The 94909-nt window shown below is 64.1% G+C and carries 91 protein-coding genes, 1 pseudogene and 1 riboswitch (1 of these 93 running past the window's edge); of the genes and pseudogenes, 32 read left to right on the top strand and 60 right to left on the bottom strand.

What is annotated here, in order from left to right; genetic code table 11:
* From cobN to IF809_RS13920, 3 genes and pseudogenes are all read right to left on the bottom strand, one after another.
* A pseudogene (cobN, locus tag IF809_RS13930) lies at nucleotides 1-713 on the bottom strand (cobaltochelatase subunit CobN); the annotation flags it as partial.
* Nucleotides 713-1747 (bottom strand): cobalamin biosynthesis protein CobW, encoded by a 1035-nt coding sequence (gene cobW, locus IF809_RS13925; RefSeq protein WP_462837845.1) that lies wholly within the window; start codon nucleotides 1745-1747, stop codon nucleotides 713-715. The pseudogene cobN and the gene cobW, both read right to left, overlap by 1 nt.
* A complete protein-coding gene (locus IF809_RS13920) occupies nucleotides 1744-2118 on the bottom strand; it encodes a DUF1636 family protein (RefSeq protein WP_453979538.1) in 375 nt (124 codons plus the stop codon). The genes cobW and IF809_RS13920 overlap by 4 nt, the downstream gene beginning before the upstream one ends.
* 95 nt (nucleotides 2119-2213) lie before the next feature.
* Nucleotides 2214-2433, bottom strand: a riboswitch (cobalamin riboswitch).
* 41 nt (nucleotides 2434-2474) lie between these two features.
* Here IF809_RS13920 and cobO point away from each other — a divergent pair.
* A complete protein-coding gene (gene cobO, locus IF809_RS13915; RefSeq protein WP_462837844.1) occupies nucleotides 2475-3122 on the top strand; it encodes a cob(I)yrinic acid a,c-diamide adenosyltransferase in 648 nt (215 codons plus the stop codon).
* 7 nt (nucleotides 3123-3129) lie between these two features.
* Entirely contained in the window at nucleotides 3130-4578 is a 1449-nt protein-coding gene (locus tag IF809_RS13910) for a cobyric acid synthase (RefSeq protein WP_462837843.1), read from the top strand.
* Here IF809_RS13910 and cobD read toward each other — a convergent pair.
* Nucleotides 4567-5532, bottom strand: a complete 966-nt coding sequence (gene cobD / locus IF809_RS13905; protein WP_462837842.1) for a threonine-phosphate decarboxylase CobD — start codon at nucleotides 5530-5532, stop codon at nucleotides 4567-4569. The two genes, IF809_RS13910 and cobD, sit on opposite strands and share 12 nt — an antisense overlap.
* A gap of 11 nt (nucleotides 5533-5543) precedes the next feature.
* Nucleotides 5544-6485, bottom strand: a complete 942-nt coding sequence (gene cbiB / locus IF809_RS13900; RefSeq protein WP_462837841.1) for an adenosylcobinamide-phosphate synthase CbiB — start codon at nucleotides 6483-6485, stop codon at nucleotides 5544-5546.
* Between the two features lie 121 nt (nucleotides 6486-6606).
* Between cbiB and cobU the strand changes: the two genes are divergently transcribed.
* The 6 genes from cobU (at nucleotide 6607) to IF809_RS13870 (ending at nucleotide 11594) form a co-directional block, all read left to right on the top strand.
* The gene (gene cobU / locus IF809_RS13895) at nucleotides 6607-7113 is read left to right on the top strand and encodes a bifunctional adenosylcobinamide kinase/adenosylcobinamide-phosphate guanylyltransferase (RefSeq protein ID WP_462837840.1); all 507 of its coding nucleotides are present in this window, start codon (nucleotides 6607-6609) and stop codon (nucleotides 7111-7113) included.
* Nucleotides 7110-7895: an adenosylcobinamide-GDP ribazoletransferase gene (gene cobS / locus IF809_RS13890; protein ID WP_462837839.1), complete on the top strand. Its 786-nt coding sequence runs from the start codon at nucleotides 7110-7112 to the stop codon at nucleotides 7893-7895. The genes cobU and cobS overlap by 4 nt, the downstream gene beginning before the upstream one ends.
* Nucleotides 7896-7898: 3 nt before the next feature.
* On the top strand, nucleotides 7899-8531 hold the full coding sequence (gene bluB / locus IF809_RS13885) for a 5,6-dimethylbenzimidazole synthase (protein WP_462837838.1): 633 nt from the start codon (nucleotides 7899-7901) through the stop codon (nucleotides 8529-8531).
* A 164-nt stretch (nucleotides 8532-8695) separates the two neighbouring features.
* Nucleotides 8696-9604 (top strand): alpha/beta fold hydrolase, encoded by a 909-nt coding sequence (locus tag IF809_RS13880; RefSeq protein WP_462837837.1) that lies wholly within the window; start codon nucleotides 8696-8698, stop codon nucleotides 9602-9604.
* Between the two features lie 95 nt (nucleotides 9605-9699).
* Nucleotides 9700-10671, top strand: a complete 972-nt coding sequence (gene dapD / locus IF809_RS13875; RefSeq protein ID WP_462837836.1) for a 2,3,4,5-tetrahydropyridine-2,6-dicarboxylate N-succinyltransferase — start codon at nucleotides 9700-9702, stop codon at nucleotides 10669-10671.
* 23 nt (nucleotides 10672-10694) lie between these two features.
* Entirely contained in the window at nucleotides 10695-11594 is a 900-nt protein-coding gene (locus tag IF809_RS13870) for a hypothetical protein (RefSeq protein ID WP_462837835.1), read from the top strand.
* Between the two features lie 495 nt (nucleotides 11595-12089).
* On the opposite strand, the gene IF809_RS13865 is transcribed toward IF809_RS13870, so the two are convergent.
* Complete coding sequence (locus IF809_RS13865; protein WP_164938771.1) at nucleotides 12090-13001, bottom strand: LysR family transcriptional regulator; 912 nt, start codon at nucleotides 12999-13001, stop codon at nucleotides 12090-12092.
* A gap of 128 nt (nucleotides 13002-13129) precedes the next feature.
* On the opposite strand from IF809_RS13865, the gene IF809_RS13860 reads away from it, so the two are divergent.
* Both IF809_RS13860 and IF809_RS13855 read left to right on the top strand, forming a co-directional pair.
* A complete protein-coding gene (locus IF809_RS13860) occupies nucleotides 13130-14068 on the top strand; it encodes a ring-cleaving dioxygenase (RefSeq protein ID WP_128967184.1) in 939 nt (312 codons plus the stop codon).
* Complete coding sequence (locus tag IF809_RS13855) at nucleotides 14065-14685, top strand: alpha/beta hydrolase (protein ID WP_128967185.1); 621 nt, start codon at nucleotides 14065-14067, stop codon at nucleotides 14683-14685. The genes IF809_RS13860 and IF809_RS13855 overlap by 4 nt, the downstream gene beginning before the upstream one ends.
* Nucleotides 14686-14993: 308 nt before the next feature.
* Here IF809_RS13855 and IF809_RS13850 read toward each other — a convergent pair whose 3' ends face one another.
* The 6 genes from IF809_RS13850 to IF809_RS13825 form a co-directional block, all read right to left on the bottom strand.
* On the bottom strand, nucleotides 14994-16487 hold the full coding sequence (locus IF809_RS13850; RefSeq protein WP_128967186.1) for an ABC transporter substrate-binding protein: 1494 nt from the start codon (nucleotides 16485-16487) through the stop codon (nucleotides 14994-14996).
* Nucleotides 16488-16545: 58 nt separating this feature from the next.
* Nucleotides 16546-17550 (bottom strand): ABC transporter ATP-binding protein, encoded by a 1005-nt coding sequence (locus tag IF809_RS13845; protein WP_462837834.1) that lies wholly within the window; start codon nucleotides 17548-17550, stop codon nucleotides 16546-16548.
* On the bottom strand, nucleotides 17547-18560 hold the full coding sequence (locus tag IF809_RS13840; RefSeq protein ID WP_462837833.1) for an ABC transporter ATP-binding protein: 1014 nt from the start codon (nucleotides 18558-18560) through the stop codon (nucleotides 17547-17549). The genes IF809_RS13845 and IF809_RS13840 overlap by 4 nt, the downstream gene beginning before the upstream one ends.
* 2 nt (nucleotides 18561-18562) lie before the next feature.
* Entirely contained in the window at nucleotides 18563-19456 is an 894-nt protein-coding gene (locus IF809_RS13835) for an ABC transporter permease (RefSeq protein WP_128967189.1), read from the bottom strand.
* Nucleotides 19453-20403 (bottom strand): ABC transporter permease, encoded by a 951-nt coding sequence (locus tag IF809_RS13830; RefSeq protein ID WP_462837832.1) that lies wholly within the window; start codon nucleotides 20401-20403, stop codon nucleotides 19453-19455. Before IF809_RS13830 ends, IF809_RS13835 begins: the two co-directional genes overlap by 4 nt.
* 84 nt (nucleotides 20404-20487) lie before the next feature.
* Complete coding sequence (locus IF809_RS13825) at nucleotides 20488-21909, bottom strand: amidase (RefSeq protein WP_462837831.1); 1422 nt, start codon at nucleotides 21907-21909, stop codon at nucleotides 20488-20490.
* A gap of 123 nt (nucleotides 21910-22032) precedes the next feature.
* Between IF809_RS13825 and IF809_RS13820 the strand changes: the two genes are divergently transcribed.
* Nucleotides 22033-22920 carry a LysR family transcriptional regulator gene (locus IF809_RS13820; RefSeq protein WP_128967191.1) on the top strand — a complete coding sequence of 296 codons (888 nt, stop codon included), beginning with the start codon at nucleotides 22033-22035 and terminating at the stop codon, nucleotides 22918-22920.
* Between the two features lie 5 nt (nucleotides 22921-22925).
* Here IF809_RS13820 and IF809_RS13815 read toward each other — a convergent pair whose 3' ends face one another.
* The 15 genes from IF809_RS13815 to IF809_RS13745 all read right to left on the bottom strand — a co-directional run bounded on the left by IF809_RS13815 (nucleotide 22926) and on the right by IF809_RS13745 (nucleotide 38149).
* Nucleotides 22926-23861, bottom strand: coding sequence for a carbohydrate kinase family protein (locus IF809_RS13815; protein WP_128969394.1), 936 nt, complete (start codon nucleotides 23859-23861; stop codon nucleotides 22926-22928).
* Between the two features lie 18 nt (nucleotides 23862-23879).
* The gene (locus tag IF809_RS13810) at nucleotides 23880-25526 is read right to left on the bottom strand and encodes an FGGY-family carbohydrate kinase (RefSeq protein ID WP_128967192.1); all 1647 of its coding nucleotides are present in this window, start codon (nucleotides 25524-25526) and stop codon (nucleotides 23880-23882) included.
* A gap of 39 nt (nucleotides 25527-25565) precedes the next feature.
* A complete protein-coding gene (locus IF809_RS13805; RefSeq protein WP_128967193.1) occupies nucleotides 25566-26339 on the bottom strand; it encodes an SDR family NAD(P)-dependent oxidoreductase in 774 nt (257 codons plus the stop codon).
* A 20-nt stretch (nucleotides 26340-26359) separates the two neighbouring features.
* Nucleotides 26360-27367 carry an ABC transporter ATP-binding protein gene (locus tag IF809_RS13800; protein WP_128967194.1) on the bottom strand — a complete coding sequence of 336 codons (1008 nt, stop codon included), beginning with the start codon at nucleotides 27365-27367 and terminating at the stop codon, nucleotides 26360-26362.
* A 15-nt stretch (nucleotides 27368-27382) separates the two neighbouring features.
* Nucleotides 27383-28213, bottom strand: a complete 831-nt coding sequence (locus IF809_RS13795) for a carbohydrate ABC transporter permease (RefSeq protein ID WP_128967195.1) — start codon at nucleotides 28211-28213, stop codon at nucleotides 27383-27385.
* Nucleotides 28214-28217: 4 nt separating this feature from the next.
* Complete coding sequence (locus tag IF809_RS13790; RefSeq protein WP_462837830.1) at nucleotides 28218-29090, bottom strand: carbohydrate ABC transporter permease; 873 nt, start codon at nucleotides 29088-29090, stop codon at nucleotides 28218-28220.
* Between the two features lie 87 nt (nucleotides 29091-29177).
* Nucleotides 29178-30488, bottom strand: coding sequence for an ABC transporter substrate-binding protein (locus tag IF809_RS13785; RefSeq protein ID WP_128967197.1), 1311 nt, complete (start codon nucleotides 30486-30488; stop codon nucleotides 29178-29180).
* 282 nt (nucleotides 30489-30770) lie between these two features.
* Entirely contained in the window at nucleotides 30771-31721 is a 951-nt protein-coding gene (locus IF809_RS13780; protein WP_453979559.1) for a sugar-binding transcriptional regulator, read from the bottom strand.
* A 6-nt stretch (nucleotides 31722-31727) separates the two neighbouring features.
* The gene (locus IF809_RS13775; RefSeq protein WP_462837829.1) at nucleotides 31728-32390 is read right to left on the bottom strand and encodes an HAD family hydrolase; all 663 of its coding nucleotides are present in this window, start codon (nucleotides 32388-32390) and stop codon (nucleotides 31728-31730) included.
* A gap of 70 nt (nucleotides 32391-32460) precedes the next feature.
* A complete protein-coding gene (locus IF809_RS13770) occupies nucleotides 32461-34380 on the bottom strand; it encodes a nitric oxide reductase activation protein NorD (protein ID WP_462837828.1) in 1920 nt (639 codons plus the stop codon).
* Between the two features lie 3 nt (nucleotides 34381-34383).
* Nucleotides 34384-35193, bottom strand: coding sequence for an AAA family ATPase (locus IF809_RS13765; protein WP_462837827.1), 810 nt, complete (start codon nucleotides 35191-35193; stop codon nucleotides 34384-34386).
* A gap of 164 nt (nucleotides 35194-35357) precedes the next feature.
* A complete protein-coding gene (locus IF809_RS13760) occupies nucleotides 35358-36704 on the bottom strand; it encodes a cbb3-type cytochrome c oxidase subunit I (protein WP_271614391.1) in 1347 nt (448 codons plus the stop codon).
* A 39-nt stretch (nucleotides 36705-36743) separates the two neighbouring features.
* The gene (locus tag IF809_RS13755) at nucleotides 36744-37196 is read right to left on the bottom strand and encodes a c-type cytochrome (protein ID WP_128967203.1); all 453 of its coding nucleotides are present in this window, start codon (nucleotides 37194-37196) and stop codon (nucleotides 36744-36746) included.
* Between the two features lie 114 nt (nucleotides 37197-37310).
* Nucleotides 37311-37571, bottom strand: coding sequence for a cytochrome C oxidase subunit IV family protein (locus tag IF809_RS13750; RefSeq protein ID WP_453983694.1), 261 nt, complete (start codon nucleotides 37569-37571; stop codon nucleotides 37311-37313).
* Nucleotides 37571-38149, bottom strand: coding sequence for a cytochrome c oxidase subunit 3 (locus IF809_RS13745; protein WP_462837826.1), 579 nt, complete (start codon nucleotides 38147-38149; stop codon nucleotides 37571-37573). The genes IF809_RS13750 and IF809_RS13745 overlap by 1 nt, the downstream gene beginning before the upstream one ends.
* 174 nt (nucleotides 38150-38323) lie before the next feature.
* Here IF809_RS13745 and IF809_RS13740 point away from each other — a divergent pair, with 174 nt between their 5' ends.
* A complete protein-coding gene (locus IF809_RS13740) occupies nucleotides 38324-38479 on the top strand; it encodes a hypothetical protein (protein WP_164938775.1) in 156 nt (51 codons plus the stop codon).
* A 109-nt stretch (nucleotides 38480-38588) separates the two neighbouring features.
* Here the strand turns inward: IF809_RS13740 and mmsB are convergent, their stop codons facing one another.
* The 16 genes from mmsB to IF809_RS13660 form a co-directional block, all read right to left on the bottom strand.
* Nucleotides 38589-39779, bottom strand: coding sequence for a multiple monosaccharide ABC transporter permease (mmsB, locus tag IF809_RS13735; RefSeq protein WP_128967206.1), 1191 nt, complete (start codon nucleotides 39777-39779; stop codon nucleotides 38589-38591).
* Entirely contained in the window at nucleotides 39776-41353 is a 1578-nt protein-coding gene (gene mmsA / locus IF809_RS13730) for a multiple monosaccharide ABC transporter ATP-binding protein (protein WP_462837825.1), read from the bottom strand. Before mmsA ends, mmsB begins: the two co-directional genes overlap by 4 nt.
* A 92-nt stretch (nucleotides 41354-41445) precedes the next feature.
* Nucleotides 41446-42519, bottom strand: coding sequence for a multiple monosaccharide ABC transporter substrate-binding protein (gene chvE / locus IF809_RS13725; RefSeq protein ID WP_462837824.1), 1074 nt, complete (start codon nucleotides 42517-42519; stop codon nucleotides 41446-41448).
* Nucleotides 42520-42599: 80 nt separating this feature from the next.
* Nucleotides 42600-43478 carry an SMP-30/gluconolactonase/LRE family protein gene (locus IF809_RS13720; protein ID WP_462837847.1) on the bottom strand — a complete coding sequence of 293 codons (879 nt, stop codon included), beginning with the start codon at nucleotides 43476-43478 and terminating at the stop codon, nucleotides 42600-42602.
* Nucleotides 43478-44554 carry an aldose epimerase family protein gene (locus IF809_RS13715; protein WP_462837823.1) on the bottom strand — a complete coding sequence of 359 codons (1077 nt, stop codon included), beginning with the start codon at nucleotides 44552-44554 and terminating at the stop codon, nucleotides 43478-43480. Before IF809_RS13715 ends, IF809_RS13720 begins: the two co-directional genes overlap by 1 nt.
* 2 nt (nucleotides 44555-44556) lie before the next feature.
* Entirely contained in the window at nucleotides 44557-45483 is a 927-nt protein-coding gene (locus IF809_RS13710; RefSeq protein WP_462837822.1) for a Gfo/Idh/MocA family protein, read from the bottom strand.
* 3 nt (nucleotides 45484-45486) lie between these two features.
* Nucleotides 45487-46257 carry a FadR/GntR family transcriptional regulator gene (locus IF809_RS13705; protein ID WP_453979571.1) on the bottom strand — a complete coding sequence of 257 codons (771 nt, stop codon included), beginning with the start codon at nucleotides 46255-46257 and terminating at the stop codon, nucleotides 45487-45489.
* Complete coding sequence (gene yjfF / locus IF809_RS13700; protein WP_453979572.1) at nucleotides 46254-47234, bottom strand: galactofuranose ABC transporter, permease protein YjfF; 981 nt, start codon at nucleotides 47232-47234, stop codon at nucleotides 46254-46256. Before yjfF ends, IF809_RS13705 begins: the two co-directional genes overlap by 4 nt.
* Nucleotides 47231-48223: an ABC transporter permease gene (locus IF809_RS13695; RefSeq protein WP_128967214.1), complete on the bottom strand. Its 993-nt coding sequence runs from the start codon at nucleotides 48221-48223 to the stop codon at nucleotides 47231-47233. The genes yjfF and IF809_RS13695 overlap by 4 nt, the downstream gene beginning before the upstream one ends.
* A complete protein-coding gene (locus tag IF809_RS13690; protein WP_128967215.1) occupies nucleotides 48220-49761 on the bottom strand; it encodes a sugar ABC transporter ATP-binding protein in 1542 nt (513 codons plus the stop codon). The genes IF809_RS13695 and IF809_RS13690 overlap by 4 nt, the downstream gene beginning before the upstream one ends.
* Before the next feature lie 118 nt (nucleotides 49762-49879).
* Nucleotides 49880-50845 carry a galactofuranose ABC transporter, galactofuranose-binding protein YtfQ gene (gene ytfQ, locus IF809_RS13685; RefSeq protein WP_128967216.1) on the bottom strand — a complete coding sequence of 322 codons (966 nt, stop codon included), beginning with the start codon at nucleotides 50843-50845 and terminating at the stop codon, nucleotides 49880-49882.
* Nucleotides 50846-51255: 410 nt separating this feature from the next.
* Nucleotides 51256-52428 carry a fumarylacetoacetate hydrolase family protein gene (locus IF809_RS13680; protein WP_462837821.1) on the bottom strand — a complete coding sequence of 391 codons (1173 nt, stop codon included), beginning with the start codon at nucleotides 52426-52428 and terminating at the stop codon, nucleotides 51256-51258.
* Between the two features lie 114 nt (nucleotides 52429-52542).
* The gene (locus tag IF809_RS13675; protein ID WP_462837820.1) at nucleotides 52543-53520 is read right to left on the bottom strand and encodes a HEAT repeat domain-containing protein; all 978 of its coding nucleotides are present in this window, start codon (nucleotides 53518-53520) and stop codon (nucleotides 52543-52545) included.
* A gap of 2 nt (nucleotides 53521-53522) precedes the next feature.
* Nucleotides 53523-53756 carry a 4Fe-4S dicluster domain-containing protein gene (locus IF809_RS13670; RefSeq protein ID WP_045011595.1) on the bottom strand — a complete coding sequence of 78 codons (234 nt, stop codon included), beginning with the start codon at nucleotides 53754-53756 and terminating at the stop codon, nucleotides 53523-53525.
* 31 nt (nucleotides 53757-53787) lie between these two features.
* Nucleotides 53788-55530: a fumarate reductase/succinate dehydrogenase flavoprotein subunit gene (locus IF809_RS13665; RefSeq protein WP_462837819.1), complete on the bottom strand. Its 1743-nt coding sequence runs from the start codon at nucleotides 55528-55530 to the stop codon at nucleotides 53788-53790.
* Nucleotides 55531-55633: 103 nt separating this feature from the next.
* The gene (locus IF809_RS13660; RefSeq protein ID WP_462837818.1) at nucleotides 55634-56407 is read right to left on the bottom strand and encodes a ferredoxin--NADP reductase; all 774 of its coding nucleotides are present in this window, start codon (nucleotides 56405-56407) and stop codon (nucleotides 55634-55636) included.
* 193 nt (nucleotides 56408-56600) lie between these two features.
* On the opposite strand from IF809_RS13660, the gene IF809_RS13655 reads away from it, so the two are divergent.
* The 5 genes from IF809_RS13655 (at nucleotide 56601) to IF809_RS13635 (ending at nucleotide 61137) form a co-directional block, all read left to right on the top strand.
* Nucleotides 56601-56906 (top strand): gamma-butyrobetaine hydroxylase-like domain-containing protein, encoded by a 306-nt coding sequence (locus IF809_RS13655; RefSeq protein WP_128967220.1) that lies wholly within the window; start codon nucleotides 56601-56603, stop codon nucleotides 56904-56906.
* Nucleotides 56907-56980: 74 nt separating this feature from the next.
* Nucleotides 56981-57754 (top strand): Crp/Fnr family transcriptional regulator, encoded by a 774-nt coding sequence (locus IF809_RS13650; RefSeq protein WP_462837817.1) that lies wholly within the window; start codon nucleotides 56981-56983, stop codon nucleotides 57752-57754.
* A 181-nt stretch (nucleotides 57755-57935) separates the two neighbouring features.
* A complete protein-coding gene (locus IF809_RS13645) occupies nucleotides 57936-59357 on the top strand; it encodes an ABC transporter substrate-binding protein (protein ID WP_453991827.1) in 1422 nt (473 codons plus the stop codon).
* A complete protein-coding gene (locus tag IF809_RS13640) occupies nucleotides 59354-60268 on the top strand; it encodes an ABC transporter permease (RefSeq protein WP_462837816.1) in 915 nt (304 codons plus the stop codon). Before IF809_RS13645 ends, IF809_RS13640 begins: the two co-directional genes overlap by 4 nt.
* Nucleotides 60250-61137 (top strand): ABC transporter ATP-binding protein, encoded by an 888-nt coding sequence (locus tag IF809_RS13635; protein WP_462837815.1) that lies wholly within the window; start codon nucleotides 60250-60252, stop codon nucleotides 61135-61137. The genes IF809_RS13640 and IF809_RS13635 overlap by 19 nt, the downstream gene beginning before the upstream one ends.
* A gap of 50 nt (nucleotides 61138-61187) precedes the next feature.
* Here the strand turns inward: IF809_RS13635 and IF809_RS13630 are convergent, their stop codons facing one another.
* Together IF809_RS13630 and IF809_RS13625 are read right to left on the bottom strand one after the other, a co-directional pair.
* The gene (locus tag IF809_RS13630) at nucleotides 61188-62246 is read right to left on the bottom strand and encodes a YeiH family protein (protein ID WP_128967225.1); all 1059 of its coding nucleotides are present in this window, start codon (nucleotides 62244-62246) and stop codon (nucleotides 61188-61190) included.
* A 130-nt stretch (nucleotides 62247-62376) separates the two neighbouring features.
* Nucleotides 62377-62595, bottom strand: a complete 219-nt coding sequence (locus IF809_RS13625) for a hypothetical protein (protein WP_128967226.1) — start codon at nucleotides 62593-62595, stop codon at nucleotides 62377-62379.
* Between the two features lie 265 nt (nucleotides 62596-62860).
* Here IF809_RS13625 and IF809_RS13620 point away from each other — a divergent pair, with 265 nt between their 5' ends.
* Nucleotides 62861-64771 (top strand): flavin-containing monooxygenase, encoded by a 1911-nt coding sequence (locus IF809_RS13620; protein WP_462837814.1) that lies wholly within the window; start codon nucleotides 62861-62863, stop codon nucleotides 64769-64771.
* A 17-nt stretch (nucleotides 64772-64788) separates the two neighbouring features.
* On the opposite strand, the gene ald is transcribed toward IF809_RS13620, so the two are convergent.
* The gene (ald, locus tag IF809_RS13615) at nucleotides 64789-65904 is read right to left on the bottom strand and encodes an alanine dehydrogenase (protein ID WP_462837813.1); all 1116 of its coding nucleotides are present in this window, start codon (nucleotides 65902-65904) and stop codon (nucleotides 64789-64791) included.
* A gap of 134 nt (nucleotides 65905-66038) precedes the next feature.
* Here ald and IF809_RS13610 point away from each other — a divergent pair, with 134 nt between their 5' ends.
* The 4 genes from IF809_RS13610 to IF809_RS13595 all read left to right on the top strand — a co-directional run bounded on the left by IF809_RS13610 (nucleotide 66039) and on the right by IF809_RS13595 (nucleotide 70922).
* Nucleotides 66039-66518: an Lrp/AsnC family transcriptional regulator gene (locus tag IF809_RS13610; protein ID WP_164938779.1), complete on the top strand. Its 480-nt coding sequence runs from the start codon at nucleotides 66039-66041 to the stop codon at nucleotides 66516-66518.
* A 190-nt stretch (nucleotides 66519-66708) separates the two neighbouring features.
* A complete protein-coding gene (locus IF809_RS13605) occupies nucleotides 66709-67896 on the top strand; it encodes a cupin domain-containing protein (protein WP_462837812.1) in 1188 nt (395 codons plus the stop codon).
* Between the two features lie 86 nt (nucleotides 67897-67982).
* The gene (locus IF809_RS13600; protein WP_462837811.1) at nucleotides 67983-70340 is read left to right on the top strand and encodes an Orn/Lys/Arg family decarboxylase; all 2358 of its coding nucleotides are present in this window, start codon (nucleotides 67983-67985) and stop codon (nucleotides 70338-70340) included.
* Between the two features lie 6 nt (nucleotides 70341-70346).
* Entirely contained in the window at nucleotides 70347-70922 is a 576-nt protein-coding gene (locus tag IF809_RS13595; protein ID WP_453979589.1) for a GNAT family N-acetyltransferase, read from the top strand.
* Nucleotides 70923-70925: 3 nt separating this feature from the next.
* Here IF809_RS13595 and IF809_RS13590 read toward each other — a convergent pair whose 3' ends face one another.
* The 3 genes from IF809_RS13590 to IF809_RS13580 form a co-directional block, all read right to left on the bottom strand.
* Nucleotides 70926-71138 (bottom strand): hypothetical protein, encoded by a 213-nt coding sequence (locus tag IF809_RS13590; RefSeq protein WP_092296687.1) that lies wholly within the window; start codon nucleotides 71136-71138, stop codon nucleotides 70926-70928.
* Between the two features lie 122 nt (nucleotides 71139-71260).
* Complete coding sequence (locus IF809_RS13585) at nucleotides 71261-71710, bottom strand: flagellar basal body rod protein FlgC (RefSeq protein ID WP_462837810.1); 450 nt, start codon at nucleotides 71708-71710, stop codon at nucleotides 71261-71263.
* A 117-nt stretch (nucleotides 71711-71827) separates the two neighbouring features.
* Entirely contained in the window at nucleotides 71828-72877 is a 1050-nt protein-coding gene (locus IF809_RS13580; protein WP_462837809.1) for a hydroxyacid dehydrogenase, read from the bottom strand.
* A 239-nt stretch (nucleotides 72878-73116) separates the two neighbouring features.
* Here IF809_RS13580 and IF809_RS13575 point away from each other — a divergent pair, with 239 nt between their 5' ends.
* Nucleotides 73117-73677, top strand: a complete 561-nt coding sequence (locus IF809_RS13575) for a thiamine pyrophosphate-binding protein (protein WP_128967235.1) — start codon at nucleotides 73117-73119, stop codon at nucleotides 73675-73677.
* 7 nt (nucleotides 73678-73684) lie between these two features.
* Nucleotides 73685-74281 (top strand): thiamine pyrophosphate-dependent enzyme, encoded by a 597-nt coding sequence (locus IF809_RS13570; protein WP_128967236.1) that lies wholly within the window; start codon nucleotides 73685-73687, stop codon nucleotides 74279-74281.
* Nucleotides 74282-74357: 76 nt separating this feature from the next.
* Here the strand turns inward: IF809_RS13570 and IF809_RS13565 are convergent, their stop codons facing one another.
* The 7 genes from IF809_RS13565 to IF809_RS13535 form a co-directional block, all read right to left on the bottom strand.
* The gene (locus IF809_RS13565) at nucleotides 74358-74741 is read right to left on the bottom strand and encodes a DUF1236 domain-containing protein (protein WP_462837808.1); all 384 of its coding nucleotides are present in this window, start codon (nucleotides 74739-74741) and stop codon (nucleotides 74358-74360) included.
* Between the two features lie 113 nt (nucleotides 74742-74854).
* Entirely contained in the window at nucleotides 74855-75742 is an 888-nt protein-coding gene (locus IF809_RS13560; protein ID WP_128967238.1) for a 2-hydroxy-3-oxopropionate reductase, read from the bottom strand.
* Nucleotides 75743-75753: 11 nt separating this feature from the next.
* Nucleotides 75754-76539 carry a hydroxypyruvate isomerase gene (gene hyi / locus IF809_RS13555; protein ID WP_462837807.1) on the bottom strand — a complete coding sequence of 262 codons (786 nt, stop codon included), beginning with the start codon at nucleotides 76537-76539 and terminating at the stop codon, nucleotides 75754-75756.
* Nucleotides 76540-76549: 10 nt separating this feature from the next.
* Nucleotides 76550-78340: a glyoxylate carboligase gene (gcl, locus tag IF809_RS13550; RefSeq protein ID WP_462837806.1), complete on the bottom strand. Its 1791-nt coding sequence runs from the start codon at nucleotides 78338-78340 to the stop codon at nucleotides 76550-76552.
* A 151-nt stretch (nucleotides 78341-78491) separates the two neighbouring features.
* A complete protein-coding gene (locus IF809_RS13545) occupies nucleotides 78492-80294 on the bottom strand; it encodes an adenine deaminase C-terminal domain-containing protein (protein ID WP_462837805.1) in 1803 nt (600 codons plus the stop codon).
* Nucleotides 80295-80410: 116 nt separating this feature from the next.
* Nucleotides 80411-81247: an IclR family transcriptional regulator gene (locus IF809_RS13540; protein WP_128967242.1), complete on the bottom strand. Its 837-nt coding sequence runs from the start codon at nucleotides 81245-81247 to the stop codon at nucleotides 80411-80413.
* 156 nt (nucleotides 81248-81403) lie between these two features.
* A complete protein-coding gene (locus IF809_RS13535; RefSeq protein WP_128967243.1) occupies nucleotides 81404-83533 on the bottom strand; it encodes an acetate--CoA ligase family protein in 2130 nt (709 codons plus the stop codon).
* A 345-nt stretch (nucleotides 83534-83878) separates the two neighbouring features.
* On the opposite strand from IF809_RS13535, the gene IF809_RS13530 reads away from it, so the two are divergent.
* The 3 genes from IF809_RS13530 to frc all read left to right on the top strand — a co-directional run bounded on the left by IF809_RS13530 (nucleotide 83879) and on the right by frc (nucleotide 87710).
* Nucleotides 83879-84574, top strand: a complete 696-nt coding sequence (locus IF809_RS13530; RefSeq protein WP_164939044.1) for a GntR family transcriptional regulator — start codon at nucleotides 83879-83881, stop codon at nucleotides 84572-84574.
* Between the two features lie 61 nt (nucleotides 84575-84635).
* Entirely contained in the window at nucleotides 84636-86369 is a 1734-nt protein-coding gene (gene oxc, locus IF809_RS13525) for an oxalyl-CoA decarboxylase (RefSeq protein WP_462837804.1), read from the top strand.
* Between the two features lie 63 nt (nucleotides 86370-86432).
* Nucleotides 86433-87710, top strand: a complete 1278-nt coding sequence (gene frc, locus IF809_RS13520) for a formyl-CoA transferase (RefSeq protein WP_128967246.1) — start codon at nucleotides 86433-86435, stop codon at nucleotides 87708-87710.
* Here the strand turns inward: frc and IF809_RS13515 are convergent.
* Nucleotides 87669-87959: a hypothetical protein gene (locus IF809_RS13515; protein WP_462837803.1), complete on the bottom strand. Its 291-nt coding sequence runs from the start codon at nucleotides 87957-87959 to the stop codon at nucleotides 87669-87671. The genes frc and IF809_RS13515 overlap by 42 nt on opposite strands.
* 161 nt (nucleotides 87960-88120) lie before the next feature.
* Here IF809_RS13515 and IF809_RS13510 point away from each other — a divergent pair, with 161 nt between their 5' ends.
* Nucleotides 88121-88282 (top strand): hypothetical protein, encoded by a 162-nt coding sequence (locus IF809_RS13510; RefSeq protein WP_462837802.1) that lies wholly within the window; start codon nucleotides 88121-88123, stop codon nucleotides 88280-88282.
* Between the two features lie 160 nt (nucleotides 88283-88442).
* Here IF809_RS13510 and IF809_RS13505 read toward each other — a convergent pair whose 3' ends face one another.
* On the bottom strand, nucleotides 88443-89060 hold the full coding sequence (locus tag IF809_RS13505) for a TetR/AcrR family transcriptional regulator (protein WP_462837801.1): 618 nt from the start codon (nucleotides 89058-89060) through the stop codon (nucleotides 88443-88445).
* 109 nt (nucleotides 89061-89169) lie between these two features.
* Between IF809_RS13505 and IF809_RS13500 the strand changes: the two genes are divergently transcribed.
* Nucleotides 89170-90024 (top strand): oxidoreductase, encoded by an 855-nt coding sequence (locus IF809_RS13500; RefSeq protein WP_462837800.1) that lies wholly within the window; start codon nucleotides 89170-89172, stop codon nucleotides 90022-90024.
* A gap of 326 nt (nucleotides 90025-90350) precedes the next feature.
* Here IF809_RS13500 and IF809_RS13495 read toward each other — a convergent pair whose 3' ends face one another.
* Nucleotides 90351-91340 (bottom strand): alpha/beta hydrolase family protein, encoded by a 990-nt coding sequence (locus IF809_RS13495; protein ID WP_462837799.1) that lies wholly within the window; start codon nucleotides 91338-91340, stop codon nucleotides 90351-90353.
* Between the two features lie 267 nt (nucleotides 91341-91607).
* Here IF809_RS13495 and IF809_RS13490 point away from each other — a divergent pair, with 267 nt between their 5' ends.
* Nucleotides 91608-92051, top strand: coding sequence for an SRPBCC family protein (locus IF809_RS13490; RefSeq protein ID WP_128967248.1), 444 nt, complete (start codon nucleotides 91608-91610; stop codon nucleotides 92049-92051).
* Between the two features lie 263 nt (nucleotides 92052-92314).
* Here IF809_RS13490 and IF809_RS13485 read toward each other — a convergent pair whose 3' ends face one another.
* Nucleotides 92315-93640: an Hsp70 family protein gene (locus IF809_RS13485; RefSeq protein WP_462837798.1), complete on the bottom strand. Its 1326-nt coding sequence runs from the start codon at nucleotides 93638-93640 to the stop codon at nucleotides 92315-92317.
* A gap of 282 nt (nucleotides 93641-93922) precedes the next feature.
* On the opposite strand from IF809_RS13485, the gene IF809_RS13480 reads away from it, so the two are divergent.
* Nucleotides 93923-94060, top strand: a complete 138-nt coding sequence (locus IF809_RS13480) for a hypothetical protein (RefSeq protein WP_164938782.1) — start codon at nucleotides 93923-93925, stop codon at nucleotides 94058-94060.
* 247 nt (nucleotides 94061-94307) lie between these two features.
* Nucleotides 94308-94909 carry the 5' end (the start) of an oxalate/formate MFS antiporter gene (oxlT, locus tag IF809_RS13475; protein ID WP_453979609.1) on the top strand. It continues 688 nt past the right edge of the window, so 602 of the gene's 1290 nt are visible here — the first part of the coding sequence; its start codon is at nucleotides 94308-94310; the stop codon falls past the right edge of the window.

Below are 94909 nucleotides of genomic sequence, written 5' to 3'. Positions count from 1 at the left end.
GATGTGTATAAGAGACAGCCGCAGGTATCAAAGCCCTTCTCGTGCAGCGCCGCAATCAGCGCATCGACCGGGCCGGTGTCCGCGGCAGTGAGATAGGAGCGATAGAACGTCACCAGCACGCGTGGTTGACCCTCGCCGTCCGGCGGCGCGGCAATGACACCCCGCGCCGGATCGTAAAAACCCATCTCGGGCACGGCCATCTCGCCGGTAACAGGACCGGCATAGAGGCCAGAGGCCAGCGCGAGCTGCGCAATCGCCGCCTGCGCCGCGACCGGACCGCCGGTGTCGCAAAGCACCTTGAGCCGGCGCAGCGTCGAGGCCGGCAAGGTCGAGTATGCATCGAGCCGCAAATCGTCGCGGCCGTCGGCCGGCAGCACGGCCAGCACGATGTTGCGGTCCTTTGCGAGCTGCTGAAGTGCCGCAAGTCCATATTGCCAGTAGGACTCGCCACCGATCAGACGCACCAAAATGCCGCGCGCCTGCGACAGCGTGCGCTCGATATAGGTGTCGACCGACAGTGGGTGACGCAGTTCCGCGAGATTGGCCAGCCGCAGCGACGGCAGGCTGTCGCGGCCCCGCCGCCACCCGGCCGCGAACGCCGCGAGATCGGAATCCGAGAATGAGAGCACCACGAGATCGGCCGGATCCTGGCCGATATCCCTTGGCGTCGCGGTCTCTTCCAGACCACGGCTCTCGCGGAAGACGACGTGCATCAGACTCCCAATCCGGCTTTGATCGCGGCCTCGTCGATGTCGCCGTGCTCGCCGATCACCACGAGCTTCGACTGCCTGTTGCCCGCGCCCCAGGGCTTGTCGAACTGATGGCGCACGCGCTCGCCGACCGCCTGCAGCAGCAGCCGCATCGGCTTGCCCGCGACCGCGATATAACCCTTGGCGCGCAGCACATTCTGCTCGCGTGCCAGCTTCTGGACGGATGCGACCAGCGCGTCGACGTCGGCAACTTCAGGAAGATCGATCACGACGGAAGCGAAATCGTCGTGCTCGTGATCCTCCTCGCCGTCATGGTGCGAGGGACGCGCGGCAAGATCGTTCTCCGCGGCAGCACCGAGTCCGAGGATGACGCGCGCATCGATCGCACCATCCGTCACGGGCAGCATTGGCACGCGGCGTGGCATCTCGGCGGTGATCGCAGCCTTGGCGGCCTCGATACCCGCGGTGCCCGCAAGATCGGCCTTGGTCAACAGCACGATATCGGCGCAGGCGATCTGGTCCTCGAACACTTCGGACAGCGGCGTCTTGTGATCGAGATTCTCGTCCGCCGCGCGCTGCGCCTCCACTGCATCCGGATCCGGCGCGAAGCGGCCGGCGGCGACGGCCTCGGCGTCGGCCAGCGCGATCACGCCGTCAACCGTGATGCGCGAGCGGATCTCCGGCCAGTCGAATGCCTTGAGCAGCGGTTTCGGCAGCGCCAGCCCCGACGTCTCGATCAGGATGTGATCGGGGCGCACCGGGCGCGCCAGCAATTGCTCCATGGTGGGAATGAAATCGTCGGCAACGGTGCAGCAGATACAGCCATTCGCGAGCTCGACGATGTTCTCTTCCGGGCAATTGGCATCGGCGCAAGACTTCAGGATTTCGCCATCGACGCCTTCGCTGCCGAACTCGTTGACGAGCACCGCGAGCTTCTTGCCGCCTGCATTGCTGAGCAAATGCTGGATCAGCGTGGTTTTGCCGGAGCCGAGAAAACCCGTGACAACAGTGACCGGAACTTTTGCGAGCGAGTTCATTCGGCGGCCTCCGGCAACGCGACAATGGGGGGAATGCGGGCAAGCGATTGCTTGCGGAAGATTTCCGGCCGGCTGCGCCAGGGCACCAGTCCATCGGGCGCCGCGGCATAGGCGGCGGCGCCAGCGACCACGTCCTGCGCATTCGCATCCGACAGCCGGCCATAGACATAGGACCAGCGGCCGGGTGCGCTGAGCGCGACCGAGCAGCCCTGGCTGCATGCAGAGAGGCATTCGACGGGAACCACGCTGACGCCCTCGGGCACGCCGGCTTCCAGGATCGCGCCATGCAGACGCTTGCCGGGCGTGACCTCGCCCTCGCCCAGCGTCTGGCCGGCGCGGCAGGTGATGCAGACATGAAGTGTGACGGTCATCGCCTCTTCCAGATTATTCAGCGGGAGGCGAAGAGGCGCACGGACCCTGACTTGCGAGGCCGCTTCCCCGTCGCGGAACACCCCGTCCGCCGGTCCAAAACTCGTCCGCGCTGGCAGGTCTCCCGGCTTGCGGAGCAGGGTCTTTGCCCTTCGATCCCCGCCTTCCCGATCCCTGGGGGATCAGTGGCTTCGGGCATCTCTCCGGTCACGGTCGCGGGGGCGGCTGCATTTTGGACCCAAATCCTGCCGATTCGGACCCTATCGCATTCCCTCTTCGCCTGTCATAGGACAGGAACCAACGCAGGGCCACCATTTGCCGGTGGCCGCCTCTTGTCAAGCCGAAGGACTGTCGTCCCATGACGCCTGAACCGCATACCCAAACGGCCGACGAAGCCGACGCCAGGACTGACGCAAAGCACGCCGCGAAAATGGCGAAGATCAAAGTCGCCCGCGACAAGATCATGGCGACCAAGAGCGGCGAAAAGGGCCTGATCATCGTCCACACCGGCGCCGGCAAGGGCAAATCCTCCTCGGCCTTCGGCATGATCGTGCGCTGCGTCGCCCATGGCTTCCCCTGCGCGGTCGTGCAGTTCATCAAGGGCGCCTGGGATACCGGCGAGCGGCGGCTGCTCACCGGCCATTTCGGCGAACTCTGTCAGTTCCACGCCATGGGCGAAGGCTTTACCTGGGAGACCCAGGACCGCGCCCGCGATATCGCCGCAGCGCGCGCCGGCTGGGAGAAGGCCAAGGAGCTGATATCCGATTCCAATTTGCGCATGGTCGTGCTCGACGAGATCAACATCGCGCTGCGTTACGACTATCTCGACATTGCCGAGGTGGTCGATTTCCTGAGGACCTCGAAGCCGCCGATGACGCATGTCGTGCTCACCGGGCGCAACGCCAAGGACGAGCTGATCGAGATCGCCGATCTCGTCACCGAGATGACGCTGGTGAAACATCCGTTCCGCTCCGGCATCAAGGCGCAGGCCGGCGTCGAGTTCTGAAGACACGATGGCACGCGCGCTGATGATCCAGGGAGCCGGATCGGACGTGGGCAAATCGCTCATCGTCGCCGGCCTTGCGCGCGCCTTCACGCGGCGCGGCTTGCGCGTGCTCCCCTTCAAGCCGCAGAATATGTCGAACAATGCCGCCGTCACCGTCGATGGCGGCGAGATCGGCCGGGCGCAGGCGCTGCAGGCGCTCGCCGCCGGCGTCGAGCCGCACACCGACATGAACCCGGTGCTGCTCAAGCCCGAGACCGACGTCGGCGCGCAGGTCATCGTCCAGGGCAAGCGCATCGCAACCGCGCGAGCGCGCGACTATGCGGCCATGAAGCCGTCGCTGATGGGCGCGGTGCTTGAGAGCTTCGGGCGGCTGAAGGCGCGCGCCGATCTGGTTCTGGTGGAAGGCGCCGGCAGCCCGGCCGAGGTGAATCTGCGCAAGGCCGACATCGCCAATATGGGCTTTGCGCGCAAGGCCGATGTGCCGGTCGTGCTGGTCGGCGACATCGATCGCGGCGGCGTCATCGCCCAGCTCGTCGGCATCAAGACGGTGATCGACCCTGACGATGCCGCGATGATCCAGGGCTTTGTCATCAACAAGTTCCGCGGCGATCCCACGTTGTTCGATGACGGCTACAAGCTCATCGAACAGAAGACGGAATGGCGCGGGTTCGGCGTGCTGCCCTGGTTTGCACGTGCTAGCGAGCTGCCGGCCGAGGACGCGCTGGGTCTGAGTGATGCGCGCAAGCCCGGCCGGACCAAGCTCGCCTGCCTCGCGCTGTCGCGGATCGCCAATTTCGACGATCTCGATCCGCTCAAGCTCGAGCCTTCAGTCGATCTCGTGATGGTGCGTCCGGGTGAAGCGATCCCGGGCGATGTCAGGCTCGTCATCATTCCCGGCTCAAAATCCACCTGCGGCGATCTTGCCTTCCTGCGCGCGCAGGGCTGGGACATCGACCTCTTGGCGCATCACCGCAGGGGCGGCCATGTACTCGGTCTCTGCGGCGGCTATCAGATGCTGGGCCGCAGCGTCGCCGACCCCGAGGGCATCGAAGGTCCCGCGGGCGAAACGCCGGGCCTCGGCCTGCTCGATGTCACGACGCTGATGAGCCCGCAGAAGACGCTGACGCGCGTTGCGGCCGTGCATGCGGCGACGGATCAGCCGATCCAGGCTTATGAGATCCACATCGGCAGCACCGATGGTCCGGACCGCGCGCGCCCGTTCGCAAGACTGAACGGGGAGCCGGAAGGCGCGATCTCGCCCGACGGCCGTGTGCAGGGCAGCTATCTGCACGGCCTGTTCACGTCGGATGATTTCCGCAAGGCGTATTTGGCCAAGCTCAACATTGCCCCGGGCGAAGAGCCCTATCACGCCAGGGTCGAGAGCGCCCTCGACGCCCTCGCCGATCACATCGAACAGCATCTCGACGTGGAAGGCCTGCTCGCGCTAGCGCGCTAGGCCCACGGCGAGACGCTCCCATTCAGCCTCGGGCCCGGGAAGCCCGAGGCGCAACCATGTTGGATGGTCGGCAAAGACACGCGACCAGATATGGCCCCGTGCGAGCTTGTCCCGTGCGGCAAGCGCGTCCGGGGTTTCGTAAAGACGAAACAGCGGCGCGCCACCGACGAGCCGCCAGCCCTGCCCTTGCGCCATCTTATCGAGGCGGGCGCAATCCCGCACGAGCCGCGCTGACGTCGCCTTGGCCCAGACGTCATCGCACAACGCACGGCAGCCGATCGAGATCGCCGCCCCCGACACCGGCCAGGGACCGGACATGGCTGCGAGCTTGCCCACGTCATCCGCATGGCCGATCGCGAAGCCGAGCCGCAGGCCCGCAAGGCCATAGAACTTGCCGAACGAGCGCAGGATTGTTAGCCCCGATCGGTCCGCTTCCGGTGCGAGCGAGAGCTCGGGAACGGGATCGGCAAAACTCTCGTCGATGACGAGGCTACCGACGCGCGGCAACAGCGCGAGCAGATCTGCTGGGAGATAACGGCGGCCGTCGGGATTGTTGGGATTGACGACGATGGCAAGATTGGCCCCCGCTAGCTCATTGAGCTCCCTGACCTCCTCGACCTGCCATCCCGCGGCCGACAGAACCGGCGCATATTCATTATAGGTTGGCGCGAGGATACTCGCCTTTCCAGACGGCGTGAGTTGTGGCAGCAACTGAATGACAGCCTGCGCTCCGCCCATCGCGACGATCGCAGCCTTCGTGCCATAAGCCTGCCGGGCGGCCTGGTGCAGCGCCTCGATCTCGGATCGCGACGGCAGCGCCTGCCAATGATGCGCGGCGATGTCGCCGACGGGATAAGGCAGCCGATTGATCCCGGTCGACAGATCGATCCAGTCTTCCGCGCGCCCGCCAAAACGCTGCTGGGCCAGATCGAGATTTCCACCGTGCTCACGCATGCCCCGTTCTTTCATGCGATGGCCAGGATCGCAAGGACACCTGCGAGTAGCAACATACCGCGTCGGTAGATCGCCAGCGCCTCGGAGATGTCTTCGGCATGCGGATCGCGCGCGCCTTCGTTGAGCCAGGGCTCGTCGGTCGCGTTGCCGTGATAGATGCGCGGCCCGCTGAGCCGTACGCCGAGCGCGCCGGCCATCGCCGCTTCCGGCCAGCCGGCATTGGGCGAGCGATGGCGGCGCGCATCGCGCGTCATGCACGACAGCGCCTCCGATCGCCGCGCTGCCAGCAGCACCAACAGGAATCCGGTCAGCCGCGCCGGGATGAAGTTTGCGACATCGTCGATGCGCGCAGCCGCCCAGCCAAAGGCCTCGTGACGTTCATTGCGATGGCCGATCATGGAATCCAGCGTGTTGATCGCCTTGTAGCCGAGGATGCCCGGCAAGCCGAACAGCGCGCCCCAGAACACTGGCGCCACGATTCCGTCCGAGGCATTCTCCGCGAGACTCTCGATCGCCGCACGCGCGATGCCGGCCTCGTCGAGCGCGGCGGGATCGCGGCCGACGATGCGCGAGACCGCTTCGCGCGCGCCGCCGATGTCGCCTGCCAGCAAAGGAGTTGCGACATCAGCGACATGATCGTGCAGCGAGCGCAGCGCGACCAGCGGCCAGGCCAGGACGCCGACCAGCACGATCTGAATCCACCCCGAGGGAAGTAGGACCTGAAGCAGCCAACCGAGCCCAACCGCCAGCACGATCACGGACAGCGCGCCAGCGACACCAGCGACTCGGCGAATCGCCGGCGGATCGGAGGCGCGATTCCAGCCGCGATCGATGACACCGATCAACCGGCCCAGCCAAGTCACGGGATGGCCGATCCGCGCGAACAGCGGTGACGGCCAGCCCGTGAGGGCATCCACCGCCATCGCCACCACCATCGCGCCCGCAAAACCCATGCCCGCCTCCTGCTCCGCCCCTGTTGCGCAAAGCAAGGGTTGAGCGCAAGCCCCCGGATCCCTGATTTCGGCTTTGTCTTTGGCCGCGATTGGTGATTAGTCAGGCCCACAGGAGATTTTGATGGCCGTCATCTTGATCACGGGCGGAGCGCGATCGGGCAAGAGCGTCCGCGCGGAAGCGCTTGCGCGCAGCTTTCCGGACCAGCCGCCGATCTACATCGCTACGGCCGAGGCGCTCGATGTCGAGATGGAAGCACGCATAGCTGGGCATCGCGCGCGACGCGGAACCGGCTGGATCGAGCGCGAGGCGCCGCTCGACCTCGTGGCCGCGCTCGTCGCGAGCGATGGCGGCGGCGCAAGGCTGGTGGATTGTCTGACACTGTGGCTCTCCAACCTCATGCATGCGGAGCGCGATTGGGAGCGCGAGGTGAGCGAGCTCGCCGCTGCCCTGCCCCGTCTCAAGAGTCCCGTCATCTTTGTCACCAACGAGGTCGGACTTGGCATCGTGCCGGACAACGCATTGGCACGCAGCTATCGCGATGCCGCCGGCATCATGAACCAGACAATTGCTGATGTCGCCGATAAGGTCGAGTTCGTGGTCGCCGGCCTTCCGATGAAGCTGAAATGACGCCGCGCGCCGACATCCTGAAAGACGTCGTAGCTGATCTCAGGATCGCTGCGTCCTTCGTCACGATCATGCCGGTGGCCTCGTCGAAGCCATCAGGCGACGGCGCCATCGCACGCGCAACCTGGGCGCTGCCGGTTGCGGGACTGCTGGTGGGGCTTGCGGGCGCACTGACCTACAAGATCGCAATCCGCCTTGGCCTCGCGCCCAATCTCGCCGCCTTGCTCACACTGGCAACGACAGCCCTCATCACCGGCGCGCTGCATGAGGATGGGCTCGCCGACACCGCCGATGGTCTCGGCGGTGGACGCACGCGCGAGCGCAAGCTGGAGATCATGCGCGACAGCCGGATCGGGACCTATGGCGTCTGCGCGCTGATCCTGTCGTTCGGCTTGCGCTGGAGCGCGCTGGTCGCGATCGCCAGTCCGTCGGGCGTGATGCTCGCATTGATCGCGGCACATGCCGCGTCACGCGCGGGCGTGCCGGCCTTCATGTCGCTGGTGCCCCCGGCGCGACGCGACGGACTTGCGGCCAGTGCTGGCACGCCGCCGGGCCGCAGTGTCGCTATCGCCTTCGCTGTTGGAACGCTCGCGCTTGCCCTTGCGCTCGGGCCTGCCAAGGCGCTGGTCGGCCTGGTCCTGCTGTCGATTGCGGGGTTGACGCTGGCGCGGCTCGCGATCCGTCAGATCGGCGGACAAACCGGCGATATCCTCGGCGCGTTCGAGCAGACGTGCGAGATTCTGATTCTGCTGGTTGCCGCAGCCTTCCTTCATGCGGGAGGATGAGCCGTGGTCGAGTTCGACGACACCTTCCGCCGGCAATTGCGCGAGCTGTTCGTGTGGCGCCGCGACGTGCGCCACTTTCGCACCACAGCGCTGCCTGACGGCGCCGTGGAGCGGCTGATCGAGACGGCCTGTCTGTCGCCGTCGGTCGGCTTGAGCCAGCCGTGGCGCTTCGTCATGGTCCACGACGCCGCGCGGCGTCGCGCGGTGATCGACGATTTCAGGGCGTGCAACGCCGAGGCGCTGAATTGCTATTCCGGCGAGCGCGCCAGCCGCTATGCCGCGCTCAAGCTCTCAGGCCTCGAACAGGCTCCCTGCCACCTGGCCATCTTCGCCGACAAGGCAAGCGACATCGGCCATGGTCTCGGCCGCGCCACCATGCCGGAGACTTTGGAATATTCCGTGGTCGCGGCCATCACCGCGATGTGGCTCGCCGCGCGCGCCGAAGGCATTGGGATTGGCTGGGTCTCGATCCTCAGTCCGGAGCGCATCCATGCGGTGCTCGACGTCCCCGCCTCCTGGAAATTCATCGCCTATCTCTGCATCGGTTATCCCGAGGCGGAGTGCGACCAGCCCGAGCTCGAGCGGACGAAGTGGGAAATCCGCCGCAACCCGGACGAATTCACGCTAAAGCGGTAGTCGGTCGCCCGAGCTATCCTCGTCATTGCGAGCGAAGCGAAGGAATCCAGTATCTTGCTGACGCAGCGCTTCGCGCGGCGTCGACGAGGGCGCTGGACAATATGCTCGCACCGGCCCAGGAAGGTACGGCTGCACACTGAAATCAGGAATCACAGGAGCCGTCCGTGCGCGCAAGATGCCTCGCCATTCTCCTCACGCTGCTCGCGCCTGCCGCCCATGCCGAGGGGGCGTTCCCGTCAACCTTCCAGGTCAAGACCGTCCCGGCCAACGGCACGCAAATTCATGTGCGCGTCGGCGGCAAGGGACCCGCCGTGATCCTGATCCACGGATTTGGCGACACCGGCGACATGTGGGACAAGCTCGGCGCGGATCTTGTGCGCGACCACACCGTGGTCGTGCCGGACCTGCGCGGCATGGGCCTCTCGGCAAGGCCCGAGAGCGGCTATGACAAATGGACCCAGGCCGCCGACATGCGCGGCGTCTTGCAAGCGCTAGGCATCGAGAAGGCCGTCGTCATCGGACACGATATCGGCACCATGGTGGCCTATGCCTATGCGGCGCGATACCGCGACCTGACCGAAAAGCTGGTCGTCATGGATGCCCCGGTGCCCGGCGTGCCGCCGTGGGACGAGATCGTGCGCAGCCCGCAGCTCTGGCACTTCGATTTCGGCGGCCCCGACATGGAGCGGCTGGTCAGGGGGCGCGAGCGCATCTATCTCGACCGCTTCTGGAACGAGTTCGCGGGCACGGCGTCGAAAGTCACGGAAGCGACGCGACGTCACTACGCAGAGCTCTATGCGCGGCCGGGCGCGATGCATGCCGCCTTCGCGCAATTCAGGGCGATCCGCACCGACGCCGAAGACAACAAGAAGGCGATCGCGACCAAGCTGACCATGCCCGTGCTCGCCATCGGCGGCGAGAAATCCTTCGGCAAGATGGAAGCTGTCGTGATGCGGAACGCGGCGACCGACGTCACCGAGGCGGTGATTCCCGGCGCCGGCCACTGGCTCATGGAGGAAGACCCGGCGGCGACCATCAAGGCGGTCCGCGCGTTCCTCGACGGCAAGAAATAAGCCGACAAGCCGGGCTGACGCGCCTCAGCCCGGCTTTCCCCCTGGCGAGAACTCGCGTATCCACTGCGTGAAAGATTGCAGGGGGAGGAATTCAGATGGCGATGGAGCTCAAGGGTGCGCGGGGCGAAGGCTTTGCGACGATTGCCGCGGACGGCCGCGTGCTGGATTCCTGGTTTCTTCAGCCGACCCTGGTTGCGGAGGACGGCAAGGCGGCAACGGTCCGGCTCACGAACGAGGAGATCGTCAAATCGTTGGGGTCGTCCGCCGACGGATATGCGCGCCACGACGACATCCGCAATGTCGACATCGTTGCCATCCGGACAGAGATTGGCTCCCTCGCATCCGCACCGACGGACGTGCACGACGCCTATTTGCGGCTCCATCTGCTGAGCCACCGGCTGGTCCAGCCGAATGGCCTGAACCTCGACGGCATATTCGGTCTGTTGCCCAACGTTGCCTGGACGACATCAGGTCCGTGTGACCCCGTCCGCGTCCCGGAAGCGCGCCTCCTGGCGCGAAAGCGTGCCCTCCCCTTCGAGGTGGCGGGAATCGATAAGTTTCCGCGCATGACCGATTATGTGACGCCTGCGGATGTGAGGATTGCTGATGCGGATCGCGTCAGGCTCGGCGCCCATCTGGCTGCGGGCACGACGGTCATGCATGAAGGCTTTTGCAATTTCAATGCGGGCACGCTCGGTCCCTGCATGGTCGAGGGGCGCATCAGCGCCGGCGTGGTGGTGGGAAGCGGCAGCGACATCGGCGGCGGCGCGTCGATCATGGGGACGCTTTCGGGAGGCGGAAAAGAGAAGATCACGGTCGGTGAGCGCTGCCTGATCGGAGCCAACGCCGGCATCGGCATTTCACTGGGTGACGATTGCATCGTCGAAGCCGGCTGTTACGTCACGGCAGGCGCGCGCATCCTGTTGGAAGATGGGCGGGTCGTGAAAGCCAAGGAGCTGTCCGGCGAAAGAGGCCTGCTCTTCCGTCGCAATTCGCAGAGCGGCGCTCTCGAGGCAACAAGACGCAAAGGCAATTGGGGCGGGCTCAACGCGCAGCTTCACGGCTAGCGTACAGCCCAAATGAACCTTGCTTGCGCTGTCCGCGTCAAATGAAAACCTCAGCCTCAGACCGCGAGGTATCACGCACCGGTGCCTTCCATGCGAGTAGGTCGTCGGAAAGCACCCATCGATGTTTCCGGCGGGACATTTTGCAACGACAGATCGCCATGCGCTGGCCTCTTCCTGCCCTCCAAATCGTCGTCGCGTTCGCGAGCGCGTTCAATGTCATCCGTTTCAGGTTGGACAACCTGCTCCTGGAGGGGGCCGCCGAGCTCGATCGCCTGACGCTTGCTGCTCTCGTCACGATTGCCGTGCTCACGGCTGCCGTCCTCGCGCTCTGTTGGCGGGTTCCTGCCGCGACGACGCGGGGCACGACACTGGCGCTTGTCCTGGTCGCGTTGACGGCGCTGTCCGGATTTGTGCCGCAAACGGTTCAGAAGGAGCGCCGTACCGCCGAGCACGTTGCAAGCCAGGCGCAAGCAGAGCGCCGCGAGCAGACGTTTGCGCGCGAAATGCAGGGATGGGCCGATGATATCGACAAGCGCATCGCTGGACCGCATCCGCTTGAGCCAGACCAGGCCTGGGCCTTTCTCGATGCCGTCAGCAGTGCCGGCTACAGGGACGATGGCCCCAACCCTCTGAGCGCGCGAGCCCTGGAGCTGCTGCAAAAGGCGCTCGCCGCAGAACTCCTCGACGTCAATGCCGAAGTGCCCGGCCATCGGCTCAAGGATCCGACCGCCCGATCGCTGTTCCTGCAGTTCTATAAGGAACGCATCGAGCCGCTCCGATATTCGCTTGCGAAGCAGGATTGGGAGATCATGCGCCTGCTCGCGACCAGGGCCGAGCTTTTGCAGCCTGATGCTGCGCCCCTGGTCGCAGATCTCAAGAAAACAATGGTGCCGGGTCCATCGCGGTTCATCAGCCTGAAGTAGGGTTCGCCCGTCGGCGCGTAGGATTGTTTGCGAAAGCTACCGCAATTATTTCGCGTAGGTTCGTGCCATGACTGCGTATCGTCACGACGTTGGTCCCGCGCGGATGCTTCGCGCGACGTCTCCTGAAATGCATGGATACGACCGATGTCATCGACGAGCGGTGATCGAGAGAGAGGGTTTCGCAAGGGCTCGACTCGTCCCACGAGCTACGAGCTTATAGCCCAAGCAGTGCCTTGAAGCCGTATCCAAGCAGAACGCCCGAAGCAGTCACAGTCGCCGTGGCAGCATTTGCAACGATTCCATCCTTGACCTCAGTCAGATACTGAAAGACGATCGGCCTAATAAGCGCGGCAACCATCTCGGTGCGCACTTGGGGAGCCTTCAGGAACGTCGTGCGGCGGAAATTTCGGCCTCACGCTGGCCCCGTTCTCCACTGCTGTTTGGGATCCCGCGGACATCGACAGGGTGGCTGCACAACGATTCTACGCGGCAACTTCACCACCTCCGCACGCCCGCTTCATCCTCCCGCCCAAAGCGCTCGACCAGAAAATCGATGAACAGCCGCACCTTCACTGACAGATGCCGCGTCGGCGGATAGACCGCATAGAGCGCCAGCGGCGGCGCGGAATAATCGTCCAGAACGATCTGCAGTTCACCCTTCTTCAACGCATCCGCGGCGATGAACTCGGGCAGTAGCGCGAGGCCCCTGCCCTTGATCGCGGCATCGCGCAGCACCTCGGCATTGTTGACGCAGAGCGACCAGGACGGCTGGATCCAGTGATCGCCATCGCGGCCGGACAGCTTCCACTGATTGCCCGTCAGCAGGAAGCCGTAAGTGAGCGAGACATGCTCGCGCAGATCCTGCGGATGCCTTGGCGACCCGTGATACGCGAGATAACCGGGCGAGGCGCAGATCATGCGCGGCACCGGCATGATTTTTCGCGCGATCAAGCTCGACGATTCCAAATCCGCAATCCGCAGCGTCACATCAAAGCCGTCCTGGACGGGATCGAGCAAATCGTCGCTGAGCACGATCTGGAGCTGAAGCTCCGGATAGCGCGCCATGAAATCGGCGAGCACGGGCCCGAGCTGCATCGTGCCGAACGACATCGGCGCGTTGACGCGGAGCAGTCCACGCGGCGCCGACTGGGCCTGCGTCACCGCCTGGTCGGCGGCCTCGATCTCCGAGAGGATCACCACCGCGCGCTCGAAATAGCGCTGGCCGTTTTCGGTTGGGCTGGCGTGGCGGGTGGTCCGGTTCAGGAGCTGGACGCCCAGGCTCTCCTCGAGGTCGGCGATGTATTTGCTGATCGCCGAGCGCGACAGGCGCAGCTGCCGCCCGGCTTCGGCAAAGCTGCCGCTTTCGACCACCTTCACGAAGGCCCGGAGGCTGGCGACCTTATCCAAGGGCCCGCCCTGGCGATTGTTTCCAAATCGTAGACATAGCCGTCATATTTGCACGGATTGTCTTCAATCCAAAGCGGAACAATATTTCCGCCAGAGCAAGACCGCTCCCCACGACCAGGAGGACGACAATGTCTGGACTGCACCATGTCACCGCGATTGCCGGCGACCCCATCCGCAATTTCGGCTTCTACACCAGGGATCTCGGCCTGCGCTTCGTCAAGAAGACGGTCAATTTCGACGATCCCGGCACCTATCACTTCTACTATGGCGACGAGACCGGCCGCCCCGGCACCATCCTGACCTTCTTCCCCTGGGCCGGCGTGTCCCCCGGGCGCCGCGGCGTCGGTGAGACCCATCAGACCGCCTTCCGCGTGCCGCAGCGCTCGCTCGGCTATTGGACCCAGCGCTTTACCGAGAAGGGCGTCGCCTACGAGGCGCTGGAAAAGCGCTTCGGCGAATCCGTGCTGCCGTTCACCGATCCTGACGGTATGGCGCTCGCGCTCGTCGGCATCCCCGGCGCCGAGAACGAGCCGGGCTGGAGCAATGGCGAGGTGCCGGCCGAGCACGCGATCCGAGGATTCCACGGCGTGACCCTGCTGCTCGACAGCGCCGCGAAGACGGCTTCCGTCCTCACCGACGTGCTCGGCTTCAAGGAGACCGGCCGCGAAGGCTCGGTGATCCGCTTCAAGGCGCCGGGCGATGCCGAAGGCAGCGTCGTCGACATCTACGAGGCCAAGGGCTTTCTGCGCGGCCATCAGGGCGGCGGCTCCGTCCATCACATCGCCTTTCGTGCGGCCGATGATGCCGAGCAGGGCAAGATGGCCGAGAGGCTCGTCAGCGATCACGGCCTGCACCCGACCGAGCAGCGGGATCGCAACTACTTCCGCTCGATCTACTTCCGCGAGCCCGGCGGCGTGCTGTTCGAGATCGCGACTGATATCCCCGGCTTCGCCGTCGACGAACCCGTCGCGACGCTCGGACGGGACCTGAAGCTGCCCAGCTTCCTCGAGCCGCATCGCAAGCAGATCGAGGGCGTTCTGCCGAGCCTCGAAGAGACCGCGTCATGACCGACTTCATCCATCGTTTCGAGCCCGCGCGCGACGCGGGCTCTCCTCCGCTATTGCTGCTCCACGGCACCGGCGGCGACGAGAACGACCTGCTCGGGCTCGGCAGGATGATCTCGCCAGGCTCGGCGCTGCTCTCGCCGCGCGGCCGCGTGCTCGAGCACGGCATGCCGCGCTTCTTCCGCCGACTCGCCGAAGGGGTATTCGACGAGGACGATGTCCGCCAGCGTGCGCTCGAGCTTGGCGAGTTCATCGCGGAGGCGCAGAAGCGCTACGGCATTGCTGCGCCCGTTGCGGTCGGCTTTTCCAACGGTGCCAACATCGCCGCCGCGCTGTTGCTGCTGAAGCCGGACATACTGTCAGGTGCGGTGCTGCTGCGTGCGATGGTGCCGCTGTCGGATCCGCCGAAAGCGGAGCTTGGCGGCAAGCACGTGCTGCTGCTGTCAGGGCAAGCCGATCCGATCGTGCCGGCAAGCAACTCGGCGCGTCTCGCAGCGCTGTTGTCGGAAGCAGGTGCGCATGTGGATCACAAGGTTCTGCCGGCAGGCCATCAGCTATCGCAGGCCGACGTGACGCTGGCGCGCAACTGGATCGGCGGCATCAACGCGAAGGCAGCCTGAACGAGCAAGCGGCGCATCGTTTTCGAACGGTGCGCCACCGCGCTCACGCCAAGCAGCCGCGTCACGGGGCCACGGTTTCGGAATTACCGATCGTGCCATCATGCCAGTGTTTTGCCCGACGGGTCAAATCGAGCGCGAATTTGCGTGGGGACGCCGAGCTCTCCGGGCAAGTCTTGGAGGAACCAGGCTCGGCTACTGTGCATGGGGTTGTTTTGCAGATTTCGTTTGAATGGGCTCAAAACAAATGACCTCTCCCCGACGGGGAGAGGTCATAATCGCGGGCGGCCGATTTGACTTGAGCGACGACCCTACTCCCAGGACCAGGCTGAGAAGTCGTTCTCGAACTGCGGGACTTCCTTCCAGACGCCCTTCAGCTTCTTGCTGATGACGGTCGGCCATTGCGGCTGGAACAGGAAGCCGGCCACCGCATCGGTCGCCAGCATCTTCTGGGCATCGCCGAGCAGTTTTGCACGGCCGGCCTCGTCGGGCGTCGCGACGATCTGCTTGTAGAGCGCGTTGAACGCTTCGTTGTTGTAGCCGAGATAGAAGTCCGGCTCGGTCAGCTTGACGAGGTCGAACGGCTCGACATGGGAGACGATGGTCAGGTCGTAATTGTGCGGCCCGTTGGGCGCGAACACCTGCGACAGCCACTGCGCCCACTCGACGTTCTCGATCTTGGCGACGATGCCGACCTTGGCGAGCTGGGCTGCGACGATCTCGCCGCCCTGCCGTGCGTAAGGCGGCGGCGGCAGCTTCAGGCTGAGCTCGAGCGGCGTGGTGATGCCGGCCTCAGCCAGCAGCTTCTTCGCCTTCTCGGGGTCGTAGGGATTGATGCCCGTGGTGTCGACATAGCCAAGCGAGCCCGGCGTGTAGAAGCTGCCGATCGGCGTGCCGAAACCTTCGGCTGCTCCGTCGATCAGTGCCTTCCGGTCGATGGCGGCGAGGATGGCGCGGCGTACCCTGACGTCGTCGAGCGGCTTCTTCTTTTCGTTGATGGCCACGATGGTCTTGGCCTTCGAACCGCCGATCAGCACGGTAAAGCGCGGGTCAGCCTTGAATTGAGCGACGACGCGGGTTGCGATGCGCGGAAACGCGTCCACGTCACCCGAGAGCAGCGCCGCGGCCTGCGCGGCTGGATCGGAGATGAAGCGGATCGTCACTTTCGACAGCTTGATCGCGGATGCGTTGCGATAGTCGGCCCATTTGTTCAGCGTGATCGACGAGCCCTTGGCCCAGGCCCCTAACTGATAGGGCCCGGTGCCGACCGGCTGCGTCACGTTGGTCGCCGCGCTTTTCGGCTCGACGATCGAGGCGCTCGCCTGCCCGAGCAGGAACGGCAGGTTCGGCTCGGAGTTCTTCAGGGTGATCACGACCGTGCCGGCGTCGGGCGCATCGACCTTCTCGAAAGCCTGGAACAGGCTCTTGTCCTTGTTGGTGCTGTTCGCGGCCGCGTTGCGCTCGTAGGAGAACTTCACGGCGGCGGAATCGAAGGCTTCGCCGTTCTGGAATTTGACGCCCTTGCGCAGCTTGAACGTATAGGTCTTCAGGTCGGGCGAGGCGGTCCAGCTCTCGGCCAGCAGCGGCGCGACCGAGCCGTCCTCGTTGATCTTGGTCAGGGTCTCGTAGATGTTGTAGAGCGTGACCTCAGCGATGGCGGCAGCCGCGGCGTTGGTGGGATCGAGCCCCGGCGGCTCCAGCGTCATGCCCACGACGACGCTATCCTTCTTGCCCTGCGCCAGCACCGGCAGCGGCGCCGCAGCCAATGCTGCGGCAAAAGCGACGATCGATAGCTTCTTCAACATGCCTGAACTCCCCGGCCTTCTTCTGTCTCTTAGGACTACGCCAATCCTGTCGCCGACATTAACCCTCCATGGCCGGCTGCGGCAATGCCATCACCGCCTCCGCCTTGTGGCAGGCGACAAGGTGTCCCTCGCCCACTCTGCGTAGCAGGGGCGGCACTTCCCGACAATGCTGGTCGGCGAGCGGACAGCGCGCCACATAGGGGCATCCGCTGGCTGCCGCCGATTGCGAAGCGATTACCTGGGCGCCGCGCCGGCGCCGGTCTCCACCGGCACGTGCCCGCGGCACGGCATCCAGCAGTGCCCGCGTATAGGGATGGGCGCAGCGCTCGAACAAATCCTCCGGCCGCCCCTGCTCCACGACCCGGCCGAGATACATCACCGCAACCTCGTCGCAGAGATAGTCGACCACGGCAAGGTCGTGGCTGATCAGGATGTAACTGAGGCCGAACTGCTCCTGGAGGTCCTGCATCAGGTTCAGGACCTGCGCCTGCACGGAGACGTCGAGCGCGGAGACCGGCTCGTCCGCGACGATCAGTTTTGGTTGGGTGATCAGCGCGCGCGCGATCGCGATGCGCTGGCGTTGGCCGCCGGAGAACTCATGCGGATACTTGTCCATGTCCGCGTCTCGCAGGCCGACCTGCTTCAACACCGCGGCGACCCGGGCGCGGAACGTCGTGCGGTCGGCATCGTCGAGCACGGTGAGCGGCTCGGCGACGATGCGCGCAATGGTCTGGCGCGGATCGAGCGATCCATAGGGATCCTGGAACACCATCTGGAAATCGCGCCGCGCGCGACGCAGTTCATCGGGCGAGATGCGGTTGAGATCGCGGCCGAGCAGCGTGACCTCTCCCGCCGTCGGCCGTTCCAGCGCCATCACGACGCGCGCAAAGGTCGACTTGCCCGAGCCGGATTCGCCGACGATGCCGAGGCTCTTGCCGGCCTGGACCTGCACACTGACGCCGTTGAGCGCGCGCACCTCGCCGGGCGGACGGAACAGGCTTTCGCGCGGCAACGTGTAGCGCTGCTCGAGATCTTTGACGTCAAGAAGAGGTGCTGCGCTCATGCGGATAACGCCCCGACATTCGCAGCCATGGAGACATCGGTCCTAATGCAACGCGCGCCGTGTCGGGGGCCGACCTCCACCATCGGCGGCAGCGCCGCCCGGCACGCATCGATCGCGAGCGGACATCGATCGGCGAAGGTGCACCCCACCGGCAGATCGGCGAGCTCCGGCACCGTGCCCGAGATCGTCCTCAGCCGCGTCCCCTTGCGCGCGCCGAGTTTCGGGCGGGCGCGAAACAGGCCTTGCGTATAGGGATGTCCCATGCGGCGGAACACTTCATCGGTAGGCCCGCTCTCGACCACGGTGCCGCCATACATCACCATCATGCGCTGCACGTTCTCGGCAATGACGCCGAGATCGTGCGAGATCAGGATCATCGACATGCCGCGCTCCTCGACGAGATCGGCGATGAGATCGAGGATCTGGCCCTGGATGGTGACGTCGAGTGCGGTGGTCGGCTCGTCCGCGATCAACAGATCCGGCTCGCAGGCAAGCGCCATGGCAATGGTGACGCGCTGGCGCTGGCCGCCGGAGAACTGGTGCGGATAGGCGTCGACGCGCCTCGCCGGATCGGGCAGCCCGACGCGGTCGAGCAAGGCGATCGCTTCTTTTCGCGCCTGCGCGGCCGAATATCCCTTGTGCCGTCGCAGCGGCTCAGCGACCTGATGGCCGATCGTGTGCATCGGATTCAGCGCCGTCATCGGCTCCTGGAAGATCATGCTGATGCGGTTGCCGCGCAGCTTGCAGTAGTCGGCATCCGGAAGCCGCGCGAGCTCGCTGCCGTCAAGCTTGATGCTGCCGGTGATAACAGCGCTCTCAGGCAACAGCCCCATCAACGATAGCGCCGTGACCGACTTGCCGCAGCCGGATTCGCCGACGAGCCCGAGCGTCTCGCCACGCTTCAACGCAAAGCTGACGCCGCGCACGGCCTGCGCCGGGCCGCGGCTGGTGTTGAGACGGACGCCGAGATTGTCGACCTCGATCAGCGGCATGGTCGCGGGATCAGCCATCGTCACCGCTCCCGCGCCAACTTGGGATCCAGCAGATCACGCAAGCCGTCGCCGAGCAGATTGAGACCGAGCACCGCAATCGCAATCGCGGCACCGGGATAGACCGCAAGCATCGGCGACTGGAACAGCATGGTCTGCGCGTCGTTCAGCATGCGGCCCCAGGACGGCTGCGGCGGCTGGGTGCCGAGACCGAGATAGGACAGCGCGGCTTCAGCGAGGATCGCGAGCGCAAACTGGATCGTCGCCTGCACGATCAGGATCGACAGGATGTTCGGCAGCACATGCTCGATGGTGATGCGGAAGGCGCCCTTGCCCGAGGCGCGCGCCGCCAGCACGAATTCGCGCGCCCAGATCGCATTGGCCGAGCCGCGCGTCAGCCGGGTCAAGGTCGGGATCTGGAAAATGCCGATCGCAACGATCGAGGTAACCATGCCCGGCCCTGCGACCGCGGCGAGCATGATCGCCGAGAGCACGGCCGGAAAGGCGAAGGTGAAATCGGAAAAGCGCATGATGATCTCTTCGGTCCAGCCGCGCTTGGCCGAGGCGATCAGGCCGAGGCAGACGCCGAAGGTGAGACCGATGCTGACCGCGATGATGCCGACCAGGATGGTGGAACGCGCGCCGGCGAGCAGCAGCGAGACGATGTCGCGGCCAAAGGAATCGGTGCCGAGCCAGTGTGCCGCCGATGGCGGCCGCAGCTTCGAGGCGATGTCGATCTCGTAGGGCGACCAGGGCGTCCACACCAGCGAAAGCAGCGCCGAGGCAACCACCAGCAGGCTAAGCGCACCGCCCAGCACGAAGCTGCGATGGCGCAGGGCACGTCGCCAGAACGTTCGCGCCGGCAAGGGGCTTGTTGCGACCGGCGCGTCAACGGGCGTGGAAAGCTGCGCGCTCACAAGTCGTGCACCTTGATGCGGGGGTCGATGAAGGCATAGAGCACGTCGACCACGAAATTGACGATGACGACCATGGCTGCCAGCAACATGACGCAGTTGCGCACCACGATCAGGTCGCGGTTGGCAATCGACTGGAAGATCAGCCGGCCGAGACCGGGCAGATAGAACACGTTCTCGATCACGATGGTGCCGGCGAGCAGATTCGCGAATTGCAGGCCCATCACCGTCATCACGGGGATCATGGCGTTGCGCAGCACATGGCTCCACAACACCTCGCGCTTGCCGAGCCCTTTCGCGCGCGCGGTGCGGACGAAATCTTCGCGCAGAACGTCGAGCACGGCCGACCGCGTCACACGGGCGAGGATCGCGGCCTGCACCACCGCAAGCGAGATCGACGGCAGCAGCAGCGATTTGAGCCCTGGCCAGATGCCGTCATCCCAACCGGCAAAGCCCCCGGCGGAGAGCCATTGCAGCCGCACGGCGAACAGCAGGACCAGGAGAATGGCGAACCAGAAGTTCGGCAGCGCGATGCCGATTTGCGTCAGCGACATCACGCCGACGTCGCCGAGCTTGTTGTGGTTGGCGGCGGTGTAGATGCCGGCCGAGAGCGCCAGCACCACGGTGATCAGCATCGACATGATCGCGAGCGGAATGGTCAGCACCAGCCGCTCCGCGATCAGGCTAAAAACCGGCGTACCGTAGACGTAGGAATTGCCGAGATCGCCGACGAGGAGGCCCTTGATCCATTGCAGATAACGGACCGCCAGCGGCTGATCGAGCCCGAGCTTGACGGTGAGCGCACGCACTGCATCGGCAGAGGCATCGGCGCCCATCAGCATCTGCGCGGCATTGCCCGGCAGCGCATCCAGCACCAGGAAAATGATCACGGATGCGCCGACCAGCGTCGCCAGCAATGTCAGGACACGTCGAAGGACAAATACGCTCATGCGCGGTCGGGTTCAGAGCTCATCAGGGCACGATCTACATGTCCGGACGCCCGACGCAAGCCTTTTGCTGCCATCGCCGGCCCCCTAAGCCGGCCAGCGGGAGCGAAGGTCATTCGAGGCTTCGAACAGCGCACTGATGCGCAGCAATTCCGCGTCACGGCGAAAACGGCCGACGAGCTGGAGCCCGATCGGCAGGCCGTCGCGGCCAAACCCGCAGGGCAGACTGATCGCGGGATGGCCGGTCATGTTGAACGGCATGGTCCAGGGGAACCAGTGCGGCCGGACGCTGTCAAACTGCTGGCCATCGATCTCGATGCTGCCGAACAGGTCTTGGTCGATCGGGAGCGCGGTGCGGGTGATGGTCGGCATTGCCAGGAGGTGCCCGCGCGCCAGCAAGGATTGTACGCGACGGAACAACGCCGTGCGCGCGAACATCGCCTCCTGATAGTCGACGCCGCTGACATTGCTCGCCAGCGCGATCTGCTTGCAGAAGGCTTCGCTGAGGGCGTCGCCATGCTCGGCGACCAGCTTTGAAAAGCGCGAGCGCCAGACGGTGTGGTTGATGGCGCGCCAGATCGGCTCGACATCGTAACCCTCGCCGGAAAATTCCTCGAGCTCGGCGCCGAGATTCGCGAGCCGGTCGAGGCTCGCCTTGAAGGCAGTCGCGACATCCGACGACACAGGGCGCCCCGGAGGCGAGGCGCAGAACAGAATCTTATACCCACGCAGATCGCCGCGTGGCGCGGCGGTGCCGATGTAGTCAGGCACGGGCACGCCGATCGACCAGGGATCGCAGGCATCCTCGCCCGCCATAGCCTGCATCATTAAGGCGGTGTCGGCGACGGTGCGCGTGGTCGGCGTCACATAGGTCTGGTTGCCGAACGCGTCGAGCGCCTGGCTGTGCGCGATTACGCCGTTACTCTGCTTCAACCCCACGACGCCGTTGCAGGCGGCGGGGATGCGGGTCGAGCCGCCGCCATCGGTCGCGATCGCCAATGGCGCGATGCCGCTCGCCACCGCAACGGCCGCACCGCCGCTGGAGCCGCCGGAAGACCGCTCCGCACTCCAGGCGTTGCGGGTGCGGCCGAACAACGGTGAATCAGTCAAGCACTTGCTGCCGAATTCCGGCGTCGTCGTCTTGCCGATCAGGATCGCGCCTTCCGCGCGCAGCTTCGCCACCGCGACGGCGTCTTCAGTGGGCGCATTGTCCTTGTAAGGAACGGCGCCGAAGGTGGTCCTCACACCCTTTGTATTGACGATGTCCTTGACCGTCACGGGAAGCCCATGCAGCAGGCCGAGCGGTTCGCCGGCCATCATTTTGCGCTCGGCCTCACGCGCCGCTGCCATCGCCTCGTCGCCGCAGAGCGTGATGAAGCAGTTCAGCTTCGGCTGGAGCGCCTCGGCGCGCGCGAGCACGGCGCCGGTGATTTCGACGGGAGAGATCTGCTTGTTCGCAATCAGGCCACGCAGTTCGGTTGCGGAGAGCAGGCAGGGATCGCCGTTCATCGTCAGATCATGCTCCGAAACGGGCCCTCGTCGGCCCAATGCATTGACAACGAGAATGACAGTTTTGTTAACTCGGCGTCCAATACGTTTTTGACGATTAGCCCATACGTTTTCGGTATGCCTATGGATCTTCGCCGTCTTCGCTATTTCGTCGCCGTGGCCGAGACGCGCAGCGTCGGCAAGGCGGCCGAACGGCTGCGGATGGCGCAGCCGCCACTCTCCGTCCAGATCCGCAAGCTCGAAGCCGAGGTCGGCGCGCCGCTGTTCCACCGCGGCACGCGCGGCATGGACCTGACGGACGCGGGCCAGGCCCTGCTGGCGCGTGCCGGCGAGGCGCTGGCGCTGGCTGCCGATGGCATCGAGGCAGCACGCGCGGTCGCGGCCGGTCGTCGCGGGCGGATCTCCGTCGGCTACATGTTCGTGCTGGCGAATGCCGTGCTGCCACGGCTGATCCCCGAGCTGCGGCGATCCATTCCCGGCGTCGACCTCGATTTCGTCGATCTCAGCGCATCGACACGCGAGGCGCGGCTGCTCGACCGCAGCGTCACGGTGGCGCTGTGCATGCCGGCAATCCACCATCCCGAGATTCAGGTCGCGCGGATCGGTGCGCAACGCTTGATGCTGGCGATGCCGAATCGCTCGCCGCTGGCGCGGCTCGGCGCCGTACCGATGGCGCGTTTGCAAGGCCGTCCGTTAATTGCGCTGCCGCCGCCGGAGCGGGACCCCGCGTCCTCCGCGGTGGCGGCCCTGCTGCGGCGGCATCAGATCGTGATGCCGATCGCAAGTAGGGTCGAGACAGCACATTCGGCGATGAGCCTTGTTCTCGCCGGCGAAGGCTTTGCGATCCTGCCGGCGTGCGCCAAGCTCGGCGCACCGCGCGGCATCGTATTCCGGCCGCTGCGCGATGCGACCGATTCCATCGACATCGCGGTGTGCTGGCGGCGGGACTCGGAGAGCCCGCTGATCCCCAGATTTGTAAAATGCGCCGAAAAAGTTGTGGCGCGGCTGTGACGAGACTACCAGCTCCAGCCGATCTCGTGGCTCCAGGGCGGATCGGCACCCGCGCGGGTGCAGGTCAGGCCGGCACAATTAGCGGCAAAGGACAGCGCGCGGCGGAGCTCCTCAGTACTGATGTCCTTCAGATGCTGCCGGGCAAGACGGCCCTGCTTGTGCAGGGCGAACAGCAGCGCGGCCTGAAAGCTGTCACCGGCGCCGATGGTGTCGGCCACTGTGACCTTCGGCGCCTCGACCGCGATCTGCCCGGCCTTCGCGTGCCAGGCGACGGCGCCATTGTTGCCGCGGGTAATGACGACGAGGCTCGGGCCGTGCCTCAGCAGTGCGTCCGCGCGCTGCTGATACGGCTCCTCGCCGAACAGATAGCCGAAGTCGACGTCCGACATCTTCATAAGATCGGCGTGGCCTGCGAATTCGGCCATGCGCGCGAGATAGGCCGGCTTGTCCTTGACGAGGTTGGGCCGGCAGTTCGGATCGAAGGAGATCGTCGACGACGCCCTCGCCTCCGCAATCAGGGCCCTCGTTTCGGCTGCCCCCTGGTCGTTGACCAGCGTGGTCGAGCCGACATGCACAGCTGCCACGGTATCGAAGGGAATGCTCCCGCGCCGAAAAGTCCAGTTCCGCGTCGCGGTGTCGGCGTCATAAAAGGCGTAATGCGACTCGCCGGCGACGATGCGGACGAAGGCGAGCGTGGTCTGGTGATCGCTGCGGGTGGCGAGATCAAGCGCGACGTTCGACGCAGCGGCGTGATCTGCGATCATGCGTCCGAACAGGTCGGTCGAGATGCCGCCGACGAAAGCGGTCGGCGCGCCGAGCCGCGCAATGCCGATCGCGACGTTGAGGCAGGAGCCGCCGACCGCCGGCATCACGGCTTCGCGGCCGTCGGCGCTCTTCGTCGGCACGAAATCGATCAACGCATCGCCGCAAGAAATCAGCATCTTGTTCAACTTATCCTTCTAACTCTTGGCGATGTCGCGCATCGCCGCGCGGCTGCCCCGATCCACTTCGCGCAACAGCTTGTACACCTCACGTTTCCTGGTGTGAAACGCGGCCATGTCGGGCGTGGTCGGCTCGCTCTTGCGTCCGAGCGCCGACATGTTTGCCATGGTCTCGCCGATCGAGGCATAGGCGCCGCCGGCGACGGCACCTAGCATCGCAGCGCCTAGCAACACGGGCTCTCTGGTTTGTGGCAGCGCGACCGTCAGCCCGGTCGTGTCAGCCATGATCTGCCGCACAAGGGGGCTGCGGCTCGCGCCGCCTCCCATGATCATGATGCCGGCATGCACGCCATGCGCTGCAAAGGCCTCGATCACCTCGGCGAGCCCGTAGGCGAGCCCGCAAAGACCTGCGACGAACAGCCGCTCCATCGAGCCGATGTCGGTGTCGAGATCGAGACCCGCGATCACCGCGCGGGTGTCAGGGTCGGCATAGGGCGAGCGATTGCCAATGAACTCAGGAAGCACGTGGACGTCGCGCGCGAGCAGCGCGGCGCGGCTGGCATCGCCGGCGCGCGCGATGATGCGGCGCTCGAGAAACTCGATGAGATCGACGCCCTCGCTGCGCGCAGCGGCGCCCGCATCGGTGTGGCCCGGATGCGACTTCAGGAGATGGTCGATCGCCGCGCCCGCGGCGGACTGGCCGCCCTCGTTGAGCCAGAAGTTCGGCACCATGCCGGAATAATAAGGTCCCCAGACGCCGGGCACGAAGCATGGCTCCTTCGTCGTCGCCATGATGCAGGCAGAAGTTCCCATGATGTAGGCGAGGCGATCGGTGACATCTGTCGTCCCGCGCGATCCGTCACGGCCGCCGATCGCACCGATGCCGCCGGCGTGGGCGTCGATCAAGGAGGCGCCGACCGGCGTACCGGCGGACAGGCCGAAATCAGCGGCGGCGGCGCGGATGAGACCGGCGCCGAGCCGCGTGCCCGGGGCAACGATTTCGGTGCCGATACGAGCATATTTTTCACTGACGAAATCAGACAGGCCGATGCGCTTGAAAAACGGCGCGCTCCAGCCACCGCCGTCATGGGCGAGATAGTTCCATTTGCAGGTGACGGTGCAGGTCGAGCGCTGCAGCGAGCCGGTGGCGCGCCAGGTCAGATAATCCGCCAGATCGAAGAAATGCCCGGCAGCGTCGAAGTTCGCGCGCAAGTGCCGCTTCAGCCACAACAGCTTCGGCATCTCCATCTCGGGCGAGATCGAACCGCCAACATAGCGCAGTACGTCGTCGGCGGTCTCGTTGATCAGCCGCGCTTCCGCAGTGGCACGATGATCCATCCAGACGATGACGTTGCGCTGTGCTTCGCCGGAGGTGCTGACCGTGAGCGGCTCGCCTTGCCTATCGAGGACAACCAGAGAACAGGTCGCATCGAAGCCGATGCCGGCGACCGTGTCGGGCGCAATCGCCGCTTCCGCTATCGCCGCGCGCACTGATCTGACACAGGCTTGCCAGATGTCCTCGGACGATTGTTCGACGATGTCGCCTGCCTCATGCCAGATCCGGATCGGATGCCTGGCGGTCGCAAGCAGCGTTCCCGCCTCGTCAAACACCCCTGCCCGCGTGCTCGTGGTCCCTACGTCGACGCCGATATACGCTCGCGGCATTGCCACTCCCGGTCACTTCCGTCAATTTTGACGGCAAGTCTACCAGCAAGTGTAGCCGCCATCCACCAGCACGATGCTGCCGGTCATCAGGCTCGCAGCCTCAGAGGCCAGGAACAGGACGACCGAGGCGATTTCCTCGACCTGCCCCATCCGCGCCATCGGAGTTCCACCGATCCAGGCGTCGTACATTTTCGGGTTGCTCTTCACGAAAGCGTTGAGCGGCGTCTCGATATAGGTCGGCGCCACCGCATTGACGCGGATGCCACGCGCGCCCCATTCGGCGGCCAGCGACTTGGTCAGATGATGCACGCCGGCCTTGGAGGCGTTGTAAAAGCACTGCTCCTGCGGCTTGTTGACGATGAAGCCCGACATCGAGCCGACATTGACGATGGCACCGCTACCAGCCTTGAGCATGTGCTTGCCGAACTCGCGGCAGCACCAGAAGGTGCCGTTGAGATTGACGTCGATGACGTTCAGCCAATGCTCGTCGGTCACGGTCTCCGCCGGCGTCTCGCTGCGGGCGATACCAGCGTTGTTGACCAGGATATCGACCTTGCCGTGACGGGCGACCAGATTGTTGGCAACCTCCGCGACGCGCTTGGTATCGGTGACGTCCATGATCGCGGTCTCGATGTCAAAACCCTTCGCCTTCATGCTGGTAGTGGCATCGCCGGCCACCTTGCTGTCGCGGTCGCCGATGATCACCTTTGCGCCGGCCTCCGCCAGAGCTTCGGCGCAGGCCAGCCCAATGCCCTGCCCGCCGCCGGTGACGAAGGCGGTCTTGCCGCTCAGCTTGAATTTTTCCAGGTACATGGTCGTGCTTCCGTTTCTTATCAGTTTCTGATCGCATTGCCGTTCGCGTCGAAGCGGTGAATGCGCGCGGGATCCGGCACCAGCGACACGCGGTCGCCGGCATGCAAGCTCAATTCGCCGATATAGCGTGCAGTCAACATCCCGAGCGGTCCGGCATCGACATAGAGGAAGGTGTCGCTGCCGAGATGCTCGGCCACCGAGATCGTGCCCTGCCAGCCGCCCGAGGCGTCGCGCTCGATCTTCAGGTGCTCTGGCCGAACGCCGATCGTCGCGGCGCCCTGCTGCGCGGCGCTATCGCCCGTCACGAAATTCATCTTGGGCGAACCGATGAAGCCGGCCACGAACAGGTTGTTGGGCCGCTCGTAGAGCTCCAGAGGCGAGCCGTATTGCTCAATCTTGCCCGCGTTGAGCACGACGATCTTGTCGGCCATAGTCATGGCCTCGACCTGATCGTGGGTGACGTAGATCGCGGTGGTGCCGAGCTGCTTCTGGAGCCGGGTCACCTCGATGCGCATCTGCACGCGCAGCGCGGCGTCGAGATTGGAGAGCGGCTCGTCAAACAGGAATGCCTTGGGCTCGCGCACGATGGCCCGCCCGATCGCGACGCGCTGGCGCTGGCCGCCGGAGAGTTCGCGCGGCTTGCGATCGAGATAGGGCGTGAGGTTCAGCGTCGCGGCGGCGGCCTCGACCTTGCGGTTGATCTCGTCCTTGGGCAATCCCGCCATCCTCAGGCCGAAGCCGATATTGCCGCGAACGCTCATATGCGGATAGAGCGCATAGGACTGGAACACCATCGACAGCCCGCGCTTTGCGGGCGACGTGTCGACCACGTTCTTGCCGTCGATCAGGATGGCGCCGCCGGTGACGTCCTCGAGCCCGGCGATCAACCGCAGCAGCGTGGTCTTGCCGCAGCCGGAGGGACCGACGAAGACGACAAAGGAGCCGTTGGCGATGTCGAGATCCGCGCCCTTGATGATGTGCACCGGGCCGAACGATTTCTGCACGCCTTGAAGTGTGATCTGACCCATGATCCCGCAGCCCCTTTACTTCACCGCGCCGAAGGTAAGCCCGCGCACGAGCTGCTTCTGGCTGAACCAACCGAGGACGAGAATGGGCGCGATCGCCAGCGTCGAAGCTGCCGACAGCTTGGCCCAGAACAGCCCTTCCGGGCTCGAATAGGAGGCGATGAACGTGGTGAGCGGCGCTGCGTTCGAGGTCGACAGGTTGAGCGTCCAGAACGCCTCGTTCCAGGCCAGGATCAGATTGAGCAGCAAGGTCGACGCCAGCCCGGGGATCGCCATCGGCGTCAGCACATAGACGAGCTCGCGGCCGATCGTAGCGCCGTCCATGCGCGCGGCTTCGAGGATGTCGCGCGGGATCTCCTTGAAATAGGTGAACAGCATCCAGATTACGATCGGCAAATTGCCGAGGCAGAGGATGAAGACGAGGCCGATACGGGAATCAAGCAGGCCGAAGCTCTTGTAGATCAGGTAGATCGGCACCAGCACGCCGACCGGCGGCATCATCTTGGTCGAGAGCATCCAGAGCAGGATGTCCTTGGTGCGCTTGGTCGGCGAGAACGCCATGGACCAGGCCGCCGGGATCGCGATCAGGAGCGCGATCAACGTCGAACCGCCCGCGATGATGATCGAGTTCATGGCATGGAGGAAATAGTCGCTGCGCTCCTGCACCGTGGCATAGTTCTCAGTGGTCCAGTGGAAGAACAGGAAGGACGGCGGAATGGCGAAAGCCTCGAGCTCGGTCTTGAAGCTCGCCAGCACCATCCATAGGATCGGGAAGAAGATCAGGAAGCCGAAGAACCAGGCCCCGATCGTCGAGATCACCACCCGCTGCGTCGTTGACTTGCGCGCCATGATGTCAGGCTTCCAGGTTGCGGCCGACGATGCGGACGAGGAAGAAAGCCACCACGTTGGCGATGACCACGGCGACGAGGCCGCCCGCCGAGGCGCTGCCGACGTCGAACTGGATCAGCGCCTGCGAATAGATCAGGAACGCGATGTTGGTGGTTTGCAGGCCCGGCCCGCCGCCGGTGGTGACGAAGATCTCGGCGAACACCGTCAGCAGGAAGATCGTCTCAATCAGGATCACCACCGTGATCGGGCGAGCCAGATGCGGCAGCGTAATGTAGATGAAGGTCGAGACCGCGCTCGCTCCATCCATCTCGGCTGCCTCCTTCTGCTCCTCGTCGAGCGATTGCAGTGCGGTGAGCAGGATCAGCGTCGCGAACGGCAGCCATTGCCAGGCCACGATCAGGATCACCGAGAACAGCGGCACGTCGTTGAACCAGTCGACCGGCGTCAGCCCGGCCAGCTTGGCGAGCCAGGCGAACAGGCCGGACACCGGGTGCATCAAGAGGTTCTTCCAGACCAGCGCGCTCACCGTCGGCATCACGAAAAACGGCGCGATCACCATCAGCCGCACGAAGTTGCGCCCTACCACGGGTTGATCCAGCAACAGCGCCAGGGGAATGCCGAGCAGGATCGTCAGCGCCAGCACCGAGCCGACCAGCACCAGCGTGTTCTGCAGCGAGGCAAGGAAAGCTGGGTCTGTCAGGAAATAGCTGAAGTTTTCCAGCCCGACGAACGATTCCGAGCCGGGATCGAGCAGGCTGTAATGCAGCGTCGAGAAGTAGATCGTCAGTACGAGCGGGACGATCATCCAGATGAACAGCAGCCCGACGGCCGGGGTCAGCAGCGACCGCGCAAGGAATTGCGTTTGCCGGGTTGCCATCCTCTCGCTCTCCGCTTGGAGGAAGAAGGCGGCCATCCATCCAGATGAGAGGATGGCCGCAAGTTTGAGCTCAGGGAGAGCTCGGGTTCATTTGATGTAGCCGGCGCGCTTCATCTCGCGCTCCGTGGCGGATTGTGCCGCCGCGAGCGCCGCATCGACCGTCATCGATCCCGCAAGCGCGGCGGAGAATTGCTGCCCAACCTGGGTGCCAATGCCCTGGAACTCGGGGATGGCGGCATATTGCACGCCGACATAAGGCACCGGCTTCACCGTCGGCTTGTTCGGATCGGCGGCATCGATCGAGGCGAGAGTCATCTTGGCGAAGGGCGCGGCCTTCAGGTACTCAGGATTCGTGTAGAGCGACGTGCGTGTGCCCGGCGGCACGTTGGACCACCCCTCCTTCGAAGCGACAAGCTTGGTGTAGTCCTTGCTGGTCGCCCAGGCGATGAACTTCTCGGCCGCTTCGGTCTTCTTCGAGCCGGCGGGGATCGCGAGATTCCAGGCCCACAGCCAGTTGGCGTTCTTGCCGAGCCCGGTGTTCGGCGCAAGCGCAAAGCCGACCTTGTCGGCGACCTTGGAATCCTTCGGGTTGGTGACGAAGGACGCCGCGACTGTCGCATCGATCCACATCGCGCATTTGCCGGCATTGAACAGGGCGAGGTTCTCGTTGAAGCCGTTCGAGCTCGCGCCCGGAGGGCCGGCCTCCTTCATCAAATTGACGTAGGTCGTGAGCGTCGTCTTCCATTCCGGCGTGTTGAACTGCGGCTCCCACTTCTCGTCGAACCACCGTGCGCCGTAGGAATTGGACATGGCGGTGAGGAACGCCATGTTCTCGCCCCAGCCGGCCTTGCCGCGCAGGCAGATGCCGTAGACGCCGCCGTTCTTGTCGGTCAGCTTCTTGGCAGCGTCGACAACGAAATCCCAGGTGGGCTTTTCCGGCATCTTCAAGCCAGCCTTATCGAACAGGTCGGTGCGGTACATCACCATCGAGCTCTCGCCGTAGAACGGCGCGGCGTACAGCTTGCCGTCGACGGAGACGGCATCCCTGATCTTCGGCAGGAGGTCGGCGACGTCATAGTCGGCGCCGAGATTGGCGAGCGGCACCAGCCAGCCCTTCTTGGCCCAAATCGGCACTTCATAGGTGCCGATGGTCAGCACGTCGAACTGGCCGCCCTTGGTGGCGATGTCGGTGGTGACGCGCTGGCGCAGCACGTTCTCCTCCAGCGTAACCCATTTCACGGAAATGTCCGGGTTCGCCTTGGTGAATTCGCCGGTCAGCCCCTGCATGCGGATCATGTCGCCGTTGTTGACGGTCGCGATCGTCAGGGTCGTTTCGGCCATCGCGGGGACGGCAAGCAGTACGGACGCGCCGCAGACGGCGCCCAGAACGTGTTTCACGGTGACCTCCCTAGCTCGCGCTTTTGAGCATATGCCCACGCGTTGGGCGTATGTTCGACCGGGCCACGCCAGAAGTCAAGCAGGCGCGCGGACGTTTCGGCAACTTATGAGTGCTGCGATGCGGGAGTGACGAGAGGTGCCCGTCAGGAGAAGTCGTCATGCCCGGGCTTGTCCCGGGCATCCACGTTCTTCGCGCCGCTGGAGAGACGTGGATGGGGTCAAGCCCGGCCACGACGATGGAGAAGCGGGCCAAACGCCACGTCTCGGCAGCACGAACTTGCCCTACCGCTCCAGGATCGCCCTTGCGGTGGCCTCGTCGGTGATCAGGCCGTTGATCAGCCGCCCGTTCAGTGCCGCCGCGATCGCCGGCACCTTGGCCGGGCCGATTGCGGCGCCGATGGTCGTGGTCTTCGCCGGCACCTCGGGCGGAATGCTGGTGAGGCGCTTGTTGGCGCCGCCCTTGAGCAGGCGACCCTTGGAATCATAGGCCCAGCCGGTGATCTCGCCGATGGCGCCCTGGCGCATCATCTCGAACAGTTCATCGCGCGTGACGAAGCCGTCGACATGGATCTGCGCTTTCTGGTCCATCTGTCCGATGCCGACGAGGCGCAGATCGGCCTTGGCCGCCACGGCCTTGACCTTGGCGATCGGCTCGATCCGTACCATCTTGTTGCGCTCGTCCTCCGACGACATCAAAAACGGCAGCGGCATCGGATAGTGCCGTGCGCCGGTGCGATCGGCGAGCCGGCCCACGGTGTCGTAAAAGCTCGCCGAGCCGTCGGCAGAAATGTTACCGACCAGCGAGACGATCTGATGGTTGGGGCGATCGATCGGCGTGACGCGCTCGACCGCGGCGCGCACCGCCCGCCCAGTGCCGAGCGCGACGATCACAGGCGTTTCCGAGCGCAGCGTCGCATCGAGCAGATTGGCGCAACGCTCGGCGATGCCGGCGGTGGCCTGCGGGGCCGCAGGATCTGTAGGCACCACCTCGCAATGGCGGAGATCAAACCTCTCTCTCAGCTGCGCCGCCAGTTCCATGCAGGCGGCGATCGGGTGCTCGAGCCGGAAAGTGATGAGACGCTCCGCAAGGCACAGCGACACCAGCCGCTGCGCTGAGGCGCGCGACACCTGGAGCATCTTGGCGATCTCGTCCTGGGTGTGGCCGGCAATAAAATAGAGCCAGCCGGCGCGGGCGGCATCGTCGAGCCTCGATTTTTCGTTCTCGACGGCCATGCCGGCTCACGCCTCCCAGAAATCGCTCATCCGCGCGAAGACCCGATCGGCTCCGGCGGCGGACAATATAGCGCGGCCGTCGCGGCTGAGATAATGGCCTCCGCCGACAAATCCCCAGACCATCATCCCTGCTGCCTTGGCAGCCTGCACGCCGCTGGCGCTGTCCTCGATTACCAGCGTGCGCGACGGTTGCACGCCCATCTTCTCAGCCGCGTAGAGAAAGAGATCCGGCGCCGGCTTGCCGTACTGGACCATCTGCGCGGTGTAGAGCCGGTCGCCGAAATGCGAGGCAAGGCCGGTGACGTCGAGCGAGAGCAAGACACGGTCGAGGTCGCTCGACGATGCCACGCAGAATGGCATGGTTAACTCCGATACCACGGCAGCAACATCGGGAATTGGCCTGAGCGAGCTTGCGAACGTCGTCTGTACGCGGGCCTTCAGGCGCGGCAGAAAGCCGTCCGGCACGATCTGGCCGAGATCGCGGTAATGCTGCTCGATCGCCTTGGTGCTGCGTCCGAGGAACAGCTGAAGCGCCTGCTCCAGGCTCAGCGAGATGCCGAATTCCGTCAGCACTTCGGACAGGCAGCGACAACTGAGCAGCTCGCTGTCGACGAGCACACCGTCGCAATCGAAGATGATCAGATCGGGTTTTGGCCGGCTCAGGTCCATCCCGCCATTCGATCATATACCCAAATGCTGGGCAATAGCCCACTAAAGAACACGACACCGCAGCCGCCGTTCAATGGGCCACCTGCCGATAGATCGACGGCAGCGCGGCCGGCAGCCGCTTGATGTTGCCGACGATGGCGTAGCCGCCGCGGCCAAACAGCGTCGGGAAGTAGGATTGCGCGGTGGCATCGACCGTCACGCCGAATGCGGCAATTCCGAGCCGGCGCGCTTCCTGCACCGATTTGCGGGTGTCCTCGAGCGCAAAGCGCCCCTCGTAATGATCGACGTCATTCGGCTTGCCGTCGGTGAGGACGAGCAGCAGCTTCTTGCGCTGCGGCTGACGGGCGAGCTCGGCCGCGGCATGGCGCACCGCGGCACCGATCCGGGTGTAATAGCCGGGCTTCAGCGCGCCGATACGGCGCTCCACCGTCCCGCTCATCGGCTCGCCGAACGCCTTGACGGTCTCGAGCCGCACCCAGGAGCGCCGGCGCGAAGTGAAGGTCAGGATGCTGTGGTGATCCCCGCAAGCCGAAAGCCCGTGAGCAAGCACGAGCAGCGCCTCCTTCTCGACGTCGAGCACGCGATAGCCGTCCACCCAGGCATCAGTCGAGAGCGAGACATCGACAAGCAGCATGACGGCAAGATCATGGCCTTGCGGCCGCATCGCCATGTGGATGCGATCCATCCCGCCATTGCTGCTGCCGGCTCGCAGGTCGCATCGCGCGCGCACGAGTGCGTCGAGATCGAGATCATGTCCGTCGGCCTGGGCGCGCATCAATTCATGACGCGGCCGCAGCACCTCGAAGCGACGGCGCACATGGCGGATGTGTCGGCGCACGGCATCGTCGGGCACCCAGCTCTCCCCCTGCTCGGAGGCCGCTCGCACGAGCACGCGGCAATGATCGGGTAGATAGGATCCGCTGCGATAATCCCATTCGGGATAGGTCAGATCCGCGTTCAATCGCGAGGCATCGAGCGCTTCCGGCGGCAGGTCGAGATCAAATTTGAAGCGGCTCGCCGGCTTGCCGCTGCGGCGGCTGAGCGTGATCTCCTCGAGATCATCTGCGGCCTTCTGCGCGTCCTCGTCGTCGCTGTCGTCGTCGGGGCGGTCGACATTGACCATCTCCGCCATGGCCAGGATCTTTTCGAAGCGGTTGAGCACGAAAGGATCGCGGTGGCTGGCGCCGTCCTCGCGTTCGCGCACGGCAAAGCGCTTGCGATCGTCCTGGGCCGCAACGTCCGAATCCGCCGCACACTCATCGTCTCTGGAATGAACGGGCGAGAGTTCGCGCGTCCAGCAATCGCCCCAGAGCGGACATGGCAGGATCGAACAATAGCCCGGCGGCGCCTTCTCCGGTAGCGGGCTGGTTCCCATCATCGCCGGCCACAGCGGCCCTGCGGGTGCCTTCCCAGCTCCGAGCAGGGCCAGGACGATCTGCTCGACCTCCTGCTCGACGCGCGGCAAGGGACGTTTCGGTCTGGCCTCGGCGGTCGCCGCGGCCAGCTGCGCATAATCAGCGACGAGCCCGGGAAATTGCGTGAGTACCCAGACCGCCGTCTCGCTCGCCCGGCGCAGCACCAGAAGATCCCGCCGCAGCGGATCGTGCTCCACGATCGCCTCGACCGGCGCGGCGGCAAACCATGCCGCGAGCCAGCGATAGAGCGCCGCATTGAGCGCGCGGTTTGGGAAGATCGCGATGCGATCGGGCAGAAAGATGGTTGCGGCGTCGCGGCCCGGCTGTTCAAGTCGCTCGTCCCCGAGGCCGATGCGCTGCCGCCAACCCAGCCGGTGGCCCGACCTGCGTGCGCCTGCGCTCGCGATCTGTACGCCCGTCTCGCCACCGAGCGCCCGGAACATCACCGCAATCCGCCCCTTCACATCGGTGAGCGAAACTGCATGATCATCGTGGACCGGATAGCTCGCGGTGCCACCGACCATCCGATGCCAGGCTCGGCCGACGGTTTCCTCCAGTTCGAGGAAGTCGAACATGGGTCACCCGATCACGGCGCGGGCGACATCCAGCAGCGCCGCCTTGACGTCGGCGTCATCGGTCAATGGCTCGATCATGCCGGCAAGCACCGCGTCGGCGAGCGGCGTGCCCGCGGCGATCAGGGTCGCGCAATAGACGACGAGACGGGTCGAGACCCCCTCCTCCAGATCGTGGCCCTTGAGCGCACGCAGCCGGCCGGCCAACATTACCAAGGGCCGCACGCGATCCAGCGGCAATCCGCTCTCGGCCGACACCACCGCAATCTCCTGCTCGGCCGGCAGAAAGCCGAACTCGACGGCGACGAAGCGCTGCCGCGTCGATGGCTTCAGCGCCTTGAGCAGGGTCTGGTAGCCGGGATTGTAGGAGACGACGAGCATGAAGCTCTTGGGTGCGGCGAGCTCCTCGCCGGTGCGCTCCAGCGGCAGGATGCGCCGGTCGTCGGTCAGCGGATGCAGCACAACCGTGACGTCCTTGCGCGCTTCGACGACTTCGTCGAGATAGCAGATGCCGCCCTCGCGCACCGCGCGCGTCAGCGGGCCGTCGGTCCACACCGTGTCACCGCCCCGCAAGAGATAGCGGCCAGTGAGATCGGCGGCGGTGAGATCGTCATGGCAGGCGACGGTGTGGAGCGGCAAGCCGAGCCGCGCCGCCATATGCGCGACGAAGCGCGTCTTGCCGCAGCCGGTCGGACCCTTCAGCAGCACCGGAAGCTGATTCCGCCAGGCATGCTCGAACAGCGCGCATTCGTTGCCGCTTGCGACATAGGCCGGGAGCGCGGGTGCCGAGGTCACGGTGTGGAGGGCGGGTTTCATGATGTCTCTCCAGACTTTCTAAAGCGCGATGAGATTTGAATGAATCGTCATCGCGCTTTGGCTTGTTGTTTGAGCATGATCTTTTCGGAAAACCGCTGCGCACTTTTCCGGATCATGCCCTAGGAAACAGGCGGCCGCGGCGAACAGCGGCCGCCATTTCTCGTTTACTCAGCCGGCTGCAGCGCAGCCGGAATGATCGCCTGCTTCTCGCGGCCGGGCACCAGGACCGCCCAGACGAACATCAGCGCCGAGATGACGACGAACACACCGGAGCCGAGCCGAACCCAGTAGAACATCGCGAGCTGATCCTGCACGTCCATGTAGCTCTGGCCGAGCACGCGCTGCAGATGGACCTGGACCACGCCGGCGAAGGTCAGCGCGAAGGTCATCACCATCATGGCCGTGCACATGATCCAGAAGCTCGTCATGGACAGCCACTGGTTATACGGCGCGCGTCCCTTGATCTGCGGGATCGCGTAGGCCATGACCGACAGATTCAGCATCACATAGGCGCCGAAGAAGGCGAGATGCCCGTGCGCGGCGGTCACCTGTGTGCCATGCGTGTAGTAGTTCACCGACGACAGCGTGTGCAGGAAGCCCCAGACGCCGGCTCCCAGGAACGCCATCACCGAACAGCCGACCGACCATAGCAGCGCAGCACGGTTCGGATGCTTGCGGCCGGCCTTCCAGGTCATCTGCACGGTGAAGATCACCATGGTGAAGAACGGCGCGACCTCGAGCGTGGAGAACAGCGAGCCGATCCACTGCCAGTAGCCGGGGGCGCCGATCCAGTAGAAGTGGTGGCCGGTGCCGAGGATGCCGGAGAACAGCGCAAGGCCGATGATGACATAGAGCCACTTCTCCACGACCTCGCGATCGATGCCATTCAGCTTGATCATCAGATAGGCGAGCACGGAGGCCATGATCAGCTCCCAGACCCCTTCGACCCAGAGATGGACGACGTACCACCAGTACATCTTGTCGACCGCCAAATTCGCCGGGTTGTAGAACGCGAACAGGAAGAAGATCGCAACGCCCCACAGGCCGAACAGCAGGATGTTGGTGACCGTGGTCTTACGTCCCTTCAATGCCGTCATGGTCACGTTGAACAGGAACATCAGGCAGACGACGACGATGCCGACCTTGATCGGGAACGGCTGCTCGAGGAATTCGCGACCCTCGTGGAAGTGGAAGAGATAGCCGACCACGGCTACGCCCGCGGCGCCGAAAAACATCCAGAACTGGATTTTCGCGAGCAGCGGGCTGTACAGCTCTGTCTCGGTCTCCTCCGGCAGCAGATAGTAAGTCGCGCCCATGAAGCCGATCAGCGACCACACGATCAGCGCGTTGGTATGGATCATCCTGACGATGTTGAACGGCAGCAGCACCGACAACGTGTTGGGCAGGACGTAGATGGTCCCGGCGAGCAGGCCGAACAGCACCTGGGCCATGAACAAGGTCAGCGCGCCGTAGAAATACAGCATCGCGACTTTCTGGGTCTGATATTTCATCTCGGGTTCTCTCTGTCTTGAAAGAAGAAAGCAGCGCACTCAGCCGGCCTGGTTCGGCGGCCAGTTCTGACGCTTGATTGTCGAGGTCCATTGCAGGAAGTCGGCGAGATCGTTGAGCTCCTGGTCGGTGAGGTTGAACTGCGGCATCTGCCGCCGACCCGGCGCGCCCGAGGGCTGCGACTGCATCCAGGCCTTCAGCGTCTCGCGTGCAGCGGCCGGATCCTCCTTGCCGCCCCAACGATCCCAGACGTTGCCGACTTCCGGAGCAAAATAAGCGCCCTCACCCAGCAGCGTGTGACAATTGATGCAGGAATTGCGTTCCCAGACATGCTTGCCGCGCGCGACCGAGGCGGTCAGCGTCGCCGCGTCCGTGGAGGTCGTGGCCATGTAGTAATGGCTATGCGCGGTCAGTCCGATGAAGATGGCGAAGAAGAAGGCCGAGCCGCCGTAGAAGATGTTTCGAGCGGCCGACTTGGTCAGGCGTTCAGCCATTGCCGATCCTTTCCGTTTGAGACTTGAAGAAATGCGGTCGTGTGATTTGTTGCCGATCGGCGCGGGTCGCTCTTTGTCGAAGCGCAAGGATAGCGGCGATGCGGAGCGCTGCCGTCAGACCAGGGCGACGATCGCGGATGCGAGCCAGGCGAACAGCACGACGACGAGGACCCAGGCGCTGACGAGACCGCGCCACAGCGGCGGGGCTGCGCGAAGATCGAGGAAATCGAGCACGAGACGACGACCCTTGAGCCCGGCGAAGGCCAGTAGAAGAGCATTGCCGAGCAGCGGACGTGCGATGAGAGGTGGAATCAGAAGGGTCGCGAGCGCAAGACCGATCAGCATGATCCAGGTGATGTCGATGCGATCCGGAATCACTGCTGCACCAGATAGATGATCGGGAACATGACGATCCACAAGAGATCGACCATGTGCCAGAAGGCGGCCCCCGTCTCCACGCCGGTCACGCTGGCGCTGCGGGAAACCACGGCCAGAATCACGATGCCGAGGCCGACATGCAGGAGATGAAAGCCGGTGAGGAGGAAATACAGCGTGAAGAACGGACTGGTCTCCAGACCGTTTCCCAGCGCGATCTCACCGGCATATTCGAACAGCTTGATCCCGATAAAGAGGGTGCCGAGCGCCATGGCTCCGAACAACCAGCTGCGCGCAGTCCACCTGCGGGCGGCACGCGCGGCGGCCGTGCCGCGCGCGGCGGCCCAGCCGCTGGTCACCAGAACGAGGGTGTTGAGTCCGGCGAGATGCGAATCGAGCGTGGCCTGCCCCGCCGCAAACACCGTGGGATGGACGGCCCGGGCGACCACGAAGGCGCCGAGGAACAGGCCGAAGGCGACGAGCTCGCTGAAGATCAGCACCCAGATCATGGGATCGCCGGGAAGATCTTCGAGAATACCCCAGCCGGTTTCCTGTTGTTCGTAGCCTGTCGCCGACATCTGATTCCCACATCAAAGCCGGCGCCCGGATACCTCCCGCTGCAGTTCCGACTTTGTCGCCGCACAAATAGTGCGACCAGCCGGAACAGCATTTGCGCTAACGCAACGTTTTGCGGGTTCCTCCGCCATATCGTGGGCCGATATAATCGCTTCCAGACAACGGCTGATGATCACATGAGTGAAGCACAACTCGGGCTGATGACGGCGACGCCGATCATCATCGTCTTCGCCATCGCGCTGCGGCGGATGGGTGTGCTATCGACCGTTGCGACGGTCTCGGCGGTCAGCCTTTCCGTCGCCATCGCGGTGGTCTTGTTTACGACGCAGTAAAGCTGCCGTACGGTGGGCAAAGCGAAGCGTGCTCACCACTTCTCTCGATTGGGTGACGGTGGGCACGGCGCGTTGCGCCTTTGCTCACCCGATAGCCCTGCCAATTCGGCTACCGCCGCTGATTATACACGTCGATGCACACTGCCCCGAGCAGCACCAAGCCCTTGATGACCTGCTGATAATCGATGCCGATGCCGAGGATGGACATGCCGTTGTTCATCACACCCATGATCATGGCGCCGACCACGGCGCCGCCGACGCGACCGACGCCGCCATAAGCGGAGGCACCGCCGATGAAACAGGCGGCGATGACGTCGAGCTCGAAGCCAAGGCCCGCCTTCGGCGTCGCGGTGTTGAGGCGCGCGGCGAAGACGAGACCCGCGAGCGCGGCGAGCACCCCCATGTTGACGAAGGTGAAGAAGGTCAGCCGCTCGGTCTTGATACCCGATAGGCCGGCCGCCTTGGCGTTGCCGCCGACGGCATAGATCTGCCGGCCAACCACCGTGCGGCGGGTAACGAAGCCATAGAGCGCAATCAGGGCGCTCATGATCACCAGCACGTTGGGCAGGCCGCGATAGGTCGCGATCAGATAGGTGAAATACAGCACGGCACAGGCGAGCACGACGCTCTTGCCGAGAAAGAACGCATAGGGCTCCACCTCGATGCCGTGCGCCACCTCACGCGCGCGGCCCTTGGCGCTGGCGTAGACCAGCCCCAATGCCAGCAGCGCGCCGATCAGCATGGAGGTGGGATGCAGCGTACCGGATTCGGGCAACAGCTCCGGAATGAAGCCCGACGACAGCTTCTGGAACGTCGACGGGAATGGACCGAGCGACTGGCCCTGCAGCACCGCAAGTGCCAGGCCCTTGAACACCAGCATGCCGGCCAGCGTCACGATGAAGGACGGGATCTTGAAATAGGCGACCCAATAGCCCTGCGCGGCGCCGATGGCTGCGCCGACCACGAGGCAGGCGATGAAGGCGAGCGTGTAGTCGACCTTGTAGGTCACCATGAGAAGAGCCGCGACCGCGCCGACGAAGCCGGCGACCGAGCCGACCGACAGGTCGATGTGGCCGGTGACGATCACCAGCAGCATGCCCAGCGCCATGATGACGATGTAGCTGTTCTGGAGCACCAGGTTGGTCAGGTTGAGCGGCTGCAGCAGGGTGCCGCCGGTCATGACCTGGAAGAACAGCATGATCGCGATCAGCGACATCAGCATGCCGTAGTTGCGCAGATTGTTCTTGATGAAGCTGCCGTGACGGCGCTCCTCGGGCAGCGACACCGTCTTGTCGGTCATGGCTGCGATCCTCCCATCTCCGCGGCCTCGACCGCGCCGTTTCCATTGCTTCGTTCGTTGCGCATGATGGCGCGCATGATCTTTTCCTGTGTCGCCTCCGCGCCCGGGAACTCACCCACGAAGGCCCCGTCGTTCATGACGCAGATGCGGTCGCAGATGCCGAGCAGTTCGGGCATCTCCGAGGAGATCACCACGACGCCGCGCCCGGCTTCTGCCAGCTCGTTGATGATACAGTAAATCTCGTATTTGGCACCGACATCGATGCCCCTTGTGGGCTCGTCTAGGATCAGGACCTTGGGATCGGTCATCAGCCATTTCGATAGCACGACCTTTTGCTGGTTCCCGCCGGAGAGCTGGCCGGCCTCCTGGTAGACGTCGGAGCAGCGGATGCGCATCCGGTTGCGGTAGTCGCTGGCGATCTTCAGCTCGGCGATGTCGTCGATCACCCGCCCCGGCGCGACCTGGTCGAGGCTTGCCAGCGTAATGTTCTTGCGGACGTCGTCGGCCAGGATCAGGCCAAGCTGCTTGCGGTCCTCGGTGACATAGGCAAGCCCGGCGTCGATGGCGGCAGCGACGCTTGGCAGAACGATGTCACGGCCCTCGAGGGCGATACGGCCGCTGATATTGGTACCCCAGGAGCGCCCGAACAGGCTCATGGCAAATTCGGTACGGCCGGCGCCCATGAGCCCCGCGATGCCGACGACCTCGCCGCGCCTCACGCCGAAATTGACGTTCTTGATCACCTGCCGCTCGGGATGGATGGGGTGATAGACCGACCAGTTCGAAACCTCCATCACCGGCTCGCCGATCTTCGCGCTGCGTTCCGGAAAACGATGGGCGAGATCACGGTTGACCATGCTGCGGATGATGCGGTCTTCCTGGATCGGCTCGGCGCGGCAGTCGATGCCGTCGACGGTCCGGCCATCGCGCAGCACCGTAATGTGGTCGGCGACCTTCGCGACCTCGTTGAGCTTGTGCGAGATCAGGATCGAGCCGATGCCCTGCTCGCGGAATGCCATCAGGCGCTCCAGCAAGGCGGCGCTGTCGGCCTCGTTCAGGCTCGCGGTTGGCTCGTCCAGGATCAGCATCCGCACCCGCTTGGACAGCGCCTTGGCGATCTCGACCAGCTGCTGCTTGCCGACCCCGAGGTCGGTAATCAGGGTGTCGGGCGATTCCTTCAGGCCGACCTGCCGGAGCAGCTCTCGGGTGCGGCGGTAAACCTCGTCGCGATCGATCACGCCGAACTTCGACGGCGGATGCGACAGGAAGATGTTTTCCGCGATCGACATCAGCGGGATCAGCGCCAGCTCCTGGTGGATGATGATGATGCCGAGCGCCTCGGAATCGTTGATGTCGCGGAAGCGGCGCTCCTCGCCCTCGAAGACGATGGTACCCTCATAGCTGCCTGCGGGGTAGACGCCGCTCAGCACCTTCATCAAGGTCGACTTGCCGGCACCGTTCTCGCCGACGAGGGCGTGAATCTGGCCGGCCTCGACCGAGAAGTTGACGTCGCGCAACGCCTGCACGCCAGCAAAGCTCTTGCTGACATTGCGCATCTCCAGCATGGCCGTCATCGTCGTTACGTCCTTTGTTACTCGTGTGGCGAGCCCCCTCGCCCCGACCCTCTCCCCGCGAGAACGGGGAGAGGAGGAGGATAGAGAGAGCCTTATTGGAACTGCGACTTCTTATAGTAGCCGCTGTCGACAAGGACCTTCTCCCAATTGTCCTTGTACACCACGACCGGCTTCAGGAGGTAGGACGGCACGGTCTTGACTCCGTTCTCATAGGTCTTGGTATCGTTGACCGCGACCTGCTTGCCCGCGAGCGCCGCATCGACCATGTCGGCGGTCACCTTGGCAAGATCGCGGGTGTCCTTGAAGATGGTCGAGTACTGATCGCCGCGCAACATCGCCTTGATCGAGGGAACCTCGGCATCCTGGCCGGAGATGATCGGCATCGGCTGGTCGGCGCTGCCGTAACCGACGCCCTTCAGCGAAGAGATGATGCCGATCGAGATGCCGTCATAGGGCGACAGCACGGCATTGATCTTCTTGTTGCCGTAGTAGGCGCTGAGCAAGTTGTCCATGCGGGACTGCGCGGTGGCGCCGTCCCAGCGCAAGGTCGCGACCTTGTCCATGCCCATCTGGCCCGAAGCGACCACGAGCTTGCCGCTGTCGATGTAGGGCTTCAGCACGCTCATCGCGCCGTTGTAGAAGAAGTAGGCGTTGTTGTCGTCGGGCGAGCCGCCGAACAGCTCGATGTTGAAGGGACCCTTGCCCTCCTTGAGCCCAAGGCCCTTTTCGATTGACTGCGCCTGTAGCACGCCGACCTGGAAATTGTCGAAGGTCGCGTAGTAGTCGACGTTCGGCGTGCCGCGGATCAGGCGGTCATAGGCGATCACGGTGGCGCCCTTCGACTTGGCCTGCTTGAGCACGTCGGACAACGTGGTGCCGTCGATCGCGGCGATCACCAGCACTTTGGCGCCCTTTGTCACCATGTTCTCGACCTGCGAGAGCTGGTTCGGAATGTCGTCCTCGGCATATTGCAGGTCGGTGTTGTAGCCGCGCTCCTTGAGCACCTTGACCATGTTATTGCCGTCGTCGATCCAGCGCGCCGAGGATTTCGTCGGCATCGCGATGCCCACGGTTGGTTTCTCCTGCGCCGAGACGCTGAGGCCCGAGGCCATCGTTGCGGCGCCGGCCAGCGCCATCGCAAGAAATGCCGTCTTCAATTTCAACATGCTTCACTCCCTTTGGGTGTCAGACTGTTTCTTCGTTTCGTCGAGTACAGAGGTAGAGGTAGAGGTCGGCTTCGGATCTCCTATGCGAGCTTGACATCGGGCTCCGCACGCCCACGTGCGGATGCCTCCAACAGAAAGGTGCAGCCTCCTTGCGGATCGGCCGCGCGCGCCTCGGCGTCCATATCCTGCCAGGCAGAGGTGACGAGCAGGCGCGACAGATCCTGCCCGACGAAGGCCGGGCAACTCGCCTGCTTGGCCGGCACGCGCAGCGAGCGGAGGCGCTCGCCTTGCGGGCTGTAGACATCGACCCGGCCGGCGCCCCAGCAGGCGTTCCATATCCGCCCGTCGGCATCGCACACCGAACCGTCGAGCCCGCCGATGCCGGTGTGGCGCAGCAACACCTCGGGCTCACCGCGCGGCAGCCCGGTGGCCGGATTGAGCGGGACCGCATAGAGCACGGCGCGGGCGGTGTCGGCGAAATAGCCTGTCGCGCCATCCGGTGAGAAGCAGATGGAGTTGGGAATGCTGATGCCGGGAAACAGCGTCGAGATCTTGCCGCGGTGGAGCGCATAGATCGCCCCAAGCGCTCGCTCGGCGTTTCGTCCCATGGTGCCGATCCAGAACGTGCCGGACTGATGCACGCGGCAATCATTGGAGCGCGTGGCGGGATTATCCGCCTCGAGCGGGCAGAACAGCGTCATGGCGCCATCGGCGAGTGTGCGGATGTAACAACCATCTTCCGCGACGACGAGCTGGCGCCCGGCATCGATCCGCCCGAGCGCGCTCGCCATCCGGCCGAGCGCATGAACGCGGATGCTGCCGCTGCCGAGATGCGCCTCGAACAGGCGCCCTTCACGAATGTCGAACCACCAGGCGGTGTCCGTGGTCGCGTCATAGGTCGGCCCCTCACCGAGGTGACAATGCTCGGCGGAGAGAACGGAGGTCGGCACCTCTTCCATCATGGCGCCCTCACTGCGAAGCGATAGACGGTGTGATGGCGATAGATTCCGCCCGGATCGAGGCGCGGACTCGGAAAGTCCGGCCGGTTCGGCGCGTCCGGCCAGATGTGTGGCTCCAGGCAGATGGCGTCCGACTGCCGGATCAGCTTGCCACCCTTGCCGGAGATCGTACCGTCGAGATAGTTGCCGGAATAAACCTGAAGGCCGGGCTGGTCGGTGAACAGCTCCATGATCCGGCCCGAGCGCGGCGCCTCCAGCCGGGCGGCGAGCGCCAGCTTGCCGTCGCGCGCGAGACAGTACGTGTGGTCGTAGCCCCTGCCGTTGCGCAATTGCTGATCGCCCTCACGGATGCGCGCACCGACGGCGCGAGGCTCGCGAAAGTCGAATGGCGTGCCGGCCACGCTGCGCGGCGGCTCCGGCAGCGGAATGGCGGTCGGATCAATGGCGAGGAAATGCTCAGCTCCAACCATCAGTTCGTGATCGAGCGTCGATGCGCCCGACGTCGCACCTTCCAGATTGAAGAAGCTGTGGTTGGTAAGGTTGACGATGGTCGGCCGGTCGGTCCGCGCCTCCATCCTCAGCGACAGCTCAGCCGGGCCAGTGACGCGATAGGTCAGGCGCACGTCGAGCCTACCGGGATAGTTCTCCTCGCCATGCGGGCTCGTGTAGGTCAGCGTGACCGCGGGGTCGGCGCCGTCATCGATCGCGGCAACGTCCCAAAGCTTGCGGTCGAAACCGTCGAGGCCGCCATGCAGCGCATTCGGCCCATTGTTGACGGCAAGCTGGAAGGTCTCGCCATCAAGCGAGAACCGCCCGTTGGCGATGCGGTTGGCGTAGCGGCCGACGGTCGCGCCAAAGAACTTTCGTTCGGCAAGATAGCCAGCAAAAGCGTCATGGCCGAGCACGACGTCATCGCAACGGCCCTTGGCATCCGGCGCAAGCAGCGCCTGGATCACCGCGCCTTGGGTGATGATACGGACCTCAAAGCCGCCCTCCCCGCGCAGCACGATGCGCTCGACATCGCGTCCGTCAGGCAGCGTTCCGAAGACGTCTTTTGTTATTGTTGCGCCGGCCATGCCTAATCCACGAACGGTTCGACGATGTTGCGCTTGCCGAGCAGGAAAGCATCGGCAACGAGACGAAGCGGCGCCAGGTCGACATCGCGCTCGCCGGTCGCGGCGAGCTTGACGAAGTGCCCGTACAGCTCGCGATATTCGTGATCGGGCGCCTCGGCAACAACCTTGCCGTCGATTTCCATGATCCTGCCGCCACGCGACAGTGTCATCCGGCCTTGATCCGTTTCCGCAACGATATCCCAGCTCTGCGGTCCGGTCTGGCGGAAGTCGAACTCGGCCGTCACCGGCAGGCCGTCGATATCGGTCAAGGTCAGGTTGGCAGCAATTGGCGACTGGCAATTGGCCGGAAAGGCGAGCTCAGCCGCAGTGACGAACACCGGCTTTGGCAGGATGCGCGTCAGGATCGAGAGCGCATTGATGCCGGGATCGAACACGCCGAGCCCGCCCGGTTCCCATATCCAGGCCTGGCCGGGATGCCAGACGCGGACGTCTTCCTTCCAGTTGATGTGCACCGCCTTGATCCGGCGCACAGCCAGCCACTCGCGGGCGGGCTCGACGGCGGGCGCATGGCGCGAATGCCAGGTCGCAAACAGGGTGCGCTTTGCTTCCGTCGCCATCGCGATCAGGGGATCGAGCTCGGCGACACCGATGCCGGGCGGCTTCTCCAGCATGACGTGCTTGCCCGCGGCAAGCGCAGCAGCAGCCTGTTCCCGCCGCACCTGCGGAGGCGTGCAGAGCGACACCGCATCGATCGGCGGCCCCTTCTCCAGCAGCTCCTCGATCGTTGCAAAATGCGGCAGGCCCGGCAGCGATGCGTTGCGGCTGGCAATTGCGGCGAGCATCGCACCCGATGTGGCTGCGATCGCGCCGACATGCTGGTCGCGCGCGATCTTGCCGAAGCCGACGATGGCGATGCGTAATTCAGTCACGCTTTACTCTCCACTTTTCGCGGACGGCAGCGGCTCGGCGGGGACCGTCTCGATCACGCTGCCCTCGTGGCGGCTCATGCCGTTGTGAATGACGTAGACCATCGCCTCCGACGCCGTCCCGGCATCGCCGGCCGCGATCGCATCGACGATCTTCTGATGCCAGAGCAGCACGGTGTCGCGATCCTCCGGCTCGACCGGGGCGCTGAGCAGGAACGAGGCGCGCAAGGCGGCCTCGATCACATGCCCGATCGAGCGCATGAACAGATTACCTGATGCCCGCGCTACCGCAACATGGAGCGCGAGATCGGCATCGGCAAAGCCGACGGAATCGGAAGCTTCGAGCCGCATGCGTTCCATGCTGCGGCGAAGCTCGGCGACATCCTCCTCCGACCGCTGTGCCGCCGCGAGCGCCGCGGCTCGCGGCTCGACGGCGAGGCGGATCTCCGCGAGATCGTTGAGGAAGCGTTTGTCGATGCCGGCATCGAGATGCCAGGCCAGGACATCGGCGTCGAACATATTCCAGGCGGCGCGCTCCCGCACGACGGTGCCGACCCGCGCCTTGGTGGTGAGCAGCCCTTTGGCGACCAGCGTCTTCACGCTCTCACGCAAGACCGGCCGCGAGACGCCGAACATCGCGGTCAGCTCGGCATCGCCCGGCAGCCGCGCCCCCTCGGCATAGCGGCCCGCGATGATGTCGACGCCGATCGAACGGGCGACTTCCGCGTGGTTGGAATGGGCCCGGCGTGTCGGGATGACGACGATGCGCGAAGTCATGAGGCGGCTCCCGCACGCTTCGCCGCCGGCCGGCGCGCCAGCACGACGAGTCCTTGCTGCAAGGCGATGAAGGCGAACAGCAGGATTCCGGTCGCAATCTTGGTCCACCAGCTCGACAGCGTGCCATCGAAATTGATGTAGGTCTGGATCATGCCCTGGATCAGCACGCCGAGGAAGGTGCCGATCACAGAACCCTGCCCGCCCGTGAGCAGCGTTCCGCCGATCACAACGGCCGCGATACTGTCGAGCTCGACGCCGACGGCGGAGAGCGAATAGCCCGCGCTGGTGTAGAAGGAGAATACGATGCCCGCGAGCCCCGCGAGCAGGCTCGACAGCATGTAGATCTTCACGGTCATCCCGCCGACCGCGACCCCCATCAGGCTTGCGGTCGCCCGGCCGCCCCCAAGCGCATAGACATTGGCGCCGAACCGGGTGAGACGCAGCAGCAGGACGCCGCCGAGCACGATCGCGAGCATGATGATCGCGATCGCAGTCAGCCTTCCGCCACCAGGCATGTGTAACGCGAAGTCGGACACGGTCGAATAAACAGGCGCGGTGATCGGCACCGATTCCGTCGAGAGCAGGAAGCCCGCGCCGCGCGCGAGGAACATGCCAGCCAGCGTCACGATGAACGGTGGCAGATCGAAGATATGGATGATCGCGCCCATCGCAGCGCCAAAGGCTGCCGAGAGCACGAGAACGGCAACGAAGGCCACCAGCGGCGGCACGCCCCAACGCTCGATCGCGAGCGCGACGAACACCGTGGTGAAGCCGATTACCGAGCCGACCGACAGATCGATGCCGCCGGAGATGATGACAAAGGTCATGCCGGTCGCGACGATGCCGAGGAAAGCGTTGTCGGTGAGGAGGTTGCCCACCACGCGCGTGGAAGCGATGTTGGGAAACTGCACCGCGCATGCCGCAAAGCCCGCGACGAGGACGATGGCCGTGATCAGGACGGGCGGCAGGCCTTTCACGGTTTCGTCCTCCGCAGACGCGCCATGATGCCGGCAAAGCCGGATAGTTTCGGCGATTGCAGCAGCAACACGGCCAGCACAACGACAGCCTTGACCAGCAGGTTGAACTCCGGCGGATAGCCAGACAGCAAAATGCCGGTATTCATGGTCTGGATGATCAGCGCACCGAGCACGGCCAGGATAAGGCTGAAGCGACCACCAAAAAGCGAGGTGCCGCCGATCACCACCGCGAGGATGGCATCGAGCTCGAGCCAGAGGCCGGCATTGTTGGCATCCGCCCCCATGATATCGGCCGCGGCGATCACACCGGCGAGCGCAGCGCAGACGCCGCACCAGACATAGACTGCCAGGATCATCGCACGCGTGCCGACACCGGCCAGCTCGCTCGCCCGCGCATTGCCGCCGGTTGCCTCGATCAGGAGCCCGAGGGCCGAGCCGCGCACCACTGCGCCCGTCAGGAGCAGCATGCCGAGCGCAATCGCGACCGGCACCGGCACGCCGAGAATGGCGCCGTTGCCGAGCCAGACCAGATCGGGCGAGGTAAAGGTCACGATGCGCCCTTCGGTGATGAGCTGAGCGATGCCGCGCCCCGCCACCATCAGGATCAGCGTCGCCACGATCGGCTGCATGCCGAGCACGGCGACGAGAAAGCCGTTCCACAATCCGCAGACGAGGCCAGCGCCAAGCGCCGCCGCCAGCACCACCGGCAGGCCGTGGCTGTCGGCGAGGCTTGCGGCGATCGCGCCGCAGATCGCCATCACCGCGCCGACGGAGAGATCGATACCGCGTGTCGCGATCACCAGCACCATGCCAAGCGAGAGCAATGCCACCGGCGTGCCGCGGTTGAGCACGTCGATCATGCTGCCGAACAGCCGGCCGTCCTGCAGGCGCAGGTCGAAGAATTGCGGCGACACCAGGCGGTCGACCGCGAGGATAACGATCAAGGCCAGAATCTGGGCAAGGCCGCGGCGCGGCAACAGCGCTGTCATGCCCGGGCCTCTTGCATCGCGGCGCCATCGGCGGCGATGGCCGCGAGAATGTTGGTGACGTCGATCGCCTCGCCGGCGAGCTCCTCGACATGGGCGCGATCGCGCAGCACGATCACCCGATCGGAATAGGTCACGATCTCGTCCAGCTCGGAGGAGATCACGAGCAGCGCCAGCCCGTCGTCGCAGAGCTCGCGGATCAGGCGGATGATCTCGGAATGCGCGCCGACGTCGATGCCACGCGTGGGCTCATCCAGCACGAGGAGCCGCGGCGCAGTCGCAAGCCAGCGCGCCAGCAGCACCTTCTGCTGGTTACCGCCGGAGAGCAGGCCGACCGGGCGCTCGGGATCGGGCGGCCGGATATCGAGCATTTTGACATAACGGCCCGCAAGCTCGTCCTGCTCGCGGCGGGACAATGGCCTGTGCAGGCCGCGCTTGGCCTGAAGCGCGAGCACGATATTCTCGCGCACGGTGAGCTCGGCAACGATGCCGTCCGTCTTGCGCTCCTCGGGACAATAGCCAAAGCCGTGGCGCACGCCGTCGCGCGGCGACTGGAGCCGCACGGAAGCACCCTCCACCCTCGCCTGCCCTCCATCGGCACGCTCGGCGCCAAACACCAGCCGCGCCGTCTCGGTGCGGCCCGAGCCGAGCAGACCAGCGAGGCCAACGACCTCGCCATGACGGAGCTCGAGATTGAACGGGGCGACATAGCCGGCCTTGCCGTAATTCTCGAAACTGGCGCAGACCTCGCGCGACTTGGGCACGCTCGCCGCGGCTCGCGCGCTGGTGGTCTCGGCCAGCTCGCGGCCGAGCATCATCCGGATCAGTTCGAGCCGCGGCAGTGAAGCGGTCTCGCGCTCGCCGACCAGGCGGCCGTTGCGCAAGACGGTGATGCGGTCGGAGATTTCGTAGACCTGGTCGAGGAAATGGCTGACGAAGACGATGCCGATGCCGCGCTTGGCAAGCTGGCGCATGATGCCGAACAGAATCTCGACCTCGTGACGGTCGAGGCTCGCGGTCGGCTCGTCCAGGATCAGCACGCGTGCGGAGAGATCCACCGCGCGGGCGATCGCGGTGACGTGCTGAATCGCCACCGAATAATTGCCAAGCGGCGCGGCGACATCGATATCGAGACCGAACCCCGTGAGCAGCGCGTTGGCGCGGCGACGCATCTCGCCTTCGCGCACGATACCAAAGCGCATCGGCTGGCGATCGAGAAACAGGTTCTGTGCCACCGACAGGTTCGGCAGCAGATTGACCTCCTGGTAGACCGTTGCGATGCCGGCCTGGAGTGCCGCCTTGGCCGAACGAGGCGCGACCTCCTCGCCACCGAGCCTGACAACGCCGGCATCACGCGGGAACACGCCGGTGACGACCTTGATCAGCGTGGATTTGCCGGCCCCGTTCTCGCCGAGCAGCGCATGGATCTCGCCGGCGCGAAGCGTGAAGTCGACTTCCTGCAACGCGCGCACCGCACCGAAGCTCTTGCTGATCCCGCGCACCTCCAACAGGGAAGGAGCTGGATCAAGGCTGTTCTCCATGACGACGTCACTCCCACCGGGGTCCCATCATGCTGCGGACACCCAGCCTATTCGTTCGCGCAACGGATTCGAAGGTGGATCGCCGGACCGCTGGAAGCGGTCCGGCGAGGCGCCCGCTTCAGTAACCGAGGCCTTTCTTGCTGTCGTAGATCTTCTGCGGATCGTCAGCGGCGGTGTAGAGCTTGGATTCGGTCTGGATCCACTTCGGCGGAACGGTGCCCTTCTCCTTGAACGCGGCAATGGCATCGAGCGCCGGGCCCGCCATGTTCGGTGTCAGTTCCACCGTGGCATTGGCTTCGCCCGCGGCCATCGCCTTGAAGATATCCGGAACCGCGTCGATCGAAACGGTGAGGATGTCCTTGCCCGGCTTGAGGCCGGCTTCCTTCATCGCCTGGATCGCACCGACCATCATGTCGTCGTTGTGGGCGTAGACCGCGCAGATCGTCTTGCCGCCGCCTTCGGCCTTGATGAAGCTCTCCATCACTTCCTTGCCCTTGGCGCGGGTGAAGTCGCCGGTCTGGCTGCGCACCACCTTCAAATTGGCGTGCTTGGCGATGGCCGTGTCAAAGCCCTTCTTGCGGTTGGCGGCGACGCTGGCGCCGACCGTGCCCTGCAATTCGACGATGTTGCAGGCCTTGTCGCCGACGGTCTTGGCCAGCCAGTCGCCGGCGACTTCGCCTTCATGCACGCTGTCCGACGTGACGGCGGTAAGATAGAGGTCCTTCCCCGACGGATCGATATCGCGATCGAGCAGCACGACCGGAATCTTGGCTTCCTTGGCTTCCTTCAGCACGGAATCCCAACCGGTCGAGACCACAGGCGCGAGGAAGATCGCGTCGACGTTCTGCGCGATGAAGGAGCGGATCGCCTTGATCTGGTTCTCCTGCTTCTGCTGCGCGTCGGCGATCTTGAGGTTGACCTTGCGCTTGGCGGCCTCCTGCTTGGAGACCGAGGTCTCGGCGGCGCGCCAGCCGGATTCCGATCCAATCTGCGAAAAGCCGATGGTGAGCTCGGCGGCACTGACCGGCAACGCAAACAGCAATGCGGCCGTGGCGCTGGCCGCAAAAAGGGCTTTAGGGGTCATCAGGCGTGTCTCCCAAGGTGTTATCCGGGGCACCTATCGGTAGCATGGCACCCTCAGACCGCCTCTTCGGCGGCGAATAGCACTATTTCACGGAAGAATGGTTCCGTATAGTCATATTATTTGACTATTTGGATGAATGATGGGGACCTGCACGCTAGGCGGCGAGACTACACGCCGTGCGCGATTTTGTTCCATAGATGCAACGCGAAGATGAAAGAGAATTTATCGGGTGGTCGCCGGCGCGAACGCGTGCGTTCGTCGTGCCCGGCCTGTCCCGCCTGCGCGGCCGAAACCTTTTCGGTGAGGCGAAGTCCCGGCATCCACACTCTTGGTACTGGGGCAAAACGTGGATGGCCGGGACGAGTGTTTCGCCCGGCCATGAACACGAAGCGCGCGGAGAAGCCAAGAAGCTAAATCAGCTTCCGCTGCGCGAGGTTCTTCATCAGCGCACCGATCCCGAAGGTCCAGGGCTCGCACTCGTCGCTGCTGCGCATGCGGTTGACGAGCTTGCCGAGCTGAGGCGCGGCGATGGTGACGATGTCATCGCGCTTGTGAGTGAAGCCCTGCCCCGGCGCATCGCGATCCTTGACAGGTGCGAACATCGTGCCGAGGAACAGCACAAAGCCATCAGGATATTGATGGATCTTGCCGATGGTCTGCGCGACGAGATCGGTGGGATCACGGCTGATCTTGCTGATCGAGGAGTGGCCGTCGAGCACAAAGCCGTCCGTGCCCCTCACGTTAAGGCTGATGTCGAGCTTGCGCGCGTCGTCGAGCGTGAACGTGTCGTCGAACAGCCGCAGCAGCGGTCCGATCGCGCAGGAGGCGTTGTTGTCCTTGGCCTTCGACAGCAGCAGCGCCGAGCGGCCCTCGAAGTCGCGCAAATTGACGTCATTGCCGAGCGCGCCGCCGACGATCTTGCCGCGGCTCGAGACGAACAGCACCAGTTCCGGCTCGGGATTGTTCCAGGTTGACTTGGGGTGCAGCCCGGCATCCATGCCCGTGCCGACCGAAGACATGGTCGGCGCCTTGGTAAAGACTTCGGCGTCGGGCCCGATCCCGACCTCGAGATACTGGCTCCAGGCGTTCTGATCGATCAGCACTTGCTTCAGGTGCATCGCCTGGTCCGAGCCCGGCTTGAGCTTTGACAGATCGTCGCCGATCAGTCGCGTGACTTCTTTCCGGATCGCTTCGGCGGAGGCCGGATTGCCCTTGGCCCGCTCCTCGATGACGCGTTCCAGCATCGAGATCGCGAAAGTGACACCGGCGGCCTTCAGGGTCTGGAGATCGACGGGTGCGAGTAGCCAGGGCTTGTTCGGATCGCGCCCGTCGGGCGCCGTATTGGCGAGGATGGCTTCGAGATCGCCGATGCGTTCGCCTTTGACTGAACTAAGCGCCTTGGCCGGATTGTCCTCTTCGCAGAGCGCGCTGACGGTCGGAAACTGTGCAGTGACGTCGAACACGCCCTCGGCGCGTACGGCAACGACGGCGGGACCGTTCGCCTGCGGCAGCCAGACACGACCGACCAGCGTTCCCTTCGTTCCATCCTCGGGGAGAAGGTCTTTAACCATCAAAGTCGTCATGGCCGGCGTCCTCGCTGTTTCTCGGACCGGACGCTTTCGCAAGCCGCCGATCCCGTTGGCGAAGACCAATAAACGTCTGGCGGGGGAAGTCCAGAGCAGCAGGATGCGCTGGTGCTATGTCCCTGCCCGCGCCTTTCGCGCCGCGATCTGCTGCAACGCCCAGCGCGCGTTCTTGCGAACATCCGGATCGGCATCGTCGGCGATGACGGCCAGGAACGCCTCGCCGTCGGGATGGGCGATCTCGCCGAGGGCTGCGGCCGCCTCTTTTCTCAAATTGGCCTGGTCGTGATTGATGCAATTGCCGATCGGGCGCACCGCGCGCTCGACTTTCATCCGGCCGAGGCTACGGATCGCCTTCAGCCGCACCTGCCAGAATTCGTCGACAAGGCATGCGATGAGCTGGTCCGCCGCGATCATGCCGTTGACATTGAGGCCCAGCGTTTCCGCGGCCATCTCCCGCACCATCCAGTCGCTGTCCTTCAGCGCGCGTGTAATCGTCTCGGCTGCGGGCTTCATCTGCGAGAACGCCAGCGCGCTGACCGCGGCACGGCGCACATGGGCATCGGGATCGTTGATCAGTGCGGTCAGCGCGGGAATGGATTCCTCCAGCTTGAGGAAGCCGATGACGCCGATCGCCTGCACGCGCACGGCGGCATCCGGATCCTGCAGCGCTTCGAGCGCCGGCTTCAGCGTATCCTTGGACCGCAATTCCTTCAGCGCCCGCAGCGCCCCCATGCGGACGAAGGCGTGGGCATGCTTGACCAGCGGCAGGATGATTTCGGCGCAGGCGGGATCCTTGAACTCGGCCATGCTGTCGGCCGCGGCTGCAGCCACGATTCTCTCTGGGTCGACCAGCAGCTTCACCAGCGCGCTTGCGGCTTCCGCCCCGTCGAACTCGCCCAGCGCCATCGCGACCTGCTGGCGTACGCCGGCATCGGGGTCGGCGACCATGTTGGCGAGATGCGCGACCGCAGCAGGGTCGCCGGAATGGCCGAGCGCGATGATGGCGACGCGGCGCTCGGCGGGGTCGGCGGCCTGCAGCCGCTCGTCGGCGTCTTCGAGATCATCGTAGGATTCGAACGGACTCGACATTCTCACCTCAACAGATAGGGAATGTTGACGGTGACGGCGCCGGTCGGGCAATCGGCCTCGCAAGGCATGCAGTACCAGCACTCGTCATAGGCCATATAGGCCTTGCCGCTCATGTCGCTGATGCGGAGCACGTCGAGTGGGCAGACGTCGACGCAGACGGTGCAGCCTTTGTCGGCAATGCATTTGGCGTCGTCGACGACCACCGGAACCGATGTCTGATAGGACGCGAGAGGCATTTGATGTCTCCTGTTGCTGTGCTCTGGTGGATCAGGCGGTGGCGCGGATGCGCTGCTTGTCGTAGAGGTCCTTCTCGTCGTCTGCGATCGGCACGACGTAAGGCTCCACCGCGCGCTTCTCGCTGGTCATCTTGCCGTTCTGCTTGCTCAGCAGCGTGTGGCAGAACCAGTTCTCGTTGTCCTTCTCCGGAAAATCGGTACGCCAGTGATAGAGGCCCCAGCGGCTCTCCTCGCGATAGAGCGAGGCGTGCACCGCCATGTCGGCGCAGTCCATAATCGACTGCACCTCCAGAGCGCGGAGCAGCTCATGGGCGTTGCGCGCGATCATGCGCTCCTGCATGTCCTCCCGTGCTTCGGCAAGACGCCGCATGCCGAGCTCGTACTTGCGCGTGACCTTCGGCGGCTGGAGATAGTCGTTCACGAGGCGGCGAGTCTTGTATTCGACCTGGTTCGGCGGGATGCCGTCCTCACGCTTGGTCGGCGCCATGACGCGATCGTGCTCCATCGCGACGTCGGCGGCGTCGAACTCCGCAAAATCGTGACTATCGGCGAATTCCATCGCGTCAATACCGGCGACTGAGCCGTTGGTGAAGGCGCCGAGCATATAATTGTGTGGCACGCTCGCCATGTCGCCGGCCGCGTAGAGGCCGGGCACGGTTGTGCGGGCATTGTCGTCGACGAACACGCCGGAAGCGCTGTGGCCGGAGCAGAAACCGATCTCGGAGATGTGCATCTCGATCGATTCGCTGCGATAGTCGACGCCGCGCCCCTGCTGGAACAGCCCGCGCGTGGGCCGCTCCACCTTATGCAGCGTAGATTCGATTTCGGAGATGGTGTCGGGATGGAGATGCTTGAGCTGCAGGAACACCGGACCTTTGCCTGACAGCAGCTCGTTGTAGAACTCCAGCATCATCTGGCCGGACCAGTAGTCGCATTCGATGAAGCGGGAGCCTTCGTTGTTGGCCGTGAAGGCGCCGAAGGGGCCGGCGACATAGGCGCAGGCCGGACCGTTATAATCCTTGATCAGCGGATTGATCTGGTAGCATTCGAGGTTCGCGAGCGCCGCACCGGCGTGATAGGCCATCGCGTAGCCATCGCCGGAATTGGCAGCATTCTCGTAGGTGCCGAACATGTAGCCGGACGTCGGCAGACCCAGCCGGCCGGCGGCGCCCATGCAGAGGATCACGGCCTTGGCCTTGATCACCAGGATTTCGGCGGTGCGGGTGTTGACGGAGATGGCGCCGGCGATGCGGCCGTCCGACGATTTCAGCAGTCGCGTCGCCATGTAGCGGTTGGAGATCAGGATGCGGGCACGACGGAGCTGGCGATAGAGCGCCTTCTTCACGGTCTCGCCGTTCGGCATCGGCAGCACATAGGTGCCGATGTGGTGCACCTTCTTGACGGCGTAATCGCCGTTCTCGTTCTTCAGGAAGCGGATGCCGAAGCTGTCGAGCTCCTCGATGATTTTGTAGCAGTTTTGCGCGTATTTATAGACCGCCTTCTGATCGACGATGCCATCATTGGCGATGGTGATTTCCTTGGTGTATTGCTCCGGCGTCGCGTAGCCGGGAATGACGGCGTTGTTCAGCCCGTCCATGCCCATCGAGATCGCGCCGGAGCGCTTGACGTTGGCCTTTTCGAGCAGGACGACATTGGCTTTGGGATTCTTCAGCTTCGCCTTCAGCGCCGCCATCGGGCCAGCCGTCCCGCCGCCGATCACAAGCACGTCGCAGGAAACCTCCGAAAGTCCGTCGACGATCTGATCTAGTGCCATCGCTTGCTCCTGATTCGCCGAGTCTTCGGCGCCTTTGCGTCAGATTTGTTCAGGGGGCGAGCCGGCGATAGCAATTAGTTGTCGCCGGAACGCGATTTGCGGCTCAGCGCTCGACGAAAGCCTTCTCGATCACGAAATGGCCGGGCTGACTGTGACTGCCCTCGACGAAACCACGAGCCGAAAACATCGTGTGCAGCTCCTCGAGCATCGCCGGGCTGCCGCACAGCATGATGCGGTCGGTCTCGATATCGAGGCCGGATTGCCCGACATCGTCGAACAGCTGGTTGGAGGCGATCAGGTCGGTGATGCGGCCGCGATTGCGGAACGGCTCGCGGGTGACGGTCGGGTAATAGACCAGCTTGTCGCGGATCAAGGGGCCAAAGAATTCGTGATTGCGCAGTCCCTCGACGACGTGCTCACCATAGGCAAGCTCGGAGACTTGGCGGCAGCCATGGGCGAGCACGATGGTTTCGTAGTTTTCATAGACGTCGGGATCCTTGATCAGGCTGGCGAAGGGCGCGAGGCCAGTGCCGGTCGAGAGCAGCAGCAGGCGTTTGCCCGGAATGAGATTGCCGGTGATCAGCGTGCCCGTCGCCTTGCGGCCGACCAGGATGATGTCGCCTTCCCTGATCTTCTGTAGGCGCGAGGTCAGCGGGCCATCCTGCACCTTGATCGAGAAGAACTCGAGCGCCTCCTCATGATTGGCGCTCGCCATGCTGTAGGCCCGCATCAACGGCTTGCCCTCCACTTCGAGGCCGATCATCGCGAACTGGCCGTTCTGGAAACGAAAGCCGGGATCACGCGTCGCGGTGAAGCTGAACAGGGACTGGGTCCAGTGCCGGACCGACAAAACCGTTTCCTTCTGAAATGCGCTCATCATCTCTCCTTCTCGATGACGTCAAGGTCACGGAGAGGGAAGAGTCCGGCAATTCGGAAGTGAAATTCCTGGTCGATTAGTTTCACATTTCGCCGGCAGCGATCGAAGTGAAGGCACGCCGTCATGCCCGCGCCGGCAATTAGTTGCTATTCGCGTACGTCCCGCCGCCATAGATAGAAGCCGGAGGTTCGTCATGACCATGACTGCATTGGTTGCACCGACCGTGGCCGACTACGAAGCGAGCGCCGATCTCGCCGCGCTCCTCGTCCGCACGACGCATGACGATGCGCTGAGCGTCCCCGCCGAGAGGCTTCGGCTCTCCTGCAAATGCGCCCACTGCACCCGCGCCCGCTTCGATGGCCGCTTCCCCGAAACGTTTCCCGGCATCGCCATCACCGAGATCGGCGATCTCGGCTACGGGCTGAACATCTCGTTTTCGGACGGACATAACCGGGGAATTTACCCAAAACCGTATCTGCTGAGCCTGGCGGGGCGGTAAGCACCCGTTTGCCCACCTATCTGGCACGGACATTGCTCCTCTTTAGAACGGTTTGAACGTTCCGGAGGCAGACGATGTTGCAGGCGGCGAGTGTGGTTCGCGGGACTCTCCCCCCGGCGGTCCGGCCTGCGGGCAGTTCCTCGCTGTTGCTCACCGAGAACCAGCAATGGATCGGCGGTCCACCGCCGCTGATGGACAAGCTTAACCCGCGCGAGCGGGAGCTCGTGCTGAAGCAGGGCCGGCGCAAGGTCCTCAACCGGGGCCAGACGCTGTTCAGCCAGGGCGGCAGGCACGACGGCATCTGGTTGATCGAAAGCGGCCGTATCCGCGTGTTCTACACTTCCCCGCAGGGACGCGAGATCACGCTCGCTTATTGGCATGTCGGCAACTTCGTCGGTGGGCCCGAAGTGTTCGAGGGCACCGTGCATCAATGGTCCGGCGTCGCATCCAGCAATTGCAGTGTCGTGCACCTGCCGGGAAAGGAGCTGCGGTCGCTTGCCGCGGAGATCCCGAATCTCGCGATCGGGCTGATTGAAGGCCTGACTTTCAAGGGCAAGTGCTATTCGGCACTGGCGCAAATGCTCGGAACGCGCTCGATCACGCAGCGTCTGGCGCATCTGCTCCTGCATCTCGTCGAGCTCTACGGCGTCCCGGACGCCGACGGCCGCGTCATCGCGGCGGCTTTCACTCATGCCGACATCGCCCACATGGTCGGCGCCACAAGGCAATGGGTCACGATCAGCCTGAAGCGCATGCAGGAAAAAGGAATCGTACTGACCAGGCGGTCGCAGATCGTGGTCTGCCGGACCGACGTGCTGGAGGAGATGCGCGGCCACGCATCCGACTGAGGAAGTTTGCGAGCAAGGTCGGTGCACAGGCAAGCGGCTTTATAGTGCAGGACTGCTCAAGGAGTATGCAATCAGCTTTTCCCGGCAACTAATCGACTACCGCGGTCATTCCGGATTTGCCCTGTCCGGGCCCTGCTCCAATCATGGCAATCACAGCACATCCAACCGAATGAGGATGAGAATGGCCCGCCATCTTCCCACGCTCTCGATCGCGATGTCGGCGACATCGCTGGCGCTAATCCTCGTGCAGCCGGCCTCGGCGGAAACCGTCACGCTCGGCATCGGGACGCAGGACACCACGACCAACACGGTGACCGCGGGCGTCGTCATCCGCCAGCTTCATCTGCTCGAGAAATATTTGCCGACGTCAGGCAAGTACGCCAACATCAAGTTCGAGCTCGAATGGCAGAACTTTACGTCGGGTCCGCCTGTCACCAACGCGATGATGGCGAACAAGCTGCAGATCGGCATGATGGGCGACTACCCGCTGATCGTGAACGGCTTCACCTTTGAGAGCAATCCTGAAAGCAAGAGCCGGCTGATCGGCATCGCTGCCTACAGCCTGGAAGGCTCCGGCAACGGCATCGTCGTTCACAAAGATTCGCCCTACTACGATCTTGCCGATCTCAAGGGCAAGCTCGTCAGCGTGCCCTTCGGCTCCGCCGCGCACGGCATGGTCCTCAAGGCCATGCAGGACCGCGGCTATGGGAGCGACTTCTTCCAGCTCGTCAGCCAGAGCCCTGAAGTCGGCTCGACCAATCTCCAGGAGAAGAAGATCGACGCACACGCCGACTTCGTGCCCTTCGCAGAGCTGCTGCCGTTCCGCGGTTTTGCGCGAAAGATCTTCGACGGCGTCGAGACCAATCTGCCGACCTTTCATGGCATCGTGGTCCGCACCGACTTCGCCGAGAAATACCCTGAAGTCGTCGTCGCCTACTTCAAGGCGCTGATCGCCGCCAACCAGTGGCTGCGCGAGGATCCCAAGCTCGCGGCCGAAAAGATCCAGGAATGGACCGGCATCAACAAGGAGGTCGTTTACATCTTTCTCGGGCCCGGTGGCAACATGACCACCGATCCGACCGTCAAGCCGGCGTTGGTCGATGCAGCGACCGCCGACGTCAAGGTGCTGCAGAATCTCGGCCGCATGAAGGAGTTCGATCCCAAGAAGTGGGTCGACGACAGCTATATCCGGAAGGCCTATTCCGAGATGAAGCTGGACTATGACGCGCAGCTTGGGAGCACCAAGAACTACGAAATCACAGGCCAAGACACCTTCTGCAAGAAGCCGATCACCGATCCGCGCAAAGCCGGCGAGGTCTGGATCGACGACACAGGCATCATGCCATTTTCCTCCGCCGCCTGCACGCTCGGCGCTTATGCCGACTACAAGGCCAAAGGCAAGAAGATCAACGTCGCCTATGTCTTCGACACTACGCGCGGCATTAAGCTGTTCGCCGACCAGGCCTTCTTCGCAGTCGGCAATGGCGACGTCGCGCCGTTCCTGCTCAAGAAGGACGCGGAGGCTTATGCCGCCAAGATCAGCGGCAAAGTGCTCGGCTTCGACGACGCGGTGAAGGCGGCAGCAAGCGGAGGCAAGACGTGAGCAGCCCTGCCCTCGTCAGACATCCCGAGGAGAACATGCCGGCCACAGCAGCACTTCCAGAGGCGGTCCCCCAGCCCGCGGTCACACCGCCCGCAACACCCACTTCATTCGCCACGCTCGCGCTGCGCTGGTACCGGCTGAACCAGGGGCGGCTGCGCGCCACCGCGATCAGCGTGATCTCGCTGCTCGCTTTCCTCCTGGTCTGGCACCTGCTCACGACGTATCGTGTCGTGTTCTTCGTGCGCTTCACCAATGTGCCCTCGCCGCTCGCGGTCTACGCAAGCTTCACCAAGGCGATCCACGACCCGCACTTTCTGATGCACATCGTGCTGAGCTGCCGGCGCATCTTCATCGGTTTCTCGCTTGCGGCGATCATCGGCGTACCGCTCGGCCTGATCATGGGACGCTTCAAGCTGGTGCACGAGGTCGTCTTCCCGGTCGCTGAGGTGCTGCGGCCGATCCCGGCGATCGCCTGGGTGCCGATGGCGATCATGCTTTGGCCGACCAACGAGCAGAGCATCGTCTTCATTACCTTCCTCGGATCCTTTTTCCCGATCCTGGTCAACACGCTGCACGGCATGTCGCTGGTCGATCCCGTGCTAGTGCGCGCCGCGCAATGCCTTGGCGCGCGCGAGCGATCGATCTTCCGGGAGGTGTATTTTCCCGCCTCGCTGCCGCACATCTTCACCGGCCTCACCGTGGGCATGGGTGTCGCGTGGGTCTCGCTGATCGCCGCCGAGATGATCTCGGGCCAATACGGCATCGGCTACTTCACCTGGGAAGCCTATTCGCTGGTTCAGTATGCCGACATCGCGCTCGGCATGATCGCGATCGGCGTGCTTGGCCTCGGATCGAGCCTGCTCATCCGAGGCGCGGGACATCTGGTGATGCCATGGAGGTCGACGAGATGAGTGAGGTTCTGGCGGGCGAACTAAAGGGCCATATCCAGGTCAGGAACTTCTCCCTCAGCTATGACAGCATCGAGGGACCGGTGCAGGCCGTTACCGATACCCAGATCCACGTGAACCCCGGCGAGTTCGTCTCGATCGTCGGCCCTTCCGGCTGCGGGAAATCGACGCTGCTCAACGCAGTCGCGGGCTTCCTCAAGCCAAACACCGGCATCGTCACCGTCGACGGCGAGCGCGTGAACGGCCCCAGCGCCGAACGCGGCATGGTGTTCCAGCAATATTCGCTGTTTCCCTGGAAGACGGTGCGGGAGAACGTCGAGTTCGGCCTCAAGATGCGCGGAATGCCGCGCTCCCAGCGCGAGCGCGCCGCGCGCACATTGCTCGGACTCGCTGGGCTCGAAGCATTCGAAAAGCACTATCCGGAAAAGCTCTCAGGCGGCATGAAGCAGCGGGTCGGCATCGTCAGGGCGCTCGCCACTGGACCAAAGGTTCTGCTGCTCGACGAGCCATTCGGTGCGCTGGACGCGCAGACGCGGGTCATCATGCAGCAGATCCTCACCAACATGTGGCAGCGGCTGAAGATCTCGGTGCTGTTCGTCACCCATGATATCGATGAAGCGATCTTCCTCTCCGACCGCGTCTACTGCATGACCGCCCGCCCCGGCTCGATCAAGGCTGAGATTCCGATTCCCCTGGAGCGGCCACGGCAGCAATCGATGATGATGTCGTCGGAATTCCTGGCGCTGCGCCGCGGGCTGATGTCGCTGATCCGTGAGGAAAGCCTGAAGGCGATGGGCGGCGAGATCAACGACATGGGCATGCAGGGATTGAACATCGAGTTGCATGGCCATTCGCTGGCGGATGTGATCTGATCCTTTTTCCCTTCTCCCACAAGGGGAGAAGGAAGAGGAGTCCGCATTTCTCACTTGAACCAGTGCACCAGCGCGATGCTGATGCCGAGCAGCAACATCAGGGACAGCGTCACCGCCGCTGTCACCCTGCCCCCGACATTCGCAAGCACGCGCACGTCGACGCCGAGACCAAGCGCGGCCATCGACACCACCGTGAGGAAGGTCGTGATCTTCGTCACCGGCCCCACCACGGTCGCCGGCACAATCTCGAGGGAGCGCAGTGTCGCCAGCGCGAGAAAGCCGAGGATGAACCAGGGCACCAGGCGAAAGAAGCCAATATTGGTCTTCTTGGAATCGGCCTGCCAGCGTGCGGCGACAAGGGACAGGCCGACGACGACGGGCCCGAGCATCAAGACGCGCATCAGCTTCACAAGCGTGCCGATCTGCGTGGAAATCAGGCCTGCCGGCACGGTCGCCGCCAGCACCTGAGGCACGGCATAAACGGTGAGGCCTGCGAGGATGCCGTATTGTGTCGCCGTCAGTTGCAGCAGCGGGATCAGCAGCGGCAGGCCCAGCACCATCATCACGCCGAGGATCGCAGTGAAGGAGATTGAGGAAGCGATCTCGTCGTTATTGGCGCCGATGATCGGCGCCACGGCCGCGATCGCCGAGTTGCCGCAGATCGAGTTGCCACAGGCAATCAGGATCGACAGCCGGGTCGACAGCCCGAGCATCCGGCTGAGTCCGAAGGAGACGCAGAGCGCGATGACGACCACCGCCGCAATCGAAGCCAGCAGCGCGACGCCGGAGGCCGCGATGGCGGCAAAGCTGATCGAGGCGCCGAGCAGCATGACCGCAACTTCAAGGAGCTGCTTGGCGCTGAAGGCGATCCCGGCCTGCCAGCGCGGCGCCGGCCTCCAGAAACTACGCACGGCCATCCCAAGCAGGATCGCCATCACCAGTGCCTCGATATAAGGATGCTCAAAGACCCCGAGTTCGGCCCTTTCCAGCAGGGCCGAGACACCGGCGACCGCCATACAGAGGAGGATGCCGGGAATCAGCGCGACCACGCGGCTGACAGCGGTAGCGGGCTTGGCGTCGGCCGGGCTGGATGCTTGATTCTGCGACACAAATCTCTCCCTGAGGAGAAAGATTTATACGCAGCACTCTTCCATTGGGGAATAAGTTTTCGACATATCAGGGCCGAGGGAAGTTTGATCCTCGGCCTGGAATAATCCGGCTCAGACCGGCAGGTCGGTCTTAGAAGAGCAAGTTCTTGGCGAGCGAGGCCACGTGGCTGAAGCCGTCATAGACGCCCGGCTCAAAGAACGCGGCCCGCGCGAGCACGATGGCGGCGACCAACGACCAGAACAGGCCGGTGCCGGCCCGCAGCAGGAGCTTGGACGCACGCGACCGCGGCTGGGTGTCCGTTGCGGACACCAACTGCTCGCCGAAAGGCTCAAATCCGGTGCGTTCCATAGCCGTCAATCCATCAAATCCTGACAGGAATGTCGTCGTTCCGCACCTAAACGGCAATGGAAACGATTGGCGTTTTTGCCCTTCGCAAGGGAAACTCCTTCCGTGAGACGATGCCGGGGCGATAGTTTTCTTCTTCGGTCCTATTGGAGCACCGGAAACCCTGCATAGACGATCCGGGACTCCTCAACTACCTTGCCGAGCCGCGCGTCCCTCGTTCGCCCACCAAGATCGAACGCTTGGGATCGCCGGAGATCAGAAGAAGACGATGAATATCGCATCTCCACACAAGCCCCTCGACCTCGCCTCGGCCATCGCCGAGGCCGACATCCGCTGCCTCCTCATGGTGCTGGTGCACATGACTGGCGAGGCGCGCTGGCTCGAGCCGCCCTATCTGCCCAAGCGCGACATCCGCCTCATCCCCGATCCCGAAGCCGGCGTGCCTCGCGAGATCCAGGACGAGATCCGCGCTGCGGTCGTCAGGCTGTTTGCCGACGGCACGCCGACGCCGGCGATCACTGATCCCGGCGAAGAGCTGCTCCTGAAGATGATGCGGGCGTGCCTCGGCGAAAACGTCGCGCCGGAATATGCGCCGCTGATGCGGGAGGAGATGGGCTTCGTGCCGCGCGAGGCGCGCTGGACCACGCGGCCGCCCGACGAGAAGCTCGCGGACCAACATGTTCTCATCGTCGGCGCCGGCGTATGCGCCATCGCGCTCGGTGTGGCGCTCGGCCATCTCGGCATCCCCTACACCATCGTCGAGAAGAACGCCGAGCTCGGCGGCACCTGGTGGATCAATCGCTATCCCGGTTGCGGCGTCGACACGCCGAACCATTCCTATTCCTACTCCTTTGGCTCGGGTCATGCATGGACGCGCTATTTCTGCCAGCGCGAGGAGCTGCTCGGCTATCTTCAGAAGGTCGCGGAGGAATACGGCATCCGCAAGCATCTGCGCGTGAATACCGAACTGACGTCCTCGCGCTGGGAAGAAGGCAAGCGGCGCTGGATATCGACGCTGAAGACGACGAACGGCGAAGAGACTTTCGAATCCACCGCCCTGGTCTCGGCTATCGGTCAGCTCAATGATCCTTCGCGCGCGCACTTCAAAGGTGAAGAGGATTTCAAGGGCACGATCCTGCACTCCGCGCTGTGGTCGGAGGACATTAAGCTCGAGGGCAAACATGTGGCTGTAATCGGCACCGGCGCCACGTCGATGCAGCTGGTGCCGTCGATCGCCGGCCGCGTCGCCTCGGTCACCGTCTATCAGCGCAGCGCGCAATGGGCGCGGCCGGTAAAAGGCTATGCCGATCCGATCAGCGACGGCGCGCGCTGGCTGCTCGCCCATCTGCCGTTCTATGTGCAGTGGTACCGTTTCAACATGTTCTGGCGTTACGGCGATGGTCTCTTGCCATTCCTCCGCAAGGATCCGGCCTGGCCGCATCCGGAGCGCGCGGTCAACAAGGGCAACGACCGGCACCGCCAGGAGCTGACCGACTTCATTCTGTCGGAGCTGCAGGGCCGGCCCGACCTGATCGAGAAATGCGTGCCGACCTATCCGCCCTATGGCAAGCGCATTCTGCTCGACAACGCCTGGTTCAAGACCTTGAGGCGGGACAATGTCGAACTCGTCACCGATGCGATCGACCATGTCGACGAGAGCGGTATCGTCACAGCCGACGGCACGCACCGCCCCGCTGACATCATCGTGGTCGCCACCGGCTTCAAGGTCACCGAGATGGCGGCGCGCCTCAACATCAGCGGCTGCGATGGCAAGGATTTGCGCCAAGCCTGGGCCAACGACAATCCGACGGCGTTCCTCGGACTCACCGTGCCCGGTTTTCCGAACTTCTTCTGCATGCTCGGTCCGAACTCCGGGCCGGCGCACGGCGGCAGTGTCATCTTCCAGTCGGAATGCCAGAGCCGCTATATCTCGGCTTGCCTCGTCAGCATGATCGAGCAGGACATCGCTGCGATCGACGTTCGCCCTGATGTGCTCGACGACTACGTCCGCAGGGTCGATGCAGAGCACGAGGCCATGATCTGGACCCACAAGGGCATGAGCACCTATTACCGCAACCGCAGCGGCCGCGTGTTCTCGGCGATGCCGTGGCGGTTCGTGGACTATTGGCGCATGACGCACGACCCGGACATGCGGCAGTACAGGCTGACCAAGGCGTAAATCTCAGCGCATCCTCACTACGCCGCCAGCCCGCTCCCAACAGGCGCGAACTCCATCCCGAGGCTCTCCGCCACCGCCTTGTTGGTGATGCGGCCGCGGTGGACGTTCAGACCGTTGCGCAGGTGCGGATTTTCCAGCACCGCGGAAAAACCCTTGCCCGCGAGCATCAGGCCGAATGGCAGCGTCGCGTTGTTCAGCGCCTGGCTCGAGGTTACCGGCACCGCCCCCGGCATGTTGGCGACGCAATAATGCACGACGCCGTCGACCTCGTAAGTTGGCGCCGCATGCGTGGTCGCATGCGAGGTCTCGAAGCAGCCGCCCTGATCGATCGCGACGTCGACCAGCACCGCGCCCGGCCGCATCGATTTGAGCATCGCACGCGTGATCAGCTTCGGCGCACTGGCGCCCGGCACCAGCACGGCACCGATGACGACGTCGGCGGCGAACACCTCTTCCTCGACCGACTCGATCGTCGAGAAGCGCGTGCGCACGCGTCCGGTGAAAAGATCGTCCAGTTCGCGCAGGCGCGGAATCGAACGATCGATCACCGTGACCTCGGCGCCAAGGCCAGCGGCCATGCGTGCGGCCTGCGTTCCCACGACGCCACCGCCGAGAACGACGACGCGTGCCGGCTGCACGCCGGGTACGCCGCCGAGCAACAAGCCGCGACCGCCAGCCGATCGCTTGAGCGCGGCGCCGGCGGCCTCGATGGCGAGGCGGCCGGCGACTTCGCTCATCGGCGCTAGCAGGGGGAGGTGGCCGGCCGCGTCGGTGACGGTTTCATAGGCGATCGCAGTACAGCCTGACGCGAGCAGGCCCTTGGCCTGATCAGGGTCTGGCGCGAGATGGAGGTAGGTAAACAGAATCTGGCTTTCGCGGAGCTGCGCCCATTCACTCTGCTGCGGTTCCTTTACCTTCACGATCATGTCGGATTTAGCGAAGATGTCGCGCGCGCTAGCGGCGATGGAGGCCCCCGCCCGCTGGTACACCTCGTCGGAGGCGCCGATGCCATTGCCGGCGCCGGTCTCGACCGTCACCTGGTGCCCGGCTGCGACATATTCGCGAACAGCCCCCGGGGTGAGCCCGACGCGATATTCCTGGACCTTGATCTCCTTGGGCACACCGATGCGCATTCTTGGGCTCCTTTGATTCACCTGCGCGATGGTAGCGGTGCAGCCAGTTTGGTTTCGTGCAAATATCCGCTAGCTTTGGTCTTCCCGCGCCCGCTTCGGTCGCGGAATCGGCCTTTGACGCTGGAAACGAAACCTTGGCCCTCGACCGGAAAGATCTCGCGATTCTCGCGGAACTCACGACCAATGCGCGCGCCAGCCACACCGAGCTCGCCAACAAGGTCGGGCTATCAAGCACGGCACTGGCGCGGCGACAGAAGGCACTCGAGGATGACGGCTACATCGAGGCCTACCAAGCCGCGCTCTGCCTCGCGCAGTTCGGCCTCACCACCACCGTGCTGGTCCGCATCGCGCTGGAGAGCCAGAGCGACGAGGCGCTGAAGGCGTTCGAGGCCGAGGTGGTGAAGTGCCCCTCCGTCGTGCGCTGCTTCCTGATGTCCGGCACCGACGACTACATCCTGATCGTGCTCGCCCGCGACATCCAGGATTTCGAGCGCATCCATCGCACCGAGCTGTCACGCCTGCCGCGGGTGGCGCGGGTGCAATCGAGCTTTGCGTTGCGCGAGGTCGTCAACCGCGCGGTGCCGACCGTCGTGTTCGGCGAATCGAAGCGGTAGCTGGGTCGGCTCCGCCCCGAATCGTCAAGCGCATCGCCTCGCCGGCTGTGTCATTCCTTCATCAAAGAAATTTGAATTGTGGGTTCAACCATACGGTTGAGGCGCAACAGACCCGATCATCAGACCCAATTGATAGGGCGCGACGCGACCGCGTCCCACATCACGCAGCCATTTCATATCGGGGTCTTCCATGCTCAAATCCAGCCGCCGTCTTTTCATTCAATCCCTTGCATTCGGAGCCGGCGTTCTCGGCGCCGCCAAATCCGCGCTGGCAGCGCCCGATGGACATGCCGCCGGCTACGACGTTGCTCCCGCATCCGAATTCCTGAAGACGATCCCACGCAAATCGGGTGATCCCGTGGTGTTCACCGCATCGCTCGACAAGGGGCCGATCAAGGCCACCTCCGGCGGCTGGGCGCGCGAGGTCACGGCCCGCACCCTTCCGCTCGCGACCGGAATTGCCGGCGCGCACCTCTTCGTCAACGCCGGGGGTGCCCGCGAGATGCATTGGCATAATTCGGCCGAATGGGCCTATGTCGTCGACGGCCATTGCCAGGTGACGGTGGTCGATCCCGAGGGCCAGCTCGAAGTGGTCAATCTCGCTCCCGGTGATCTCTGGTTCTTTCCCAGAGGCCACAGCCATGCCATCCAGACGCTGGGATCCTCCCCCTGCCACGCCATCCTCGCCTTCGATGACGGCCTCTATTCCGAGCACGGCACGTTCGGCATCAGCGACTGGATGAGCCGTTACGACGCGCCGACCTTGTCACAGGCGCTTGGCGTATCCACGGAGACCTTCAGCCCGAACCCGAAAGCCGAGACCTACATCATGCAGGGCGAGGTGCTGGCACTCGACGGTCCGCAGGCAAAAGTCGCACGCGCGCTGGACCGCGACCGCACCCACCGTTTCCCGCTGATGGCGCAGAAGCCGCGCGTGAGCACCGCCGGCGGGCAGCTTTACGTCGCCTCCGCCAAGGAGTTTCCGGTTTCTAGCACCATGACCGGGACGGTGCTCAAGCTCAAACCCGGCGCGATGCACGAGCCGCATTGGCACACCAACGCCAATGAATGGCACTACGTGCTGAAGGGACGCACGCGCGTCACCCTGTTCGCATTCGACAAGCGGGTCGCGGTCGCGGATCTCGCGGCGGGAGAATGCGCCTACATCCCCGCCAATTGCGGTCACTCGATCCAGAACATCGACAAGGACGACGCCGAGATGGTTGGCGTGCTCGACAGCGGCACCTATCACGAAAGCAGCCTCGGCGATTGGCTGGCGAAGGCGCCGCGGCACCTGCTCGCCAACAATTTCGGCGTCGCGGAGGCGGCGGTGGCGAATTTCGGCCGGAAACGGATGGTCATCGCCAGCGCGGCCTGAGCGCTCCGCCGCGCCGGAGGCGCCGTCATCGAACTGTCATCGAATGTGCAGAGACGTGTTCGTCTCTGCACATTCGGGACACGCCCATGGATTATTTCAAGCGCTTCAACTTCCTGTTCGCCGCACCGGTGTTCGACGCCGACGACCTCGAGGGCCTCCGCTTCAGCCAGATCATCGAGGAGATCCAGCGCTCCGGCTTCGAGGTGGTCCGGGCCCGCAAGCTGGAGGACGCCGAGATCGCCGTGCAGACCGATGCCGCGATCGGCTGCATGGTGGTAGACTGGGGCAAGAAGGGGCTGGAGGGCAAGACCTCGGCGCTGATCAATCTGATGCGCCGCCGCGGTCTCGATTTCCCGATCATCCTCTTGATCCGGCGCAAGCGGTTCGAGGATTTGCCGGTCGAGGTGCTCGACTTCATCGACGGCTATGTCTTCCTGTCGGAGGAGACGCCGACCTTCATCGCCAAGAACCTGATCAGTCGGCTCAAGCAATATGCCGAGACGCTGAAGACGCCGTTCTTCGGCGCGCTGGTCGACTATGCCGAGGAAGGCAACCAGCTCTGGACCTGCCCGGGCCACAATGGCGGCGTGTTCTACAACCGCAGCCCGATCGGCCGGGTCTTCGTCGAGCATCTCGGCGAATCCGTGTTCCGCGACGACCTCGACAATTCCGTGCTCGACCTCGGCGACCTCCTCACCCATGAAGGCCCCGCCTTGAAGGCGCAGAAGGAGGCGGCGGCGATCTTCGGCGCGGAGAAGACCTATTTCGTGCTCAACGGCACCTCGACCTCGAACAAGGTCGCGCTCGGCGCGCTGGTCACCGACGGCGATCTCGTGCTGTTCGACCGCAACAACCACAAGGCCGCTCATCACGGCGCGCTGATGATCAATGGCGGCATCCCGGTCTACGTCCCGACCATCCGCAACCCCTGGGGCCTGATCGGCCCGATGCGCTGGGACGTGCTCGACGAGAAGGCCTTACGCGAGGCGATCCGCAATCATCCTCTGGTGACGGACAAGAATGCCTGGCGCAAGGAGCGGCCGTTCCGCGTCGCCGTGGTCGAGCAATGCACCTATGACGGCACGATCCACAATGCCGAAATGATCCTGAAACGTATCGGCCATCTCTGCGAATACATCCTGTTCGACGAAGCCTGGGCCGGCTTCATGAAATTCCACCCGCTCTATGCCGGCCGGTTCGCGATGGGCCTTGCCAACCTTCCGCCGGAGGCGCCAGGCATCATTGCGACCCAATCGACCCACAAGCAGCTCGCGAGCTTCTCGCAGGCATCGCAAATCCATATCAAGGACCGCCACATCCGCGGCCAGAAGCGACGGGTCGAGCATCGCCGCTTCAACGAGAGCTTCATGCAGCACGCCTCGACCTCGCCCTTCTATCCGCTGTTCGCCTCGCTCGACGTCGGCGCGCAGATGATGAAGGGCCGCTCCGGCGAAGTGCTGTGGGACGACACGATCCGCCTCGGTATCGAGCTGCGCAAGAAGATCCACGCGATGCGCCGGGAATTCGAGGAGAAGGAGCAGAAGGAGGACCGCCGCTGGTTCTTCGAGCCCTTCGTCCCGGATCGTGTCGCCATCCCCGACGTCAGCCGCCCTGGCGCCGCGCACAATGTCGCCTGGGAGACGCTGTCGACCGACGAGCTCGCCACCAATCCGGCGCTCTGGCAGCTCGGCCCCGCCAGCAATTGGCACGGCTTCCCTGGCATGGCCGAGGGTTTCGCCATGACCGATCCCAACAAGCTGACGCTGCTCACCCCCGGCTTCGATCGCACCACCGGCGCTTATGCCGAGCACGGCATCCCCGCCCCTGTTGTTGCGCAGTATTTGCGCGAAAACCGCATCGTCCCCGAGAAGAACGACCTCAACTCCCTGCTCTTCCTGCTGACCCCCGGGGTCGAGGCGAGCAAGGCAGGCACGTTGATCTCCGGCCTCGTCGCCTTCAAGAAGCTGCACGACGACAATGCGCTGCTCGCCGATGCCATCCCGGAATTCTACCAGCGGCGGCAGACACGCTATGCCGGCGTGCGCTTACGCGATCTCTGCGGCGAGATGCACCGCTTCTTCCGCGCCGCCGATGTCAGCGGTCTCCAGGCGCGGCAATTCATGCTCGAGCACATGCCTGAGATCGCGATATCGCCGCGCGATGCCGCCCGTTATCTGTTCAAGAACGACGTCGACTATCTGCCGATCGAGGCGATCGCCGGCCGCATTGCCACCACGCCCTTCGTGGTCTATCCGCCCGGGATCGCTACCATCGTGCCCGGCGAACGGCTAACGCAACGGGCCAAGCCGATGATCGATTACCTCAAGATGTTCGAGACCTGCTTCAACACATTCCCGGGCTTCGATGTGGAAATCCAGGGCGTCTACAAGGAGATCGATGCGCGGGGTCGCATCGGGCTCTATACCTACGTCGTTTCCGAGTAGGTGCCGATGAACGAAACAGCTGTGCGCGCAAGCGATGAACCGGTGCTGGTCCGCACCTCACGCGAGAGCGATATCGAGGCGATGCTGGCGATCTACCGCCATCACGTCCGCAACGGCGTGCCACGTGATGTCGAGGGAACCGGCGCGCCGGAGCCCGATGATCTGCGCGACCGGCGCAAGAATCTGAAGCAGACCCGGCTGCCGCATCTGGTCGCGACATGGCGCGGCGAGGTCGTCGGCTACGCCTATGCGGTGCTGTTTCGCAAGCGACCGGCCTATCGCTACACGGCCAAACACTCGATCTATGTCCACCACGAGCATCTCGGCCGCGGTGTCGGGCGGCTGCTGCTCCAGGAGCTGATCGATGCCTGTGCAGCAGCCGGCTTCCGCCAGATGATCGGCTATATCGATGTCGACAACACGCCGTCGCTGGCGCTGCACGAGAAGTTTGGATTTGCGCGCGTCGGCCTGCTCAGCGGCGTAGCCTATCGGCATGGCCGCTGGTCGGATACCGCCATGGTGCAGCGTTCGCTCGGCGCCGGCGTCACCGCGCCGCCGCCTGTCACCGCACCGGGCCGATAAGTCTCACGAAGGAAAGTCAGCCGGTCTGACATGGATGCGATCGGCATGCAGGGACCAGTGATGCAACGCCTGGTCCTCGCAGAATTTCGCTTTCGCCCGTTCCGTAGCCTCGTCCTCGTCGGCTGCGTCGATCTCAAGCGTGCCCTGGCAGACCTCGCACTGACGGCCGTACTCGCCAAGCACGTCCTTCATGAACCTGACGACATAAGTTGACATGGGACCTCCCTGCTGGACCGGCAGTACTCTAGTCCCATTTAGAGCGGTGAAGGGAGAGAGATTTTGACGCGCATCAAAGCCGGGCAAGGTTCCCGCAGCCCATTCAGGCGACGGGCCCGCCCTCACGTGGTGATGTCGAGGAGCGACTTTTCGGTCTCGGAGTAGGCTTGAATGACCTTCGCATTGGCGATGAAGCTGTACTTTGCGGCCGTTAGCTGAACAAATTGGTCAGCTAGATCGACGTTCGGCGCCGCGACCAGGCCGTCCTGGTTTGCGAAGGGAGCGCTTGGGTCGGATTGTGCGGTATAGCTCGGCGAAACCGTCGACACGGTCGCGATCGTGCCGCCTGGCGTCGAGCTGCTCGATTGGTCGACTTGATCGACCCGTAATGGCACATAGGCCGGGGGAAACGTCGGAGCGATGCTCGGGCTGGCCGCACCAGCCGACGAGGCCGATCCGCCTGACGCGGGAAGCGGGCCGGTCGTGCTGACATTGGCGACGTTGCTCGCGGCCACGCTCACGCGCAAGCTCGCCGCAGAAAGTCCTGACGTCGCAATCGAATAGATGCTCATGCCCACTCGTCTACAGGACAAGCGATACGCGTTCACTCACGCCATCAGTCGAATTCGCCGCTTTCTGTTTTCATCCTCGTAACCAACGATCCGGGCGCGGTCGGAGTTCGCGCAGCCCTACCCGGGCGTGACGCCAAAGGCCTGCTTGAAGCGCTCGACGTAAACAGGCCAGACCTCGGGATTGATGATCCGCGGCGGCCGCTTGCCGTCGAGCGTCTCCAGCACCTGCTCGGCCGCGATGCGGCCCATGTTCTGGCGCGCCTCGATCGTCACGCCCGCGGTGTGCGGGCTCGCCAGCACGTTGTCGAACTGCAGCAGCGGATGCTCCGGCGGCGGCGGCTCCTTGGACCAGACGTCGAGGCCCGCACCGGCAATGCGCTTGTCCCGCAAAGCCTGGAGCAGAGCGTCCTCGTCGTGAATGAAGCCGCGGGCGGTGGTGATGAAATAGGCATGCGGCTGCATCAGGCCGAATTCGCGCACGCTGATCATGTTGCGGCTGCCCTTGTTGAGCGGACAGGAAATCGAGACGAAATCGGCGCGGCGCAAGAGCTCATCGAGCTCGACCTTCTCGCCGCCCCGCTCGGCCATCACCTCGGCCGAGAGGTACGGGTCGTAAGCGAGCACCTTCATGCCGAGCAGGCCCTTGCACAGCGCGGCGATGCGGCGGCCGACATTGCCGAGACCGATGATGCCGACGGTCTTGTGCTCGACCTCGTTGCCGACCAGCTCGTTGCGATTGACGTTGGGTTCGCGGCGCAAGCGGCGATCGGACTGGATGATGCGCTTGGACAAGGTCAGCATCATCGCCAGCGCGTGCTCGGCGACGGAATGGGCATTGCCGCCGGACTGGTTCACGACCAGTACACCCGCATCGGTGCAGGCTTCGACGTCGACAGGATCGAAGCCTGCGCCGTTGCTGGAAACCAGCAGCAAGTTCGGCGTGCGCTTCAGGAAGGCGGCGTCGACATGGAAATGCGGCGCCAGCTCGTCGCGCGCGGCGCCGATCTGGTAGACATGCGCCGCGCTCAGGATGGGGGCGTAGAAATCCTCGGGGCTTTCGTTCTCGATGCGGTCGAGCCGGACGTCGGGCCGGGCCTTCACGATGTCGATATAGACAGGGTTGGCCAGGTACTTGACGTAGAAGACGCGTTTGCTGTTGACCGACATCAGGACCCTTCCGACTCTCATGGAGAACCCGGTAGGTCAGCGCCACGCGCGCTCAACTCCTGGTGCCCCCCGATTTTTCATTATTTCGCTTATGACATGGCGGTGCCGGCCTCGGCAGGCCGTCTGGCGCAGATCACGGTGCCGGCCCGGACATGTTGACAATCCCGCCTGCTCCGTCAAGTTCTGCTGATAGCCGCGACGGACACAGAAGAAGCATGCGCGGCCGAAGGGAGAACGCAATGGCAATTGCGGAGCAGCAGCCTCCGGCGGGACAGGCCGCCGCCGACAGAAGCTGGCACAGCATCGTCCTGCAAACCCTGAAGCGGAACGAGGTCAGCCTGATCCCCTACGTGCCCGACCGCGTACTGACGCCGCTGATCAAGAACCTCCACGCCGATCCCTTCTTCACCACCTTTGCCACCGCGCGCGAGGAAGAGGCCGTCGGCATCGTCTCCGGCGCCTGGATGGGCGGGCGGCGCGGCGCGGTATTGATGCAGACTTCGGGTTTTGCCACGCTCGCCAACGTGCTCGCCTCGCTCGCCGTGCCCTACCAGATCCCGCTGATCATGTTCGTCTCCGAGCGCGGCACGCTCGGCGAATTCAACTATGGCCAGTCGCTGGTCTGCCGGACCATGCGTCCGGTGCTGGATTCGCTGGCGCTGGAGCACCACACCATCACCCGGCTCGACGAGCTCGAGTTCATCGCTGACCGCTCGATCAAGCAGGCCGTCACCACCCAGGCGCCGGTAGCGCTGATCCTCAATCCGCTGCTCACGGGCGGCAAGGTCTTCGACAAGTGAGCCGGCCATGACCACGCGCAACACCAAAGTGATGAACCGTTTCGATGTGACCTCGCGCCTGATCGCGAAGCTGAAGCACGAGGAAGCGGTGGTCGGTGGCATCGGCAACACCAATTTCGACCTCTGGGCCGCTGGCCACCGCCCGCAGAATTTCTACATGCTGGGCAGCATGGGGCTCGCCTTCCCGATCGCGCTAGGCGTCGCGCTGGCGCAGCCCGACCGCCGCGTCTTCGCGCTGGAGGGGGACGGCTCGCTGCTGATGCAGCTCGGCGCGCTCTCGACCATCGCGGCGTTGAAGCCAAAGAATCTGATCATGATCGTGATGGACAACGGCATCTACCAGATCACCGGCGCGCAGCCGACGCCGGCCGCCGGCGTCGCCGACCTCGTCGCGATCGCCTTGGGTTCGGGGCTCGCCAACAGTGCCTGGGCCGCGGACGAGGAGGATTTCGAACGACTGGTCGACGAAGCCATGTTGGCTGACGAACCCAGCCTGATCGCGCTGCGTATCGACGACAAGCCCGGCGTCGGCACCACCCGCCGCGATCCGGTGCAGATCCGCGAGCGCTTCATGCACGGCCTCGGCGTGCGCGAACCGCTCTGAGACCTTTTCATTGACGATAGAAGCCCCGCAGAGCGTCACTCCGCGGGGCCCTTATTCAATTCACCTTACGCGCCGATCAGTCGATGATCTTGATCACGCGGCGCGTGCGCGGCTCGACGATCACGCGGCGGTCGTTGACGACCGCATAGCGATATTCGGTATAGTTCGGCACCGGCCGCAGCACCACGGTCGGGGGCAGCGGCTCGCCGACGACGACGCGCTCGTGGACCACGACAGAATCATCACGCGGAATTCCGCCGAGTACCGCGTTCGGAATTTCGAGACCGGCGCCGACGGCCGCACCGACGGTCCCGCCAACCATGGCGCCGATCGGACCGCCGATATCACCGCCCGCGCGCGCGCCGTTCGCGGCGCCCTCGGCGGTCGTCGACTGGGCTAAGGCTGCGCTCGACGCCAGCAGCGACGCAGCGGCCAACGTAATCGCAAGACGGGTTTTCATGACCTGATGTCTCCAGTGATTGTTGTGGGTCATCAACAGCGGGGCCGGAGCATTGTTCCGGTTCCAGCGTGATGAAACACACGTCAAACTGGCGACTGTTACCGCGTAACAGTTCAGGCTGCAGCGATCTCGTGCCCCGCCATCAGTTCCAGCGCTCGCACCATCGCGGAATGATCCCAGCCCTTGCCGCCATGCGCGGTGCAGGAGGAGAACAATTGCTGCGCGACCGCGGTGCTTGGCAACGACAGACCGAGCGCACGCGCCCCCTCGAGCGCAAGGTTAAGATCCTTCTGGTGCAGCTCGATGCGGAAGCCGGGATCGAAATTGCGCTTCACCATGCGCTCGCCATGCACCTCGAGAATCCGCGACGAGGCAAAGCCGCCCATCAGCGCCTTGCGCACCAGCGCAGGGTTCGCACCCGCCTTGGATGCGAACAGCAACGCCTCGCTCACCGCCTCGATCGTCAGCGCGACGATGATCTGGTTGGCGACCTTCGTGGTCTGGCCATCGCCATTGGCACCGACATGCGTGACGTTCTTGCCCATCTTGTCGAAGACCGGCTTCATCGTGCCGAAGGCCCGCTCGGGACCGCCGACCATGATGGTGAGGCTCGCCGCCTTGGCGCCGAGTTCGCCGCCCGACACCGGTGCATCGAGATAATCCGCGCCCAGCGCCTCGATTTTCTTGGCAAACTCCTTGGTCGCGAGCGGTGAGATCGAACTCATGTCGATCACGATCTTGCCTTTGGAGATGCCTCCGGCGACCCCGTCCTTGCCGAACAGCACGGCTTCGACATGCGGCGTATCCGGCACCATGATGATGACCGCATCCGCGTTCTCGGCTACCTCCTTCGCGGATCTGCAGGCGATGCCACCAGCCGCAATCAGCTCCGGAGCGACCGGCGCAACGTCATGCAGGAGAACGCGATAGCCTGCGGCCAGGAGATGGCCGGCCATCGGCCGTCCCATGGTGCCAAGTCCGATGAAGCCGATGTCGATCATGTCATATGTCCTCAGGTGTCGAATGTCTGCGCGGCGTGCCAAGCCAGTCCTTCCAGCGTCGTGGTGCGCGGCTTGTATTCGCAGCCGATCCAGCCGCGATAACTGATCGCGTCGAGATGGCGGAACAGGAACGGATAGTTGATCTCGCCCGTACCCGGCTCATGCCGGCCGGGATTGTCGGCGAGCTGGATGTGCGCGATCTGCGGAAGATATTCCTGCATGGTGCGGGCGAGATCGCCCTCCATGATCTGCATGTGATAGATGTCGTATTGGACGAATAAATTGTTCGAACGGACTTCTGAGATCAGCTGGATCGCCTGCTCGGTGCCATTGAGGAAGAAACCGGGGATGTCGAGCGTGTTGATCGGCTCGACAAGCAGCTTGATGTTCTCACGCGCCAGCGTCGAGGCCGCGAAACGCAAGTTTCCAACCAGCGTTTCCTGAAGCTCACGCGGATCGGCATCCACGGGGGCGATGCCGACGAGGCAGTTGAGCTGCTCGCAATCGAGCGCCTTGGCGTAATCGATGGCGCGGAACACGCCGTCGCGGAATTCGGCGGTGCGATCGGGCATGATTGCGATGCCGCGCTCGCCGCCGGCCCAGTTGCCGGCAGGGAGATTGTGCAGCACCTGGGTCAATCCATGGGCATCGAGCTGCTCGCGGAGCTGCGCCTTGTCGAAATCGTAGGGGAAGAGATACTCGACCCCGGCAAAGCCGGCCGCTTTCGCCGCGGCAAAGCGGTCGATGAACGGCATCTCGTTGAAGAGCGTGGTGAGGTTGGCGGCAAATTTCGGCATGATGCGGTCCCTACTCCGCCGGCTGCAATACGCCGGGCCTGGTGGTCCCGACTTCGTCGAGCGGCAGGTCCAGCACCTCCTCGAACTCGACGATGTTGTCGATCTCCGTGCCCATCGCGATGTTGGTGACGCGTTCGAGGATGAACTCGACCACCACAGGCACGCGGTGCTTCTTCATCAGCTCGCGGGCGGTCGCGAACGCGGCCTGCGTGTCCTTCGGGTCGGTGACGCGGATCGCCTTGCAGCCGAGGCCTTCCGCCACCGCGACATGGTCGACGCCGTAGGCGCCGATCTCGGGCGCGTTGATGTTCTCGAAGGAGAGCTGGACGTGATAGTCCATGTCGAAGCCGCGCTGGGCCTGGCGGATCAGCCCGAGATATGAATTGTTCACGACGACGTGGATGTAGGGCAGGTTGAACTGCGCCCCGACGGCGAGCTCCTCGATCAGGAACTGGAAGTCGTAGTCGCCCGATAGCGCGACGATATCGCGATCCGGGCACGCCGCGCGCACGCCGAGCGCCGCCGGTAATGTCCAGCCGAGCGGGCCCGCCTGCCCCGCGTTGATCCAGTTGCGTGGCTTGTAGACGCCGAGAAATTGCGCGCCGGCGATCTGCGACAGGCCGATCACGGTGACATAGGTGGTGTCGCGTCCAAAGGCTTTGTTCATCTCCTCGTAGACGCGTTGCGGCTTGATCGGGACGTTTTCGAAATGGCTCTTGCGCAGCATGGTCTTCTTGCGATCGCGGCAGGAAGCGGGCCAAGCCTGGCGCTCGCGGAGTCTGCCTGACCGCCGCCACTCCTTGGCGACGGAAACGAACAGCTCGAGCGCTGCCTTGGCGTCCGAGACGATGCCGAGATCGGGATTGAATACGCGGCCGATCTGGGTCGGCTCGATGTCGACATGCACGAAGGTGCGACCCTTGGTGTAGGTCTCGACCGAGCCGGTGTGACGGTTGGCCCAACGATTGCCAATGCCGAGCACGAAATCGGATTCCAGCATCGTGGCGTTGCCGTAGCGATGGCTGGTCTGGAGGCCAACCATGCCGGCCATCAGCACGTGATCGTCCGGGATCGCGCCCCACCCCATCAGCGTCGGCACCACGGGCACGTTGGCGATCTCGGCGAACTCGATCAGCAGGTCCGAGGCATCGGCATTGATGATGCCTCCGCCCGCAACGATCAGCGGCCGCTCGGCGGCGTTGAGCATCTCCAGCGCCTTCTCGATCTGCTTGCGCGTTGCGGCCGGCTTGTAGACCGGCAGCGGCTCATAGGTCTCGTCGTCGAATTCGATCTCGGCGAGCTGCACGTCGAGCGGCATGTCGATCAGCACCGGTCCGGGCCGGCCCGAGCGCATCACGTGAAAGGCCTGGCTGAACACGCGCGGCACCAGCGCCGGCTCGCGCACCGTCACGGCCCATTTGGTCACGGGCTTTGCGATCGACTCGATATCGACGGCCTGGAAGTCCTCTTTGTAAAGCCGTGCGCGCGGCGCTTGCCCGGTGATGCAGAGGATCGGAATGGAATCGGCTATCGCCGAATAGAGCCCGGTGATCATGTCGGTACCGGCCGGCCCCGAAGTGCCGATGCAGACACCGATATTGCCGGCCCTGGCCCGCGTGTAGCCTTCGGCCATGTGCGAGGCGCCCTCGACATGGCGCGCCAGGATGTGCCGGATCGAGCCACGCTTCTTCAGCGCCGAGTAAAGCGGATTGATCGCAGCCCCGGGAACACCGAAGGCCGTCGAGATGCCTTCCTTCTCCAGGATACGCACGGCTGCATCGACAGCTCGCATCTTCGCCATATCGGACCTCGCTCGGTTAAATCAGCGAGCGAGATCATCGGGTGCACCCGATGCGATCTCAACGAGATGGATTTTATTTTCCACGATGCGGCAACCGCGGAAAAACTTCGTTTGTCTCAAGCGGTTAAGTCGAGAAATACGTGAAAGCCGTTCACTCGAACAGCGGCGTCAGCTCCATCTGCGGCACCAGCACGAGGCCTTTGTCGGTGATACGAATTTCCGGAATGACCGATAGCGGAATCAGATTGAAGCCCATGTAGGGGATGGTGCAGCCGGCCTCGGCCCATTCCCTCTTCAAAGCCCTGACTTCTTCCGCCACCTCCGTGACGCGCTTGTCGGACAAGAGCCCCGCGATCGGCAGCGGCACCAGCGCCCTCACCTTGCCGTCGGCGACGACGCAGACGCCGCCCTGCTGCGTCTTGATCGCGGCGATCGCGATCTGCATGTCGTCCTCGTTGGTGCCGGCGACGATGATGTTGTGGCTGTCGTGGCCGACGCTCGAGGCCACCGCGCCGCGCTTCAGGCCGAAATCCTTGAGCAAGCCGTAGGCGACATTGCCAGCCGACTTGCCGTGGCGTTCGACCACCGTGACGAAGCATAGGCCATAACGCTGAAACAGCGAGGGCCAGTCCTTGGACGGTTCGATCGCGATCTTCTCATGGATCAGTGTGATGCCAGGCAGCGCGGTCTTGATGGCGTTGACAGTGCAGGCCTTCCCCGGCAGCTCCGGCGTCAGCTTCAGCTTCTCAGGCAGCTTGACAGTGGCATAAGCCGCTTTTGGATATTGGTACCGCTGCGACAGCGCTTGATCCAACCGAGGCGTGATCTTGCGGTTCTCCACCACCAGCTCGCCTCCATACCAGGTCGATTGCGGCTTGAGATTGTCGTCCATCAGCACGAGATCGGCGCGGCGACCGCCGCCGAGCCCACCGATATCGCCTTCCATATTGAACCGCGTGGCGCCATGTAGCGACCCCATCGACCAGGCCTGCTCCACCGACATTCCCGCCTTCACGGCTTCGCGCACCACCCAGTCGAGGCCGAAGAGAAGCAAGTCATCAGCATCGCGATCGTCGGTGCAGACCGCCGTGCGCTTGTGCGAGGCCCCTAACTCGGTGATCGCCCGGATCGCCTGCGGCAGCGAATGCCAGGGCGTGGTCGGCGGACCGCCCCGCAAAAAGACCCAGACGCCCGCGTCGAGCAGATCGTCGGCGATGTCGCGGTCGATCGCTTCGTGCGTATCGGTGACGCCGCTCGCCGCATAGGCGGCGACGAATTCGCGGCCATAGACATGGCCTGACACCGGCCGCCCGCGCTTCAACGCCGCGGCGAGGATCGCGTGGCTGCGCTCGTCGCCCATGGTGACAGGCACGAAATCCATCTTCTCGCCGAGTGCAACGGCTTCGGGCCAGCGGTCGAACAGGCCTGCGATCTTGTCGGGCGTAAGGTCGCCGCCGGCGGTTTCCAGTTCCGCCGATGTGGCCGGCACGGTGCTCGGCACCGTCAAAAAGATCGACAGCGGCGCCTCCCGTGCGTCCTCCAGCATCGCTTCGACGCCGGCGACGTCCATGACGTTGCCGATCTCGTGGCTGTCGCAGAAGATCGTGGTGGTGCCGTTGAGCAGCGCGGCCTCGGCATAGGCGCACGCCGTCACCATCGAAGATTCGATGTGGATGTGCGGATCGACCAAGCCCGGCGCGATGATGCCGCCGGCGGCGTCATAAAGCGGAACGTCGCGCCACACTTTCTTCGCCGAACCTGCCGGCTTGATCGCGGCGATGCGGCCGCCGGTGATCCAGACCTCCCGTCCCGGATGGATGCGCTCCGAGTACGTCGAGAGCACGCGCGCGCCTGAAATGGCGAGATCGGGCGCGACACGCGCTGAGGCAACGTCGGCAAGGCGCCGCGTCATCTCGTGCAGCGGCGCGACGGCGAAGCGGGTGAATTTTCTCATTGGGGCTCTCGCTTGACGGGAGTTATCAGGCAATGGTTGCCGCCGTGAGCCAACAGGGCAACTCAAATAAAACGGCACTCATGCTTACGCATTGGGCAGCCGCGGAAGCATCGAACTCAGGCTTGGGGTGACGGCACCACACCGCCCAGCGCGGCCGTGAGTTCCGCGGCGACCTCACGCACGGTGCGGCCGATCTCCGGCAATCGCGTGTCGGTGACGCGGCTGGTCAAGCCGGAGACGGAAATCGCGGCCAGCGGCTCGCCGAGGCCGTTATAGACCACGGCGGCGACGCAGCGCAGGCCGATCTCGGCCTCCTCGTCGTCGATCGCATATCCCTGCCTACGGATGGCCGCGAGCTCCTTAAAGAGATCGCTGGGCCGCACGATGGATTTCTCCGTCAGCCGCGGCATGCCGTGATGACGAATGACGGCGCCGACATCCTCGTCGGAATAGGTCGCGAGCACGGCCTTGCCGACGCCCGACGTCACCATCGGGACTCGGCCCCCGACCTTGGTCAGCGAGCGCATGATCTCGCGACTCTCCATGCGGGTTAGCACGATGATGAATTCGTCGTCGACGACGGCGAGGTTGGCGGTCTCGCGAGTGAGATCGCGCAGCTTGCGGAGATACGGAATTGCTTGAGCGGTGAAATTGCGCCGCCGCGCAAAGCTCGCGCCGACGGTAAAGCTGCGCACACCGACATGCCATTTGGATTCGCCGCGGTCGAACTGCACGAAGCGGCGGCTTTCCAGCGTCGCCAGCAGACGGTGCACTGTTGAGGCTGAGAGACCGGTGCGGACGGCGAGATCGCTGAGGCGATAGCCCTCGTCGTCCTCGGCCAGCGTCTCGAGGATCGACAGCGCGCGGTCCACGGACTGCACGCCGCCGTCACGATCGGCCTCCGATGCCGACCGTGTTTCGAGCGATTTGCGCCGGATCACGTTCTTGCCCATCGCGACCTGACTCTTCTCCCTCGCCCCGCTTGCGGGGAGAGGGGAAGCCTCCGCAAGGATGGTGAAAGCAACACTCGTGGAGAGTCCCCCTCACCCGAATTCGAACTGCGATCGAATTCGGCCTCTCCCCGCAAGCGGGGAGAGGCGAACGCAGTCTCAGAGCAGACCCGCGCCGCGGGCCCACTTGTACTTGGCACCGAGCACCTCGACCGGCAACTCGGTTGAGTACGCATAGGCCGGGATGCCGTGCTGGTAGAGATATTCCGCGGCCTCCTCGACCTCGACGTCGCCGGCGAGCGAGGCGACCATCGGCTTCACGAAGCCCTTGGCCTCCATCTCCTTCTTCACCTCGACCATGTTGCGGGCGAACACCATCGGCGGCGTGACGATGGTGTGCCAATAGCCGAGGATCAGCGAATGGATGCGCTCATCCGACAGGCCGAGCTTCACGGTGTTGACGTAGGTGATCGGCGGCTCGCCGCCGGTGATATCCACAGGATTTCCGGCCGCGCCGAACGGCGGGATGAACTTGCGGAAGGCGGCATCGAGGTCCGGCGGCATCGACATCAGCGACAGGCCGTTGTCGACGCAGGAGTCCGACAACAGCACCCCCGAGCCGCCCGCACCGGTGATGATCAGTACGTTCTCGCCCTTCGGCGTCGGCAGTACCGGCACGCCACGGGCAAACTCGAGCAACTGGCGCAAGCTGCGGGCACGGATCACGCCGGACTGTTTGAACACATCCTCATAGATGCGGTCGTTGCCGGCGAGCGCGCCGGTGTGCGACGAGGCCGCCTTGGCGCCGGCCGAGGTGCGGCCAGCCTTGAGCACGATGACCGGCTTCTTCTTGGACACGCGCTTGGCGGCTTCCGCAAAGGCGCGGCCGTCCTTGAGGTCTTCGCAATGCTGCGCGATCAGGTTGGTGTTCGGATCCTGCTCGAAGAAGGCGAGCAGATCGTCCTCGTCGATATCAGACTTGTTGCCGAGGCCGACAATGGCAGAGACGCCCATCTTTGCCGATCGCGAGAAACCGATGATGGCCATCCCGATGCCGCCCGACTGCGACGACAGAGCTGCGTGGCCCTTGACATCATAAGCCGTGCAGAAGGTCGCACAGAGGTTCGCCGGGGTGTAGTAGAAGCCGTAGATGTTCGGCCCCATCAGGCGAATGTCGTACTTCTTGCCGACCTCGACGATCTCGGCCTGGAGCTCCGGCGCGCCAGCTTCCGCGAAGCCAGACGGAATCAGCACCGCGCCCGGGATTTTCTTCTCGCCGCATTCGGTCAGCGCGCCCGCAACGAACTTCGCGGGGATCGCGAACACCGCAACGTCGATCACACCCGGCACGTCCTTGACGCTCTTGTAGGCCTTGTAGCCGAGGATCTCGGCGGCCTTGGGGTGGATCGGGATGATCTCGCCTTTGTAGCCGCCGTTGATGAGGTTCTTCATCACGGAGTTGCCGATCTTGCCGTCCTCCGCGGAGGCGCCGATTACGGCGACCGCCTTCGGCTGCATGATGCGGTTCATGGCAGCTACGATCTCTTCGGTCGGACGCGGCTTCGGCTTCGGCTTGTAGGCGAAGTCGACGACGATACGCACGTCGGCGGCAGTTGCGTCCTTCGGCGTCGCGAACACCGGGTTGAGGTCGAGCTCGACGATTTCGGGGAAATCGGTGACGAGCTGCGAGACCTTGACGATGACGTCGGCGAGCGCCGTGCGGTTGACCGGCTCGCTGCCGCGGACACCCTTCAAAATTTCGTGCGCCTGGATGCCGTCGAGCATCGAGAGCGCATCCTCCTTGGTCGCAGGCGCGAGGCGGAAGGTGATGTCCTTGAGCACCTCGACCAGCACGCCGCCGAGACCGAAGGCGACCAGCTTGCCGAACGAACCATCGGTGATCGAGCCGACGATGACTTCGGTGCCGCCGGCCAGCATCTGCTGCACCTGGATGCCCTCGATCTTGGCATCCGCCTTGTACTTCCTGGCGTTACCGAGAATGGTCTCGTAGGCCTTCTCGGCATCCTCAGCCGTCTTGACGCCGACGATGACGCCGCCGGCCTCAGTCTTGTGGAGAATGTCCGGCGAGACGATCTTCATCACGACGGGGAAGCCCATCGCGGAGGCCATCTTGCCGGCTTCGCCCGCCGACTTCGCCACACCCTCTTTCGGCACCGGAATGCCGTAGGCATCGCAGACCACCTTGCCTTCGGGGGCAGTCAAGCTGGTGCGGTTGTCGGCCTTGACCTGGTCAAGGACCTTGCGGACGACGTCTTTCGGATTGGACATAGGCTTCTCCCTTGACCTTCAGTTCTTGCTTTGCAAAGCGCGCGGAATGCGGCTGCCGTGACACTTGCCATCGCCGCGCTCTGTTCCATCCGGCGGAACGGAGCGGCGAAAGGCCTTGATTACTCCGCCAGCTTGGATCAAAAATGGCTAGCGATGGCATTTGGTATGCCAGAAGCCAACTTGTCAAGTCGGAGCACCACTCGGAACGCCGCAAAAAATAGCCAGCTTGACATTCTGGCATTTGGTATGCCAAAAACTTTCCAGTCAATATTCCTGTAAAAGACGACTCCCCACTGGAGGAGAATCGTCGTGTCACTGCGGAAACCAACCAAGGCGTTGCCGAACATGGCCGAGGCAGACATCGCAATCGTTCGTATTGCCCCGGAGAGCAGCTTCAAGAACAAGGCTTATGATGCCTTGAAGGAAGCCATCCTCAAGATGGACATCTATTCGACGCCCGAGCCGGTGATGCTGGACGAGCGTGCATTGTCAGAACGCCTGGGTGTCAGCCGCACGCCGATCCGCGAAGCCATCGCGATGCTCGAGCAGGACGGTTTCGTGAAGACCGTGCCGCGCCGCGGCATCATGGTGGTGCGCCGGACCAAGAGCGAAATCGTCGACATGATCCGCGCCTGGGCGGCGCTGGAGAGCATGGCGGCCCGGCTCATCACCACCACCGCGCGCAAGAAGGACATCTCGGCGCTGCGCGACTTCTTCAAGGATTTTGGCAAGGACCGCCTGCCCGAGGATCACGTCGAGGAATATTCGAAGGCCAACATCGCCTTCCACCAGGCGCTGATCTCGTTGTCGGAATCCCCCGTGCTGGTCGACCTCACCAACGACCTCTTGCTGCACGTGCGCGGCTATCGGCAGCTGACGATCGGACGCAAGGACCGCACCGCGACTTCCCTGCCCGAGCATCTCGCCATGATCGAGGCGCTCGAGGCGCGTGACACCGAGCTCGCCGAGAAGCGCGCTCGCGACCACACCCTTGGCCTTGCCGCTTACGTCGAAGCGCATGGCCAGGAGCTCTTTAGCTAGCAACCTTCACCAGAAGGGCGAACAATTCGCCCCACTACTTGAGACCAGGGAGACAAGGCCCATGCTGAACACCGCGACCAAGTCCGAGGCACCGGGCACCGAGCAGGAACTGACGGATGGTTTTCATCTCGTCATCGACGCGCTCAAGCTGAACGGCATCAATACGATCTATAATGTGCCGGGCATCCCGATCACGGATTTGGGCCGCATGGCGCAGGCCGCCGGTATTCGCGTGATCTCCTTCCGCCACGAGCAGAACGCCGGTTACGCCGCGGGCATCGCCGGCTATCTCACCAAGAAGCCCGGCGTGTGCCTCACGGTGTCCGCGCCCGGCTTTCTCAACGGTCTCACAGCGCTGGCGCACGCCACCACCAATTGCTACCCGATGATCCTGGTCTCGGGTTCCTCCGAGCGCGAGATCGTCGACCTGCAGCAGGGCGACTATGAAGAGATGGACCAGCTCGCGATCGCAAAGCCGCTGTGCAAGGCGGCCTATCGCGTGCTGCACGCCCAGGACATCGGCATCGGCTTCGCCCGCGCCATCCGCGCCGCGGTGTCCGGCCGTCCGGGCGGCGTCTATCTCGACCTGCCGGCGAAGCTGTTCGGCCAGGTGATGAACGCCGAGGCCGGCCAGAAGTCGCTGGTCAAGGTGATCGACGCGGCGCCCGCGCAGATCCCCTCGCCCGCTTCGGTGAAGCGCGCACTCGATGTGCTGAAGAGCGCAAAGCGCCCGCTCATCATCCTCGGCAAGGGCGCGGCCTACGCGCAGGCCGATGAGGAGATCAAGAGCTTCGTCGAGAAGAGCGGCGTTCCGTTCCTGCCGATGAGCATGGCCAAGGGCCTGCTCCCCGACACCCACCCGCAATGCGCCGGTGCGGCCCGCTCGACCGTGCTGAAAGAGTCCGACGTCGTCATGCTGATCGGCGCGCGTCTGAACTGGCTGCTCTCGCACGGCAAGGGCAAGAGCTGGGGCGATCAGCCGAAGAAGTTCATCCAGGTCGACATCGAGCCGAAGGAAATGGACTCCAACGTCGAGATCGTCGCCCCCGTCGTCGGCGACATCGGCTCCGTGGTCTCGGCCTTCAACCAGGCGATGGGAACGGGCTGGACCGCCCCGCCCGCGGAATGGACCAAGGCGATCTCGTCCAAGCGCGAAGAGAACGTCGCCAAGATGGCGCCGAAGCTCATGAACAACAAGTCGCCGATGGATTATCACGGCGCGCTCGGCGTCTTGAAGAACGTCATCAAGGAGCACCCCGAGGCGATCCTCGTCAACGAGGGCGCCAACACGCTCGATCTCGCCCGCGGCGTCATCGACATGTACCGCCCGCGCAAGCGTCTCGACGTCGGCACCTGGGGCGTGATGGGCATCGGCATGGGCCAGGCGATCGCAGCCGCGCTCGAGACCGGTCACCCCGTGCTGGCAGTGGAAGGCGACTCGGCGTTCGGCTTCTCCGGCATGGAGGTCGAGACGATCTGCCGCTACAATCTGCCGATCTGCGTCGTCATCTTCAACAATGACGGCATCTATCGCGGCACCGACGTCAACGGCGCAAACGCCGATCCCGCCACCACGGTGTTCGTCAAGGGCGCACGCTACGACAAGATGATGGAAGCCTTCGGCGGCGTCGGCGTGAATGCCACCTCGCCGGACGAGCTGAAGCGCGCGGTCAACGACGCCATGAAGTCGGGCAAGCCGACGCTCATCAACGCCGTGATCGATCCGGCTGCCGGCTCGGAGAGCGGCCGCATCGGCAACCTCAATCCGCAGAGCGTTCTGCAGAAGAAGAAGTAAGTCCACCCCTCAACCCTTTACTCCCTGTGGTTCGCAGGGGCAGACAGAGTACGGAGCAAGACCATGACCAAAGCGCTCGAGGGCGTTCGCATTCTCGACTTCACCCACGTCCAGTCAGGACCGACCTGCACGCAGCTGCTGGCCTGGTTCGGCGCCGACGTGATCAAGGTGGAACGCCCGGGCGTGGGTGACATCACCCGCGGCCAGCTGCAGGACATCCCGAACGTGGACAGCCTGTATTTCACCATGCTCAACCACAACAAGCGTTCGATCACGCTCGACACCAAGAACCCGAAGGGCAAGGAAGTCCTGACCGAGCTGATCAAGAAGTGCGACGTGCTGGTCGAGAATTTCGGCCCCGGCGTGCTCGACCGCATGGGCTTCCCCTGGGAGAAGATCCAGGCGATCAACCCGAAGATGATCGTCGCGTCGATCAAGGGCTTCGGCCCCGGACCGTACGAGGACTGCAAGGTCTATGAGAACGTCGCGCAGTGCACCGGCGGCGCCGCCTCCACCACCGGCTTCCGCGATGGCCTGCCGCTCGTCACCGGCGCGCAGATCGGCGATTCCGGCACCGGCCTGCACCTCGCGCTCGGCATCGTTACCGCGCTCTATCAGCGCACGCATTCGGGCAAGGGCCAGCGCGTCACCGCCGCGATGCAGGACGGCGTGCTCAATCTCTGCCGCGTCAAGCTGCGCGACCAGCAGCGCCTCGCCCACGGTCCGCTCAAGGAGTACAGCCAGTTCGGCGAAGGCGTGCCGTTCGGCGATGCCGTGCCGCGCGCCGGCAACGACTCGGGCGGCGGCCAGCCCGGCCGCATCCTGAAGTGCAAGGGCTGGGAGACCGATCCCAACGCCTACATCTACTTCATCACCCAGGCCCCGGTCTGGGAGAAGATCTGCGACGTGATCGGCGAGCCGACCTGGAAGACCGATCCGAACTACGCCAAGCCGGCGGCCCGCCTGCCGCGCCTCAACGAGATTTTTGCGCGCATCGAACAGTGGACGATGACCAAGACCAAGTTCGAGGCGATGGAGATCCTCAACAAGGACGACATCCCCTGCGGTCCGATCCTGTCGATGAAGGAGATCGCGGAAGACCAGTCACTGCGCGCGACCGGCACCGTGGTCGAGGTCGACCACCCCACCCGCGGCAAGTACGTCTCGGTCGGCAACCCGATCAAGCTCTCGGACTCGCCGGCCGAGGTCACCCGCTCGCCGCTGCTCGGCGAGCACACCGACGAGATCCTGCGCTCGGTGCTCGGCTTCAGCGATCACCAGGTCGCCGACATCCACAAGTCAGGCGCGCTCGACCCGCCGCAGAAGCAGGCCGCCGAGTAAGCGGAACCGCTTCGACCAAGACAAAGGGCCGCCCTCGGGGCGGCCCTTTTGCATGAGCAAGGCTGCGCGGCCTCGGGCCCAAACCAGAAACTGAAAAACAACCCCATGCACAGTAGCCAACGCCTTGGCCGCCAAGCCAATTTCGTATTTTTCGAATTTTTGTTGACGCGTCGGGCAAAACAGGGGTAGGATGTCACGATCCGACAGAGCGAGCACCTGCACCCAACCATCCTGGATCGCGCAGCTCATCGCTCTCCGAGTTGCGCACGGAAACATGTCACGCTTCGTCGAACTCGCGGTGAAATCCCGGTGTCCGGAAGGTCTCACCCCGGATTCACCTGACGATTGCTGGCGCGGCAATTTCGAATCAAGCCGGTACGGAGCGCGACGTTGCCGCACGCACGGGCGACTTGCCGATCGACGATTGGCTGGCCGACCTGACGCGCATTGACGACGCTGTCGCCAGAGCGAAGCCTACGCTGCGCGAACACATCGGCCCGGTACGCGACGCCGTCATTGCGCGGAACAAGACGTCTGCCGCTATGGAAGCAAAGAGCCGGCTCGGGTCGTGAGAATTGCTTATTGGAACGACTGGCGGCTGGCGGTGTCCGCTGGCTGCCCATGGCAGACAAACAGTGGTGCAGATGATCCCGGCGCCAGCGCCTGCCCCACTGCATAGAGCGAGCATTCCCCCCAGACGGTCACGCATTGGCGCAATCGAAGACCTCTCAGTCAATGCCCCAAATTAATCCGGGTCGCGCGAAGAATATCATCCGACAGCTTGGGATCGTTCACGGCCCGGGCAAGCACGAGTGCCCCGACCAGCGATGACAAAGTCGCGAGCGCCTGGTCTTCTCGCCGCTTCTGCTTCGAACCTTTTCCCACGCGGCTGCTCAACCACGCCACCACGCCTTTGACCCCGGCCGTGAAACGCTCGCGCGCGCCATTGCTCTGGTATCGTATTTCGCAACACAAGGCCGCAAACGGACAGCCACGTCCGGGATCATCACGGTGCTCTGCCGACAGGTATTGGGAAACATAGTCGCCCAGCCCCCCGCGCAGCTCGTGCACTTTGGACGCAATCGCGTCCGCCACGGCTTCCTCGACGAGCCGCTCCTTGGAGCCGAACTGGCTGTATAGGCTGCCGTGAGTCATGCCGGCGGCTTCGGTCAGAGCGTCCACGCCCACACCGGAAATGCCGCGTTCCCGCATCAGGCGGGATGCGGATTTGAGAATTCGGTCGCGGTTTTCGGCCGTTTTTTCCTTCGAAATGCGCATGCTGGAGAACCTTTGAGGAATCTTGGCCCGCGAAAACAGCAGGGCCTTGACATTTATAATTACGATCGTCATCTAATTCAATCATTACGATCGTAATTTAAACGAACGGACCAGAACGAACCGATGCCGGCCCCTGTGCGATTTGATCGCCCTCCGCCGCCGACATCTTCAGGAGAAGCAGATGGCTCAGTCCCATGGGAAGATCGCACTCGTGACCGGCGCCTCGTCAGGCATCGGCGAAGCAACCGCCGAGCGGCTCGCGAAAGCCGGCTACAAGGTCTACGGCACCAGCCGTCGTGGGGCCGAGACCAGCAGACGATCGTTCGAGATGCTGTCGCTCGACGTGACCAGCGGGGAGTCCGTGGATGCTGCCGTCCGCGAGGTGATCGGGCGCTCAGGCCAAATCGATCTGCTCGTGAACAACGCGGGGTTCGGTGTCGCGCCGGCGGCCGCGGAGGAGAGCTCGCTCGACCAGGCAAGGTCGATCTTCGAAACCAATTTTTTCGGACTGGTGCGGATGACCCGCGCCGTCGTGCCCCACATGCGGCGCGAGAGACGCGGCCGCATCATCAACATCGGTTCCGTCCTGGGCTTCCTGCCGATGCCGTATGGCGCGCTCTACGCCGCGACCAAGCACGCCGTGGAGGGCTACTCGGAATCGCTCGACCACGAGCTTCGCATGTGGGGAATCCGCGTTTCGGTCATCGAGCCCGCCTACACAAAGACGCCGTTCGATGCGAATTTTGTCGAACCCGATGCCAAGCTCGATGAATATGGCGCCATTCGTGCCGAGGTCAGTAAGCGGGTGAACGAAGTGATGGCAACTGCCGAACCGCCGGGCGTCGTTGCCGACACCGTGCTGGAAGCGGCCAATGCGGCACGCCCGAAGGTCCGGTACACGGCCGGCCGCCTCGCAGGCCGCTTGCGCTTGCTTCGGCGCTTCGCACCAGCGGGCCTCGTGGATGCCGGAATTCGCAAGGACCTGCGGCTTGACGACGGTCGTGTCGCAGGCGCAGGCCGCGCGCGCGCGTTCTGACGAAGGCGCCCGTGACAAGCGCGGACTGCCGTCAACACACGACCAGGCCCCGAACAAACTCACGCGCAGGGGCACATGAAGAGCGGGCTGGGATCAGGTCGCACTGGCCGAAATGCCTCGGCCGTCACTCGAGCCGAACGACATTCTGGTTGGGGTTCACGCCGCCGGCCTCAATCCCATGGACACCATGGTTCCGAAAGGGACAATAAACCCGCGGCGCCGCGTTGAGCGGCGTCGGCGCGGGAAGCGCCGCAGGTGGCGGCAGTTCCACCACCATTGACGTCGGCAGTTGCAATTGGCCCGGGAATTTCTCGGCCGCTCGGTGCTTACGGACCTCCGCCAGCGAGCTGCTCGCCAAAATACTTCACCACCGCCGCGTTGAACTCGCGGTGAAATCCCGCCCTGTCGAAGCCTGCCGGCGTGTCGGTGCAGATGCGCGGGACGGCCGCGGCAAGTTCGGCCGAGCACGGTGCGAGGAAGGCGAAGTGGCCGGCCGCTACAACATGGATGTCCGGCTTTCCGGGCAAGCCGTCCGCGACGCGCGCGGTGCCGGAGCCATCGCCGACCCCGGGGCCGCCGAACTGCGAGCGCCAGAACTGAAAAGGCACTTTGACCAAAGCGAGGTTCTCCCGCGTCAGGGTGCCCGGTGCGGGATCGACGATCACAGCCGCGCGGATACGCGCATCCTGGATCGGCTCCGGCGGGGTCACGCCGCTGTGCAGTTCGGCGCAACTGCCGGTCGTCTCCTTGCAGAGGCCGGCAACCCTCGCGAAATCCGGCCTGGTCCCCATCAGCACGAAGCCGGTCGCCCCGCCGAGCGAGAACCCGAAGAAGCCGACCTTGGCAGGATCGATCACCGCCCTGTCCTTCCAGTCCTTCAGCAGAAAATCGAGCAGTCGGACGATGTCCGCCGGACGCGATGCCCAGACCGACAGCGTGTCGCGCCGCGAGGAATCGTTGGTGGTGTCACCGGGGTGATTGATGGCGGCGACGATGAAGCCGGCGTCGGCCAGCGCCTCCTCGGTGTCATGGTTCGCGCCGAACCACCCGCCCCTGCCATGCGAGAAGATCACGAGCGGCAGCCTTGCGCCCGTGACCGGACAATCCTTCACGCCCTTCAGGTCGAAATCGGCGCCGACCGCAAGATTGCCAAGCGCCACATGCGTCGGCTCCGCCGCGCACGGATACCAGATCGCGCCCGACAGCGCCGGATCGGCATCGAGAAGCTGAATGCCTGCCGCCTTTGCAAATGAGCCAAGAGCAAATGAACCAAGACAGCAGAGTGCGACTGCGAAAGCCCGAATTGTCCTGCGCAAGGCAAGCCCCCCGATTTCGCGCCGGAGTTGAGCCGGCAACGGTAGCGGAATTGTGGCTTTGGAACTCGCTTTGCCGCGGGTGCAAGTTCGTTCGATCGTCGGGCCGTGAGGAGAGTTATCGTTGCGGCAATCGACAGCTGGCGCCCTGAACCAATTTCAGCAAAAAATGGGAATGCCGTGTCGGATCGACCCCACCTCCTTCGTCCTCGTGACGTGAATGGGCGAGATGCCGAATTCACGCCCAATAATGCAAGAGGAAGAACAATCATGCCCGGCACCGTACGCCTGCACCGCGTTCTCACGACCAGCCCGGACAAAGTCTATCGCGCCTTCGTCGAGGCGGACGCCCTGGCAAAATGGCTTCCGCCCAACGGTTTCACCTGCACCGTGCACCATCTGGAGGCCAAGGTCGGCGGCACCTTCAAGATGTCGTTCCGGAATTTCACGACGGGCAACGGCCATTCGTTCGGCGGCGAATATCTCGAGCTCGTTCCGGGTCAGCGCCTGCGCTACACGGACAAGTTCGACGATCCGAACCTGCCGGGCCTGATCGAGGTGACCGTGATCCTGAAGAAGGTCTCGGTCGGCACCGAAGTCGATATTACCCAGGCCGGACTTCCCGACGTCATTCCCGTGGAGGCCTGCTATCTCGGCTGGCAGGAATCGCTGCGCAATCTGGCAAAGCTCGTCGAGCCGGAGATCAATCAATAGCGACGACGTTCGTCTCGCAGGGTGGGCAAAGGCGCACTTGCGCCGTGCCAGCCAACCTCTCGCGACGATGACGGACGCGTGGGCACGCTTCCGCCTTCGCTCTTCGAGCTACGGCGGACAAGCCGCTTTGCCCACCCTGCGGCACTGTTGGATCCGGTACGTAGCTCTCCCCACGTCATTGCGAGCGCAGCGAAGCAATCCAGAACTTTCCGGAGAAACAGCATGGATTGCTTCGCTGCGCTCGCAATGACGGAGAACGATCGTCACGGGCCCTTCTTCAGCCCGCCGTCCGCGGTCCAGCGGTCCGGCTCGGGACTGTGGCCGATCAGCGCGAGGCCGTAGGCGATCGACTCGAACTGGTCGCCCGACATCAGCCGCTCGTTGCCGAAGCGGTCGGCGAACAGTTTTCGCACCGCCGGCACGAACGAGGTGCCGCCGGTCAGGAACACCTTCTCCACCTCGCGCGCGGTGACGCCGGCTTCATTCAGCACCTTGTCGACGGTTGCTCCCAACCGCGCCACGTCATCGGTGATCCAGCGATCGAAGTTCTTCCTCGTGATGGCCGCGCCAATATCGACGCCGCCAGCCTTGAAATGGAAGTCCACCTCGTCCCGCGACGACAGCGCGACCTTGGCGTCCGACACCGCGCGATAGAGCGAGAAGCCGAGGTCGAGGTCGACGATGGTGATGAAATCCTCGAGCAGTTCAGGCTTCAGCGCGGTGCGCGCGAGCTCACGCAGCTCGCGGAGATCGCCGTTGCTCTTCATCAGCGCGAGCTGATGCCAGCGCGCGAGGTTGGTGTAGTGGCTGTTGGGGATCGGGAGCACCTTGTCGAACGAACGGAAGCTCGAGCCCTTGCCGAGCCGCGGCGAGACGACGTGGTCGACGATGCGATAGTCGAACGTGTCGCCGGCAATCCCGATACCGGCGTGGCCGAGCGGCTCGGCACGCAAATGCCCGCCGGCGCGCGAGAAACGCATCACCGAGAAGTCGCTGGTGCCGCCGCCGAAATCGGCGACCAGCACGGTGGCATCGCGTTCCAGCCTTCGGGCGAACGAGAACGCCGCGCCCACGGGCTCGTAGACGTAGCGGGCATGGCCGGCACCCAAGCGCTCGAACGCGGCGCGGTAGCGCTGCATGGCGAGGTCATCGTCGGGATTGCCGCCGGCAAAGCGCACCGGGCGACCGACGGTGATGTTCGCCGCCTCGAAGCCGAATTTCTCGCCGCCATGGCGCGCCAGCGTGCGCAGGAACGCGGCGAGGATGTCCTCGAACTTGAAGCGCTGCCGGAACACCTGGGTGGTGTTGAAGCTGGAGCTCGCCGCGAAGGTCTTGAACGACTGGAGGAAGCGGTAGACGTGGCGGCCTTCGAGGAACTGCTCGATCGCCCACGGGCCGCCCTCGGCCTGGGCTCCGGCGCCCGGCCGGTCCTCCCAGAAGCACAGCGCCGAGACATAGGTGCTGTGGCGCTGTCCACCGTGCTCGAACCTGACAGCCTCGACCCGGCGGTCGTCCGCCGCGAGCGCGACGACGGTATTGCTGGTCCCAAAATCGATGCCGATCGAGACGGCGGGCGAGGCGCTCGACATGAACCACTCAGATGGATTGATGGAAAGGGGGCGCACCACTAACCGTTTTGCAGTGCGGTGCCAAGAGCCCGGCTCTAGGTCGGATCCGTAGGTCCGCCCCCCAATTCAGCCTAAAACGGCAGGTTTTGAGCTCTACTGCGCTGCTTAGAGAACCGTTATGCTGCAATGCGGCAGATCGAATGCTGCCATGCAATGGCATGCATGGACATTGGCATCTGGTATACATAAAACAACCTTCGAAATGAGACAGCAATACTGACTGTCCCACGAAAGGGAATTCCGATGTCCAAGACCGCTTCCGTCGCGCTCGCGCCCTCCGCCTCGCTGTTCGCCCGCTTCATGGCCGCCGTCGACCGCTTCCTGATGGCGAGCGCCGAGATCTCCAATCACAACGGCGATCTGCCGCGCTTCGGCCTGTAAGGCTCAACGCCTGAAGCTGGCGCGTCGAATTGTCGCGCCGGTTGTAAAACCAGCGAACTCCTACTTTGGAAGAATGGCCCCGCGCGTCGGGGCCATTTCTATTTGAGATCAGGCACATTCGCGCAGCTTCGAACGAGGTTGCGTCATAAGCGCACAATGGGCCGGCGCGCGCTTGAAGCTTGGCATAATGAATACAAGAATGCCGCCAACGCGCGCTCAAAAAAACAGAAGCGCTATTGGAGGAAGCATGACGGACATGGTGCAGACATCTACGGCTCCTACGGCCGCACGCGTCAGCGACACGTATCGCTGGGCGCAATTGGCGATCGGCGTCGCGGCCATGGTGATGATCGCCAATTATCAATATGGCTGGACGTTCTTCGTCCCCGATATCCAGAAGACATTCGGTTGGGATCGCGCCTCGATCCAGTGGGCTTTTACTCTGTTCGTTTTGTTCGAGACCTGGCTGGTGCCGGTCGAAGGTTGGTTTGTCGATAAATACGGTCCGCGACTCGTCGTGCTCGTCGGCGGCGTGCTCTGCGCGATCGGCTGGGCGATCAACGCGCAGGCCACCACGCTCAACGGTTATTATCTCGGCATGATCATCGCGGGCATCGGCGCCGGCGGCGTCTACGGCACCTGCGTCGGCAATGCGCTGAAATGGTTTCCCGACAAGCGCGGTCTCGCCGCCGGCATCACCGCCGCCGGCTTCGGTGCGGGCTCGGCACTGACCGTCGCGCCGATCCAGGCCATGATCAAGGACAGCGGTTTCCAGACCACCTTCCTCTATTTCGGCCTCGGGCAAGGCATCGTCATCTGCGTTCTCGCCTTCTTCCTGCTGGCGCCGAA

The sequence above is a fragment of the Bradyrhizobium sp. UFLA06-24 genome (assembly GCF_054967145.1).
Note: the sequence above shows the minus strand (reverse complement) of the source record. Positions and strands in the feature narration are given on the sequence as shown.

Bases quoted from the DNA above. Each gene is read 5' to 3' on its own strand.
- IF809_RS13775 (WP_462837829.1), bottom strand. From the start codon at position 32,390: ATGGACCTGAGCCGGCCAAAACCCGATCTGATCATCTTCGATTGCGAC.
- IF809_RS13695 (WP_128967214.1), bottom strand. From the start codon at position 48,223: ATGACAGCGCTGTTGCCGCGCCGCGGCCTTGCCCAGATTCTGGCCTTG.
- IF809_RS13650 (WP_462837817.1), top strand. From the start codon at position 56,981: ATGTTGCAGGCGGCGAGTGTGGTTCGCGGGACTCTCCCCCCGGCGGTC.
- IF809_RS13490 (WP_128967248.1), top strand. From the start codon at position 91,608: ATGCCCGGCACCGTACGCCTGCACCGCGTTCTCACGACCAGCCCGGAC.
- IF809_RS13585 (WP_462837810.1), bottom strand. From the start codon at position 71,710: ATGAGCATCTATTCGATTGCGACGTCAGGACTTTCTGCGGCGAGCTTG.
- IF809_RS13840 (WP_462837833.1), bottom strand. From the start codon at position 18,560: ATGGCTGATCCCGCGACCATGCCGCTGATCGAGGTCGACAATCTCGGC.
- IF809_RS13605 (WP_462837812.1), top strand. From the start codon at position 66,709: ATGCTCAAATCCAGCCGCCGTCTTTTCATTCAATCCCTTGCATTCGGA.
- IF809_RS13505 (WP_462837801.1), bottom strand. From the start codon at position 89,060: ATGACGATCGTAATTATAAATGTCAAGGCCCTGCTGTTTTCGCGGGCC.
- hyi (WP_462837807.1), bottom strand. From the start codon at position 76,539: ATGCCGAAATTTGCCGCCAACCTCACCACGCTCTTCAACGAGATGCCG.
- IF809_RS13805 (WP_128967193.1), bottom strand. From the start codon at position 26,339: ATGTACCTGGAAAAATTCAAGCTGAGCGGCAAGACCGCCTTCGTCACC.
- IF809_RS13515 (WP_462837803.1), bottom strand. From the start codon at position 87,959: ATGAGCTGCGCGATCCAGGATGGTTGGGTGCAGGTGCTCGCTCTGTCG.
- cbiB (WP_462837841.1), bottom strand. From the start codon at position 6,485: ATGGGTTTTGCGGGCGCGATGGTGGTGGCGATGGCGGTGGATGCCCTC.
- IF809_RS13760 (WP_271614391.1), bottom strand. From the start codon at position 36,704: ATGAAATATCAGACCCAGAAAGTCGCGATGCTGTATTTCTACGGCGCG.
- IF809_RS13790 (WP_462837830.1), bottom strand. From the start codon at position 29,090: ATGGCAACCCGGCAAACGCAATTCCTTGCGCGGTCGCTGCTGACCCCG.
- IF809_RS13675 (WP_462837820.1), bottom strand. From the start codon at position 53,520: ATGTCGAGTCCGTTCGAATCCTACGATGATCTCGAAGACGCCGACGAG.
- IF809_RS13850 (WP_128967186.1), bottom strand. From the start codon at position 16,487: ATGTTGAAGAAGCTATCGATCGTCGCTTTTGCCGCAGCATTGGCTGCG.
- cobO (WP_462837844.1), top strand. From the start codon at position 2,475: ATGACGCCTGAACCGCATACCCAAACGGCCGACGAAGCCGACGCCAGG.
- chvE (WP_462837824.1), bottom strand. From the start codon at position 42,519: ATGTTGAAATTGAAGACGGCATTTCTTGCGATGGCGCTGGCCGGCGCC.
- IF809_RS13595 (WP_453979589.1), top strand. From the start codon at position 70,347: ATGAACGAAACAGCTGTGCGCGCAAGCGATGAACCGGTGCTGGTCCGC.
- IF809_RS13795 (WP_128967195.1), bottom strand. From the start codon at position 28,213: ATGGCGCGCAAGTCAACGACGCAGCGGGTGGTGATCTCGACGATCGGG.
- IF809_RS13625 (WP_128967226.1), bottom strand. From the start codon at position 62,595: ATGGAACGCACCGGATTTGAGCCTTTCGGCGAGCAGTTGGTGTCCGCA.
- IF809_RS13845 (WP_462837834.1), bottom strand. From the start codon at position 17,550: ATGAGCGCAGCACCTCTTCTTGACGTCAAAGATCTCGAGCAGCGCTAC.
- IF809_RS13855 (WP_128967185.1), top strand. From the start codon at position 14,065: ATGACCGACTTCATCCATCGTTTCGAGCCCGCGCGCGACGCGGGCTCT.
- oxc (WP_462837804.1), top strand. From the start codon at position 84,636: ATGCTGAACACCGCGACCAAGTCCGAGGCACCGGGCACCGAGCAGGAA.
- IF809_RS13740 (WP_164938775.1), top strand. From the start codon at position 38,324: ATGAGTGAAGCACAACTCGGGCTGATGACGGCGACGCCGATCATCATC.
- gcl (WP_462837806.1), bottom strand. From the start codon at position 78,340: ATGGCGAAGATGCGAGCTGTCGATGCAGCCGTGCGTATCCTGGAGAAG.
- IF809_RS13665 (WP_462837819.1), bottom strand. From the start codon at position 55,530: ATGGCACTAGATCAGATCGTCGACGGACTTTCGGAGGTTTCCTGCGAC.
- IF809_RS13655 (WP_128967220.1), top strand. From the start codon at position 56,601: ATGACCATGACTGCATTGGTTGCACCGACCGTGGCCGACTACGAAGCG.
- IF809_RS13635 (WP_462837815.1), top strand. From the start codon at position 60,250: ATGGAGGTCGACGAGATGAGTGAGGTTCTGGCGGGCGAACTAAAGGGC.
- IF809_RS13535 (WP_128967243.1), bottom strand. From the start codon at position 83,533: ATGTCCAATCCGAAAGACGTCGTCCGCAAGGTCCTTGACCAGGTCAAG.
- IF809_RS13570 (WP_128967236.1), top strand. From the start codon at position 73,685: ATGACCACGCGCAACACCAAAGTGATGAACCGTTTCGATGTGACCTCG.
- cobU (WP_462837840.1), top strand. From the start codon at position 6,607: ATGGCCGTCATCTTGATCACGGGCGGAGCGCGATCGGGCAAGAGCGTC.
- IF809_RS13575 (WP_128967235.1), top strand. From the start codon at position 73,117: ATGGCAATTGCGGAGCAGCAGCCTCCGGCGGGACAGGCCGCCGCCGAC.
- IF809_RS13715 (WP_462837823.1), bottom strand. From the start codon at position 44,554: ATGGCCGGCGCAACAATAACAAAAGACGTCTTCGGAACGCTGCCTGAC.
- IF809_RS13670 (WP_045011595.1), bottom strand. From the start codon at position 53,756: ATGCCTCTCGCGTCCTATCAGACATCGGTTCCGGTGGTCGTCGACGAC.
- IF809_RS13745 (WP_462837826.1), bottom strand. From the start codon at position 38,149: ATGTCGGCGACAGGCTACGAACAACAGGAAACCGGCTGGGGTATTCTC.
- IF809_RS13560 (WP_128967238.1), bottom strand. From the start codon at position 75,742: ATGATCGACATCGGCTTCATCGGACTTGGCACCATGGGACGGCCGATG.
- IF809_RS13660 (WP_462837818.1), bottom strand. From the start codon at position 56,407: ATGAGCGCATTTCAGAAGGAAACGGTTTTGTCGGTCCGGCACTGGACC.
- IF809_RS13680 (WP_462837821.1), bottom strand. From the start codon at position 52,428: ATGACGACTTTGATGGTTAAAGACCTTCTCCCCGAGGATGGAACGAAG.
- IF809_RS13770 (WP_462837828.1), bottom strand. From the start codon at position 34,380: ATGTTCGACTTCCTCGAACTGGAGGAAACCGTCGGCCGAGCCTGGCAT.
- IF809_RS13620 (WP_462837814.1), top strand. From the start codon at position 62,861: ATGAATATCGCATCTCCACACAAGCCCCTCGACCTCGCCTCGGCCATC.
- IF809_RS13800 (WP_128967194.1), bottom strand. From the start codon at position 27,367: ATGGGTCAGATCACACTTCAAGGCGTGCAGAAATCGTTCGGCCCGGTG.
- IF809_RS13645 (WP_453991827.1), top strand. From the start codon at position 57,936: ATGGCCCGCCATCTTCCCACGCTCTCGATCGCGATGTCGGCGACATCG.
- IF809_RS13690 (WP_128967215.1), bottom strand. From the start codon at position 49,761: ATGGAGAACAGCCTTGATCCAGCTCCTTCCCTGTTGGAGGTGCGCGGG.
- IF809_RS13815 (WP_128969394.1), bottom strand. From the start codon at position 23,861: ATGCTGATTTCTTGCGGCGATGCGTTGATCGATTTCGTGCCGACGAAG.
- mmsA (WP_462837825.1), bottom strand. From the start codon at position 41,353: ATGACGGCCATGCTGGAGATGCGCAATGTCAGCAAGAGCTTTGCTGGC.
- IF809_RS13500 (WP_462837800.1), top strand. From the start codon at position 89,170: ATGGCTCAGTCCCATGGGAAGATCGCACTCGTGACCGGCGCCTCGTCA.
- IF809_RS13910 (WP_462837843.1), top strand. From the start codon at position 3,130: ATGGCACGCGCGCTGATGATCCAGGGAGCCGGATCGGACGTGGGCAAA.
- IF809_RS13540 (WP_128967242.1), bottom strand. From the start codon at position 81,247: ATGGGCAAGAACGTGATCCGGCGCAAATCGCTCGAAACACGGTCGGCA.
- cobD (WP_462837842.1), bottom strand. From the start codon at position 5,532: ATGCGTGAGCACGGTGGAAATCTCGATCTGGCCCAGCAGCGTTTTGGC.
- mmsB (WP_128967206.1), bottom strand. From the start codon at position 39,779: ATGACCGACAAGACGGTGTCGCTGCCCGAGGAGCGCCGTCACGGCAGC.
- IF809_RS13705 (WP_453979571.1), bottom strand. From the start codon at position 46,257: ATGACTTCGCGCATCGTCGTCATCCCGACACGCCGGGCCCATTCCAAC.
- IF809_RS13580 (WP_462837809.1), bottom strand. From the start codon at position 72,877: ATGTCGGTCAACAGCAAACGCGTCTTCTACGTCAAGTACCTGGCCAAC.
- IF809_RS13860 (WP_128967184.1), top strand. From the start codon at position 13,130: ATGTCTGGACTGCACCATGTCACCGCGATTGCCGGCGACCCCATCCGC.
- IF809_RS13755 (WP_128967203.1), bottom strand. From the start codon at position 37,196: ATGGCTGAACGCCTGACCAAGTCGGCCGCTCGAAACATCTTCTACGGC.
- IF809_RS13600 (WP_462837811.1), top strand. From the start codon at position 67,983: ATGGATTATTTCAAGCGCTTCAACTTCCTGTTCGCCGCACCGGTGTTC.
- dapD (WP_462837836.1), top strand. From the start codon at position 9,700: ATGGCGATGGAGCTCAAGGGTGCGCGGGGCGAAGGCTTTGCGACGATT.
- IF809_RS13765 (WP_462837827.1), bottom strand. From the start codon at position 35,193: ATGAAACCCGCCCTCCACACCGTGACCTCGGCACCCGCGCTCCCGGCC.
- IF809_RS13780 (WP_453979559.1), bottom strand. From the start codon at position 31,721: ATGGCCGTCGAGAACGAAAAATCGAGGCTCGACGATGCCGCCCGCGCC.
- IF809_RS13830 (WP_462837832.1), bottom strand. From the start codon at position 20,403: ATGAGCGTATTTGTCCTTCGACGTGTCCTGACATTGCTGGCGACGCTG.
- IF809_RS13530 (WP_164939044.1), top strand. From the start codon at position 83,879: ATGGCCGAGGCAGACATCGCAATCGTTCGTATTGCCCCGGAGAGCAGC.
- IF809_RS13485 (WP_462837798.1), bottom strand. From the start codon at position 93,640: ATGTCGAGCGCCTCGCCCGCCGTCTCGATCGGCATCGATTTTGGGACC.
- cobW (WP_462837845.1), bottom strand. From the start codon at position 1,747: ATGAACTCGCTCGCAAAAGTTCCGGTCACTGTTGTCACGGGTTTTCTC.
- IF809_RS13590 (WP_092296687.1), bottom strand. From the start codon at position 71,138: ATGTCAACTTATGTCGTCAGGTTCATGAAGGACGTGCTTGGCGAGTAC.
- IF809_RS13545 (WP_462837805.1), bottom strand. From the start codon at position 80,294: ATGAGAAAATTCACCCGCTTCGCCGTCGCGCCGCTGCACGAGATGACG.
- IF809_RS13920 (WP_453979538.1), bottom strand. From the start codon at position 2,118: ATGACCGTCACACTTCATGTCTGCATCACCTGCCGCGCCGGCCAGACG.
- IF809_RS13820 (WP_128967191.1), top strand. From the start codon at position 22,033: ATGGATCTTCGCCGTCTTCGCTATTTCGTCGCCGTGGCCGAGACGCGC.
- IF809_RS13720 (WP_462837847.1), bottom strand. From the start codon at position 43,478: ATGGAAGAGGTGCCGACCTCCGTTCTCTCCGCCGAGCATTGTCACCTC.
- IF809_RS13825 (WP_462837831.1), bottom strand. From the start codon at position 21,909: ATGAACGGCGATCCCTGCCTGCTCTCCGCAACCGAACTGCGTGGCCTG.
- ald (WP_462837813.1), bottom strand. From the start codon at position 65,904: ATGCGCATCGGTGTGCCCAAGGAGATCAAGGTCCAGGAATATCGCGTC.
- frc (WP_128967246.1), top strand. From the start codon at position 86,433: ATGACCAAAGCGCTCGAGGGCGTTCGCATTCTCGACTTCACCCACGTC.
- ytfQ (WP_128967216.1), bottom strand. From the start codon at position 50,845: ATGACCCCTAAAGCCCTTTTTGCGGCCAGCGCCACGGCCGCATTGCTG.
- IF809_RS13480 (WP_164938782.1), top strand. From the start codon at position 93,923: ATGTCCAAGACCGCTTCCGTCGCGCTCGCGCCCTCCGCCTCGCTGTTC.
- IF809_RS13565 (WP_462837808.1), bottom strand. From the start codon at position 74,741: ATGAAAACCCGTCTTGCGATTACGTTGGCCGCTGCGTCGCTGCTGGCG.
- cobS (WP_462837839.1), top strand. From the start codon at position 7,110: ATGACGCCGCGCGCCGACATCCTGAAAGACGTCGTAGCTGATCTCAGG.
- IF809_RS13810 (WP_128967192.1), bottom strand. From the start codon at position 25,526: ATGCCGCGAGCGTATATCGGCGTCGACGTAGGGACCACGAGCACGCGG.